The sequence below is a fragment of the Motilibacter aurantiacus genome, assembly GCF_011250645.1.
Lineage (GTDB): Bacteria > Actinomycetota > Actinomycetes > Motilibacterales > Motilibacteraceae > Motilibacter_A > Motilibacter_A aurantiacus.
In genome coordinates this window covers 112,960-225,331 of record NZ_JAANNO010000003.1, presented here as the reverse complement: position 1 = coordinate 225,331, position 112,372 = coordinate 112,960, and the positions used below count along the sequence as shown (strand labels likewise).

At 74.2% G+C, this 112,372-nt stretch carries 109 protein-coding genes, 3 tRNA genes, 1 other RNA gene and 1 pseudogene (2 of these 114 running past the window's edge); 70 read left to right on the top strand and 44 right to left on the bottom strand.

The genetic code is table 11. The annotated features are described in order from the left end of the window. Together G9H72_RS07360 and G9H72_RS07355 are read right to left on the bottom strand one after the other, a co-directional pair. Nucleotides 1–2,630, bottom strand: the 5' portion of a protein-coding gene (locus tag G9H72_RS07360; protein ID WP_166169406.1) for a M36 family metallopeptidase. Its footprint begins 346 nt before the window's first position; only the first 2,630 of its 2,976 coding nucleotides appear in the window; it begins with the start codon at nucleotides 2,628–2,630; the stop codon falls past the left edge of the window. A 264-nt stretch (nucleotides 2,631–2,894) separates the two neighbouring features. Beyond that, nucleotides 2,895–4,535 carry a RecQ family ATP-dependent DNA helicase gene (locus tag G9H72_RS07355; protein ID WP_331272076.1) on the bottom strand — a complete coding sequence of 547 codons (1,641 nt, stop codon included), beginning with the start codon at nucleotides 4,533–4,535 and terminating at the stop codon, nucleotides 2,895–2,897. Between the two features lie 148 nt (nucleotides 4,536–4,683). Here G9H72_RS07355 and G9H72_RS07350 point away from each other — a divergent pair, with 148 nt between their 5' ends. From G9H72_RS07350 to G9H72_RS07305, 10 genes and pseudogenes are all read left to right on the top strand, one after another. Next, on the top strand, nucleotides 4,684–5,748 hold the full coding sequence (locus G9H72_RS07350; protein WP_231126636.1) for a GGDEF domain-containing protein: 1,065 nt from the start codon (nucleotides 4,684–4,686) through the stop codon (nucleotides 5,746–5,748). Between the two features lie 239 nt (nucleotides 5,749–5,987). After that, nucleotides 5,988–8,846 carry a leucine--tRNA ligase gene (gene leuS / locus G9H72_RS07345; protein WP_166169402.1) on the top strand — a complete coding sequence of 953 codons (2,859 nt, stop codon included), beginning with the start codon at nucleotides 5,988–5,990 and terminating at the stop codon, nucleotides 8,844–8,846. Between the two features lie 52 nt (nucleotides 8,847–8,898). Beyond that, entirely contained in the window at nucleotides 8,899–9,720 is an 822-nt protein-coding gene (locus G9H72_RS07340; protein ID WP_331272075.1) for a DegV family protein, read from the top strand. Nucleotides 9,721–10,044: 324 nt separating this feature from the next. Continuing rightward, nucleotides 10,045–10,941 (top strand): SLBB domain-containing protein, encoded by an 897-nt coding sequence (locus tag G9H72_RS07335; protein ID WP_231126583.1) that lies wholly within the window; start codon nucleotides 10,045–10,047, stop codon nucleotides 10,939–10,941. Then, entirely contained in the window at nucleotides 10,938–13,313 is a 2,376-nt protein-coding gene (locus G9H72_RS07330; RefSeq protein WP_166169400.1) for a ComEC/Rec2 family competence protein, read from the top strand. Before G9H72_RS07335 ends, G9H72_RS07330 begins: the two co-directional genes overlap by 4 nt. A gap of 54 nt (nucleotides 13,314–13,367) precedes the next feature. Continuing rightward, nucleotides 13,368–13,826 carry a DUF6941 family protein gene (locus G9H72_RS07325; RefSeq protein WP_166169399.1) on the top strand — a complete coding sequence of 153 codons (459 nt, stop codon included), beginning with the start codon at nucleotides 13,368–13,370 and terminating at the stop codon, nucleotides 13,824–13,826. A 164-nt stretch (nucleotides 13,827–13,990) separates the two neighbouring features. Next, the gene (holA, locus tag G9H72_RS07320) at nucleotides 13,991–14,950 is read left to right on the top strand and encodes a DNA polymerase III subunit delta (protein WP_166169397.1); all 960 of its coding nucleotides are present in this window, start codon (nucleotides 13,991–13,993) and stop codon (nucleotides 14,948–14,950) included. Nucleotides 14,951–15,152: 202 nt separating this feature from the next. After that, entirely contained in the window at nucleotides 15,153–16,637 is a 1,485-nt protein-coding gene (locus G9H72_RS07315; RefSeq protein ID WP_231126582.1) for an FAD/NAD(P)-binding protein, read from the top strand. 187 nt (nucleotides 16,638–16,824) lie between these two features. Next, nucleotides 16,825–17,016 (top strand): annotated as a pseudogene (locus G9H72_RS23370) (NAD(P)H-dependent oxidoreductase); the annotation flags it as partial. 68 nt (nucleotides 17,017–17,084) lie between these two features. Beyond that, nucleotides 17,085–17,237 (top strand): hypothetical protein, encoded by a 153-nt coding sequence (locus tag G9H72_RS07305; RefSeq protein WP_166169393.1) that lies wholly within the window; start codon nucleotides 17,085–17,087, stop codon nucleotides 17,235–17,237. A 46-nt stretch (nucleotides 17,238–17,283) separates the two neighbouring features. Here the strand turns inward: G9H72_RS07305 and G9H72_RS07300 are convergent, their stop codons facing one another. Further along, nucleotides 17,284–17,739: an RrF2 family transcriptional regulator gene (locus tag G9H72_RS07300; protein WP_166169391.1), complete on the bottom strand. Its 456-nt coding sequence runs from the start codon at nucleotides 17,737–17,739 to the stop codon at nucleotides 17,284–17,286. Nucleotides 17,740–17,858: 119 nt separating this feature from the next. After that, entirely contained in the window at nucleotides 17,859–18,125 is a 267-nt protein-coding gene (gene rpsT, locus G9H72_RS07295; protein WP_166169389.1) for a 30S ribosomal protein S20, read from the bottom strand. A gap of 346 nt (nucleotides 18,126–18,471) precedes the next feature. On the opposite strand from rpsT, the gene lepA reads away from it, so the two are divergent. Beyond that, nucleotides 18,472–20,337 (top strand): translation elongation factor 4, encoded by a 1,866-nt coding sequence (gene lepA / locus G9H72_RS07290; protein ID WP_166169387.1) that lies wholly within the window; start codon nucleotides 18,472–18,474, stop codon nucleotides 20,335–20,337. A gap of 41 nt (nucleotides 20,338–20,378) precedes the next feature. After that, a complete protein-coding gene (locus G9H72_RS07285) occupies nucleotides 20,379–21,359 on the top strand; it encodes a helix-turn-helix transcriptional regulator (RefSeq protein WP_166169385.1) in 981 nt (326 codons plus the stop codon). Nucleotides 21,360–21,362: 3 nt separating this feature from the next. Here G9H72_RS07285 and G9H72_RS07280 read toward each other — a convergent pair whose 3' ends face one another. Next, a complete protein-coding gene (locus G9H72_RS07280; RefSeq protein ID WP_166169383.1) occupies nucleotides 21,363–21,854 on the bottom strand; it encodes an SRPBCC domain-containing protein in 492 nt (163 codons plus the stop codon). Nucleotides 21,855–21,990: 136 nt separating this feature from the next. Between G9H72_RS07280 and hemW the strand changes: the two genes are divergently transcribed. Further along, entirely contained in the window at nucleotides 21,991–23,208 is a 1,218-nt protein-coding gene (gene hemW, locus G9H72_RS07275; protein ID WP_166169381.1) for a radical SAM family heme chaperone HemW, read from the top strand. Between the two features lie 85 nt (nucleotides 23,209–23,293). Here the strand turns inward: hemW and G9H72_RS07270 are convergent, their stop codons facing one another. Beyond that, nucleotides 23,294–23,944: a DUF4870 domain-containing protein gene (locus G9H72_RS07270; protein WP_166169379.1), complete on the bottom strand. Its 651-nt coding sequence runs from the start codon at nucleotides 23,942–23,944 to the stop codon at nucleotides 23,294–23,296. Nucleotides 23,945–24,089: 145 nt separating this feature from the next. Next, nucleotides 24,090–24,902, bottom strand: coding sequence for a DUF3097 domain-containing protein (locus G9H72_RS07265; RefSeq protein WP_331272074.1), 813 nt, complete (start codon nucleotides 24,900–24,902; stop codon nucleotides 24,090–24,092). Between the two features lie 175 nt (nucleotides 24,903–25,077). Between G9H72_RS07265 and hrcA the strand changes: the two genes are divergently transcribed. From hrcA to G9H72_RS07250, 3 genes are read left to right on the top strand one after another with little or no spacing between them, the layout of a single operon-like run. After that, nucleotides 25,078–26,094, top strand: a complete 1,017-nt coding sequence (gene hrcA, locus G9H72_RS07260; protein WP_166169377.1) for a heat-inducible transcriptional repressor HrcA — start codon at nucleotides 25,078–25,080, stop codon at nucleotides 26,092–26,094. Nucleotides 26,095–26,096: 2 nt separating this feature from the next. Then, nucleotides 26,097–27,242: a molecular chaperone DnaJ gene (gene dnaJ, locus G9H72_RS07255; RefSeq protein WP_166169929.1), complete on the top strand. Its 1,146-nt coding sequence runs from the start codon at nucleotides 26,097–26,099 to the stop codon at nucleotides 27,240–27,242. Continuing rightward, nucleotides 27,239–27,979: a 16S rRNA (uracil(1498)-N(3))-methyltransferase gene (locus G9H72_RS07250; protein WP_166169375.1), complete on the top strand. Its 741-nt coding sequence runs from the start codon at nucleotides 27,239–27,241 to the stop codon at nucleotides 27,977–27,979. The genes dnaJ and G9H72_RS07250 overlap by 4 nt, the downstream gene beginning before the upstream one ends. Nucleotides 27,980–28,001: 22 nt before the next feature. On the opposite strand, the gene G9H72_RS07245 is transcribed toward G9H72_RS07250, so the two are convergent. Beyond that, nucleotides 28,002–29,081 (bottom strand): Gmad2 immunoglobulin-like domain-containing protein, encoded by a 1,080-nt coding sequence (locus G9H72_RS07245; protein WP_166169373.1) that lies wholly within the window; start codon nucleotides 29,079–29,081, stop codon nucleotides 28,002–28,004. Then, on the bottom strand, nucleotides 29,078–29,644 hold the full coding sequence (locus G9H72_RS07240) for a SigE family RNA polymerase sigma factor (RefSeq protein ID WP_166169371.1): 567 nt from the start codon (nucleotides 29,642–29,644) through the stop codon (nucleotides 29,078–29,080). The genes G9H72_RS07245 and G9H72_RS07240 overlap by 4 nt, the downstream gene beginning before the upstream one ends. 296 nt (nucleotides 29,645–29,940) lie before the next feature. Between G9H72_RS07240 and G9H72_RS07235 the strand changes: the two genes are divergently transcribed. The 11 genes from G9H72_RS07235 to G9H72_RS07185 all read left to right on the top strand — a co-directional run bounded on the left by G9H72_RS07235 (nucleotide 29,941) and on the right by G9H72_RS07185 (nucleotide 42,184). Further along, nucleotides 29,941–30,321, top strand: a complete 381-nt coding sequence (locus G9H72_RS07235) for a histidine triad nucleotide-binding protein (protein WP_166169369.1) — start codon at nucleotides 29,941–29,943, stop codon at nucleotides 30,319–30,321. A gap of 168 nt (nucleotides 30,322–30,489) precedes the next feature. Further along, a complete protein-coding gene (locus G9H72_RS07230) occupies nucleotides 30,490–31,557 on the top strand; it encodes a PhoH family protein (RefSeq protein WP_166169367.1) in 1,068 nt (355 codons plus the stop codon). 109 nt (nucleotides 31,558–31,666) lie between these two features. After that, entirely contained in the window at nucleotides 31,667–32,140 is a 474-nt protein-coding gene (gene ybeY, locus G9H72_RS07225) for an rRNA maturation RNase YbeY (protein ID WP_166169926.1), read from the top strand. Beyond that, complete coding sequence (locus G9H72_RS07220; protein WP_166169365.1) at nucleotides 32,137–33,579, top strand: hemolysin family protein; 1,443 nt, start codon at nucleotides 32,137–32,139, stop codon at nucleotides 33,577–33,579. The genes ybeY and G9H72_RS07220 overlap by 4 nt, the downstream gene beginning before the upstream one ends. Beyond that, a complete protein-coding gene (locus G9H72_RS07215) occupies nucleotides 33,576–33,974 on the top strand; it encodes a cytidine/deoxycytidylate deaminase family protein (protein WP_166169363.1) in 399 nt (132 codons plus the stop codon). Before G9H72_RS07220 ends, G9H72_RS07215 begins: the two co-directional genes overlap by 4 nt. Before the next feature lie 320 nt (nucleotides 33,975–34,294). Then, the gene (gene era, locus G9H72_RS07210) at nucleotides 34,295–35,221 is read left to right on the top strand and encodes a GTPase Era (RefSeq protein WP_166169923.1); all 927 of its coding nucleotides are present in this window, start codon (nucleotides 34,295–34,297) and stop codon (nucleotides 35,219–35,221) included. 139 nt (nucleotides 35,222–35,360) lie between these two features. Further along, nucleotides 35,361–37,142 carry a S8 family serine peptidase gene (locus tag G9H72_RS07205; RefSeq protein ID WP_166169361.1) on the top strand — a complete coding sequence of 594 codons (1,782 nt, stop codon included), beginning with the start codon at nucleotides 35,361–35,363 and terminating at the stop codon, nucleotides 37,140–37,142. Between the two features lie 213 nt (nucleotides 37,143–37,355). Beyond that, complete coding sequence (leuA, locus tag G9H72_RS07200; protein WP_166169920.1) at nucleotides 37,356–39,056, top strand: 2-isopropylmalate synthase; 1,701 nt, start codon at nucleotides 37,356–37,358, stop codon at nucleotides 39,054–39,056. 225 nt (nucleotides 39,057–39,281) lie between these two features. Further along, entirely contained in the window at nucleotides 39,282–40,013 is a 732-nt protein-coding gene (recO, locus tag G9H72_RS07195) for a DNA repair protein RecO (protein WP_166169917.1), read from the top strand. After that, on the top strand, nucleotides 40,010–40,894 hold the full coding sequence (locus G9H72_RS07190) for an isoprenyl transferase (protein ID WP_166169359.1): 885 nt from the start codon (nucleotides 40,010–40,012) through the stop codon (nucleotides 40,892–40,894). Before recO ends, G9H72_RS07190 begins: the two co-directional genes overlap by 4 nt. 39 nt (nucleotides 40,895–40,933) lie before the next feature. Beyond that, nucleotides 40,934–42,184, top strand: a complete 1,251-nt coding sequence (locus tag G9H72_RS07185; protein ID WP_166169357.1) for a YibE/F family protein — start codon at nucleotides 40,934–40,936, stop codon at nucleotides 42,182–42,184. A gap of 150 nt (nucleotides 42,185–42,334) precedes the next feature. Here the strand turns inward: G9H72_RS07185 and G9H72_RS07180 are convergent, their stop codons facing one another. Both G9H72_RS07180 and G9H72_RS07175 read right to left on the bottom strand, forming a co-directional pair. After that, nucleotides 42,335–42,745 (bottom strand): Fur family transcriptional regulator, encoded by a 411-nt coding sequence (locus G9H72_RS07180; RefSeq protein ID WP_331272070.1) that lies wholly within the window; start codon nucleotides 42,743–42,745, stop codon nucleotides 42,335–42,337. 56 nt (nucleotides 42,746–42,801) lie between these two features. Beyond that, a complete protein-coding gene (locus G9H72_RS07175) occupies nucleotides 42,802–43,215 on the bottom strand; it encodes a DUF6703 family protein (RefSeq protein WP_331272069.1) in 414 nt (137 codons plus the stop codon). Nucleotides 43,216–43,285: 70 nt separating this feature from the next. Between G9H72_RS07175 and G9H72_RS07170 the strand changes: the two genes are divergently transcribed. Both G9H72_RS07170 and G9H72_RS07165 read left to right on the top strand, forming a co-directional pair. After that, a complete protein-coding gene (locus G9H72_RS07170) occupies nucleotides 43,286–43,717 on the top strand; it encodes an antibiotic biosynthesis monooxygenase (protein ID WP_166169351.1) in 432 nt (143 codons plus the stop codon). A gap of 46 nt (nucleotides 43,718–43,763) precedes the next feature. Continuing rightward, a complete protein-coding gene (locus G9H72_RS07165; RefSeq protein WP_166169349.1) occupies nucleotides 43,764–45,149 on the top strand; it encodes a glycine--tRNA ligase in 1,386 nt (461 codons plus the stop codon). Between the two features lie 107 nt (nucleotides 45,150–45,256). On the opposite strand, the gene G9H72_RS07160 is transcribed toward G9H72_RS07165, so the two are convergent. After that, on the bottom strand, nucleotides 45,257–45,766 hold the full coding sequence (locus G9H72_RS07160) for a hypothetical protein (protein WP_166169347.1): 510 nt from the start codon (nucleotides 45,764–45,766) through the stop codon (nucleotides 45,257–45,259). Between the two features lie 656 nt (nucleotides 45,767–46,422). Between G9H72_RS07160 and dusB the strand changes: the two genes are divergently transcribed. The 8 genes from dusB to G9H72_RS07120 all read left to right on the top strand — a co-directional run bounded on the left by dusB (nucleotide 46,423) and on the right by G9H72_RS07120 (nucleotide 60,105). After that, the gene (dusB, locus tag G9H72_RS07155) at nucleotides 46,423–47,589 is read left to right on the top strand and encodes a tRNA dihydrouridine synthase DusB (RefSeq protein WP_166169345.1); all 1,167 of its coding nucleotides are present in this window, start codon (nucleotides 46,423–46,425) and stop codon (nucleotides 47,587–47,589) included. A gap of 59 nt (nucleotides 47,590–47,648) precedes the next feature. Continuing rightward, nucleotides 47,649–48,263 (top strand): YdcF family protein, encoded by a 615-nt coding sequence (locus G9H72_RS07150; protein ID WP_166169343.1) that lies wholly within the window; start codon nucleotides 47,649–47,651, stop codon nucleotides 48,261–48,263. Continuing rightward, a complete protein-coding gene (locus G9H72_RS07145) occupies nucleotides 48,263–49,510 on the top strand; it encodes a deoxyguanosinetriphosphate triphosphohydrolase (RefSeq protein WP_166169341.1) in 1,248 nt (415 codons plus the stop codon). Before G9H72_RS07150 ends, G9H72_RS07145 begins: the two co-directional genes overlap by 1 nt. Before the next feature lie 99 nt (nucleotides 49,511–49,609). After that, nucleotides 49,610–50,212, top strand: a complete 603-nt coding sequence (locus G9H72_RS07140; RefSeq protein ID WP_166169339.1) for a SixA phosphatase family protein — start codon at nucleotides 49,610–49,612, stop codon at nucleotides 50,210–50,212. Nucleotides 50,213–50,276: 64 nt separating this feature from the next. Further along, a complete protein-coding gene (gene dnaG, locus G9H72_RS07135; RefSeq protein WP_166169337.1) occupies nucleotides 50,277–52,130 on the top strand; it encodes a DNA primase in 1,854 nt (617 codons plus the stop codon). 156 nt (nucleotides 52,131–52,286) lie between these two features. After that, a complete protein-coding gene (locus tag G9H72_RS07130) occupies nucleotides 52,287–53,411 on the top strand; it encodes an RNA polymerase sigma factor (RefSeq protein ID WP_331272068.1) in 1,125 nt (374 codons plus the stop codon). 653 nt (nucleotides 53,412–54,064) lie between these two features. After that, nucleotides 54,065–59,398, top strand: coding sequence for a ThuA domain-containing protein (locus G9H72_RS07125; protein WP_331272067.1), 5,334 nt, complete (start codon nucleotides 54,065–54,067; stop codon nucleotides 59,396–59,398). A 218-nt stretch (nucleotides 59,399–59,616) separates the two neighbouring features. Further along, the gene (locus G9H72_RS07120) at nucleotides 59,617–60,105 is read left to right on the top strand and encodes a hypothetical protein (protein WP_166169333.1); all 489 of its coding nucleotides are present in this window, start codon (nucleotides 59,617–59,619) and stop codon (nucleotides 60,103–60,105) included. Nucleotides 60,106–60,132: 27 nt separating this feature from the next. On the opposite strand, the gene G9H72_RS07115 is transcribed toward G9H72_RS07120, so the two are convergent. The 3 genes from G9H72_RS07115 to G9H72_RS07105 form a co-directional block, all read right to left on the bottom strand. Beyond that, nucleotides 60,133–61,272, bottom strand: a complete 1,140-nt coding sequence (locus G9H72_RS07115; protein WP_166169331.1) for a DNA topoisomerase IB — start codon at nucleotides 61,270–61,272, stop codon at nucleotides 60,133–60,135. Nucleotides 61,273–61,303: 31 nt separating this feature from the next. Beyond that, nucleotides 61,304–61,729: a DUF5709 domain-containing protein gene (locus G9H72_RS22850; protein WP_166169329.1), complete on the bottom strand. Its 426-nt coding sequence runs from the start codon at nucleotides 61,727–61,729 to the stop codon at nucleotides 61,304–61,306. A 64-nt stretch (nucleotides 61,730–61,793) separates the two neighbouring features. Continuing rightward, a complete protein-coding gene (locus tag G9H72_RS07105) occupies nucleotides 61,794–62,210 on the bottom strand; it encodes a hypothetical protein (RefSeq protein ID WP_166169066.1) in 417 nt (138 codons plus the stop codon). Nucleotides 62,211–62,412: 202 nt separating this feature from the next. On the opposite strand from G9H72_RS07105, the gene G9H72_RS07100 reads away from it, so the two are divergent. Further along, nucleotides 62,413–62,485: transfer RNA gene (locus G9H72_RS07100), tRNA-Asn, on the top strand. Nucleotides 62,486–62,592: 107 nt separating this feature from the next. On the opposite strand, the gene G9H72_RS07095 is transcribed toward G9H72_RS07100, so the two are convergent. Continuing rightward, nucleotides 62,593–62,769: a hypothetical protein gene (locus G9H72_RS07095; RefSeq protein ID WP_166169327.1), complete on the bottom strand. Its 177-nt coding sequence runs from the start codon at nucleotides 62,767–62,769 to the stop codon at nucleotides 62,593–62,595. An 88-nt stretch (nucleotides 62,770–62,857) separates the two neighbouring features. Next, nucleotides 62,858–63,103: a hypothetical protein gene (locus tag G9H72_RS07090; protein WP_166169325.1), complete on the bottom strand. Its 246-nt coding sequence runs from the start codon at nucleotides 63,101–63,103 to the stop codon at nucleotides 62,858–62,860. Between the two features lie 334 nt (nucleotides 63,104–63,437). Here G9H72_RS07090 and G9H72_RS07085 point away from each other — a divergent pair, with 334 nt between their 5' ends. Both G9H72_RS07085 and G9H72_RS07080 read left to right on the top strand, forming a co-directional pair. Then, on the top strand, nucleotides 63,438–64,958 hold the full coding sequence (locus tag G9H72_RS07085) for a DUF1800 domain-containing protein (RefSeq protein WP_166169323.1): 1,521 nt from the start codon (nucleotides 63,438–63,440) through the stop codon (nucleotides 64,956–64,958). A 5-nt stretch (nucleotides 64,959–64,963) separates the two neighbouring features. Then, nucleotides 64,964–66,253, top strand: a complete 1,290-nt coding sequence (locus tag G9H72_RS07080) for a DUF1501 domain-containing protein (protein WP_166169321.1) — start codon at nucleotides 64,964–64,966, stop codon at nucleotides 66,251–66,253. Nucleotides 66,254–66,261: 8 nt separating this feature from the next. On the opposite strand, the gene G9H72_RS07075 is transcribed toward G9H72_RS07080, so the two are convergent. The 3 genes from G9H72_RS07075 to G9H72_RS07065 are packed head-to-tail and all read right to left on the bottom strand — an operon-like array spanning nucleotide 66,262 to nucleotide 68,974. Then, a complete protein-coding gene (locus G9H72_RS07075; RefSeq protein ID WP_166169319.1) occupies nucleotides 66,262–66,870 on the bottom strand; it encodes a GerMN domain-containing protein in 609 nt (202 codons plus the stop codon). Next, the gene (locus G9H72_RS21365; RefSeq protein WP_331272066.1) at nucleotides 66,867–68,264 is read right to left on the bottom strand and encodes a sensor histidine kinase; all 1,398 of its coding nucleotides are present in this window, start codon (nucleotides 68,262–68,264) and stop codon (nucleotides 66,867–66,869) included. The genes G9H72_RS07075 and G9H72_RS21365 overlap by 4 nt, the downstream gene beginning before the upstream one ends. Then, nucleotides 68,261–68,974, bottom strand: a complete 714-nt coding sequence (locus G9H72_RS07065; protein ID WP_166169317.1) for a response regulator — start codon at nucleotides 68,972–68,974, stop codon at nucleotides 68,261–68,263. Before G9H72_RS07065 ends, G9H72_RS21365 begins: the two co-directional genes overlap by 4 nt. A 193-nt stretch (nucleotides 68,975–69,167) precedes the next feature. Here G9H72_RS07065 and G9H72_RS07060 point away from each other — a divergent pair, with 193 nt between their 5' ends. Then, nucleotides 69,168–69,515, top strand: a complete 348-nt coding sequence (locus tag G9H72_RS07060; RefSeq protein ID WP_331272065.1) for an STAS domain-containing protein — start codon at nucleotides 69,168–69,170, stop codon at nucleotides 69,513–69,515. Next, nucleotides 69,512–70,003 carry a hypothetical protein gene (locus G9H72_RS07055; RefSeq protein ID WP_166169313.1) on the top strand — a complete coding sequence of 164 codons (492 nt, stop codon included), beginning with the start codon at nucleotides 69,512–69,514 and terminating at the stop codon, nucleotides 70,001–70,003. The genes G9H72_RS07060 and G9H72_RS07055 overlap by 4 nt, the downstream gene beginning before the upstream one ends. 21 nt (nucleotides 70,004–70,024) lie before the next feature. On the opposite strand, the gene G9H72_RS07050 is transcribed toward G9H72_RS07055, so the two are convergent. The 3 genes from G9H72_RS07050 to G9H72_RS07040 form a co-directional block, all read right to left on the bottom strand. Beyond that, on the bottom strand, nucleotides 70,025–70,345 hold the full coding sequence (locus tag G9H72_RS07050; RefSeq protein ID WP_166169311.1) for a hypothetical protein: 321 nt from the start codon (nucleotides 70,343–70,345) through the stop codon (nucleotides 70,025–70,027). Between the two features lie 98 nt (nucleotides 70,346–70,443). Beyond that, nucleotides 70,444–70,517: transfer RNA gene (locus G9H72_RS07045), tRNA-Ile, on the bottom strand. A gap of 133 nt (nucleotides 70,518–70,650) precedes the next feature. Next, nucleotides 70,651–71,430, bottom strand: a complete 780-nt coding sequence (locus G9H72_RS07040) for a sporulation protein (protein ID WP_166169309.1) — start codon at nucleotides 71,428–71,430, stop codon at nucleotides 70,651–70,653. 158 nt (nucleotides 71,431–71,588) lie between these two features. On the opposite strand from G9H72_RS07040, the gene G9H72_RS07035 reads away from it, so the two are divergent. The 3 genes from G9H72_RS07035 (at nucleotide 71,589) to G9H72_RS07025 (ending at nucleotide 72,765) form a co-directional block, all read left to right on the top strand. Continuing rightward, nucleotides 71,589–71,954, top strand: a complete 366-nt coding sequence (locus G9H72_RS07035) for a hypothetical protein (protein ID WP_166169307.1) — start codon at nucleotides 71,589–71,591, stop codon at nucleotides 71,952–71,954. A 131-nt stretch (nucleotides 71,955–72,085) separates the two neighbouring features. Beyond that, on the top strand, nucleotides 72,086–72,337 hold the full coding sequence (locus tag G9H72_RS07030) for a hypothetical protein (RefSeq protein ID WP_166169305.1): 252 nt from the start codon (nucleotides 72,086–72,088) through the stop codon (nucleotides 72,335–72,337). A gap of 44 nt (nucleotides 72,338–72,381) precedes the next feature. Continuing rightward, nucleotides 72,382–72,765 carry a VOC family protein gene (locus tag G9H72_RS07025; RefSeq protein WP_166169303.1) on the top strand — a complete coding sequence of 128 codons (384 nt, stop codon included), beginning with the start codon at nucleotides 72,382–72,384 and terminating at the stop codon, nucleotides 72,763–72,765. A gap of 115 nt (nucleotides 72,766–72,880) precedes the next feature. On the opposite strand, the gene G9H72_RS07020 is transcribed toward G9H72_RS07025, so the two are convergent. The 5 genes from G9H72_RS07020 to G9H72_RS07000 form a co-directional block, all read right to left on the bottom strand. Continuing rightward, a complete protein-coding gene (locus tag G9H72_RS07020; protein ID WP_166169301.1) occupies nucleotides 72,881–73,564 on the bottom strand; it encodes a PilZ domain-containing protein in 684 nt (227 codons plus the stop codon). 203 nt (nucleotides 73,565–73,767) lie between these two features. Next, complete coding sequence (locus G9H72_RS07015) at nucleotides 73,768–75,144, bottom strand: right-handed parallel beta-helix repeat-containing protein (protein ID WP_166169299.1); 1,377 nt, start codon at nucleotides 75,142–75,144, stop codon at nucleotides 73,768–73,770. Between the two features lie 189 nt (nucleotides 75,145–75,333). Further along, on the bottom strand, nucleotides 75,334–76,431 hold the full coding sequence (locus G9H72_RS07010; RefSeq protein ID WP_166169297.1) for a Gfo/Idh/MocA family protein: 1,098 nt from the start codon (nucleotides 76,429–76,431) through the stop codon (nucleotides 75,334–75,336). Nucleotides 76,432–76,488: 57 nt separating this feature from the next. After that, nucleotides 76,489–77,739, bottom strand: a complete 1,251-nt coding sequence (locus tag G9H72_RS07005) for a sensor histidine kinase (RefSeq protein ID WP_331272064.1) — start codon at nucleotides 77,737–77,739, stop codon at nucleotides 76,489–76,491. Nucleotides 77,740–77,741: 2 nt separating this feature from the next. Then, nucleotides 77,742–78,488 (bottom strand): response regulator transcription factor, encoded by a 747-nt coding sequence (locus tag G9H72_RS07000; RefSeq protein ID WP_166169295.1) that lies wholly within the window; start codon nucleotides 78,486–78,488, stop codon nucleotides 77,742–77,744. 286 nt (nucleotides 78,489–78,774) lie between these two features. Here G9H72_RS07000 and G9H72_RS06995 point away from each other — a divergent pair, with 286 nt between their 5' ends. From G9H72_RS06995 to G9H72_RS06980, 4 genes are all read left to right on the top strand, one after another. Then, a complete protein-coding gene (locus tag G9H72_RS06995; RefSeq protein ID WP_231126579.1) occupies nucleotides 78,775–79,854 on the top strand; it encodes an AAA family ATPase in 1,080 nt (359 codons plus the stop codon). Between the two features lie 47 nt (nucleotides 79,855–79,901). Further along, nucleotides 79,902–80,882, top strand: coding sequence for a DUF58 domain-containing protein (locus G9H72_RS06990; protein ID WP_166169905.1), 981 nt, complete (start codon nucleotides 79,902–79,904; stop codon nucleotides 80,880–80,882). Beyond that, nucleotides 80,879–81,832 (top strand): VWA domain-containing protein, encoded by a 954-nt coding sequence (locus G9H72_RS06985; RefSeq protein WP_166169291.1) that lies wholly within the window; start codon nucleotides 80,879–80,881, stop codon nucleotides 81,830–81,832. The genes G9H72_RS06990 and G9H72_RS06985 overlap by 4 nt, the downstream gene beginning before the upstream one ends. A gap of 158 nt (nucleotides 81,833–81,990) precedes the next feature. Beyond that, nucleotides 81,991–82,500 carry a hypothetical protein gene (locus G9H72_RS06980; RefSeq protein ID WP_166169289.1) on the top strand — a complete coding sequence of 170 codons (510 nt, stop codon included), beginning with the start codon at nucleotides 81,991–81,993 and terminating at the stop codon, nucleotides 82,498–82,500. A gap of 12 nt (nucleotides 82,501–82,512) precedes the next feature. Here G9H72_RS06980 and G9H72_RS06975 read toward each other — a convergent pair whose 3' ends face one another. Then, complete coding sequence (locus G9H72_RS06975) at nucleotides 82,513–82,962, bottom strand: hypothetical protein (RefSeq protein WP_166169064.1); 450 nt, start codon at nucleotides 82,960–82,962, stop codon at nucleotides 82,513–82,515. Nucleotides 82,963–83,224: 262 nt separating this feature from the next. On the opposite strand from G9H72_RS06975, the gene G9H72_RS22845 reads away from it, so the two are divergent. Then, nucleotides 83,225–83,752: a DUF3145 domain-containing protein gene (locus G9H72_RS22845; protein WP_331272062.1), complete on the top strand. Its 528-nt coding sequence runs from the start codon at nucleotides 83,225–83,227 to the stop codon at nucleotides 83,750–83,752. A 128-nt stretch (nucleotides 83,753–83,880) separates the two neighbouring features. Here G9H72_RS22845 and fabF read toward each other — a convergent pair whose 3' ends face one another. From fabF to G9H72_RS06945, 5 genes are all read right to left on the bottom strand, one after another. Continuing rightward, complete coding sequence (fabF, locus tag G9H72_RS06965) at nucleotides 83,881–85,137, bottom strand: beta-ketoacyl-ACP synthase II (RefSeq protein ID WP_166169285.1); 1,257 nt, start codon at nucleotides 85,135–85,137, stop codon at nucleotides 83,881–83,883. Nucleotides 85,138–85,155: 18 nt separating this feature from the next. Next, nucleotides 85,156–85,401, bottom strand: a complete 246-nt coding sequence (locus tag G9H72_RS06960) for an acyl carrier protein (protein WP_166169283.1) — start codon at nucleotides 85,399–85,401, stop codon at nucleotides 85,156–85,158. 51 nt (nucleotides 85,402–85,452) lie between these two features. Continuing rightward, nucleotides 85,453–86,523 carry a beta-ketoacyl-ACP synthase III gene (locus G9H72_RS06955; RefSeq protein WP_166169281.1) on the bottom strand — a complete coding sequence of 357 codons (1,071 nt, stop codon included), beginning with the start codon at nucleotides 86,521–86,523 and terminating at the stop codon, nucleotides 85,453–85,455. Continuing rightward, a complete protein-coding gene (locus G9H72_RS06950; protein ID WP_166169279.1) occupies nucleotides 86,520–87,503 on the bottom strand; it encodes an ACP S-malonyltransferase in 984 nt (327 codons plus the stop codon). The genes G9H72_RS06955 and G9H72_RS06950 overlap by 4 nt, the downstream gene beginning before the upstream one ends. Before the next feature lie 112 nt (nucleotides 87,504–87,615). Further along, entirely contained in the window at nucleotides 87,616–88,833 is a 1,218-nt protein-coding gene (locus G9H72_RS06945; RefSeq protein WP_331272061.1) for a PucR family transcriptional regulator, read from the bottom strand. Between the two features lie 122 nt (nucleotides 88,834–88,955). Between G9H72_RS06945 and G9H72_RS06940 the strand changes: the two genes are divergently transcribed. The 5 genes from G9H72_RS06940 to G9H72_RS06920 all read left to right on the top strand — a co-directional run bounded on the left by G9H72_RS06940 (nucleotide 88,956) and on the right by G9H72_RS06920 (nucleotide 93,224). Further along, a complete protein-coding gene (locus tag G9H72_RS06940) occupies nucleotides 88,956–89,984 on the top strand; it encodes a PHP domain-containing protein (RefSeq protein ID WP_166169901.1) in 1,029 nt (342 codons plus the stop codon). 24 nt (nucleotides 89,985–90,008) lie between these two features. Beyond that, complete coding sequence (locus G9H72_RS06935; protein ID WP_166169277.1) at nucleotides 90,009–90,395, top strand: pilus assembly protein CpaE; 387 nt, start codon at nucleotides 90,009–90,011, stop codon at nucleotides 90,393–90,395. Then, a complete protein-coding gene (locus G9H72_RS22840) occupies nucleotides 90,392–91,096 on the top strand; it encodes a pirin family protein (RefSeq protein ID WP_331272059.1) in 705 nt (234 codons plus the stop codon). The genes G9H72_RS06935 and G9H72_RS22840 overlap by 4 nt, the downstream gene beginning before the upstream one ends. A gap of 21 nt (nucleotides 91,097–91,117) precedes the next feature. Continuing rightward, nucleotides 91,118–92,353 carry an NAD(P)/FAD-dependent oxidoreductase gene (locus tag G9H72_RS06925; protein ID WP_166169275.1) on the top strand — a complete coding sequence of 412 codons (1,236 nt, stop codon included), beginning with the start codon at nucleotides 91,118–91,120 and terminating at the stop codon, nucleotides 92,351–92,353. A 103-nt stretch (nucleotides 92,354–92,456) separates the two neighbouring features. After that, nucleotides 92,457–93,224: a hypothetical protein gene (locus G9H72_RS06920; protein WP_166169273.1), complete on the top strand. Its 768-nt coding sequence runs from the start codon at nucleotides 92,457–92,459 to the stop codon at nucleotides 93,222–93,224. Between the two features lie 6 nt (nucleotides 93,225–93,230). Here G9H72_RS06920 and G9H72_RS06915 read toward each other — a convergent pair whose 3' ends face one another. Next, nucleotides 93,231–93,956 carry a DUF72 domain-containing protein gene (locus tag G9H72_RS06915; protein ID WP_196790886.1) on the bottom strand — a complete coding sequence of 242 codons (726 nt, stop codon included), beginning with the start codon at nucleotides 93,954–93,956 and terminating at the stop codon, nucleotides 93,231–93,233. A 247-nt stretch (nucleotides 93,957–94,203) separates the two neighbouring features. Here G9H72_RS06915 and G9H72_RS06910 point away from each other — a divergent pair, with 247 nt between their 5' ends. Then, a complete protein-coding gene (locus tag G9H72_RS06910; RefSeq protein ID WP_166169269.1) occupies nucleotides 94,204–95,649 on the top strand; it encodes an EAL domain-containing protein in 1,446 nt (481 codons plus the stop codon). 18 nt (nucleotides 95,650–95,667) lie between these two features. Here G9H72_RS06910 and G9H72_RS06905 read toward each other — a convergent pair whose 3' ends face one another. The 3 genes from G9H72_RS06905 to aceE form a co-directional block, all read right to left on the bottom strand. Continuing rightward, nucleotides 95,668–96,081 (bottom strand): response regulator transcription factor, encoded by a 414-nt coding sequence (locus G9H72_RS06905; protein WP_166169267.1) that lies wholly within the window; start codon nucleotides 96,079–96,081, stop codon nucleotides 95,668–95,670. Nucleotides 96,082–96,115: 34 nt separating this feature from the next. After that, the gene (locus G9H72_RS06900; protein ID WP_166169265.1) at nucleotides 96,116–97,075 is read right to left on the bottom strand and encodes a TIGR03557 family F420-dependent LLM class oxidoreductase; all 960 of its coding nucleotides are present in this window, start codon (nucleotides 97,073–97,075) and stop codon (nucleotides 96,116–96,118) included. Nucleotides 97,076–97,283: 208 nt separating this feature from the next. Then, on the bottom strand, nucleotides 97,284–100,079 hold the full coding sequence (gene aceE / locus G9H72_RS06895; RefSeq protein WP_166169263.1) for a pyruvate dehydrogenase (acetyl-transferring), homodimeric type: 2,796 nt from the start codon (nucleotides 100,077–100,079) through the stop codon (nucleotides 97,284–97,286). 83 nt (nucleotides 100,080–100,162) lie between these two features. Here aceE and G9H72_RS06890 point away from each other — a divergent pair, with 83 nt between their 5' ends. After that, a complete protein-coding gene (locus tag G9H72_RS06890) occupies nucleotides 100,163–100,576 on the top strand; it encodes a YjbQ family protein (RefSeq protein ID WP_166169261.1) in 414 nt (137 codons plus the stop codon). Between the two features lie 35 nt (nucleotides 100,577–100,611). Here the strand turns inward: G9H72_RS06890 and G9H72_RS06885 are convergent, their stop codons facing one another. Continuing rightward, entirely contained in the window at nucleotides 100,612–100,872 is a 261-nt protein-coding gene (locus tag G9H72_RS06885; protein ID WP_231126578.1) for a hypothetical protein, read from the bottom strand. A 138-nt stretch (nucleotides 100,873–101,010) separates the two neighbouring features. Here G9H72_RS06885 and G9H72_RS06880 point away from each other — a divergent pair, with 138 nt between their 5' ends. The 7 genes from G9H72_RS06880 (at nucleotide 101,011) to G9H72_RS06855 (ending at nucleotide 105,336) form a co-directional block, all read left to right on the top strand. After that, entirely contained in the window at nucleotides 101,011–101,442 is a 432-nt protein-coding gene (locus G9H72_RS06880; RefSeq protein ID WP_166169257.1) for a DUF3052 domain-containing protein, read from the top strand. Next, nucleotides 101,439–101,942, top strand: a complete 504-nt coding sequence (locus G9H72_RS06875) for a peroxiredoxin (protein WP_331272058.1) — start codon at nucleotides 101,439–101,441, stop codon at nucleotides 101,940–101,942. Before G9H72_RS06880 ends, G9H72_RS06875 begins: the two co-directional genes overlap by 4 nt. A gap of 8 nt (nucleotides 101,943–101,950) precedes the next feature. Beyond that, nucleotides 101,951–102,022: transfer RNA gene (locus G9H72_RS06870), tRNA-Val, on the top strand. A 38-nt stretch (nucleotides 102,023–102,060) separates the two neighbouring features. After that, nucleotides 102,061–102,225 carry a hypothetical protein gene (locus G9H72_RS06865; RefSeq protein WP_166169252.1) on the top strand — a complete coding sequence of 55 codons (165 nt, stop codon included), beginning with the start codon at nucleotides 102,061–102,063 and terminating at the stop codon, nucleotides 102,223–102,225. Next, nucleotides 102,226–103,377 (top strand): Nif3-like dinuclear metal center hexameric protein, encoded by a 1,152-nt coding sequence (locus G9H72_RS06860; protein WP_166169249.1) that lies wholly within the window; start codon nucleotides 102,226–102,228, stop codon nucleotides 103,375–103,377. It abuts the gene before it with no gap. Nucleotides 103,378–103,387: 10 nt separating this feature from the next. Then, a complete protein-coding gene (locus G9H72_RS20930; RefSeq protein WP_196790914.1) occupies nucleotides 103,388–104,131 on the top strand; it encodes a zinc ribbon domain-containing protein in 744 nt (247 codons plus the stop codon). After that, a complete protein-coding gene (locus G9H72_RS06855) occupies nucleotides 104,128–105,336 on the top strand; it encodes a bifunctional RNase H/acid phosphatase (RefSeq protein ID WP_196790972.1) in 1,209 nt (402 codons plus the stop codon). Before G9H72_RS20930 ends, G9H72_RS06855 begins: the two co-directional genes overlap by 4 nt. Before the next feature lie 12 nt (nucleotides 105,337–105,348). Here the strand turns inward: G9H72_RS06855 and G9H72_RS06850 are convergent, their stop codons facing one another. After that, a complete protein-coding gene (locus G9H72_RS06850; RefSeq protein ID WP_166169243.1) occupies nucleotides 105,349–105,780 on the bottom strand; it encodes a hypothetical protein in 432 nt (143 codons plus the stop codon). 158 nt (nucleotides 105,781–105,938) lie between these two features. Beyond that, nucleotides 105,939–107,069 (bottom strand): SLC13 family permease, encoded by a 1,131-nt coding sequence (locus tag G9H72_RS06845; protein ID WP_166169242.1) that lies wholly within the window; start codon nucleotides 107,067–107,069, stop codon nucleotides 105,939–105,941. Between the two features lie 37 nt (nucleotides 107,070–107,106). On the opposite strand from G9H72_RS06845, the gene rnpB reads away from it, so the two are divergent. Together rnpB and G9H72_RS06835 are read left to right on the top strand one after the other, a co-directional pair. Beyond that, nucleotides 107,107–107,489: RNase P RNA component class A (gene rnpB / locus G9H72_RS06840), an RNA gene on the top strand. 716 nt (nucleotides 107,490–108,205) lie between these two features. After that, nucleotides 108,206–108,472, top strand: coding sequence for a hypothetical protein (locus tag G9H72_RS06835; protein ID WP_166169241.1), 267 nt, complete (start codon nucleotides 108,206–108,208; stop codon nucleotides 108,470–108,472). Here the strand turns inward: G9H72_RS06835 and G9H72_RS06830 are convergent. After that, nucleotides 108,465–109,298, bottom strand: coding sequence for a DNA/RNA non-specific endonuclease (locus G9H72_RS06830; RefSeq protein ID WP_166169240.1), 834 nt, complete (start codon nucleotides 109,296–109,298; stop codon nucleotides 108,465–108,467). The two genes, G9H72_RS06835 and G9H72_RS06830, sit on opposite strands and share 8 nt — an antisense overlap. Before the next feature lie 13 nt (nucleotides 109,299–109,311). After that, the gene (locus G9H72_RS06825) at nucleotides 109,312–109,518 is read right to left on the bottom strand and encodes a hypothetical protein (RefSeq protein WP_166169062.1); all 207 of its coding nucleotides are present in this window, start codon (nucleotides 109,516–109,518) and stop codon (nucleotides 109,312–109,314) included. 132 nt (nucleotides 109,519–109,650) lie between these two features. Here G9H72_RS06825 and G9H72_RS22835 point away from each other — a divergent pair, with 132 nt between their 5' ends. Then, nucleotides 109,651–109,872 (top strand): hypothetical protein, encoded by a 222-nt coding sequence (locus tag G9H72_RS22835; protein ID WP_166169239.1) that lies wholly within the window; start codon nucleotides 109,651–109,653, stop codon nucleotides 109,870–109,872. Between the two features lie 82 nt (nucleotides 109,873–109,954). Beyond that, nucleotides 109,955–110,311 carry a PRC-barrel domain-containing protein gene (locus G9H72_RS22830; protein WP_166169238.1) on the top strand — a complete coding sequence of 119 codons (357 nt, stop codon included), beginning with the start codon at nucleotides 109,955–109,957 and terminating at the stop codon, nucleotides 110,309–110,311. 77 nt (nucleotides 110,312–110,388) lie between these two features. Here the strand turns inward: G9H72_RS22830 and map are convergent, their stop codons facing one another. Beyond that, nucleotides 110,389–111,243, bottom strand: coding sequence for a type I methionyl aminopeptidase (gene map, locus G9H72_RS06810; protein WP_166169237.1), 855 nt, complete (start codon nucleotides 111,241–111,243; stop codon nucleotides 110,389–110,391). A 53-nt stretch (nucleotides 111,244–111,296) separates the two neighbouring features. On the opposite strand from map, the gene G9H72_RS06805 reads away from it, so the two are divergent. Both G9H72_RS06805 and G9H72_RS06800 read left to right on the top strand, forming a co-directional pair. Further along, on the top strand, nucleotides 111,297–111,473 hold the full coding sequence (locus tag G9H72_RS06805) for a hypothetical protein (RefSeq protein WP_166169236.1): 177 nt from the start codon (nucleotides 111,297–111,299) through the stop codon (nucleotides 111,471–111,473). Between the two features lie 241 nt (nucleotides 111,474–111,714). Then, on the top strand, nucleotides 111,715–112,372 hold the 5' portion of the coding sequence (locus G9H72_RS06800; RefSeq protein ID WP_166169235.1) for a hypothetical protein. The gene runs 137 nt beyond the window's last position; the window shows 658 of its 795 coding nt (coding positions 1–658); the start codon lies at nucleotides 111,715–111,717; its stop codon lies beyond the right edge, outside the window.

The following is a 112,372-nucleotide window of genomic DNA, read 5'->3' as shown; positions in this document are numbered from 1 at the left end:
TTCTGCGTCTGCGGGTCGAGCGTGTTCGCCGGCGTCGCGCCGTGCAGGTGGGCGCTGACGTTGACCTTCTCGACCGTCTGCGCGCCGGCGCCCGAGAGCTTCACGGTCACCTGCTTGCCGGCGACGGGAGAGTTCAGCGAAGCCCAGTTCGTGGCTTCGGTGTCGTCGATCAGCAGGCCGGTGTAGACGCCGTCACCGGAGGCGGTGGCGCCGTTGGCCGAGGAGGCGACGTTGAGCGCCAGGTCCGGCGCGACCGTGACCGGCCGGCCCTTGGCCACCGTGATCGTCAGCCGCTGCATTCCGAGCCCGGCCCCCTGGGCGACGGCCCGGTACGTCCCCGGCACCAGGGAGAAGGTGTTGCCGCGCGGGGTGGCAGGGTCGGTGTCGGCGATGGGAGTCACGCGCCCCTCGTAGTCGCCGATGAACAGCTTCACGGCCTTGCCGGCGGCGTCTCCGGCGGGCGCGAAGGTGACGACGCTGTTCTGCGCCCCCGGGGCGGAGAACGACGCCACGGGGTCCGGGTCCGCCGGCCCGGTGGTCGACGCGCCCTGCCCGAGGCCGGCGCGGGCGAAGCCCTCCCACAGGATCGCCTGGTTCGCGCCGCCGAAGCGGAGCCGGTCGGCGGCCAGCATCGCGTTGCGCAGGTCGATGAAGGTCGGCTGCGGCAGCGCCGTCATCACCATCGAGTCGAACATCAGCTGGACCCACATCCGGTTGCCCGGGCAGTTGTCGTACGAGAACCGGCCGTTCGCGCACTTCTCGTTCTTGGACGGGGTGCCGTCGCCGTGCTCGTCGACGAGGGCCGAGCGGACCGAGAACTGGATCGCGTTCCAGATCTCGCCGTCGGAGTGGACCTCTGCGCCGGGCACGTCGTACGCCACGTCGCTGTAGTTGAGCGGGTTGTTGCTCAGGTCGTAGTTGCGGATGCCCGTCACCGGGTCGCCGGTGGCGTACGCGCCCGTGACCCACGGGGTGTTGCCGGCCGGGGTGTAGCCCATCTCGTAGAGGTACTCGCCGGCGACCAGGTCGGACCACGACTCGCCCATCGCACCGCCCGCGGCTCCGCCCAGCCCGCGGCTCGGGCCCGCCACCATGCGGTTGCTGATCGCATGGGTGTACTCGTGGCCGATGATGCTCATGTCGTAGTCGCCGTCCACGCAGGGGGCGTAGAAGCTCGCGGCGTTCGGCTGCCAGAGGTACATGTTGGTGATGTTGTTCATGCCGTCGGGGCCGGTGCCCTGGTTGGCGTTGTTGCGCGCGCCGAAGCTCGGCGGCCCGCCGACGACGCCGCCCGCCTGCGCGTTGCCGCGCTCGGGGTCGTTGCCGAGCTGCCCCTTGCCGAGGTTGTCGCGCTGCATGTTCCACGTCGCCTCGGTGAAGCCGAGGTTGTAGGCGAAGTCGTGCATGCGGTTGTGCTGCACGAAGAGGTTCGTGACGGCGGCGTCGATGTCGTTGCGCTGCGGCGAGGTGAAGACGTCCGGCGAGCACTTCGACTCCTGCCACTGGTTGGTCCAGGGGTAGAAGTACTGCCGGGTCGGGCTGGGCGTGGCGTAGTTCGTGCCGAACGCGTTGCCGTTCGTGGTGTTCCACTTCTCCACGTCGAGGGCGTTGTTGCCCGCCGTGGTGAACGTGGAGAGGCCGGTGGCGGGGTCGACGTCCCAGGCGAGCGGGGACACCCCCCAGTTCACGTTGAGCTCGCAGCCCGTCTCCTTGTCCCAGCAGACGCGCATGCGGGTGTCGTTGCTGGAGTAGTCGGCCGGCGGGTTGGCGGGGAAGACGAGCCAGTCCGGGTTGGTGTTGTTCTTGTCGCTCGCGTAGTCGAACAGGTCGTCGCGGACCAGGATCTCGCCGGTGCGCGCGTCCACCCAGCTCTGCGTCCCGACCGGGGCCGCCACGTCGGTCGGGCCGAACAGCGTGATCTCGTACGCCGCGCGGTTCCCGTGCGCGGTGGGCACGGCCGTGAGCAGGAGGCGCTCCTGGGTCAGGTCGCCCTCGACGAGGCCGGACTCGCGCAGCGCGATCGCCTTCGCCTCGTCGCCGGTGATCGTGGGCGGGGCGGGCGGCGTGACGTCACGGGTGAGGTTGGAGGAGACCCAGAGCACCGCGTCGTCGAGCACGCCGATGCTCGCGATGCCGTCGGTCGTGACCGGCAGGCTGCCCAGGGTCTGGCGGAGGACGACGACCGTGCCCTTGCCGATCGGCGTCGTGGTGACCAGCGTCAGCCGCTCGACCGCGGCCGCGCTCAGGCCGTAGAGCGCGACGTTGTCGACGAGGTACTGGCGGGCGACGGCCACGGGGTCGGCAGGGGCGACGGCGCTGCGCTTCACCGCCGGCCCGCTCGCCCGCGCCACCGTCACCTGCGCGCCGTCGCCGGCTTCGACGATGGACGCGGGAGTGCCGAAGGTGTTCCACCTGACCGCCCGGCCGTCGACCGCGGCGCGCTGGGCGGCGGTCGGGGCCAGCGTGCCCGCGCGGACGTCGATCGACTTGTCGGCCAGCTCTTCGCCCTGCACACCGACCGGCACGGGAACCGTGCCCGTGCCGCCGCCTGCCGCTACGGCGGTGCCCGGCGGGGTCATCAGTGCGAGGGCGAGCAGCGCGGTGACGCCGACACCCCCGGCAGAAGCCATCGTGCTTCTCGTTGTCGGCACACATGCCTCCGGAGTGAGCGAGGCGCTCGGCGGCCTCGCGGTTCCTCTGCGCCACGGTCCGGGCGCGCGCCGTAGGCAACCACCGATACTGTCGCTTTGCAACGACTTAGCGGAAATCTTCCTTCAAGTCCCGACATTTGTGGCAGAGGGATGGCTGGCACATTTCGTCCGCGTTGATCGAGCGATCTTGATGAGCGGCGGGAACGGCGCGACACCTCCGGCGCGGCGTCAGCGGGCCGCGGGTCAGCCCTCGCCGGTGACGGCCTCTAGCAGGCCGTTGGAGGTGACCGCGTCCAGCGCGAGGACCTTGTAGCCCTCCTGCTCGAAGAGGACCACGACGCGGTCCTCCTCGTAGCGCATCACGATGCCCTCGCCGAACGTGTCGTGCACCACGGCCGACTGGAGCGCGAACGGCGCGTCCTCCGGGACCTCGTCGGCCGCCTCCTGCGCGGTGCCGGCTCGGCAGGTGTCGCAGTTGCCGCACGGCTCAGGCAGGTCCTCGCCGAAGTACCCGAGGACGAACTGCCGGCGGCAGCCGTCGGTCTCCGCGTAGCCGCGCAACATCTCGATGCGCGAGCGGTCCATGCGCCGGCGCGCCTCTTCCGCCTCCACGGCCTGCTCGGCCTGCTCCCGGGGGTCGTCGCCGCCCGCCTCCTCCAGCGCGTTGAGCAGCCGCACGAGCTTGCGCGGCCCCAGTCCGGTGCGCTCCGCGATCGCCTCCCGGTCCAGCCCCTCGGCCTGCAGCCGGGCGACCGCGACGAGGTCCTCCTGCTTGAGGGCGCCGGAGACGAAGAAGCGGCGCAGCCCGAGGTCCTCAGGCCGGTAGTAGAGCACCGCGATCGAGGGCTCGCCGTCCCGGCCGGCCCGCCCGATCTCCTGGTAATAGCTGTCGAGCGAGTCCGGGACGGCCTCGTGGATCACCGTGCGGACGTCCGGCTTGTCGATGCCCATCCCGAACGCGCTCGTCGCGACGATCACGTCGAGCCCGCCGTCCATGAACTCGGTCTGGACGCGCTCGCGCTCGGCCTTGCGCATTCCGGCGTGGTACGCGGCGGCGGACATGCCGAGCTCGGCCAGGGCGGAGCCGATCTCCTCGGCGCTGCGCCGGGTCGCGACGTACACGATCGCCGGCTTCTGCTCCGATGCGGCGCGCAGCACGACCTGGTCGCGCTTCTCCTCGGCCGTGCGGACGCGGACGACCTCGAGCCCGATGTTCGGCCGCTCGAAGCCGGTCACGAGGACGAACGGGTCGCGCAGGTGCAGCCGCTCGACGATGTCGTCCCGCACCGGGGGCGCCGCGGTCGCGGTGAGCGCGATCACCGGCGGATGGCCGAGCGCGTCGATCACGTCCCCGAGGCCGAGGTAGTCCGGCCGGAAGTCGTGGCCCCACGCGGACACCACGTGCGCCTCGTCCACGGCGATGAGCGACGGCGCCGCCGCGCGCACCTGCTCGACCACGTCCGGGTTGGCCAGCTGCTCGGGTGACATGAAGAGGAACTCGGCGTCGCCCTCGCGGACTGCCTCGAACGCCTCGCGGCGCTCGCGGGCCCCCACGTCGGAGCTGACCCGGACCGCCTCGGCGCCCTCCCCGCGCCGGTCCAGCGCCTCGACCTGGTCCCGCTGCAGCGCGAGCAGCGGAGAGACGACGAGGGTCGGGCCGTCGAGGTGCAGGGCCGGCAGCTGGTAGGTCGCGGACTTGCCCGCGCCCGTGGGCATCACGACGAGCGCGTCCCGCCCGTTCATCACGGCGCTGATCGCCTCGGCCTGGCCGGGCCGCAGCTCCTCCCACCCGAACACGTCACGGGCGGTCTCCCGGACCCGGTCGAGCTCGGCGTGCTCGTCCTGGACGGCGGGAAGGGGCGTGCCATCGGCGTTCTGCTCCACGGGGAGCCGTCCTGCCCGGGTGCGACCGAGATCAACCCGCGGCGGATGCTCCAGCAGTGTGGAATCGAGGCCGATACAGCTGCCCCGCAGACAGTTGGTGTGGAAACCTCAAGCCCATGCCAGCTCCTGCCGATGGGCGGTCGTGACGATGTCGCCGGCGTCCGGGCCCTCCGCTGCCCTCGTCCGCACGCTGCCGCTGGCGGCGTCGGCGGTGGCCGCCCTCCTGCTGCTCGCGAGCGGTGCCGCGGCCCTGGCCGGCGTGCGCCACGGCCTCGGGGCCCTCGCCGCGGCGGGCGCGGCCGCCGTCGGGGTCGGGGTGCTCGGCGTGCTCGGACGGCAGCGGCCGGCGCAGGCCGACGTGCTCGCGGCCTGCGCGCTGCTCCTCCTCTCGGCGTACGCCGGGGCGGCCTCCGCGCTGACCGGTACCGCCGCCGCGGCAGCCGCCGGCGCGGTCCCCGTCGCCGCCCTCGGCCTCGTCCTGCGGCCCGGGCGCGTCCTCGCCGGGATGCTCGGCGCCGCCTGGGCCGTCGGCCTGGTGACCGCGGCGGCCGCTCCCGCTCCCGTCGGCCACCTGTGCGCGCTCGTCCTCGGGCTGCTGCCGGCCACCCTGCTGGCCCTCGCGATCGGCGTGCAGCGCCGGTCGGACGCCGAGGCGCTGCAGGTCGCCCTCGAGGCGGCCGAGGCGAGCCTGGTGCGCGACCCGCTGACCGGCCTCGCCAACCGCCAGGGGGTCGAGCTGCTCGGCACGCAGATCGTCGAGACCGCGCGGCGACAGGGCGACGCGGTGCACTGCGTGATCGTCGAGGCCGACGGGGCGGGGCTCGTCGCGGGCCTTTCCCGCGAGGCCCGTGACGACTTCCTCGTCGCCGTCGCCGAGGCGCTGCGCGGCGCCACCCGCACCACCGACGTGGTCGCCCACTGGGAGAAGGCCGAGTTCTGGGTGCTCGGCCCCGGCCCCGGCATGCCCCCCGCCGAGCTGGAGCGCCGGGTCAGCCGCCGGCTCGCCTCCGACCCCGCCGTCAGCTCCGACGCCATCGCGCTCGACGCCGACCGCGTGGCCGCTTCGATCGTGGCGGGCGGCGCCATGCTCGCCCCGTGGGACTCGGGCACGCTCGACACCCTGCTGGCGCGCGGCCGGCAGGAGCTTCTCGCGCGCTGCACGCTGCTGGCGGAGACGCCGGGCCCGCTGCCGCGACGCGACCCCGCCCGCTGAGCTGTCACGTCAGGGACGGTGCCGGCGTGCCCTGCGCTACCGTTGAGGCCATGCGAGCGCAGTTGCTCCTCCTCGTCCAGCCGCGCTAGCCGGGAGAGCCCGGCCGGCGCGGCGAGCCCCTCGGTGTCCCGGGGGGCTCTCGCGTTGTAGAGGGCCGGTCCCGCCGCAGGCGGGCGCGGTGGGGAGCAGGGCAAGCGGCGCGCCGGTGTGCGGATGACGCGAGCGACGGAGCGGGACGAATGACGGACAGCATCACCCAGCCGGGCACGACGGGCGAGCCCGAGGAGGCGCTGCCGCGCTTCCGCTACACCGCTGCGCTCGCCGCCGACATCGAGCGGCGCTGGCAGGACCGGTGGGACAGCGAGGGCACGTTCCACGCGCCCAACCCGACCGGCCCGCTGGCGGGCGACGTCGACGACCGCCCGCGGGTCTTCGTCATGGACATGTTCCCGTACCCCTCGGGGTCCGGCCTGCACGTCGGCCACCCGCTCGGCTACATCGCCACGGACGTCTTCGGACGCTACTCGCGCATGACCGGCGCCAACGTCCTGCACACCCTCGGCTACGACGCCTTCGGCCTGCCCGCCGAGCAGTACGCCGTCCAGACCGGCCAGCACCCGCGCGTCACGACCGAGTCCAACATCGCGACCATGCGCCGGCAGCTGCGCACGCTGGGCCTCGCCCACGACCCGCGCCGCTCGATCTCCACCATCGACCCGGACTACTACCGCTGGACGCAGTGGATCTTCCTGCAGATCCACAACGCCTGGTACGACGAGGAGCAGGGCAAGGCGCGCCCGATCCCGGAGCTCGAGGCGGCGTACGCGACAGGTGAGGTCGCCACCCCCGACGGCCGTGCATGGTCCCTGCTGTCCGCGTCCGAGCGGGCTGCCGCGCTCGACGCCAGGCGCCTCGCGTACGTCGCGGAGGCCCCGGTCAACTGGTGCCCGGGGCTGGGCACCGTGCTGGCCAACGAGGAGGTCACCGCCGACGGGCGCAGCGAGCGCGGCAACTTCCCCGTCTTCAAGCGCAACCTGCGCCAGTGGATGATGCGGATCACCGCGTACGCCGACCGGCTGCTCGACGACCTGGAGCTGCTGGACTGGCCCGAGCCGGTCAAGCTGATGCAGCGCAACTGGATCGGCCGCTCCCACGGTGCCCACGTCGACTTCGCGGTCTCCGGGGTCGAGGGCGCCTCGGTGCGCGTCTTCACCACCCGCCCGGACACGCTGTTCGGCGCGACCTACGTGGTGCTGGCCCCGGAGCACCCGCTGGTCGAGCAGATCGTCGCGGGCTCGTGGCCTGCAGGCGTGGACGAGCGGTGGACCGGCGGCGCCGCGTCCCCGCGCGAGGCCGTGGAGGCGTACCGGTCGCGGGCGGCGCGGGAGACCGACGAGGAGCGCACCTCCGACACGCGGGAGAAGACCGGCGTCTTCACCGGGGCGTACGCGGTCAACCCGCTCACCGGAAGCTCCGTTCCGGTGTTCGTGGCCGACTACGTGCTCATGGGCTACGGCACCGGCGCGATCATGGCCGTGCCGGCCGAGGACACCCGGGACTACGACTTCGCCGAGAAGTTCGGCCTGCCGGTCGTCCGGACCGTGCAGCCGCCCGAGGGCTTCGTGGGCGGCGCCTACACCGGCGACGGACCCACGATCAACTCCGGCTTCCTGGACGGGCTCCCGCGCGCGGAGGCCAAGGAGCGGGCGATCGCGCGCCTGGAGGAGCTGGGCGCGGGCACCGGCACCACGACGTACAAGCTGCGCGACTGGCTCTTCAGCCGGCAGCGCTACTGGGGGGAGCCGTTCCCCGTCGTCTACGACGAGGACGGCCACGTCGTGCCGCTGCCCGACTCGATGCTGCCGGTGACGCTGCCCGAGGTGTCGGACTACTCGCCACGGACCTACGACCCGGACGACGCCGACTCGATGCCGGAGGCGCCGCTGTCGCGGGCGGCCGAGTGGCTCGAGGTCGAGCTCGACCTCGGCGACGGCCCGAGGAAGTACCGCCGCGACACCAACACGATGCCGAACTGGGCCGGCTCCTGCTGGTACCACCTGCGCTACGTCGACCCGGTGAACACCGAGCGGGTCGTCGACCCGGAGAACGAGCGCTACTGGATGGGGCCGCGCGGCGGCGACGACTCCGTCGGCGGTGTGGACCTCTACGTCGGCGGGGTCGAGCACGCCGTGCTGCACCTGCTCTACTCCCGCTTCTGGCACAAGGTGCTGCACGACCTGGGCTACGTCTCGAGCTCCGAGCCGTACCACAAGCTCTTCAACCAGGGCTACATCCAGGCGTACGCCTACACGGACGAGCGCGGCGTCTACGTGCCGGCGGCCGAGGTCGAGGAGCAGGAAGGCAGGTTCCTGTATCACGGTTCGGTCGTCAACCGTGAGTACGGGAAGATGGGCAAGTCGCTCAAGAACAGCGTCACGCCCGACGAGATGGCCGAGACGTACGGTGCGGACACCCTGCGGCTCTACGAGATGTCGATGGGCCCGCTGGAGGTCTCCCGGCCCTGGGAGACGCGCGCGGTCGTCGGCTCGTTCCGCTTCCTGCAGCGGCTGTGGCGCAACGTCGTGGACGAGTCCTCCGGCGAGACCGTCGTGGCCGACGAGCCGGCCGACGAGGAGCTGCGCCGGCTGCTGCACCGGGTCGTCGACGGGGTCCGTGGCGACTACGCGGCGCTGCGGTTCAACACCGCCGGGGCCAAGCTCATCGAGCTCAACAACGCCCTCACCAAGCGGGGCGGCCCCGCGCCGCGCGAAGTGGTGGAGCCCCTGGTGCTGATGCTCGCGCCGCTCGCCCCGCACGTCGCGGAGGAGCTGTGGGCCCGGCTCGGGCACGAGGGAACGCTGGCGTACGAGCCCTTCCCGGTCGCCGACCCGGCGCTGCTCGTCGAGGAGACCGTGACCTGCGTGGTGCAGGTGGCCGGCAAGGTCCGCGACCGGCTCGAGGTCCCGCCGTCGATCGGGGAGGACGAGCTGCGCGAGCTCGCGCTGGCGACCGAGGGGGTGCGCCGCACACTGGGCGACCGCGGCGTGCGTACCGTGATCGTCCGCGCGCCCAAGCTGGTCAACGTCGTCCCGGCCTGAGCCTCCCGTGGCCTCCGGCGTGGGCCCGGCGGGCGGTGGGTCGGTCGCGCTCGTGACCGACTCGACCGCCTGCCTGCCCGGCGACCTCGTCTCGGACGCCGGCGTCGTCGTCGTCCCGCTGCACGTCGTCGTCGACGGGCGGGAGGCGCTCGAGCCGGAGGTCGCACCCGGCGAGGTCGCCGACGCCCTGCGCCGCCGCGCGCCGGTCACCACGTCGAGCCCCTCCCCGCGCGCGTTCCGGGCCGCGTACGCCGCGGCCGAGCGGGCGGGGGCGAGTGCCGTGCTGTCGGTCCACCTGTCCTCGTCCTGGTCGGGGACGTACGAGGCGGCGCGCATCGCCGCTCGCGAAGCCTCGCTCGACGTCCGGGTCCTCGACGCGCGGACCCTCGGCATGGCCATGGGGTACGCCGTGCTGTCCGCGGCAGAGGCGGCCGCCGGCGGCGCCGGGCTCGACGTGGTCGAGACCGCCGCCCGCAAGCGCGTGGAACGGGCCGGCCTCTGGTTCATGGTCCCCACGCTGGAGCACCTGCGCCGCGGTGGCCGGATCGGCGCCGCCCAGGCCCTGCTCGGCTCCGCGCTGTCGATCAAGCCGCTGCTCCGGGTCGCCGACGGCCAGGTCGAGCCGCTGGAGAAGGTGCGCACGCGGCCGCGCGCGATCGAGCGCATGGTCGCCGCGGCGGCGGGGCACGCCGGCCGCGACCAGGTCGACGTCGCCGTCCACCATCTGGGGGACCGGGAGGGCGCGCAGGAGCTCGCCGATCGCCTCCCGGGCCTGCTGCCGGGGCTGCGTCGGCTGGTGGTCGCGGAGGTCGGCGCCGTCATCGGGGCGCACGTCGGGCCCGGCGTGCTGGGGATCGTCGTCGCGCCGGCCTGACAGCCGGCCGCGCGGGGGCCGCTCGTCCACAGGGGAGCAGGCTCTGCTCGGCCGTCCACAGCTCGGGCTCGCCCGGCCCTGCGCGCCTTCCGCCGTCCCTAGCGTCGTCGCATGCCCCGTGCCCGCCAAGACGAGCCGCCGGCAGCCAGGCGGCTGCGTGCCGTGGTGCCACCGCTTCCGCCGGGCGCGAGCGGTCGGCCGCCCGGCCCTGTTCCCGAGCACGACGTCGCCGATGCCGGCCCTGCGGGCCGGCTGCCCCGGCACGGCCGTCCGGCCGCCACGTCGACTCCGGCCGCGGCGGTGGAGGGTGGGTGGCTCCCGGGCATGCTGCCGGCCGGCGCGCGCAGGCGCGAGGACGAGGAGGCCGACGACGGCCTCGACGGGCTCGGGTGGGCCGACGACCTGGGGGAGGCCTCGGGGGGCGGCAGGCTCGGCCTGCGGGAGGAGCCGGTGCGGGACGCCCGGGACGAGCGGGCTTCCCGGGACGGGCGGCGCCGGGCGCGGCGGGACGGCCCCGGCGACTGGCGGGCGGCCCTGGCCGACCGGCTGCCCGCGACCGTGCGGGCGGGAGCCCTCGCGTTGAGCCCGGCCGCCGTGCTGGCGCTCGCGGGCGTCGCGGCGGCCGCGGTCGTCGTCGTTGCCCTGCTCTGGGGCGTGTCCCGCCCCCGGCCGGTGGCCGTGCCGCCGCGGGTCGAGCAGTCCGCTGCGCCCTTGAGCGCTCCTGGCCCGGCTGCGGGCACCGGGGGGTCGGCAGCCGCCGTGGTCGTGGTGGACGTGGCGGGCCGGGTACGCCGCCCGGGCCTCGTCGAGCTGCCCGGGGGTGCCCGCGTCGCCGACGCTATCGAGGTCGCCGGCGGGACGACGCCCGGCGCGGACCTGCGGTCGCTCAACCTGGCCCGGCGGCTCGTCGACGGCGAGCAGGTGCTGGTCCTCGGGAAGGGGGAGGCCCCGCCCGCTGCGGCGCTGCCGCCGGTGGGTGGCGCCCCGGTGCCGGGGCGGGCGGGAGCAGGAGTGGCGGCCGGAGGCGGGCAGCTCGACCTCAACGCCGCGACCGTCGAGCAGTTCGACACCCTGCCCGGGGTCGGCCCGGTGCTGGCCCAGCGGCTGATCGACTGGCGCACCGCGAACGGCCGCTTCTCCGCGGTGGAGGAGCTGCGCGAGGTCGACGGCATCGGGGAGTCCCGCTTCGCCGAGCTGCGGGACCTGGTCCGGGTCGGATGACCGCCCGAAGCACGACGACGGCGGACGTCCCGCAGGGGGAGGACGGCGCGCAACGGCCGGACCTGCGGCTCGTCCCCGCCGCGGCGTCGGCCTGGGCCTGCGCCGCGCTGGGGCTCGCGCTGCCTGCCGGTGCGGCGGCCCTGGTCGCTGCCGGGGCCCTGGCCGCCGGCGCGGGCTGCGCGGCGCTGGCCCTGCGCGGGCGGGACGGGCGGGTGTGGCCCGGCGTGGTCGCGGCCGCCCTGCTGGTCTCGTCCGCCGCGACCACGGTCGCTGCCCTGCGTGCGGCTCCGCTGCGGTCCGGCCCGCTGCCGGAGCTGGCGGCCCGGGGGGCGACGGCGCAGCTCGAGCTCGTCGTCACGGCGGACCCGGTGCGGCACGAGCCGAAGGGCCACCGCGCGGACCCGCTCGTCGTGGTCCCCGCGCGGGCCGAGCGGGTGACCGCCCGGGGCGAGGAGGTACGGACGCGGGTGCCGGTCACCGTGCTCACCTCGCAGGAGGCGTGGCTGGAGGTGCTGCCCGGGCAGCGGGCGCGGGTGTCCGGCCGGCTGGCGGCCCCGCGCGCGGGCGACCCGGTCGCGGCGACGGTGTCCGTCCGGGACGAGCCGGTGCTGACGGGCCGCCCGGGGCCGGTGCAGCGCGGCGCAGGCGCACTGCGGACAGGGCTGCGGGAGGCCGCGGCCGGGCTGCCGCCCGCGGAGCGCGGGCTCCTGCCGGGGCTCGTCGTCGGCGACACGTCGCGGCTCCCCCAGGAGACCGAAGACGACTTCGCACAAGCGGGGCTCACCCATTTGACGGCGGTCAGCGGGGCCAACGTCGCCATCGTCGTCGGCGCGGTGCTGTTCGTCGGCGTCCATCTCGGCGTGCGCGGCCGCGGGCTACCCGCTGTCGGGACGCTGGCCCTGCTCGGCTTCGTGGTCCTGGCCCGACCGCAGCCGAGCGTCCTGCGAGCGGCCGCGATGGGCCTGGTCACCCTCGCCGCGCTCGCGACCGGACGGCGGCGGCGCGGGATGCCCGCCCTCGCCGCGGCGGTGGTCGCCCTCCTGCTGCTCGACCCGTGGCAGGCCAGGTCGTACGGCTTCGCGCTGTCGGTCCTCGCCACCGGCGCCCTGCTCGTCCTCGCCCCACCGCTGGTGCAGGCTCTGCACCGCTGGATGCCGCTGGTCCTCGCCCAGGCACTGGCTGTGCCGGTCGCGGCCTCCGCGCTCACCGCGCCGGTCGTCGTCCTGCTGTCCAGCTCGGTCAGCCTGGTCTCGGTGCTGGCCAACCTGCTCGTGGCCCCCGCCGTGGCCCCCGCGACCGTTCTCGGCGTGCTCGCCGCCGTGCTCGCGCCGCTGTCCGACGCAGCAGCCGCGGGGTGCGCGCACCTCGCCGCGGTGCCGTTGTGGTGGATCGTCCGGGTGGCCGCGGTGTGCGCCGGGCTACCCGCCGCGACGGTGCCCTGGCCGGCGGGGTGGGGCGGTGCGGCCCTGCTGGCCGCGGCGCTCGGGGCGGGGGCCCTGCTCGGCCCGGTCGTGTGGCGCGTCCGTCCCGCCCGCGTGGCCGCGTTGGCCGGCCTGATGACGCTGCTCCTGCAACCGGCGGTCAACCCGCGCTGGCCGCCACCGGGATGGCTGATGGTCGCCTGCGACGTCGGGCAGGGCGACGCGGTCGTGCTCGACGGCGGCCCGGGCGGTGCCGTCCTCGTCGATGCGGGGCCGGACCCCGACGCCGTCGACCGTTGCCTGTCCGATCTGGGCGTCGACCGCGTCGCGCTCGTCGTGCTGACCCACTTCCACGCCGACCATGTCGACGGCCTCCCGGGCGTGCTGCGCGGCCGGTCGGTGGCCGCCCTGGAGGTAAGCCCGCTGGCCGAGCCGCGCGCCCAGGCGGCCCGCGTCGCGGCCTGGGCGGCCGCGGCCGGCCTGGCGCCGCAGCCGGTCGCCGCCGGAGAGGGTCGGGCCGCCGGTCAGTTGCGATGGCGGGTCCTGGGGCCGTCCTCCACGTACCCGGGGGAGAACGTCAACGACGCGAGCGTGGTGCTGCTCTTCGAGGCGCGCGGCCTGCGCCTGCTGTTGACCGGGGACGTCGAGCCCGCGGGCCAACGGGCACTGCGCGACACGGTGCCGGCTCCGGTGGACGTGCTCAAGGTGCCCCACCACGGGTCCGCGCACCAGGACTTCGCGTTCCTCGCGCGGCTGCACCCGCGCGCGGCCCTCGTGTCGGCCGGGGCGGACAACGACTACGGCCACCCGGCGATGGCCACGCTGGCCGCGCTGGCCGGGAGCGGTGCCCACATCGGGCGGACGGACACCGATGGGGACGTGGCCGTCGTGCCCGGCGCCGAGGGCGGGCTCGGCCTCGTGCGCCGGGGCCGCGGGCCGGGGGAACGGTGAGCGGCACCGCCGACGCCACGCCCGGCGGCGCACGTTGCACTAGCGTTCGGCCACATGGACGCAGTCCTCATCCTGGCCGACGCGGCCCAGCAGTCCGAGCCCGGCGGCAAGGTGCACATCCTGGGGGCCGGGTGGTCGGTCACCGGGCCGGCGGTGGCCGCCGGAGCTGTCGTCGTCTTCCTCTGGATCCCCTGGGACCAGACCGACGGCTCACACGAGGTGGTGCTCTCGCTGCAGGACGCGGACGGGCACGTCGTCGAGGTGCCGTCGCCGGACGGGCCGGTCCCGCTGCGCATCCCCAACACGGTGCAGGTGGGCCGTCCCCCGGCGACACCGGCGGGCACGCCCATCGATGCCAGCTTCGTCGTCAACTACGGCCCCGGGCTCCCGCTGGCCCCGGGAGAGCGCTACACCTGGCAGCTCGAGATCGACGGCGAGTCCAAGGAGCACTGGTCGCGCGGGTTCCTGGTCCGGCCGCTGTCCGCGGGGCTGCCCGAGGGCCTGGTCGGCTGAGCGCCCGTCGGCGGTTCACTCCCCAGCGGCTCCGTCCGGGGACCGCTCCCGTGGGGCTCCCATGCGGCTCCGTCGGCCGAGCGCCGGCGGGCGGCTCCGTCGGCCGTGGCCGGTAGCGTCGTGCGGGAACCCGCCGGCGGAACGGTGGGTGAGGGAGGACAACAGTGGCACGCCAGCCGACCGGCTCCTCCATCACGCTCGTGCAGGGCCCGGAGGAGCTCCTGGCTGAGCGGGCGGTGGCGGACGCCGTCAAGCGCGCCCGCGAGTCCGGAGCCGCTCCCGACGTCGTGGAGGTCTCGGCGGTCGGCCTCGGCCCGGGGGAGCTGGCCGAGGCAGCGAGCCCGTCGCTGTTCGCCGACCGCCTCGTCGTGATCGTGCGGGACGTCGCGGACGCCGGGGAGGCGGCGGCCAAGGAGCTGCTGGCCTACCTGGCCGCGCCGTCCGAGGACGTGGCCCTGGTCCTCGTGCACAAGGGCGGCGTCCGCGGCAAGAAGGTCGTCGACGCCGCCAAGAAGGCCGGGGCACAGGTCGTCGAGTGTGCGGAGGTCAAGCGGCGCGGGGACAAGATCGCCTTCCTGCGCAAGGAGTTCCGCAGCCACCGCAAGCGGGTCGGCGAGGAGGCCGTCGAGACGCTGCTGGAGGCCGTGGGGGGAGACCTCCGGTCCCTGGCCGCGGCCGCCGCCCAGCTCGCCTCCGACATCGAGGGCGAGATCGACGCGGACGCGGTACGCCGCTACCACGCGGGACGGGCGGAGGTGACCGGCTTCGCCGTGGCCGACGCGGCCGTGGAGGGGCGGTCCGCCGATGCCCTCGTGGCCCTGCGCTGGGCCCTGCAGACCGGGACCGACCCGGTGCTGGTGACGAGTGCCCTGGCCGGGGCGCTGCGCACGATCGGCAAGGTCGCGGCCGCCGGGCGCAACGCCCGCGCGGGCGACCTCGGGCTGCCGCCGTGGAAGCTCGACGTCGCACGCCGCCAGGCCCGTGGCTGGTCCGCCGACGCGCTCGCTGCGGCGATCCGGGTGGCCGCCAGGACCGACGAGATGGTGAAGGGCGGCGGGGCCGACCCCGCGTACGCGCTCGAGCGGGCCGTCGTGGAGATCGCGGCCGCACGCGCCGCGGCCTGACCTACGCGGCCTGGGTCGACGCGGCCTGGGTCGATGCCGCCTGGGCCGTGCCGCCTGGGCCGTGCCGCCTGGGCCGACGCCGCGTCGGGACGTGGCGGCACCAGGCTCCCCGCTCCCGCGCGTCCTGCTGTGGCCATGCCTGGGCGAGGCCTTACGGTAGGCGCATGCCTATATCTCCCACCAGTCCGATCTGGTATTGCCGATGTCGGTCGTGACGGCCGAGCCTGTCGCCGTGGCCGTCGTGGGGGCGGGGGCCGCCGGCACGCTGGGCGCGCTGCACCTGGCCCGCAGCCGCGACGGCTCGGCGCCCGAGCTGGAGATCCTGCTCGTCGACCCGGGGCCGAGGACCGGGCGAGGGGTGGCGTACTCCACCGATGACCCCACGCACCTGCTCAACGTGCCGGCCGGCCGCATGAGCGCGCTGCCGGACGACCCCGAGCACTTCCTGCGCTGGTTGCGGGCGGAGCGTGACCCCACCGCCGGCCCCGGCACCTTCGCACGCCGAGGCTGGTACGGCGAGTACCTCGAGGCCATGCTCGCCCTCGAGCTGCGCGGCCGAACCGGCGTACGGCTGCGGCGGGTGCACCGGCGTGCCGTGGCCCTGCGGGACGACCCGCTGGGCGGACTGCGGCTCCGGCTCGCCGGCACCGGAGCCGGCGAGGACGGCCAGGACGACCGCGTAGCGAGCGGGCGTGGGCCGGCCGGAGCGGGGCCCGTCGACGAACGCGTCGACGCCGTCGTCCTCGCGCTCGGCAGCCCGCGCAACCCCGCCGCCTGGGTGCCCCCGTCGCTGCGGGGCTCGGACCGGCTCGTGGCCGACCCCTGGATGCCGGGCGCGCTGGACCGGGTGCGGTGCGCGCGGGACGTGCTGCTCGTGGGGACCGGCCTGACCATGGTGGACGTCGCCCTCACACTGGCCGGACCGGGCCGCACGGTCCACGCCGTGTCCCGCTCGGGGCGCCTGCCCGAGGCGCACTCCGAGCGTCCGGTGCCCGCGCTTCCCGCGCCGGAGCTCCCGTCGGCTCAGCTGCGCCTGCACGACGTGCGCCGCCTCGTCCTGCGCCAGCTGCGGGCGGGGCTGGACGCGACCGGCGACTGGCGGCCGGGGCTCGACTCGCTGCGCCCGGTGACGCGGGAGCTCTGGCAGCGGCTGCCGGAACGGGACCGCACCGAGTTCCTGCTGCGGAGTGACCGCCGTTGGTGGGAGACGCACCGTCATCGCATGTCACCAGCCAGCGCAACGCTGCTCCGAAGGGCGCTCGCAGCGGGCGAGGTGACCGTGGGCGCGGGCTGCGTCGTGGACGCCCGCCACGTCGAGGGACGGCTGGCCGTCGACCTGGCGGACGGGCAGCGCCTCGCGGTGGACGCGGTCGTCGACTGCACCGGCCGGGGCACGGCCGTCCCGCTCGGCGAGGAGGGGCTGCTGAGCGATCTGCTCGTCCACGGGCGGGCCCGGCCGGGGCCGGTGGGCATCGGGCTCGACGTCGACGCCGACGGGCGGCTTCGGGCGTGGAACGGCCGCCCCGACCCCCGCGTCCTCGTGATCGGCGCGGCCCGGCAGGGGGCCGAGTGGGAGAGCACGGCCGTCCCGGAGATCCGGGCGCAGGCGGTCGCGGCGGCCCGATGTCTGGGCCCCGTGCTCGGACGGCAGCAGGGGGCGATGGCGGCGATGGGAGCGACAGCGTGAGCGGGAGCAGCAGCGTGGCCGAGAGCGCGGACGAGGCCGGCAGGGGCGACAGCCCAGGCAGTGGCGCGCGGCGCGGCACGGTGGCCCTCGTGGGCAACCCCCGGCCGGGGTCGAGGACGGCCGTGCTGGCGGCGGCGGTGGCGGCCGCGCTGAGCGGCCGTGCCGGCGGGGCCACCCGCCCGAGGCCGTGGACCTGTCGGCCCTCGGCCCCGCGGTGCTCGACCCGGGCTCGGCGGACGCCGACGAGGCCCTGGCCCGGGTGCGCGCAGCCGCGGTCCTCGTCGTGGCCACCCCGGCGTACAAGGCCTCCTACACCGGGCTGCTCGAGGCCTTCCTGGACCGGCTGCCGCCCGACGGCCTCGCGGGGGTGACAGCGGTCCCGGTGGTGGTGCGGCGAGCCCGGCCGACGCCGCGTCGGCCGAGAGGGCCCTGCGCACGCTGCTCGGAATGGTCGGCGGGTCCGTCGTGCCGACCTCACTCGTGCTGCTCGACACGGTCCTGCGCGAGCCGGGCGGCGCGGAGGCGGCCGTCGCCGCGTACGTGCGGAACGAGCTGGGCGGGGTCGGCCTCAGGGCGAGGGCCGAGCCGATGGAGGCCTGACGCGGGCGCTGACGCCGCGGACGCTGACGGGGCGGGTGGCCGGGGCTCAGCGCGGAGCCCAGGCCCCCGGCTCGTCCACCAGCTCGCGCACGTGGCCCGGCAGGTCTCCGGTGAGCACGTGGCGCAGCGAGGTCTCGTCGAGCACGTGGCGCAGGCTCGCGCGCACGGCGACCCACACCTCGGGCAGGTGGGTGGCGACGCCCTCGTACTCGGTCTGGTCCGGCCGCAGCCCACGGACCTCGGCCAGCGGGCCGTCGACCGCGCGCAGCACGGCGCCGAGCATGATCTCCTCGGCCGGGCGCGACAGGACGTAGCCGCCCTCGGAGCCGCGGTGGCTGCGCACGATGCCGGCCCGGCGCAGGTCGCGCAGGATCGCCTCGAGGAACTTGCGCGGCAGGCTCTGGTTGCGGGCCAGCGCCTCCACGGGCACCGGGTCCTCGCCGGAATCGGCGAGCGCGAGCAGGGCCCGGACGGCGTAGTCGGCCTTGGCCGAGATGTCCACCGGGCGCGCTCCTTCGGTCGGTCCGGCGCGAAGAGCCGGATCTCGTCGTGGTCCGGAAGATGCCCCAGGGGCCGACCCGCAGTGCGGGACGGCCCCTGGGGCGGAACGTCAGCGGTGGGTCAGCTGCTGAGCGTCGCGGCGCGCGACGCGATCGCCGACTTGCGGTTGGCCGCCTGGTTCTTGTGGATGACGCCCTTGCTGGCTGCCTTGTCCAGCTGGCGCGTCGCCACCTGGGCGAGCGTGATCGCCTCGGCGCTGTTGCCCGCGTCAGCGGCCTCGCGGAACTTGCGGATCGCAGTCTTCAGCGAAGACTTGACAGCCTTGTTGCGAAGGCGCGCCGCCTCGTTCTGCCGGTTGCGCTTGATCTGGGACTTGATGTTCGCCACGGAAACAGGCCTCGCCGTTGTCAGAGCGGTCGTCGTCTTTGGGTTCGTCTCCGGTGTGGACCTTCGGCTCGGCGCAGGGAGCGCAGGCTGAAGCACCTGAGGCGACGAATCAGGTTAGCAGTGCGAGCGAACTGCGCCAAACCGCGATCACGGGCCCGTGCCGACCGCGGGGCCCGGCCCGGCCCGGCCGGCGATGCCGACCGCCAGGCCGCTCGGCGTGGGACGATGAGGCGCGGTGGTGCGTACCCTCGGCGCACGACCCGCTGCGCCCCCCTGTACTCCACGACTCGTCGTCCTCGCGACGCCCCGTAGTCGGCAACTCCGTCCCGAAAGGCACCCACCGCCCGTGGCACCGCCCTCCGCCGCGCGTACCGGCCCCGAGCCGAGCCGCACCGACCCGGCGCTGATCCGCAACTTCTGCATCATCGCCCACATCGACCACGGCAAGTCGACGCTGGCCGACCGGATGCTGCAGATGACGGGCGTGGTCGACGACCGCTCGATGCGGGCGCAGTACCTCGACCGGATGGACATCGAGCGCGAGCGCGGTATCACGATCAAGAGCCAGGCGGTGCGGCTGCCCTTCGCGAGCGAGGACGGGACCACGTACGTCCTCAACCTCATCGACACCCCCGGGCACGTCGACTTCACCTACGAGGTCTCGCGCTCGCTGGCCGCGTGCGAGGGCTGCATCCTGCTGGTCGACGCCGCGCAGGGCATCGAGGCGCAGACACTGGCCAACCTCTACCTGGCGCTCGAGAACGACCTGACCATCATCCCGGTCCTCAACAAGATCGACCTACCGGCCGCCCAGCCGGAGAAGTACGCCGCCGAGCTCGCCAAGATCATCGGATGCGACGTCGACGACGTGCTCAAGGTCAGCGCGAAGACCGGCGAGGGCGTGCGCGAGCTGCTGCAGGCCGCGGTGGACCGCGTGCCGCACCCGGTGGGTAACCCCGAGGGGCCGGCGCGGGCGCTGATCTTCGACTCGGTCTACGACGCCTACCGCGGCGTCGTGACCTACGTCCGCGTCGTCGACGGCTCGCTGAACAGGCGTGAGCGCATCCTCATGCTCTCGACCCGGGCCACCCACGAGATGCTCGAGGTCGGGGTCATCTCGCCCGAGCCGATCCCGTCCGACGGGCTCGGGGTGGGCGAGGTGGGCTACCTCATCACCGGCGTGAAGGACGTCCGCCAGTCCAAGGTCGGCGACACGGTGACGTCGGTGTCGACGCCCGCCACCGAGATGCTGGGCGGCTACAAGGACCCGCGCCCGATGGTGTTCTCCGGGCTCTATCCGATCGCGGGCGAGGACTACCCGACGCTGCGCGACGCCCTGGAGAAGCTCCAGCTCAACGACGCCGCGGTCGTGTGGGAGCCGGAGACCTCGGCCGCCCTCGGCTTCGGGTTCCGCTGCGGCTTCCTCGGCCTGCTCCACCTGGAGATCGTGCGCGAGCGCCTCGAGCGCGAGTTCGGCCTCGACCTCATCTCGACGGCGCCGAACGTCGTCAACCGGGTGATCATGGAGGACGGCACCGAGCACGTCGTCACCAACCCCAGCGAGTTCCCCGGCGGCAAGATCGCCGAGATCTACGAGCCGGTCGTGCGCGCCACGGTGCTCGCCCCGACCGAGTACGTCGGCACGATCATGGAGCTCTGCCAGAACCGGCGCGGGACCCTGCTCGGGATGGACTACCTGTCCGAGGACCGCGTCGAGCTGCGCTACACGCTCCCGCTGGCCGAGATCGTCTTCGACTTCTTCGACCAGCTGAAGTCGCGCACCCGCGGGTACGCCTCCCTGGACTACGAGCCCACGGGTGAGCAGGTCTCGGACCTGGTGAAGGTCGACATCCTGCTGCAGGGCGAGACCGTCGACGCGTTCAGCGCGATCGTGCACAAGGACAAGGCGTACGCCTACGGCGTCGACATGACGAAGAAGCTGCGCGAGCTGATCCCGCGCCAGCAGTTCGAGGTGCCGATCCAGGCCGCCGTGGGGGCGCGGATCATCGCCCGCGAGAACATCCGCGCCATCCGCAAGGACGTCCTCGCCAAGTGCTACGGCGGTGACATCACCCGCAAGCGCAAGCTGCTGGAGAAGCAGAAGGAGGGCAAGAAGCGGATGAAGATGGTGGGACGCGTCGAGGTCCCCCAGGAGGCCTTCATCGCCGCGCTCTCCACGAACGACGCGGGGGCCGGCACCGGCAAGAAGTAAAGCGGTCACGTCCTGACCACAAAGTGCGGGACGCTGAGCGCATGTCCGACCCCACCGCCCGCATCCTGCGCCTGTTGTCGCTGCTGCAGACGTACCGCCACTGGGGCGGCAACGAGCTGGCCGAGCGGCTGGACGTGAGCCCGCGCACCTTGCGGCGCGACGTCGAGCGGCTGCGCGAGCTCGGCTACCCGGTGGACACCGCCCGCGGCGCGCAGGGCGGCTACCGGCTCGCGGCCGGGGCCAAGCTCCCGCCACTGCTGCTCGACGACGAGGAGGCCGTGGCCATCGCGGTCGGGCTGCGCACCGCAGCGGGCGGCGTGGCCGGGATCGAGGAGGCCTCGCTACGGGCGCTGGCCAAGCTGCAGCAGGTGCTGCCGCCACGGCTGCGCCACCGGGTCAACGCGGTGCAGGACGCGACGGTCCCGACGGTGTTCGCCAGGAGCGGGCCGTCGGTGGACGCCGACGTGCTGGTCGCGATCGCGCAGGCCTGCCGGGGCTCGGAGCAGCTGCGGTTCGCCTACACCGGCCACGACGGCACGGAGACCTCGCGCCTCGTCGAGCCGTACCGCCTGGTCTCGCGCGGGCGCCGGTGGTACCTCGTCGCCTGGTGCCTGCAGCGCGCCGCCTGGCGCACCTTCCGTGTCGACCGGGTGACGCGCCCGCTTGCCAACGGGGTCCGCTTCGCCCCCCGTGAGCTGCCCGCCGAGGACGCGGCGGCGTACGTCGCGCAGAACCTGCGCTCGGTGCCCAACCGGCCGCGGGCGCTCGTCCGCATCGCTGCCCCGTTGGAGCAGGCGCGCGCCGCGGTGTGGCCGGGCATGGGCGAGCTCGAGGCCGACGGCCCCGAGCGCAGCAGGCTGCACGCGATCGGGGACTCGGTGGAGTGGCTCGCCGTCGGCATCAGCATGATCGCCGCGACGTCCGGCCTGCGGCTGGCGGTGGAGGGGCCGCCGGAGCTGGCCGCCGCTCTCGTGCGCCTCGGTGAGCGGGCCGGCGAGCTGGCCGCCACGAGCGGGGGCTGAGCGTCACCCGTTCTCGGGCAGGACCGCGCCGCGCTGGCGCGGCAGGCCCACGGCCCCGGCCTCGAGCAGGGCCTTGAGGCCGCCGAGCAGCCGGGACCACACGAGCTCGGTCTCGTCCGCCTCCTCCTCCGAGCCGCACTCGAGCTCGTCGACGACCAGCCGCAGCCGGGTGAGCCCGTCCTCGCGCGGGTGCAGCTCGAAGCAGACCCAGGTCGCCGGCCGGCGGTCCGACGTGTCCGGGTCGACCGGGCCGTCGTCGTGGCCGGGGTCGGCCAGGGAGTACATGAGCACCCGGCCGCGCTCCACCCGGAGCACCTCGCCGGCCGCGACGAGCAGGCCGTCGGGCGCCCGGAAGGCGACCGGGTGCCCGACGCTCCAGTCGGACTCCGTGCGCAGCCCGTAGTAGTAGTGCGGCGTGACCTGCGGGCTGGTCAGCGCGGTCCACACCCGGCTGGTGGCCGCGGCCACGTAGACGCTGAAGACGTGTGTGCGCATGCGGGGCTCCGTCGAGGCTGCGGCGGGGGGTTCCGCCTCCGGCTCTACAGAGTCGCGCCGGGCACTCCAGATGCACCGCGCCGCGATCCGGGCGCTCGTCGAAGCCAGTGGCCCGGCGCGTGGGGAACAATGGTGCGTGCCCTCCACCCTCCCCGACGGCCAGCCCGCGCCCTCCGACGGCGCCCTTCCCGGGCCGTCCGCGGCCCGGCTGGGGGAGCAGCCGTTCGGCGCCTACCTGCACGTGCCGTACTGCACGACGCGCTGCGGCTACTGCGACTTCAACACCTACACCGCCGAGGAGCTGGGGCCCGGGGTCACGCGGGCCACCTGGGTGGACAGCATCCGGCAGGAGACACGCCTCGCGGCCCGGGTGCTCGGCGGCCGCGCGCCGGCGCTCTCCACGGTCTTCTTCGGCGGCGGCACCCCGACCTTGCTGCCGCCGGCCGACCTGGGCGCCGCGCTGGCGGCCGTGCGCGACGAGCTGGGCCTGGCACCGGGAGCCGAGGTGACGACCGAGGCGAACCCCGACTCCGTCGACCTGGCTTACCTCACCGAGCTACGCGCCGCCGGCTTCACCCGCGTCTCGTTCGGCATGCAGTCCGCGACGCCTCACGTGCTGGCCACGCTGGACCGGCGCCACACCCCGGGCCGCGCGCAGCAGGCCGTCGCCCTGGCCCGGGAGGCCGGGTTCGATCAGGTCAGCCTCGACCTGATCTACGGGACCCCGGGCGAGACGCTGGCGGATTGGCGCGGCACGCTCGAGGCGGCGCTCGCGGCCGGCCCGGACCACGTGTCGGCGTACGCGCTGATCGTCGAGGAGGGCACCCGGCTGGCGGCCCGGGTACGCCGCGGCGAGATCGCGGTCCCGGACGACGACCTCATGGCCGACGAGTACGCGCTGGCCGACGAGCTGCTCACCGGGGCGGGCCTGGGCTGGTACGAGCTGTCGAACTGGGCCCGGCCGGGGGCCGAGTGCCGGCACAACGTCCTCTACTGGCGCAGCGCGGACTGGTGGGGCTTCGGCCCGGGCGCGCACAGCCACGTCGGCGGCACCCGGTGGTGGAACGAGAAGCACCCGGCGGCCTGGGCGTCCGCGCTCGCCGCCGGGCGCAGCCCGGCCCGGGCACGCGAGGTGCTGGCCGACGAGGACCGGCGGGTCGAGCGCCTCCTGCTCGGCACCCGGCTGCGCGCCGGCCACCCGCTCGCCGACCTGCGGCCCGAGGGGGCCGCGGCCGCCAAGCGCATGGTGGGGGAGGGGCTGCTCGACACGGGCGCGTACGACGCGGGGCAGGTGGCCCTGACCCTGCGCGGCCGGCTCCTGGCCGACGCCGTGGTGCGGGACCTCGTCGACTGACGGCCGGACGCGTCGGCCCGCCCGGCCCGGACGTCGAACGGCGGTGCAGCAACTGCTGCACCGCCGTTCGCGCGAAGGGCCGGGCCTACTTCACCAGCCGCCAGTTGAGCGGGTAGCGGTAGTCCTCGCCGTTGTTGGCCTTGATCGCCCCCAGGATCATCACGACGAGGGCGTAGATGCCCATCGCGATGAACAGCGGGATCACCAGGATCAGCCCCAGCCCGAGCGTCACGACCGCGAGGACGACCCCGACCACGGCCAGGATCGTCAGCGCGATGTGCAGGTTCAGCGCCTCGACGGCGTGCCGCCGCACGAACGGGGACTTGTTGCCCTGGACGAGCAGCACGACCAGCGGGCCGATGAAGCTGAAGCCGATGACGACGCCGATGAAGCCGGACAGGTGGGCGATGAGCCCCCACACCTTCTCGTCGTTGGGTGCGAGCTGGCCCTGGCCGAGCAGCCCGTTCGGGTAGCCGCCCGGGCCGCCGTAGCCCGCGGGGGCTCCGGCTGCGGGCTGGCCGTACGCCTGCTGGCCGTAGCCCTGCTGGCCGGGCTGGCCGTAGCCCTGCTGCCCGTAGGCCGGCTGGCCGTACGCCGGCTGCCCGTAGGCCGCCTGGCCGTACGCCGGCTGCTCGTACGCCGGCCCGGGGGTCGCCTGCCCGCCCGCCTGGCCCGCGGCGGGCCGCTTGCTGTAGTCGATCCCGGGCTGGGGCTGGCCCTCGGGGCTGTCGGTCATGTGCTTCCTTCCCTCGCGATTCCCGGGAGTGTCCCATCAGCCCGACGCCGGCGCGAGGGACCGAGGTCCCCGCGCCGGGCCTGCTGCGTCACCCCGGAACGTCGAGGAGCGGATGCGGGGGGCCGGGCCGGTGATACCGCGGGAGTCAGCTCGCGGTGACGAAGTCGATCAGCTCCTCGACGCGCCCGAGCAGCGAGGGCTCGAGGTCGGCGTAGGTCCTGACCGAGCCGAGGATCCGACGCCAGGCCGCCGGCGGGTCGACCGGCCAGCCGAGCGCCGCGCAGACCCCCTCCTTCCACGGCACGCCGCGAGGGACGTCCGGCCAGGCGGCGATCCCGAGGACGGCGGGCCGGACGGCCTGCCAGACGTCGACGTACGGATGGCCCAGGACGAGCACGTGCGGCGAGCGGGCCTGAGCGGCGATCCGGCTCTCCTTGCTCCCGCTCACCAGGTGGTCCACGAGCACGCCGACCCGGCTGCTCGCGGTGGGGCCGAACTCGGCCAGCTGGGCGGGCAGCTCGTCGACCCCGTCGAGCATCTCGACGACGACGCCCTCGATGCGCAGGTCGTCGCCCCAGACCTTCTCCACCAGCTCGGCGTCGTGCTTGCCCTCCACCCAGATCCGGCTGCCGCGCGCGACGCGGGCGCGCTGGCCGTGGACGGCGACCGAGCCGGAGGCGGTGCGGGTGGCCCGCGTGGGGACGGCCTTCACGGGGCGGACGAGGCGTACGGGCTTGCCCTCGAGGAGGAAGCCCGGCCCGGCCGGGAAGGAACGGCGCTTGCCGTGCCGGTCCTCGAGCACGATCACGGTGCCCTCCGGCTGCTTCTCCACCGCGACCACCGCTCCGCAGAAGCCGGTCACGGCGTCCTCGACCACGAGGTCGAGGTCGGCCGGAACCTCGGGGGGTGGCACCTTGCGCGGGGCCGAGGGCAGGGCGGACGGGCCGTACGGGAGCACCCCGGGACCGTAGCCGCGACCTCGGCCGGGGCGGTGGCGGCGCGCCGCCGGCCCGCTCGGGTCCTCTGCACGCGCCCGGCACGAGAGGCGCTTCCCGCGTAGCATTGGCACTTGCCGCAGGAGAGTGCCAGGCCCTGCGTGACCGACGGTGCTGGCCGGACGAGCGGGAGGTGCTGTGACCGAGGAGCGCAGGCTCGCCGTCCTCCGGGCGATCGTCGAGGACTACGTGCGCACCGAGGAGCCCGTGGGCTCCAAGGCACTGGTCGAGCGGCACAACCTCGGGGTGTCCCCGGCGACGATCCGCAACGACATGGCCGCGCTCGAGGAGGAGGGCTACATCGCCCAGCCCCACACGAGCGCCGGCCGCGTCCCCACCGACAAGGGCTACCGGCTCTTCGTCGACCGGCTCAGCTCGGTCAAGCCGCTCTCGTCGCCGGAGCGCCGGGCGATCCAGGCATTCCTCGACGGCTCGCTCGACCTCGACGACGTGGTGGCCCGGACCGTGCGGCTGCTCGCGCAGCTGACCCGGCAGGTCGCCGTCGTCCAGTACCCCTCGCTCAGCCGCTCCTCCGTGCGGCACGTCGAGGTCGTGGCGCTCGGCGCCAACCGGCTGCTGCTCGTGCTCATCACCGACACCGGCCGCGTCGAGCAGCGCGTCGTGGAGTCCCACGCGACGGTCTCCGACGAGCTCGTCGGCGGGCTGCGCACCCGGCTCAACGCGGCGATCGCGGGAGTCCGCCTCGCACAGGTGCCCGACGGGGTCGAGCAGCTCGCCGAGCAGTTCGCCGAGCAGGACCGGCCCGCGGTCACCGCAGTGGTGTCCGCGCTGCTGGAGATGGTGGTCGAGACGCGCGAGGAGCGGGTCGTGCTGGCCGGCGCCTCGAACCTGGCGCGCTTCGGGCAGGACTTCCCCTACACGATCCGCCCCGTGCTCGAGGCGCTCGAGGAGCAGGTCGTGCTCCTGCGCCTCGTCGGGGAGGCGACCAGCCCCACGGCGCTCACCGTGCGGATCGGGTCGGAGAACCCGGAGGGGCTCACGACGACCGCGGTCGTCAGCACGAGCTACGGCCGGGGCGACCAGGCCCTCGGCGGCATCGGCGTCCTCGGCCCGATGCGCATGGACTATCCCTCGACGATGGGCGCGGTCCGCGCCGTCGCGCGCTATGTCAGCCAGATACTCGCGGAGTCGTGACGGTGCCTTTCTCAGAGCCGGCAACGGACTACTACACCCTGCTGGGCGTCTCGCGGGACGCCTCGGCCGACGACATCAAGCGGGCATACCGCAGGCTCGCCCGTGAGCTGCACCCGGACGTCAACCCCGACCCGGACACGCAGGAGCGGTTCAAGGAGGTCACGCGCGCCTACGAGGTGCTCTCCGACCCCGCCAAGCGCGAGCGCTACGACCTCGGCGGCGACCCGAGCATGCCCGGCGGCGCCGGCTTCGGGGCCGGGTTCGGCTTCAGCGACATCATGGACGCGTTCTTCAACGCGGCGGCCGGGGGGCCGGGCGGGCGCGGGCCGCGCACCCGCCAGCGGCGCGGCCAGGACGCGCTGATCCGGCTCGAGCTCGACCTGCAGGAGACGGCCTTCGGCGCCACCCGCGAGCTCCAGATCGACACCGCGGTCGCCTGCCCCACCTGCCACGGCGAGGGCACCGCAGAGGGCACCAGCCTCGAGGTGTGCCCGATCTGCAAGGGCCGTGGCGAGACCCAGCACGTGACCCGCTCGTTCCTCGGCCAGGTCATGACCACCCGGCCCTGCGTCAACTGCCAGGCCACCGGCAGCGTGATCCCGCACCCCTGCCCCGAGTGCGACGGCGACGGCCGGGTCCGCACCCGGCGCTCGCTCACCATCAAGATCCCCGCCGGCGTCGACAGCGGCACCCGCATCCAGCTGACCGGCGAGGGGGAGGTCGGCCCGGGCGCCGGCCCCGCCGGCGACCTCTACGTGGAGATCGTCGAGCGCCCGCACGCGCTGTTCACCCGGCACGGCGACGACCTGCACTGCACGGTCACGCTGCCGATGACCGCGGCCGCGCTCGGCACGCGGGTGGACCTCGAGACGCTCGACGGCTCGGAGTCGATCGACATCCGCCCCGGCACGCAGCCCGGGCAGGTCATCCCGCTGCACGAGCGCGGCGTCCAGCACCTGCGCGGGTCCGGCCGCGGTGACCTGCTCATCCACGTCGACGTGCAGGTGCCGACCAAGCTCGACGACCACCAGGCCGAGCTGCTCCGTCAGTTCGCGAAGAGCCGCGGTGAGGACCGGCCCGTCGGCCAGTTCGGCCCCGGCCAGCAGGGCTTCTTCGCCCGGCTGCGCGACGCGTTCAACGGGCGGTGACCGCTCCGGTCTTCGTCGTGCCCGGCGAGCGGCTCGCCGCGCGGCCCGGGCCGGTCCTCGTCGACGGGCCGGAGGGGCGGCACGCCGCGACCGTACGCCGCCTCAGGGTGGGCGAGCCGGTCGAGCTCGTCGACGGCTCGGGCACGCGGGGTCGCGGCGTCGTCGCGGCGACGGGCAAGGACTCGATCCACGTCGACCTGCACGATCTCGCGGTCGACCCCGACCCCGCCCCGAGGCTGGTCGTCGTCCAGGCGCTGCCGAAGGGCGAGCGGGCCGAGCTCGCCGTCGAGGCGCTCAGCGAGGTCGGCGCCGACATCGTGATCCCCTGGCAGGCCGCGCGCTGCGTGGTGCAGTGGCGCGGGGACCGGGCGGCCAAGTCCCTGGCCCGCTGGCGGGCCACCGCTCGCGAGGCCGGCAAGCAGGCCCGGCGCGCGCGCTTCGCCGAGGTGACCGAGCCGGCCTCGACCACGGACGTGGCGCGGCTGCTCGCCGGCGCCGCACTCGGCGCGGTGCTGCACGAGGAGGCATCCGCGCCGCTCGCCGACGTCCAGGTGCCGCCGGCCGGGGACGTCGTCCTCGTCGTGGGCCCGGAGGGCGGGGTCGCTCCGGAGGAGATCGCCGCGTTCGGGGCAGCGGGGGCCGGGGCGTACCGGCTCGGGCCGAGCGTGCTGCGCACGTCCACCGCCGGGGCGGTGGCGTCCGCCGTGGTGCTCAGCCGCACCGCCCGCTGGAGCTGACGCGCGCCCCCCCGCGCCGCCGCTACCGGACGACGACCTCCTTGGTGTCCTCGCCGAGCACGCCCTCGCCCTCGAGCCCGCTCTCGTCCGGGGCGAAGGCCCGCAGCTCGTAGCGGCCCGCCGGCAGCTCCACCGTCGCGCTCCACGTGCCCCGGCCCGGCCCGGCCTCCGTCGCGGTCGCGAACCCGCTCTCGACCACCTCGCCGCCCTGGCGGGCCTCCCAGCCGACCGTCGCCTCGAACACCGAGGCCACGCCCTCGAGGCGCACCTGCCCGGAGACGGTCGCCCCCTGCTCGGGCGACGTGAGCCAGACCAGCCCGGCGACGTCGCTCTCCTCCCCGCGTGTCGCGCCTGCGGCGACCTCCTGCCCGTCGACCACGACGGTGACGGCCAGCGCCGCGTCCTGCTCGACAGCGGTGACGGTGTAGACGACCTGTTGCACGGCGACGTCGATCGGGTCGCCGTCCTCCTCGGCGGCCGGCTCCCGGCCCGCCGCGTCGAAGGTGACCGTGGCCGTGCCGCCCGAGCGCTCGTACGACGCGACGGCCATGCCGGCCCAGAGGGAGCGGTAGTCGGGGTCGGCGGGCTCCCCGGCCATCTCCTGCAGCGCGGCCCGCACCAGGGCGCCGTCACCGCTGGACGCCCGCACCCGGTGGAACTCCCGGTAGAGCCGCGGCGTGTCGCCGTCGTCCTTGACGAAGTAGACGGGGACCGCGCCGTCGCTCGGCGCGGGCGTCGACTCCTCCGGGGTCGGCGCCGGGGACGCCGGGGCCGGCGGGAGGGCCGGCTGCGTGGTCACCTCGACCGGGCCGGTCGCGTTGATCGGGTCGGCCGCGGGCTCGTTGCGGTCGTCGCCGTCGTTCCCGGCCAGCGTCCCGATCCCGATCCCCACGGCGCCGGCGGCGAGCACGGCGACGACCGCCGTCGAGACCGCCGCCGCCGGGGAGCGCCACCACGGCCGTCCCGTGCGCTCCCGGATCCGCTCCAGCCCGTTGCCGCTCGGCTCCACCATGGTCGCTTCCCTTTCCAGTGCTCGACGCAGCCGTGCCACGTCGTCCGGCCGGGCGGCCGCGTGCTCGTCGTCGTGCCGGCGTGTGCTCACGGCGCCTCCCCGAGGGCCGCCCGGATGGCGGCCATCGCCCGCGAGGTGTGGCTCTTGACCGCGCCCCGGCTGATCCCCATCGCCTCCGCCACCCCGGCCTCGGGCAGGTCGAGCCAGTAGCGCAGGACGACCGCCTCCCGCTGCCGGGCCGGCAGCCGGCGGACCGCCGCCACGACCCGGGACGCCTCGGCGGCGGCCAGGACGGCGTCCTCCGCGCTGGGCAGCGGCGCCGGAGGAGGCTGCGCCTCGGCGTGCCGCCGGGCGACCGAGCGCCGGCGCAGCGCGGACCTGCTGCGGTTGACGACGGTGGTCCGCAGGTACGCCAGCGCGCGGTCCGGGTCGCGCATGCGACGCCAGCGCCCGTGCAGCGCGACGAACGCGTCCTGCACGACCTCCTCGGCCACCGCCACGTCGTCGAGCAGCAGGGCGCCGAGCCGGACCAGGGAGCGGTAGTGCGCGGTGTAGAGCGCGGTGACCGCCTCGTCCGGGGACCAGGCCGAGGGCTCGTCGAGCGGCGGGCGCGGGCCCGTCGCGGCCGAGCCGTCCGCGCCTGCGCGCTGCACGTTCCTCCCGCTGGTCGTCGGAGCGCCCGGCCGGGGAGCCCACGGGCGCGCGGGCGGCGGGGCCAGGGCGGTGGTCACGCCGTTGGACGCGGAGCCCCCGCGATCGGTTTACCGCGCCCCGCCGACAGCCGGCCGGCCGCGATCCGGGCACGGGGCCCGGCACCGCCCCACTCTTGCAGCCCACGCCGGCGCCCGCCGCACGCCGTGCCGGGGCAGCGGTCGAGGAGTTGCCGGCGAGGAGGTGCTGTCGAGGGCACGCGGTGAGGGTGTGCGGACGGCGGCCCTAGCATCGGGCCATGGCAGCGTCCCCCGGCTCCCCACCCGAGCCCCCCAGCCCCTCCCCGGACTGCCTCTTCTGCCGGCTGGTGGCCGGCGAGATCCCTGCCGAGCGGGTCTACGAGGACGCGGACGTGCTCGCGTTCCGCGACGTGAGCCCGCAGGCCCCGACCCACGTGCTGGTCATCCCGCGGGTGCACGTGGCCGACGTCGGGGAGCTGGCCGGGCAGGCCCCGGAGCTCGTCGCGGCCGTCCTGCGCGGGGTGCGCGAGGTGGCTGCCCGGGAGGGGGCCGCGTCGTACCGCCTGGTGTTCAACACCGGCCCGGACGCCGGGCAGAGCGTGCCCCACGTGCACGGGCACGTCCTCGCCGGCCGCCGGCTCACCTGGCCGCCCGGCTGAGCGCGCCCTTCGCCTGGGCTGTGGACGGGGCGCGCTGTCGGCAGAAGGGTGCCCGGGGTGTGTTTCCGAGCCGCCGCAGCGGTCATCTGCTGGGTAGCATCGAGGCAGCGAGCCTCGACCACCCATGGCCGACGCAGGAGATCAGGAGCAGGCCGCACCGGCGAACTTATGGCTGAGACCACTTCCACCCCGGCCGCGGGTTCCGCGGGCCAGGGCAAGGACACCCCGCGGGCCGTCACGAAGATCGTCGTGCCGGCCAGTCAGCCGATGGTCGCCCTCCTCGGGCCGGCGGACGAGCTGCTGCGCGTCGTGGAGCGTGCCTTCCCGGCCGTGGACATCATGGTCCGCGGCAACGAGATCACCCTCAGCGGCGACCCCGCCGAAGCCGCGCTCGTCGAGCGCCTGCTGACCGAGCTCGTCACGGTGCTGCGCACCGGGCAGGGGCTCTCGGCGGACGCCATCGAGCGGAGCGTGCGGATGCTGCGTGACGAGACCGAGGAGCGCCCGGCCGACGTCCTGACGCTGTCGATCCTGTCCAACCGCGGCAAGACGATCCGGCCCAAGACGCTCAACCAGAAGCGCTACGTCGACGCGATCGACCGCCACACCGTCGTCTTCGGCATCGGTCCTGCGGGCACGGGCAAGACGTACCTCGCCGTGGCCAAGGCCGTGCAGGCGCTGCAGGCCAAGCAGGTCTCCCGGATCATCCTGACCCGTCCCGCGGTCGAGGCCGGCGAGCGGCTGGGCTTCCTGCCCGGCACGCTCAGCGAGAAGATCGACCCGTACCTGCGCCCGCTGTACGACGCGCTCCACGACATGCTCGACCCGACGACGATCCCCCGGCTCATGACCGAGGGGACGATCGAGGTCGCACCGCTGGCCTACATGCGCGGCCGGACGCTCAACGACGCCTTCATCATCCTCGACGAGGCGCAGAACACCTCCGCCGAGCAGATGAAGATGTTCCTGACCCGGCTCGGGTTCGGCTCGCGCATGGTCGTCACCGGGGACGTGACCCAGGTCGACCTGCCCGGCGGCACCGAGAGCGGCCTCCGGCAGGTCCAGGGCATCCTCGACGGCGTCGAGGACGTCGCCTTCTGCCAGCTGTCCCGGCAGGACGTCGTCCGGCACCGGCTGGTCAGCGAGATCGTGGCGGCGTACGACCGCTTCGACACCTCCCGCGGCCCCCAGGCGGACCGGCCCGCCGGGGGCCCCCGTCGCGGTCGTCATGCCTGACGGGACGGGCCATCCAGGGCCGGGCGACATCCCGCAGCCCGACATCTCGCCGACGGACATCGACCCCGACGACCCGGACGACATCGAGAACGAGGACGCTGAGCCGAGCATGGCCATCGACGTCAACAACGAGTCCGGCGTCCCGGCCGACGAGGAGGCCCTCGTCGCGCTGGCCCGCACGGTGCTCGACGCCATGGGCATCCATCCGCTCGCCGAGCTGTCGATCCTGCTCGTCGACGTGGACACCATGGAGCGGCTGCACGTCCAGTGGATGGACGAGCCCGGCCCGACCGACGTGCTGTCGTTCCCGATGGACGAGCTGCGGCCGACCCGCGACGACGAGGAGCCCGAGCCCGGGCTGCTCGGTGACGTCGTGCTCTGCCCGATGGTGGCCGAGAAGCAGGCGAAGCAGGCCGGCCACTCCACCGAGGACGAGCTGCACCTGCTGCTGACCCACGGCATCCTGCACCTGCTCGGCTACGACCACGCCGAGCCGGACGAGGAGCGGGAGATGTTCGGGCTGCAGCGCCAGCTCCTGGGGGCGTGGCAGGAGCAGCGCCGGCACACGGGGGGTCGGCTGTGACGTCCGGCGAGCTCTGGCTGCTCGTCCTGGCGGTCGGCCTGATCGTGGTGGCCTCGGTCATCGCGATGGCCGAGTCCGCGCTGTCCCGGGTCAGCCGCGTACGTGTCGAGGAGCTCGTGCGCGAGGGCCGCCGCGGAGCCGCGTCGCTGCAGGCCGTCGAGGCCGACGCTGCGCGCTACCTCAACGTGCTGACCTTCCTGCGGGCCGCGGCCGAGGTGCTCTCCGCGGTGCTCGTCACCTACGTCTGCGTCTCGGCCCTGGACACGACGGTGCGGGCGCTGGCGCTCGCCGGCGGCGTGATGCTCGTCGTGTCGTACGTCGTGGTCGGGGTCTCGCCGCGCACCCTCGGCCGCCAGCACGCCGACCGCGTCGCGCTGCTGTCGGCCGCGCCCACCCGGGCCGTGGCGCGCGTGCTGTCGCCGCTGACCTCGGCGCTGATCCTGCTGGGCAATGCGATCACCCCGGGCAAGGGCTTCGCCGACGGGCCGTTCGCTTCCGAGGCCGAGCTGCGCGACCTGGTCGACCTGGCCCAGGAGAACTCGCTCATCGAGGCCGACGAGCGCCAGATGATCCACTCGGTCTTCGAGCTCGGGGACACGATCGTGCGCGAGATCATGGTCCCACGCACCGACATGGTCTACATCGAGCGTGGCAAGACCCTGCGCCAGGCGCTGTCGCTGGCCCTGCGCAGCGGGTTCTCCCGCATCCCGGTCATCGAGGACGGCCTGGACGACGTGGTCGGCGTGGTCTACCTCAAGGACCTGGCCAAGCGCACGCACGACTACCACCGCGGCGAGTCCACCGAGCGCGTCGAGTCGGTCATGCGCCCGGCCGCGTTCGTGCCGGAGAGCAAGCCGGTCGACTCGCTGCTGCGCGAGATGCAGGCCGAGCGCAACCACATCGCGGTCGTCATCGACGAGTACGGCGGCACGGCCGGCCTGGTGACGATCGAGGACATCCTCGAGGAGATCGTCGGCGACATCAGCGACGAGTACGACCGGGGCCGCCCCGAGGTCGAGCACCTCGCCGACGGCCGGCTCCGGGTGAGCGCACGGCTGCACCTCGCCGAGCTCGGTGAGCTGGTGGGCAAGGACCTCGAGGACGAGGACGTGGACACCGTCGGCGGGCTGCTGGCCAAGCTGCTCGGCCGTGTGCCCATCCCCGGCGCCCAGGCCGAGATCGAGGGGATCACGCTGTCGGCCGAGGGGCTGGCGGGCCGACGCAACCGCGTCGCCACCGTGCTCGTCGTGCCCGACGCCGGGCCCGCCGACCGCGACGGCGCCGCGACGGCCGACGCCGCAGCAGCCGGCTCGGGCAGCGGCCGGCCTGTAACCCCGGCCGAGGCCGCTGCCGCAGGGAACGGCGTGGCGGACGCCCGGCCCGGCGCGGCACACTCCAGTCCCGATCTCCGCAACGACCAGGAGCAGGTGCAGGCATGAGCTCGGAGCCGACGGCAGGTGCGGCGCGGTCGGCGGGCGCCGACGGCGCGTTGCACCCGGAGGACGCCAAGCTGGTGACGCTGGCGCGCTCGGCGCGTGCGCGGCTGTCCGCCCTCGAGGGCGCGGCGGTCCGGGACGGGGACGGCCGCACCTACATGGCGACCACGGTCGACCTGCCGTCGCTCGCCCTCAGCGCGCTGCAGGCCGCGGTCGCGCAGGCGTACGCCAGCGGTGCCCGTGCCCTGGAGGCCGCCGTCGTGGTGACCGACGCGGACGTGCCGGCCGACGACGACCTGGCCGCCGTCCGCGACCTCGGCGGCGTCGGCACGCCGGTGCTCGTGGCGGGCCCGGACGGGGTCGTGCGCAGCACGCGGCAGGCCGGCGGGGGCGCGTGACCAGCGGCGCGCACCCGGGCGACGACGCACCCGCCCTCGACCCGGCCAGGGTGACGGAGGCGGACGGCTCGGACGCCGCCGACCCGGGCGCTCCGCTGCTCAGCGCGCGCGAGGAGGGCGACGAGGCCACCGCGGCCGACGTCGAGGAGCTCGCCGAAGGCGGGCTCGCGGACGATGACGACGACTCCGAGGACGACGACGTCGATGACGACGACGTCGATGGCGACGACGTCGATGACGACGACGTCGATGACGAGGACGTCGATGACGAGGACGAGGCGGCGTACCCCGCCTCCGCGCTCGCCACGGTCCCGGCCTCGATGCTCGTCTCGGACTCGCACCGTTCCGGCTTCGCCTGCTTCGTCGGCCGCCCCAACGCGGGCAAGTCGACGCTGACCAACGCCCTCGTCGGCGAGAAGGTGGCCATCACCTCCAGCCGGCCCCAGACCACCCGGCACGCGATCCGCGGGATCGTGCACCGTCCCGACGCCCAGCTCGTGCTCGTGGACACCCCCGGGCTGCACCGGCCGCGGACGCTGCTGGGTGAGCGGCTCAACGACGTGGTGATGACGACGCTGGCCGAGGTCGACGTCGTCGGCTTCTGCCTGCCCGCCGACGAGCGCGTCGGGCCCGGGGACCGATGGATCGCGGCCGAGCTGGCCAAGATCCGCAACACGCCCAAGGTCGCCGTCATCACCAAGACCGACAAGGCGTCCAAGGAGCGCGTCGCCGAGCAGCTGCTGGCCGTCACCCGGCTCGGGCAGGAGACCGGCAGCGAGTGGGCGGAGGTGGTGCCGGTCTCCGCGGTCGCCCAGGACCAGGTCGGGCTGCTGGCGGACCTGCTCATCGGCCTGCTCCCGCAGGGCCCGCCGTTCTACCCGCAGGGCGAGCTGACCGACGAGCCGGAGCAGGTCATGGTCGCCGAGCTGGTCCGTGAGGCGGCGCTCGAGGGCGTGCGCGACGAGCTGCCGCACTCGATCGCCGTGGTGGTGGAGGAGATGTCCTACCGGGAGGGGCGTTCCGAGGACCGGCCACTGCTGGACGTCATGGCGACGCTCTACGTCGAGCGTCCGAGCCAGAAGGCGATCGTGATCGGTACCCGGGGCTCGCGGCTGCGCGACGTGGGGGCGGCGGCGCGGTCGCAGATCGAGGCGCTGTTCGGCACGCCGGTCTACCTCGACGTCCGGGTCAAGGTCGCGAAGGACTGGCAGCGCGACCCGCGCCAGCTCGCCCGGCTCGGTTTCTGACCTTCCGCGCCGCCGGAAGCGCCCTTTTTCGCAACCTTCGCGCGGCGCTGTCCACAGTTCCCCAGCCGGGTCTGAAACACTGCGGCCCGGAGCGGCGTCCCCTCGCGCCGCCTCCTCCGATCTCGGTCAGGAGCGCTGCATGCCCCGTTCTCGTCCCATCGCGCTCGCGGCCGCCTCCACCGCCGTCGGCCTGCTCGCGGCGGCGCTGGCCGCGCCCGCCGCCACGGCCACCCCGCGCTCGGCCGGCACGGCCCCCTCCGTGGCGGCCGATGCCACGGGCGACAGCGTCTTCGTCTGGTACGACGCCGACGCCACCGCTGTGGACCGCGCCGTCGCCCGGGCCTCGGTGGCGGCCGGGGCGGGTGCCGCCTCGACGGGCCGCGGCCTCACCTCCGAGGTCGTCGAGGTGCCGGAGGGACGCTCCGCGTCGGAGGTCGCCGCGGCCCTCCGGGCGCAGCCGGGGGTCCGCTTCGCCGTCCCGGACCTCGCGGTCCGCCGTGACGCAGCGCCGGACTACCTCGGCACGGGCCGGCTGTGGGGCCTGCGCAACGACGGCCAGCGGGCGCCGGGCGTGGAGGGGCGCGGTTCGGTGGCGGGGACGTTCAACGTCGACGTCGACGCGCCCGAGGCCTGGTCGGTCACGCAGGGGGCGCGGTCCACCGTCGTCGCGGTCATCGACACCGGCATCGACATCAACCACCCGGACCTCGCCCAGAGCATCTGGGTGAACCCGCGCCCGGCGACCTCCGGCGCCTACGCCGGCGACGTCAACGGCTGGGACTTCTGCCACGACGACGCCTCGGTCTACGACTCGGACGAGTACTACGAGTCCGGCAACGGCCGGGAGCTCAACGACCTGCACGGCACGCACGTGGCCGGCACCATCGCGGCCGCGAACGACAACGCCGGCGCCGTCGGTGTCGCGCCCGGCGTGACGGTGATGCCGCTCAAGGCGATCGGCACCAAGGTCAACGGCGACGCGTGCGGGTCGAACGAGATCCTCGAGGCGCTGATGTACGCCGCGCGGCATGGCGCGAAGGTCGTGAACGCCAGCTGGGAGATCGAGGCGACGTCCACCCGGGACCGGGCCGAGCTCGACTCGATCATGACCGCGCTCGGCCGCGAGTACGGCATGGTCATCGTGGCCGCGGCCGGCAACGGGGTGGTGGACGAGGACGGCAACCTCGAGCAGGTCGACATCGACGCCGCGCTGCGTGCGCAGGCCGCCGGCGACCGTGACGTCCCGGTGCCCTACCCCGCTGCGTCCCGCGCGGGCAACGTCGTGACCGTCGCCGCGGTGAACAATCAGGGCCGCCTCGCCGGCTTCTCCAACTACGGCCGGCGCAGCGTCGACATCGGCGCTCCCGGCGTCGCGGTGTGGAGCACGGCCCCGGGCGTGCTGAGTGGCGGCAACTACGACCAGGCCTACCTGTACGAGGACGGCACCTCGATGGCCGCGCCGCACGTGTCGGGCGAGGCCGCGCTGGTGCTGAGCCAGGGCAACCTCCCGGCCGCGACCGTTGTGCAGCGCATCCTCGCGGCGCGCAAGCCCGTCGCGGGCCTCACCGGCCGGGTCGCCACGGGCGGCATGGCCAGCGCCTACCGCGCGCTGCAGCCGTGGAGCGCGCTTCTCACCTCCGGCCCCGGGACCCTGCGTGCCGGGCGCACGGCCGTCGTCACCGCACGGCTGCTGGACGGCGTCTCCTGGTCGCCGCGTGCGGCCCGCCGGGTGACTCCGTGCAGCCGCCCGGTGGGGACGACGCGCTGGGCCTGCGGCACGACGGTGGTGACCGACGCGCGGGGCGTGGCGCAGCTGCGGACCACCCTCCGGGTCACGACCGAGTTCCAGTGGCGGTTCACCGGCGCCACCGGCGCTCCCTCGGCACGCAGCGCCGTCCTGCGCGTACGCGTGACCCGGTAGCGGCCTTGCCGCCGGTGGGCGGGTGGCAGGAGGGGCGGCCGGTGGCCTACCGTAGGGGCATGGCGCGCATTCTCCTTCCGGGAGACCTCCTCCTTAGCCGCCGCGACGAGGCCCTCTGACAGGCCGGCCCCTCGTCGCGGAGCTGCGCATGCCCGGCCGCCCGTAGCGGAGCGAGACGAGGGACCCGTGAGGAATCAACAGCAGCCGTCGCCCATGCCGTACTCCCGGTATTCGGCCTATTCGAGCTTCCAGCCGATCGACCTGACTGACCGCACCTGGCCGTCGAGGACGATCACCCGCGCGCCGCAGTGGTGCTCGGTGGACCTGCGTGACGGCAACCAGGCGCTGATCGACCCGATGAGCCCGGCGCGCAAGCGCAAGATGTTCGAGCTGCTCGTGGCCATGGGCTACAAGGAGATCGAGGTCGGCTTCCCGGCCGCCAGCCAGACCGACTTCGACTTCGTCCGCGAGCTGGTCGAGGAGGACCTGATCCCGGACGACGTGGTCATCCAGGTCCTGACGCAGTGCCGCGAGCACCTGATCGAGCGGACGTTCGAGGCGATCCGCGGGGCGTCGCAGGCGGTCGTGCACTTCTACAACTCAACCTCGGCGCTGCAGCGCCGCGTCGTCTTCAACGCCGACCTCGAGGGCATCTGCTCGATCGCGACGACCGGCGCGCAGCTCTGCCGCAAGTACGCCGAGAACCTCACGGGCACGGACGTCTACTTCGAGTACTCCCCGGAGTCCTACACAGGGACCGAGCTGGAGTTCGCGCTCCGGGTGTGCGACGCGGTGAACGACGTTCTGGCCCCGACGCCGGACCGCAAGACCATCATCAACCTGCCGGCCACGGTCGAGATGGCGACGCCGAACGTGTACGCGGACTCGATCGAGTGGATGCACCGCCGCCTGGCCTACCGGGACAGCGTCACCCTCTCGCTGCACCCGCACAACGACCGGGGCACCGGGGTCGCCGCCGCCGAGCTGGGCTACCTGGCCGGCGCCGACCGCATCGAGGGCACGCTGTTCGGCAACGGCGAGCGCACGGGCAACGTCTGCCTGGTAACCCTCGGCATGAACATGTTCTCGCAGGGCGTCGACCCGATGATCGATTTCTCGAACATCGACGAGATCCGCCGGACCGTCGAGTACTGCAACCAGCTGCCGGTGGGGGAGCGCCACCCGTACGGCGGCGACCTCGTCTTCACCGCGTTCAGCGGCTCGCACCAGGACGCGATCAACAAGGGCCTGGCGGCGATGGAGCGCGACGCCGCGGAGGCCGGCGTCCCGGTCGAGCAGTACCGCTGGGAGGTGCCGTACCTCCCGGTGGACCCCAAGGACGTCGGCCGCACGTACGAGGCCGTCATCAGGGTCAACTCGCAGTCCGGCAAGGGCGGCGTCGCGTACATCATGAAGTCCGAGCACTCGCTCGACCTGCCGCGCCGGCTGCAGATGGAGTTCAGCCAGGTCGTGCAGCGGCACACCGACGCCGAGGGCGGCGAGGTCGCCCCCGCGCAGATCTGGGAGATCTTCCAGGACGAGTACCTCCCCAACCCGGCGGCGCCCTGGGGCCGGCTCGCGCTGCTCGGGCATCACACCTCGGCGGCGGAGGGCGAGCGGGACTCGCTGACGGCGAGCGTGCGGCTCGACGGCAACGAGATTGAGCTGCAGGGCACGGGCAACGGCCCCATCGCCGCGTTCACGCAGGCACTGTCGGGCGTCGGGATCGACATCCGGGTGCTCGACTACGCCGAGCACGCCCTGTCGGCCGGCGGTGACGCCCGGGCCGCCGCGTACCTCGAGTGCGCCGTGGGGGACCGGGTGCTGTGGGGTGTCGGGATCGACGCGAACATCGTGACCGCCTCGCTGCGCGCGCTCGTCTCGGCGGTGAACCGGGCCACCACGCCGCGCTGACCTCGCCCACTGCGCGCACCCTCGCCTACTCCGCGCTGACCTCGCCCACTGCGGGCGGGCCTGCCCCGATCCGAGGAAGGCGCCCCGCTGCCGGCTCCACCGGGAGAGGGGCGCCTTCTCGCACGTCTGCGGGCCGGCGAGCGGGGCTGGGGCGGGCGGATCTTGCGAGCGGCCGTCGGCACGGCGACGTCCGGGCCGCGTCGGTCGCGTGGCAGCATGGTGCGTGTGGGCCTCTACCGGGACGAGGGTGTCGTGCTGCGCACCCAGAAGCTCGGCGAGGCCGACAGGATCGTCACGATCCTGACCCGTGAGACGGGGCGCATCCGGGCGGTCGCCAAGGGCGTGCGCCGGACGTCGTCGAAGTTCGGCGCCCGGCTCGAGCCCTTCATGCACGTCGACCTGCAGCTGCACACCGGCCGCTCGCTCGACATCGTCACGCAGGTCGAGACGCTCACCCCGTACGCCGCGGTGCTCGGCAGCGACTACGCGCGCTACACCGCCGGGACCGCGATGCTCGAGGCCGTCGAGCGGCTGACCGACGCCGAGCGCGAGCCGGCGGTGCAGCAGTACCTCCTGCTGCTCGGTGCGCTGCGCTCGCTCGCGTCCGGCGAGCACGACCCGGGGCTGATCCTCGACGCCTTCCTGGTCCGGTCGCTCGCCGTGGCGGGCTACGCGCCCAGCTTCGACGCGTGCACCGGGTGCGGGCTCGCGGGCCCGCACGGGGCCTTCGCGGTGGCGGCCGGCGGCTCCGTGTGCCCGGACTGCCGGCCCGCGGGCTCGGCGGCGCCGGCCCCGGCGACCCTCGCGCTGCTCGGCGCGCTGCTCACGGGGGACTGGGCGAGCGCGGACGGCAGTGACGGCCGCGCCCGACGCGAAGGGCACGGACTGGTGGCGGCGTACCTCAACTGGCATCTGGAGCGCGGGCTGCGCTCGCTGCGGCTCGTGGAGCGGGTGTGAGCCCGCGGGCGTCCCGGCGCGCGGCGGCCCGACGCGTCCCCGAGCCCCCGCCGCCGCACCCGTCGGGCGCTCGGCCGCCGAGCATCCCGGCCGAGCTGGTGCCCGCGCACGTCGCGGTGGTCATGGACGGCAACGGCCGGTGGGCCAAGCAGCGTGGCCTGCCGCGTACCAAGGGCCACGAGGTGGGCGAGGCCAGCCTCTTCGACGTCGTCTGCGGCGCGATCGAGATCGGCGTGAAGAACATCTCCGCCTACGCGTTCTCCACGGAGAACTGGCGGCGCTCGCCCGACGAGGTCAAGTTCCTCATGAGCTACAGCCGCGACGTGCTGCGCGCGCGCCGCGACGAGATGGACGCCATGGGCGTGCGCGTCCGCTGGGCGGGCCGCCGGCCGCGGCTCTGGAAGAGCGTCATCTCCGAGCTCGAGGTCGCGCAGGAGCAGACCCGGGACAACGACCTCCTGACGCTCACCATGTGCGTCAACTACGGCGGTCGCGCCGAGATCGGGGACGCCGCGCGCGCGCTTGCCGAGGACGTGGCGGCCGGCCGGCTCGACCCGCGCAAGGTGGACGAGAAGCTCTTCGCGCGCTATCTCTACGACCCCGAGATGCCCGACGTCGACCTGTTCGTGCGCTCCAGCGGCGAGCAGCGGACGTCGAACTTCCTGCTCTGGCAGTCGGCGTACGCCGAGATGGTCTTCCTCGACACGCTGTGGCCGGACTTCGACCGGCGTCACCTGTGGCAGGCGATCGAGGAGTACGCCCGGCGTGACCGCCGCTACGGCGGAGCCCAGCCGAACGTGCTGCCCGACGCCGGTCCCGGTGCGCGCCTGCCCGCGAAGAGCGTGCCCGACGAGCCCGTGCCCGACGGTGCCCCTGCCTGACCGCGCGCCCGACGTGGCGGCTCGCGCCCGGGCCGCGACGTGACGTCGCACCACACGGGTCACGGGCACACCCATGCCCGGGCCGGGGGCCGTCGCCGGCGTGAGCCGGCCGACCCGGGGCAGGCTTGGCTCGTCCGGGCCGTCCTCGCGGCCGCCGTCGTGCTGGCGACGCTCGCGACCGTCGTCGGCCTCGTGCTGCTGTGGCCGCGCGGGGAGCGGCCGACGGCGCCGGAGGCGCTGGGGCGGGCCGATGGGCTGCAGCTCGTGGACGGCACCGTGGCCTCCGTCCAGCCCTACGACTGCACCAGCAACGCCGAGTCCGGCACCGAGCCACCCCGGGTCACCTGCGCCTACGCGATGGTGGCGCTGCCCGGACGGGACGGGGTGGAGGTCGACCTCGCCCCCGACGTCGTGCAGTCCGGGGTCTCGCCCGGGGACCGCGTACGCCTCGCCCACGTTCCCGCGGCCGGCGACGCGCCGGAGTCCTGGCTCTTCCTCGACTTCGTGCGGGACCTGCCGCTGGCGCTGCTCGCGGTCTCGTTCGCCCTGCTGGTCGTCCTCGTCGCACGGCTGCGCGGGCTCGCCGCCCTGGCCGGGCTGGTGGTGACGGGCTTTGCGGTCCTCGAGTTCATGCTTCCGGCGTTGCTCGTCGGGCGCGACCCGTTGCTGGTCGGCGTCGTGGGCAGCTCGGCGATCCTGCTGGTGGTGCTCTACCTCGCGCACGGGATCTCGGTCCGCACGACGACGGCGCTGCTCGGGACCCTGTTCGGGGTGGCGCTGACCGCGCTGCTGGCGACGTGGGCGGGAGCGGCGGCGCACCTGTCCGGCGTCGGGTCCGAGGACGCCTCGCTGGTCTCGCTCGCCGGCCAGATCGACCTGTCCGGGCTGCTCGTGTGCGGGGTCGTGCTGGCCGGGCTCGGGGTGCTGAACGACGTGACGATCACCCAGGCGTCGGCCGTGTGGGAGCTGCACGAGCTGCAGCCGGGCCTCTCGAGCCGGCGGCTGTTCGGCTCGGCGATGCGCATCGGGCGCGACCACATCGCCTCGACCGTCTACACCATCGTCTTCGCGTACGCCGGCGCGGCGCTCCCGGTGCTGCTGCTCATCGAGCTGTCGACCGCGCCGCTCAGTCAGGTCGTCGTCAGCGGGGACGTCGCGGCCGAGATCGTGCGGTCCCTCGTCGGTGCCATCGGGCTGGTGCTCGCCGTGCCGCTGACCACCGCTCTCGGCGTGCTGGTCGTACGCCTCACGGCGGGGCGCCCCAGCCGCGCGAGCGGGGCCAGCGCCTGAGCGCGGGGCGGGCCTTCGCGGGGCTCGCCGCCTGAGTGTGCCGGTCTGCCCTTGGCCGGGCATGCCGGCCTGAGTGCGGGTCAGGCCGTCGCCGGCGCAGGCCGGGTGAGTGCGGTCAGCCCTTCGCGGCGCAGGGCGGGTGAGCGCGAGTCAGGCCTTCGCGGCGCAGGCGGGGCAGGTGCCGAAGATCTCCACCGTGTGCGCGATGTCGACGAAGCCGTTCTTGGCCGCGATCGAGTCGGCCCACCGCTCGACCGACGGGCCGGCCACCTCGACCGTGCGCCCGCACGAGCGGCAGACCAGGTGGTGGTGGTGACCGGTGCTGCAGCGCCGGTAGACCGCCTCGCCGTCGTCGCGACGCAGCACGTCCACCTCGCCGGCCTCGGCCAGCCCCTGCAGCGTCCGGTAGACGGTGGTCAGCCCGACCGCCTCGCCACGCTCACGGAGCAGGGCATGCAGGTCCTGCGCGCTGCGGAACTCGTCCGTCTCGTCGAGGACGGCGGAGACCGCGCTGCGCTGGCGGGTACTGCGGCGGGGTGCGCCCGTCGAGCTCTCGTTCACTGTCCGTCCTTCCGTTGCGCGCACGTTCAGCATGCCCGACGGCTGCGGCATTCCGGTCACAGCTCGGCTACGCGCAGGGCGATCGCGCCCGCCAGCAGCACGACCATGGCGCAGCGGCCGGCTCGCCCGCCCGCGGTCGCCAGCGGCCAGGACAGGTAGGCCAGCCAGCCGACGAAGAGCAGGACCAGGGCCAGGCACAGGATCCCCAGCAGCGGCGGGGCCGCCAGCCCGACGAGGAGGAGCACGCCGAGGACGGCGGGCACCGCCAGGCGCGGCAGGCGGCCCAGCGCGGCGAGCGGCCCGGCGCTGCGCGCGCTGACGGCCCGGCGCAGCGGGGTGCCCTGCACGGGCGGGGGCGTGCTCGGCCCACGACCGGCGTCGGGCCGGGGCCTCGCGGTGGGCCTGCTGCGCGTGGCGGCCGGGCGACCGGGCGCGGCCGGCCGGCGCTGGGGTGGGCGTCTCTTCGGCATCGGCTGCATCGTGCCGCATCCGGGCCGGGCACCGGGCACGGCTCGCCCGCGATGCGCGACGATGCGCGACGTGCTTGCCGTGACGCGCCACCGCGTACCCGTCGACGAGGGGGCGGCCTTCCTCGCCACCGCCCGCAGTGCCGTGGCCGCGCTGGCCGCGTGCGCCGGGTTCCGCCGCGCCACCCTCGGGCGGGCGACGGACGACGCGGGGCTGTGGGTGCTGACGACCGAGTGGGACTCGGTGGGGGCCTACCGGCGGGCGCTGTCGGCGTACGACGTGAAGGTGCAGGCGGTCCCGGTGCTGTCCACCGCGATCGACGAGCCGACGGCGTACGAGCCGCTCCTGACGGTGGACGGCACGGGGAAGGTCGAGGCCCGCACCCGCCTCGCAGCCGACGCCGGTAGCGTCGGTGTCGGGTCGGCGAGCGCCCCCGAGGTCCCTGTCGACCTGCCGCCCGGGCGCGGCCACGGCACGTTCGGGGAGGGCCCCGCCGGGCGGTAGCCTGTGCCGCCTGCCCGCCGACCGCCAGCCGGATGGAGATATCTCCGTGGCCACCGACGCCAAGATCGACACCATCGTCAGCCTCGCCAAGCGCCGGGGTTTCGTCTACCCCAGCAGCGAGATCTACGGGGGCACCCGGTCGGCCTGGGACTACGGGCCGCTCGGCGTCGAGCTCAAGGAGAACGTCCGCCGCCAGTGGTGGCGCACGATGGTCCAGCAGCGCGAGGACATCGTCGGCATCGACTCCTCCGTCATCCTCGCCCGCGACGTCTGGGTGGCCTCCGGCCACGTCGAGGCGTTCGTCGACCCGCTGACCGAGTGCCAGGCCTGCCACAAGCGGTTCCGGTCCGACCAACTGGAGGAGGCGTACGAGGCCAAGCACGGCAAGCTGCCGGAGAAGGGCCTCGCCGACGTCAACTGCCCCAACTGCGGCACGAAGGGCTCCTTCACCGAGCCCCGCATGTTCAACGGCCTGCTCAAGACGTACCTCGGCCCGGTGGAGGACGAGGAGGGCCTGCACTACCTGCGGCCCGAGACCGCGCAGGGCATCTTCGTCAACTTCATGAACGTCATGCAGTCCGCGCGCCGCAAGCCGCCCTTCGGCATCGCGCAGACCGGCAAGTCGTTCCGCAACGAGATCACGCCGGGCAACTTCATCTTCCGCACGCGCGAGTTCGAGCAGATGGAGATGGAGTTCTTCGTCGAGCCCGGCACCGACGAGCAGTGGCACGAGTACTGGCTCGAGCAGCGGTGGAACTGGTACCTCGGCCTCGGCCTCACCGAGTCGAACATGCGGTTCTACGAGCACCCCAAGGAGAAGCTCTCCCACTACTCGAAGCGCACCGTCGACATCGAGTACAAGTTCCGCTTCGGCGGCACCGAGTTCGCCGAGCTCGAGGGAATCGCGAACCGCACCGACTTCGACCTCAAGACGCACGCCGAGCACTCGGGCACGGACCTGTCGTACTTCGACGCCGACAAGGGCGAGCGTTGGGTGCCGTACGTCATCGAGCCGGCCGCCGGCCTCACCCGTGCCACGCTCGCCTTCCTGCTCGACGCGTACGCCGAGGACGAGGCGCCCAACGCGAAGGGCGCGATGGAGAAGCGCACGGTCCTCCGCCTCGACCCGCGCCTCTCGCCGGTCAAGGTCGCCGTGCTGCCGCTCTCGCGCAACGCCGCGCTCTCCCCGAAGGCGCGCGACCTCGCCGCGACCCTGCGCAAGCACTGGAACGTCGAGTTCGACGATGCCGGTGCCATCGGCCGCCGCTACCGCCGCCAGGACGAGATCGGCACGCCGTTCTGCGTCACGGTGGACTTCGACACCCTCGAGGACGACGCCGTGACGGTCCGCGACCGCGACACGATGACCCAGGAGCGCGTGTCGCTGTCGCAGGTCGAGTCGTGGCTCGGCGGTCGGCTGCTGGGCTGCTGACGCCGGCCGCCCCGCCCGTTCGGCTGAATGCCGCATTCTCGCGAACCTCTTGCGTGGATGCGGCATTCTGCCGTTCGTGGGTCGCGTGAATGCGGCATCGACATGAGTCACACCTGCGGCGCGACGGCCTGAGGCGAGCGCCGGATGTCGGGTCGTGGCCGGCCGGCCGCCTGCTCCAGCGCTCCCTGCACCAGCCGGGAGAACGAGCCCGGGCGTCGGCGTACGTCACCCGGCGCGACGGGCACCACGAGCACCCTCGCCGCGGCCAGTCCCGCTTGTCGGCGCTGGGTGCGCTTGTGGGCCTCAGCCGTGAAGTGGAACTCCATCGAGTCGATCTCGAGCGCGACCGCGACGTCGTCGTACCAGCCGTCCACGATGCCGAGGAACTCACCGTCCGCGTCGTAGAGCGGAACGTTCCACTCCGGGGCCCGCACGCCGGCGGCACGCAGCGCAGCCCGTGCGTCGGCCTCGGCGGCCGAACGCACTCCGGCGAGCAGCTCGTCGAGGGCCATCCGGGCCAGCCGTGACCCGCGGCGCTGTGCCGCCGCCAGCTCGACGACGAGGTCGCGAGGCTCGCACCGGAGCCGCTGCACGCTCTCGGCGACGAGAGCTCGCACGTCGTCGAGGCTTCTGGAGCGACGTGCCTCGTCGATGACAGCGCGCGCTACAGGCGCGAGTGGAAGCGTCCCGGTGAGGACGGGTGGGGGCAGGCGCCAGGTCCGACCAGATGCTGCCGACGGGTGGGGCGCCCGTTGTGGGCGAGCACGATGCCGGGCAGGCCCCGCTGCCACGGGCCTCCGGCCCGGCACCTGTAGTTCACGCTCGAGAGCGGCACGCCGATCTCCTTCAGCTCGGACAGTGAGCAGGACCGACTCGTCGCGTGCGATCAACTGGTCCAGGGCCGCGTGGTCAAGCAGGGCACTGCGTCGGGGCATGGCCCAACCCTGGCTGGAGACGTGCTTGCGACCGGACCGTCGCGTCGGAATGTGGACGACGACGCTCGGGCGGTGAAGCTGTGGACGACCGACCGGCGGCGCGGCCGTCGGGAGTTCGCGGGCGAGCGGAGCGTTCCAGACCTGACACGAGAGCCGATGAACGCGGCACCGAGACCACGCGACGTGGGCTGAATGTCGCATCGACGCGAACCCATCGGCACAATGCCGCATTCACGCGAACAGGCGCGGGCGCGGTCAAGGCGAGGGGGACGGGAGGGCGGGTGCGGGCGGGGAAGCGCCCGCCGGCACGCCGCCGTGGCACTTGGCACACTGGACCCATGACCACGTACGCCGCGGAGGCGCCGACGCGCCCGGTCGCCCCGCCGCTGCGGCTGGGGCGCCTGGAGGTCGGGCTGCCGGTGGTGCTGGCGCCGATGGCCGGTATCACGAACGCGCCGTACCGCCAGCTGTGCCGGGAGGCGGCCGGCGGGCGGGGGCTGTTCGTCAGCGAGATGATCACGAGCCGCGGGCTGGTCGAGGGGGACCGCGAGACGCTGCACCTGCTGACGCCGGGGCCGGACGAGGTGCCGCGCAGCGTGCAGTTGTACGGCGTGGACCCGTACTACGTCGGTGAGGCGGTGCGCATCCTGGTCGACGAGCACGGGGTGGACCACGTCGACCTGAACTTCGGCTGCCCCGTCCCGAAGATCACCAAGAAGGGCGGCGGCGCCGCGCTGCCGTGGAAACGCGGGCTGCTGCGCGAGGTCCTCCGGGCCGCGGTCAAGGGCGCGCAGGGGGCGCCGGTGACCCTGAAGACCCGCAAGGGCCTCGACGACCACCTGCTGACCTACCTCGACGCCGGGCGCATCGCGCAGGACGAGGGGTGTGCGGCCATCGCCCTGCACGCCCGAACTGCGATTCAGGGATACTCGGGCACTGCCGACTGGCCCGCGATCGCGACGCTCAAGGAGGCCGTCGACATCCCCGTCCTGGGCAACGGGGACATCTGGGAGGCCTCGGACGCGGTCCGGATGGTCGAGCAGACCGGGTGCGACGGCGTGGTCGTGGGCCGCGGATGCCTCGGGCGCCCCTGGCTCTTCGCCGACCTCGCGGCGGCGTTCGACGGGCGGCCGCACACCAGCCTGCCCCGGCTCGAGGACGTGGCCCGGATGGTCCGCCGCCACGCCGAGCTGCTCACGGCATGGGCGGGGGAGGAGCGCGGCCTCCGCGAGCTGCGCAAGTTCATGGCCTGGAGCTTCAAGGGCTTCGCCGTCGGCTCGACGCTGCGCCAGCAGCTCGGCCTCGTGTCCAGCCTGCGCGAGCTCGACGGCCTCCTCGCTCAGCTCGACGCCGATCAGCCGTTCCCTGAAGCAGAGCTCGGTCGTCCGCGGGGCCGGACGAGCCCGCAGAAGCGGCTCGTGCTGCCGGAGGGGTGGCTCGACGACGCCGGTACCGCATGCGTCGCGCTGGAGGCCGGCGAGGAGCTGGCGGTCTCCGGGGGCTGAGCCTGTCCCCGCTGCGGGGTACGTTCTGCGCCGGCACCGAACGGAGGAGGGACCGACGCATGCGCCTGCTGCGACGCGTCGTCGTGCTCGCCCTCGCGGCCGGCGCGGCCTACCTCGTCGTGACGGCGATCCGGGTCGTCCAGGTCGCGGGCATCGACGACCGCGGCCCGTCCGACGCGATCGTCGTGCTCGGGGCCAGCCAGCGCAACGGCAAGCCGGCGCCGGTGCTGCAGGCGCGGCTCGAGCAGGCCATGGCGCTCTACGCCGAGCGCGCCGCGCCGCGGGTGGTGACCGTGGGCGGCGGCCGGCCCGGTGACCGCTCGACCGAGGCGCGCGCCGGCAAGGAGTGGCTCGTGGAGCACGGCGTCCCGGCCGAGGACGTGATCGCGGTGCCGGTCGGCAGCGACACCTTCGAGAGCCTGGAGGCGGTGAGCGCGCAGCTGCGCGACAAGGGGTGGCGCTCGGTCGTCCTCGTGACGGACCCGTGGCACGAGCTGCGCAGCCGGACGATGGCCCGCGACCTCGGCCTCGACGCGGTCACCTCGCCGACGCGCTCCGGGCCGTCGACCGGCACCCCGCGCTCGGCGCGCTACATCGCGCGGGAGACGCTCGCGTACGCCGCCTACTCCCTGCTCGGCGAGCGCGCGAGCCGGGTGCTCGGCAAGGGGGGCTAGTGGGGGCGGAGGGCTACGACGAGGCCGCCCGGGAGCGTTGGGCGGCCGAGCCGGCGACCCGGCCGGGGCGCTCGCCCTTCGAGCGGGACCGCGCGCGGGTGACGCACGCCAGCGGGCTGCGCCGGCTGGGGGCGAAGACGCAGGTCGTGCTGCCGTGGACCGACGACTTCGTGCGCAACCGGCTGACCCACTCGCTGGAGGTCGCGCAGGTCGGGCGGGAGCTCGGCCGGGCCCTGGGCTGCGCCCCGGACGTGGTGGAGACCGCCTGCCTGGCCCACGACCTCGGGCATCCGCCGTTCGGCCACAACGGTGAGCAGGCCCTGGACGTCGAGGCGGCGGGGATCGGCGGCTTCGAGGGCAACGCCCAGACGCTGCGGCTGCTGACGCGGCTGGAGGCCAAGGCCTTCGATGCGCGTGGCCGGAGCGTCGGGCTCAACCTGACCCGCGCCAGCCTGGACGCCACCACGAAGTACCCCTGGGCGCGTGCGGACGCCGTCGCGCACGGCCGGCCCGGCAAGTACGGGGTCTACGCGGAGGACCTGGCGGTCTTCGACTGGCTGCGCGCGGGCTCGCCGGACGGTCGGCCCTGCCTGGAGGCACAGGTCATGGACTGGGCCGACGACGTCGCGTACTCCGTCCACGACGTCGAGGACGGGGTCCAGGCGGGCCTCATCGACCTGCGCGCGCTGCGGTCGGAGGAGGCCACCGGAGTCGTCGTCACGACCGCCCGGGAGGTGTACGCCCGGGGCAGCGACGAGGAGGAGCTGCGCGCCGCCCTGGCCCGGCTCCTGGCGCTGCCCGAGTGGCCGGTGAGCCACGACGGGGGGCGCCGGGCGCTCGCCGGCCTCAAGCGGCTCACCAGTCGCCTCGTGGGCCGCTTCAGCGCCGCCGCCGAGGACGCGACCCGCGCCGTCGCCGGGACGGGGCCGCTGAGCCGCTACTCGACCGATCTCGTCGTGCCCGCGCCCGCCCGTCACGAGGTCGCGGTGCTCAAGGCCATGGCCTGGTGCTACGTCATGCAGGGCGAGGGCAGGCTCGCGCAGCTGGCCCGCCAGCGCCAGGTCGTGGCCGACCTGGTGGGCCTGCTGGGCGAGGGGGCGCCCGCGGCGCTGCCGCAGCCGTACCGCGAGGACTGGGAGGCGGCCGCCGGCGGGGCGGCCCGGCTGCGGGCCGTCGTCGACGCCGTCGCCTCCCTGACCGACTCGTCCGCGGTGGCGCTGCACGCCGCCCTCACCGTCGGCCGGTGAGGCGAAGATCACGGCGGGCGCCCTGATGCGACGGCATTGTGCGCCCGGCCTGATCGACCGCTAACGTGGCAAGCACATGAACACTGCACGGTGCAACGGTTGCTTCACGATGTCGCAGCGGTGCTCGTCGTCCGGGCGGCACTCCGTCGTCAGGAGGAGCACGTGCTGATCCTCGTCCGTCACGCGCACGCCGGCGACAAGCGGCTCTGGCCGTTCAGCGACCTGGAGCGGCCGCTCAGCGAGCAGGGGCTCGAGCAGGCCATCGGGCTCGAGCAGGTCCTCGGCGGGTTCCCCGTGACGCGCCTGCTCACTAGCCCGGCGCGCCGTTGTCGCCAGTCCCTCGGCCCGCTCGCGGAGCGGCTCGGGCTCATGGTCGAGGAGCGCGAGGAGCTCGCCCGCGACGTGAGCCCCGAGGTGCTCGACGAGTTCCTCGCGCGTCCCGCGGTCCAGGGTGCCGTCTGCTGCACCCACGGGGAGACCCTGTCGGCGCTGCTGCGCCGGTGGCGGCGGCACAAGTCGGTCCTGCTGCCGAAGGAGCCCACCACCACGCCGAAGGGCGCCAGCTGGGTGATCGAGGACGGCGGGGCCGGACGGGCGGCGCACTACCTGCCGCCGCTGCGCGTCCTCGCCGGGAGCCCGGCTCCGCAGCCTGCGTACCAGCTGGAGGAGGAGCCGGCCCCGCGCCAGGCGGCGGTCGGCTAGAGCCCCACCGGCCGGGCTGAGGACGGCGGCGCCACCCCTGGCGCCGGCTACGTACACTCCGCTGGTGGCGGGACGGATCCGGGACGAGGACGTCGCCCTCGTCAAGGAGCGCGTGAACATCGCCGACGTCGTCGGCGAGCACGTGACCCTGCGCCGCGCGGGGGCGGACGCGCTCAAGGGGCTCTGCCCCTTCCACGACGAGAAGACCCCGTCGTTCAACGTCCGGCCCAGCATCGGGACCTATCACTGCTTCGGCTGCAACGCCGGCGGCGACGCGATCGACTTCCTGCGCCAGTTGGAGCAGCTGTCGTTCGCCGAGGCGGTCGAGCGGCTCGCGCCCCGCGCGGGCATCGAGCTGCGCTACGAGGACGGCAGCGGTCCCGACGCGCAGGTGGCCGGGCAGCGGACCCGCCTGCTCGAGGCCCACCGCGCCGCCGCCGAGTTCTACGTCGAGCAGCTGGCCGGTCCGGAGGCGATCGTCGGGCGGCGGTTCCTGGCCGAGCGCGGGTTCGACCGCGCCGCCGCCGAGCACTTCGGGGTCGGGTACGCCCCGGCGGGCGGGGAGGCGCTCCTCCGCCACCTGCGCGGCAGGGGCTTCCGCGAGGACGACCTCGTCGAGGGCGGCCTCGTGGGACGCAGCGGCCGGGGCCCGTACGACCGCTTCCGGGGCCGCCTGATCTGGCCGATCCGGGACTCGGCCGGGGCGGTGATCGGGTTCGGCGCGCGCCGGCTGCACGAGGACGACCGCATCCAGGCCAAGTACCTCAACACGACCGAGACCCCCATCTACAAGAAGTCGCAGGTGCTCTACGGCATCGACCTGGCCCGGAGGGAGATCGCGAAGAGCCTGCAGGCGGTCGTGGTCGAGGGCTACACGGACGTGATGGCCTGCCACCTGTCCGGAGTGGGCACCGCCGTCGCGACGTGCGGCACCGCGTTCGGCGACGCCCACGCGCGCGCCCTGCGCCGCTACCTCATGGACGAGAACGAGTTCCGCGGCGAGGTGGTGTTCACCTTCGACGGGGACGAGGCGGGGCGCAAGGCCGCGCTGAAGGCGTTCGAGGGCGACGAGCGGTTCGTGACCCAGACCTACGTGGCCGTCGAGCCGACCGGGCTGGACCCGTGCGACCTGCGGCTGGAACGCGGGCCGGAGGCGGTGCGCGAGCTCGTCTCGAGCCGGGTGCCGCTCTTCGAGTTCGCGCTGCGGTCGGCGGTCGGCCGCTACGACATGGACACGGCCGAGGGCCGTACCGCCGCCCGCCGGTCCGGCATGTCCATCGTGCAGCGCATCCGGGACACCTCCCTGCGCCAGGAGTACGCGCGCCGGCTCGCCGTGCTCACCTCCCTGCAAGACCCGAACGAGCTGGTCGCGCAGGCTCGAGGCAGCGTCTCGGACGCCCGACGGGCCGCAGCGCGCGAGGCCGCGCCCGGCCCGCGGCCGAGCCGGGCCTTCCTCGTCGCGGAGCGGGAAGCGCTCAAGGCGGCGCTGCAGATGCCGGACGTCGTCGGGGCGACCTTCGACGTGCTGCCGGAGTCGGCGTTCACCGAGCCGCGTCACGTCGCCGTCGCCCGGGCCATCACCGCGGCGGCCGGACGAGTGGCCGACGCCGTCCCCGGGCCCGCCTGGGTCGGGGCCGTGCGCGAGGCGGCCGCCGACGAGGAGGTGCGCGCCGACGTGGTGACGCTGGCCGTGGAGCCGCTGCCGACGCCTCCTGGCACCGAGAAGCGCTACGCGGTGGGGATCCTCGCGAGCGTCGAGGAGGCGGCCCTCGCCCGCCGCCACTCCGAGCTGCTCGGGCGGCTGCAGCGGCTCGACCCCGTGGCCGAGGCGGACGAGCTCGGCGTGGTGCAGCGGGAGTTGATGGCCCTCGACAACCAGCGCCGCACCGTCCGTGACCGGGCTCTCGGCGCCGGGTGACCTGCGCCCTCGAACGGGCGTGCCGACCGCTGGCAATGCGGTGAAGTGGCTGCTGAAGGCCGTGAGCTGGAGCACACTGAGCCCGTGCCCATGACAGTGCGGCGGGACGATGCCCGGGGGGCCGGCACGTTCCGTTCAGCTAGGCCCAATGCTCCCGTGCTGGAGGTCGTCCCGGACCTCGTCGCCCCGCGCCGGGCGGCCGACGACGTGCCCTCGGGCGCTGCGCCGGACACCTCCGACGCGCTGCCCGCCACCGGCTCCGGCCTCGACCTCGAGACGGCGGAGCCTCCCGCCGAGGCGCTCAGCACCGAGCCGGCGCCGAGCGCTCTCGAGGAGCTCGAGGACGCCGCCCCGGCGCTCGACGAGGACGCGCCGGGGGTGGGGGCGGACCTCGTCCGTGTCTATCTGCGCGAGATCGGCCGCGTCCCGCTCCTCACGGCCGAGCAGGAGGTGTCGCTGGCGCGCGCCGTCGAGGCCGGCCTGTTCGCTGCCGAGCGGCTCGAGACGGGGGAGCACGACCCCGGGCTCCGCCAGGACCTCGCGCTCCTGGCGGGGGAGGGGCGACGGGCCAAGGAGCATCTGGTCGCGGCCAACCTCCGCCTGGTCGTGTCGGTCGCGAAGCGCTACGCCGGGCGTGGCCTGCCGCTGCTCGACCTCGTCCAGGAGGGCAACCTGGGGCTGATCCGGGCGGTGGAGAAGTTCGACTACACGCGCGGCTACAAGTTCTCCACGTACGCCAGCTGGTGGATCCGCCAGGCGGTGAGCCGTGCGCTCGCCGACCAGGGCCGGACCATCCGGGTCCCGGTCCACATGGCCGAGAGCATCAACCGGGTGCTGCGCAGCCAGCGCTCGCTCCTGCAGGAGCTGGGCCGAGAGCCGTCCCCCGAGGAGGTGGCCGAGCGCGCCCAGCTGCCCGTCGTCCGCGTCGTCGAGGCGCTGCGGTTCGCGGTCGAGCCGGTCTCCCTCCACCTCGCGGTGGGGGAGGACGGCGGCTCCGAGCTCGGCGACCTCATCGAGGACGTCGAGGCGGTGACCCCGGTCGACTCGGTCTGCTCCTCGCTGCTGCACGACCACCTGGACGCGGTCCTCGCCTGCCTGGGCGAGCGCGAGCGGCAGGTCGTCCGGCTGCGCTACGGCCTCGACGACGGGGAGGTGCACACCCTGGAGGAGGTCGGGCAGCGCTTCGGTGTGACGCGGGAGCGGGTGCGCCAGATCGAGGCCAAGACCCTGGCGAAGCTCCGCCAGCCCACGTTCGCCCAGCAGTTGCGCGACTATCTGTGAGGACGTGTGCCTCCCTCGGGAAGCGTCCTTCGGAAAGGGTGCCGGGGGACGCGCCGCCCGTCCCCGCGCACCCCATCTGTTCCGCGGCGGCGGTCGGTGTGGGACACCCAGAAGTGCATCGAGGCAACGACTTTCGTCGGCCGGAAGGGTTTCCCCGTTTCGACGCCAGAAAGTGACCTTGGGAGCGTTGACCGCGGGCGGCAACGACCCTAGTTTGTTGCAGCGCCCGCGCAATGGCTTTCGCGACGGCGCCGCCACGTCAAGAACTGCAGTGCTCGCACGTGTTCCGTTGCTGGGGGGTTCCTGTGTCATCGCCGCACGCCACGCACGTCGTGGCCGTCCGCGCGCCCCTCGGCGAACGACGCGCCCGCCGCACGTCCTGAAGCTCGGCGGCCTCCGGACAACGGATTGTCCGCGGTCGCCGTCCTCCTGTCCGCTTCGCCCGTCTGCACCGGGCCCGACCGTAGTGACAGCGATGTCCGCTGTCGTCCCCCAAAGAGCGCCACCGAGCTTTCCCCAGCGTTGAGGAGAACATCGTGGTACGACCGATCCGACGCCTTCTGGCGTTGACGGTTGCCGCAGCCCTCGGACTGCCGACAGTCGGCGTCCTGGCCCCGGCACAAGCCGCAGAGGCTGAGCCTTTCAAGGCTCTCGTGTTCAGCAAGACCGCAGGCTTCCGTCACGACGCGATCCCGGCCGCCCTGGCCGCGATCCAGAAGCTCGGTCAGGAGAACGACTTCACCGTCGACTCCACCGAGGACGCGTCGAAGTTCACCGACGCGAACCTCGCGCAGTACGACGTCGTCATCTGGAACTCCACCACCGGTGACGTGCTCGACGACGCGCAGCAGGCCGCGTTCGAGCGCTACATCCGCAACGGCGGCGGCTACGCGGGCCTCCACTCGGCCTCCGACACCGAGTACAGCTGGCCGTGGTACGGCAAGCTCGTCGGCGCGTACTTCGACTCGCACCCGCAGAACCAGAACGTCACGGTGAAGACCGAGGACCGGGCCCACCCGTCCACGGCGCACCTGCCGGCGTCGGCCACGCGGTTCGACGAGCTCTACAACTACCGGACCAACCCGCGCGACACCGTCCACGTGCTGCAGTCCTACGACGAGCGCAGCTACTCCGGCGGCAACATGGGGTCGGACCACCCGATCACCTGGTGCCAGGACTACGACGGCGGCCGCGCCTGGTACACCGGCCAGGGCCACACGCAGGAGTCCTACGCCGAGCCGGCCTTCCTCAAGCTCCTCCTCGGTGGCATCCAGACCGCCGCCGGCGTCCTCGACGCCGACTGCGCCGCCTCGCAGAGCGGCAGCTTCGACAAGGTGGCTCTGGACGAGAACACCCAGAACCCCATGGACTTCGACGTCGCGCCGGACGGGCGGACGTTCTACACCGAGCGCGACGGCCGCGTCCAGGTGATCGGCGCGAACGGCGGGACCACGACCGTCGGGCGCGTCAACGTCACCACGGTGCAGGAGTTCGGCCTCATCGGCGTCGAGCTGGCGCCGGACTTCGCGACGAGCGGTCACCTCTACCTGTACTACTCGCCGAACGACTCCAACAACCGTGACCGCGTCTCGCGCTTCACGCTGAACGGCAACACCCTCGACCTCGCCAGCGAGAAGGTCGTCCTCGAGGTCCCGGTCCAGCGGGCGGAGTGCTGCCACGTCGGTGGCGACATGAAGTTCGACACCAAGGGCAACCTCTACATCTCGACCGGCGACAACACGAACCCGTTCGCGTCGGACGGGTTCGCCCCGATCGACGAGCGGGCGGGCCGCTCCTCCTGGGACGCGCAGCGCTCGTCGGGCAACACGAACGACCTGCGCGGCAAGGTGCTCCGCATCCACCCGGAGGCCGACGGCACCTACACGATCCCGCAGGGCAACCTCTTCGCGCCGGGGACGGACAAGACCCGTCCTGAGATCTACGCGATGGGCTTCCGCAACCCGTTCAAGATCAATCTCGACCCGCGCAGCGACACGGTGATGGTGGCCGAGTACGGCCCCGACGCCGGTGCGGCCAACCCGAACCGCGGCCCCGACGGCCGCGTCGAGTGGAACGCCCTGACGCAGCCGGGCAACTACGGCTGGCCCTACTGCGTCAGCGACAACGCCGCGTACAACGACTACAACTTCGCGACGAGCACGTCCGGGGCGAAGTTCGACTGCGCCGGCGGCCCGACCAACGACTCGCCGAACAACACCGGCCTGACCAAGCTGCCTCCGGCGATCCCGGCGACGGTCTGGTACGGCTACGGCACCAACCCGCTCTTCCCGGAGATCGGCGGCGGCGGCGCCCCCATGGCCGGTGGCTCCTACGTCTACGACGCCAACCTGGCATCCGACCGCAAGTGGCCGGCCTACTGGGACGGCAAGGCCATCTTCGGCGAGTGGAACCAGGGCCGGCTGTACTCCTTCCAGTTCGCCAACAACACCCCTGGCGTTCCCACGGACATCAACCGGATCCTTCCGCAGATCACGTGGAAGCGGACACACGCCATCGAGTGGGGCCCGGACGGCGCCCTCTACGTCATCGACTGGGGCTCGGGCTTCGGCGGCAACAACGCCGACTCCGGGATCTACCGCATCGACTACGTCTCCGGCAACCGCGCGCCGATCGCCCGGATCACCGTGGACAAGACCTCCGGTGCGCTCCCGCTGAGCGTGGCCTTCGACGCCGCCGGCTCGCGCGACCCGGACGGCACCCCCGTCACGTACGCGTGGGACTTCAACGGCGACGGCACGACCGACGCCACCACGGCCACCGCGAGCTACAACTACACGACCGCCGGCACCTTCACGGCCCGCCTGACGGTCACCGACGAGGACGGCCAGACGGCCGTCGCCACGCAGCAGATCACCGCGGGCAACTCGGCCCCGACCATCACGGTCGAGGTCCCGCCGAACGGCGGCGTGTTCGAGTTCGGCGACACCGTGAAGTACAAGGTCACGGTCACCGACCCCGAGGACGGGACGATCGACTGCCAGAACGTCGTCGTCCAGCCGGCGCTGGGCCACGACGAGCACGCCCACGGCTACGGCCAGTTCCGCGGCTGCGAGGGCAGCGTCGCCATCCCCGGTGACGAGGGGCACATCGGCGCCAACATCTTCGGCGTCCTGACCGCCACCTACACCGACAAGGGCAACGGCGCCGCGGGCCCGCTCACCTCGCAGCAGGTCATCGTCCTGCAGCCGAAGCACAAGGAGGCCGAGTACTTCTCCTCCACCGGCCGCGTCGCGGGCTCGACCAGCGGTGGGGACGCCGGCGTCCAGACCGAGACGACGTCCGACACCGGCGGCGGCCAGAACATCGGCTTCATCGAGAAGGACGACTGGTTCGCCTTCAACCCGGTGAGCCTGCAGAACGTCACCGGAATCCGAGTTCGTGGTGCGTCCGAGCCGGGCGGCACGATGGCGATCCGCGTCGGTAGCCCGACCGGAACCACCATCGGCACTCTCACGGTCCCGGCCGGTGGCTGGCAGAGCTGGGCCAACTACGAGGTCACGCTCCCGCAGGACGTGACCCGCGCGTCGACGACGCTCTACTTCGTCTCGACGTCGGGCCAGTACAACGTCAACTGGGTCGAGTTCATCGGCCGCGGCGTCACGGACAACCAGCGCCCGGTCGTCACGGCGGCCGGCACCCCGGCGACCGGCACGTCCCCGCTGACGGTCAACTTCTCGACGACCGCCTCGGACCCGGACGGCGACTCGCCGCTCACCTACGCGTGGACCTTCGGTGACGGCGGCACGGCCACCACGGCCAACCCGTCGCACACCTACACCACGCCGGGCAACTACACGGCCCGTGTCACCGTCACCGACTCGCGCGGTGCGGCCACCACGGTGACCGTCAACGTCGTCGTCAACGCTCCGAGCACGCAGTGCTTCACCGGCCGCTCGGACGACTTCCTCGGCTCCACGCTCGACCGCACGCGATGGACGACGGTCGTCCGCGAGAACCAGGACCTGCGCGTCCAGAACGGCAGCCTGGTCCTCAAGACGTCGAACACCGACATCTACAGCACGGGCAACACGGACACGCCGAACATCGTCCTGCAGGACCTGCCGAGCGGCGCCTTCACCGCGACCGCGAAGCTGACGCTGCCGGCACGGCAGGCCTACACCCAGGCGGGCCTGATGATCTACGGCAACGACGACAACTACGCCAAGATGGTCCTCCAGGCGCGGAGCACGGGCGCTGCCGATGCCGCGCAGCGGGTCTTCCAGTTCATCCGTGAGGAGAACGGCACCCCGAACGAGGTGGGCGAGTCCAACACCGCCAACCTCGGGGCGGCGTACCCCGACACCGTGTACGTCCGCTTCACGAGCAACGGGACGACGCTGAACGCGTCCTACAGCTCGGACGGCACGACGTTCACCGCGATGCCGCAGACGAAGTCGCTCGCCGGCATCACCAACCCGAAGATCGGCCTCATCGCCCTGCAGGGCAGCGGCCGGCCGCAGGCCCCGATCGACGCCTCGTTCGACTGGTTCTCCATCACCCCGGACGACAAGGCGACCGCCACCGGGCCGAACGACGAGTTCGAGGGCACCTCGCTCGACGGCTGCCGCTGGGGCGTCGTCCGTCCCGACCCGGCCCGGATGCGCGTGACCGGGGGCAACCTCGAGCTCGACACCACCACGGGCGACATCTACGGCACCAACGACACGGGGCCGAAGAACTTCGTCCTGCAGCCCCAGCCGGCCGGTGACTGGACCGTCGAGACCAAGGTCGACGCCAGCGCGTTCACCCAGCAGTACCAGCAGGCGGGCCTCATCGCGTACGTCGACGACGACAACTACGTGAAGCTGGACTACCTGACGACCAACACTGCGGCGAACCCGGTCGCCCGCGGCCTGGAGATCCGCAGCGAGGTCGGCGACGTCGTGCAGAACCCCCAGCCGTCTGCGTCGAACCTCACGCAGGGCGTCTGGCACCTGCGGCTGAAGAAGGCCGGCAACGTCTTCACCGGCTCCTACTCGGCCAACGGCACCACCTGGACCGACTTCGCGACGGTCACGAACGCCCCCGTCGCGGCCGCGGGCCGGGTCGGGCTCTACACCCTGGGCGCGGCGTCCACGCTCAACGCCCCGGCGAAGTTCGACTACTTCCGGGTCCTGGGCGCCACGCCGGCCGACTCGGTCGCGCCGACGACCACGGCTTCGCTGAACCCGGCTTCGCCGAACGGCAGCGCCGACTGGTACAAGTCCGCGGTGACCGTGACCCTTGCGGGCACGGACAACGCGGGCGGCAGCGGGATCGACCGCACCGAGTACAAGCTCGACGGTGCGGCCACCTGGACGGCGTACACGGCTCCGGTCGCGGTCTCCGCGGACGGCAACCACACGCTCGTCTACCGCTCGGTCGACAAGGCCGGCAACGTCGAGGCCGACAGGACCGTGACGTTCAAGGTCGACGCGACCGGCCCGGCCGTCACCGTCTCCGGCGTCGCCGCCGGTGCCTCGTACGGTGACTCCGGCGCCAACCGCACGGTCACGTTCACGGCGGCGGACCCGGCCTCCGGGATCGCCTCCACCAGCGCGACGCTGGACGGGCAGCCCTTCACCTCGGGCACGGCCCTGACGCTGCGCCAGCTCTCGCTGGGCACGCACACGCTGGTCGTCACCTCGACCGACGTGGCGGGCAACGTCACCACCTCGACGACGACGTTCACCGTGACCACGTCGTTCGCCGACATCCAGGCGCTCATGGACGGCTACCGCGCCGCGGGGCAGCTGAGCGCGAGCGCCTACACCAACCTGACCGACCGGCTCACCCGGGCGGCTCAGCAGGCCGAGGTCGGCTCGGAGGCCAAGGCGATCGCCTTCCTCGAGCAGTTCATCTCCAAGGCCAAGAACCAGATCAAGGGCGACGCGCAGGACACGATCGTGCGCAACCTGCTGATGCGGGACGCCCAGTTCCTCCTCGACGGCCTCGCGGCCGCCGAGGCGGCGGAGTCCGCCCGCTAGCGGATCCCGTCGGCAGCGGCTCCTCCGGGCCCTCCGGCTCGCCGACCGTACGGTCGGCGGGCCGGAGCCCGGGGCCTCGACGTGGGGGACCCGGGTGCAGGCCGGCCCCACGACCGGCGCCGAGGCCGGGCGCTCCGCCTCGGCGCCGGGCCCTTCCGCCCTCGCTGCAGCACAACCAGCCCGACGTGCCCGCCGGCCCGGCCCCGTAGGCTGCGCGGGTGGGTCTTCTCGACAAGCGGCGCGGGCCCTTCGGGGACGGCGCCGCTTCGGCGTTGCTGGAGCCGGGCGAGCGGCTGCTCACCTCCGCGCTCACCGCCGCGGGCGAGCCGGTCGGGGTCACCGATCGGGCGCTGCTGCTGCCCGGAGCCGAGCGCCTGCCCTGGCACCTGGTGCTGGAGGCCGCGTACGCCGGCGACACCTGCACGCTCACGGTGACGGCGGTTGCGGGCGCGCGCCACGTCCTCGCTCTGCCCGACCCCGGACGGGTGCCCGAGGCGGTCCGGGAGCGGGTGCAGTCCTCGATCCTCGTCAGCCGGCGCGTGGCGGTAGCGGGGGAACGAGGCGTCCTCGTCGCCGTGCGCCGGGTGCCGGACGCGGCCCCGGCCTGGCAGGTGCGGCCCGAGCCCGGCGTCGACCTGGGCGACCCCGACGTGCGCTCGCGGGTCGACGCTGCGATCGCGCAGCTGCGGGCGTCGCTGGGGCTCTGAGGGGCCTGGCGGGGGCGCGGAGGTGCGTCAGGCCGCCGAGCGCAGCCGCTGGCGGCCCTTGCCCGCCGGCTTGCCCGTCCCCTTGCCCTTGGCGCCCTTCGCCGAGCGCGCGCTCGACCTGGCCAGGCGCCGCTCCGCGGCAGCGGCCGGGGAGCCGAGCAGCTTGAGCACCGCCGCCTCGATCTCCCCGTGCGTCGCCGGCTCCCCGAAGCTGGCGTCCGCGCCGAGCCGTTCGAGCGCGGGCGCGATGGTGACCCCGTCCTCGAACAGGTCGATGACGCGCGGGTCGATGTAGGACTTGCGGCAGACTGCCGGCGTGTTGCCCAGGTAGGTGCTGACCTCCTTGACGCCGCGGGCGACGGCCCGCTTGCGCGCGGAGGCACTCTCGGCGACGTAGGAGGACACCGCCAGGGCGACCGACATCAGCACGGTGGCGTGCCAGGTGCGGAAGTCCTTGGCGGACACGTCGTCACCGGCGACCTGCTTGACGTACTCGTTGATGTCGGCGGACTTCACGTCGACCCACTCGCCGTCCTCGCCCCGGTAGGCGAGCAGCTCCGGGTTCGGGTCGTCGCGCTCGAGCAGCTCCTTGACGACCGAGAGCACGTCCTCGTCGACGATGGACTGGACGCGCTCCTTGGAGCCCTTGGCGAGGTACTCGAACGTGACCTGGCGACCCTCGATCGTCGCGTGCTCGCGCAGCAGCGTGGCCAGCCCGTAGGTCTGGTTCTCCTCGGCGTACTCCTCGCTGCCGATGCGGAAGAAGCCGAGGTCGAGCAGGCGGAACGCGCAGGCCAGCACCCGGTCGTGCCTCATCCCCGTGCCGGACAGATGGGCCTGGACCTGCTCCCTGGCGGAGGGCAGCCGCTCGGCGAACGCCAGGACCCGCTCGTGCTTCTCGCGGTCACGCTGGATGCGCCACTGGTCGTGGTAGCGGTACTGCCGCCGGCCGGCGTCGTCGGTGCCGAGCGCCTGGATGTGCCCGTTGGGCCACGGGCAGATCCAGACGTCCTTCCAGGCCGGCGGGAGGACGAGCGCGTCGAGGCGCTCCTTGACATCGGGCTCGGTCACCTTGCGGCCGTCCGGCCAGAAGTAGGACCAGCCCTTGCCGTAGCGGCGCCGGGTGATGCCGGGGCGCGAGCACTCGGCACGCCGCAGCCTCGGCACGCTCGTCTCCTGTCGTTCGCTGGGTCTCGGGTCAGGCCTGGCGGATGTGCATGGCCTGCTCCTCGGGCGACACGTCCGTCTCGCCGGTCAGGTAGCTGGTGGCGATGAGGTCGGCCTCGTCGTCGCCGTGCGCGCCCTCGTCGGGCTCCACGAGCCGTCCGGCGGGCTGCTCGGCGTCGGCGTCGTCGCTGAGCTCGTCGACGGCGCCCGGACGGTCGAGCACGAGCGAGGGGTCGGCCAGGGTGTCGGGCACCTCGCGGGCGATCTTCTCGTCGAGGGACTCGCCCTCGATCTGCTCCTCGACGGTGGTTCCCTTGGCGCGTGCACCGAGGTAGCTGTCCCCGGGCAGCGCCGGCTCCTGCGGGTCGACGTAGCGAGCGCGCTCGGGGGCGGCGTCGTCGACGATGTCCGGGAAGGCCGGGTCGAGGCCGGGGTTCTCGGGATTGGGAACCGTCACTGGTGCAGGTCCTTTCGTCTCTCGTACGCCCGCTCGCGGCGGGCGCGCGTCTGCGGGGCGGGTGTCAGAGCCCCATGCGGTCGTTGCTGCCGGTGGACCCGTCCCCGGTGGCCACCCCGGCGCGGTCGTTGATGTCGACCACGTAGACGCTGTCCTCGGCGGTCGTGCCGTAGGAGTCCGACGACCCCGACGTGGGCAAGGAGGCCGACGACGCGGCGTCACCGGCGGAGCCGGAGCGGTGCTCCTCGATCTTGTCCTGCACCTTCTCCTTGGCGCTGCCCGCCATGCTCGCGGCCTGCTCCTTGGCCGTGCCGGCCAGGTCGGAGGCCTGGTGCTGGACCTTGCCGGCGGCGTCCTGGACCCGCGGGTCGTTCGCGGTCCGCAGGGCCAGTTGCTTGATCTGCTCGTAGCGCTCGCGGCCGGCCTGCGCCCCCGCGACGTAGCCGGCGGCGAAGCCGGCGAGGAACGTGAGCTTGCGCATCGCGCCCGCCTCCTTGCACGGTTGGTGGTTGCCCCTCAGCCCTTCCCGGCACGAGGCGGCCCGACACCTCGGCCCGGCTCCGCCCAGGCGGGCCGGGCTCGGCTGGCCCGGGGGCTCACCCGGCCCGTCCCCGCCCAGCGGTCGGTGGCGCCGGGCGATGCGCTACTCTGATGCCCGATGCGCCGGCCTCGGCCGGCGCTCTTCCCGCATAGCTCAATTGGCAGAGCAGCCGGCTGTTAACCGGCAGGTTATTGGTTCGAGTCCAATTGCGGGAGCCTCTTCTCTGCGGGCTGCGGCCCTCGGCCCTGTGCGACCTCGCCGGGGCTTCTGCGTCTGCTCATCGGCCGCCCGCCGGGGCGCGCCAGGCCCGCCCACGGCACGGTCAGCCCGCGGTGATCCCCAGCACCACGAACACCAGCCCCACCACCACGCCGGCCACGCCGATCCGCCGCGAGGTCGCGCGCTTGGACTCCTCGACCCTGTCCTGCCACATCCCGGCCACCTGCGTGGCGCCCAGGACGGCGATGACGAGGCCGATGCCGATGTTGAACCAGTCCATGCCGCCCATTGTCCCGCGCGCCCCCGTCCGCGGCGCGCGCGCCGCGCGACCGGCCGGTCAGGTCACCGCCGTCGGTCAGCGTGGCCGGTCAGCGTGGCCGGCGTCGCTCGTGGGCTCGCAGCCGTGCGGCCGAGATGCTCACCTCGAGGTCGATCGCCTGCTGGTCGAGGAAGGCGTCCACCGCGGTCACGCGGGGGGCGCCGTCGCTGGACGAGCGGGCCAGCCGCTCGCGGCTGGCGTCCAGCCGGGCGCGCGCGTCCTCCGTGAAGCCCCGGGCGCGGGTGGCCCGGTCCTTGGCGAGCTGCAGCCGCTCGCGCTGCCCGTGGGTCGTCATCTGGCCTCCGAGGCCTGCGTGGGCGTACCGGACGGCGAGCAGCGCCGGCGACGTGCCGACGCGAGGTTGCCTGCCGGGAGGGGGGTACGCCTCGAGGCTGCTGCTGAACCGAGCCGAGGCGGCGCCGCCGGGGCGCTCCGCAAGGTTGCCACACGGGCGACACGACCGCCCGGTGACGCAGCGATGAGCTGTCGTGACGTACGGCGACAGGGCAAGGTGGGTAGGAAAAGCAATGAGTCGCTCTTGCCGGTCGCATAGTCACTTATCGCCATTGTCGGGTTGTGTCGCCTGCTGCACATTCTCCCCGTCACGACCTCGGCGGAAGGCGTCTGCGATGACCGCCCCACAAGCTCTGGGACGTCGGGCCTTGCTCCGCGGCGCGCTGGCCGCCGGCACCGTGGCGGCCGTTCCCGCCGCACTGTCAATGGCCGCATCGGCGGCCGAGATCGCGCCCGTCGACGTCAACCTGCACCTGCTCAAGCGCGCCACGTACGGCCCCACGCCCGCCGCGCTCGACGAAGCGCGGGCGATGGGCATGACGGCGTGGCTCGACGCACAGCTGAACCCGGCTTCGCTCGACGACCCCGTCGCGGACGAGCTGCTCACCCGCTGGCCGATGCTCTCGTCGACCGCGGCCGAGGTGCGCGCCGCCTACCCCAACGGCAACTGGGCGGTCATGTACGCCCTGCGGGAGGCGACCGTCGCCCGCGCAGCCTGGTCGCGCCGGCAGCTGCTGGAGTTGATGGTCGACTTCTGGGCCAACCACCTCAACGTCCCCAACCCCAGCAGCGAGGTGTGGGACGTCCGGCACCTCTACGACCGCGACGTCATCAGGGCGCACGCCCTGGGCCGTTTCGCCGACATGCTCGTCGCGTCCGCGAAGCACCCCGCGATGCTGCGCTACCTCGACAACGCCAACAGCACGAAGAACAAGCCGAACGAGAACTACGCACGCGAGTCGCTCGAGCTGCACACGGTAGGGGTGGAGGCCGGCTACACCGAGCAGGACGTCAAGCAGGCCGCGCTGCTGCTGACCGGCTTCACGGTCACGGGAACCGACTGGACGTACGCCTTCGTGCCGTCGCGCCACCACGTGGGCCCGATCACGGTCATGGGCTTCGGCCATCCCAACGCGACCGCAGCGGGCGGTGAGGCGGCGGCGGTCGAGTACCTGGGCTACCTCGCCCGGCACCCGGCGACGGCGCGACGCATCGCGCACAAGCTCGTCGAGCGCTTCGTCACCGACGCCCCGCCCCCGCCCCTGGTCGAGTGGCTGGCTCAGGTGTACCTGCAGAACGACACCCGGATCGCTCCGGTGCTGCGCGCGCTGTTCCTGACCACGTGGTTCGTCGCCAGCCCCGGGCAGAAGGCCCGGCTGCCCTTCGAGGACGTCGTGGCGAGCGTGCGCATCCTCGGCATCGGGCCGGAGCCGACCGGGGTCGACGGGGTGAAGTACCTCGTGAGCGCCGCCAACAACGTCGGTCAGCCGCCGCAGGGCTGGGCGGCGCCGAACGGCTACCCGCAGGTGGCGGGCGCCTGGTCCTCCTCGTCGTCCACCGTGGCCCGCTGGAACCTGCACTACTCCCTGGCGACCGCGAGCCAGGGCAGGACGCTCGCCCACCCGGCGCGGGCGTCCTGGCTCCCCACGCCGCTGCCCGCGACCCACGGGGAGCTGGTCGACGCGCTCTGCGACCGGCTGCTGCAGCGGCGCAGCGCCGCGAAGCGCGACGCGCTCTGCGCCTACCTCGGCGTGACGCCGTCGACCAAGCTCACCGCGACCTCGACCGCCGCGACGTCGAAGCTCCAGACGCTCGTGGCCATGCTCCTCGACACCCCCGACTTCTTCCTGCGGTGATGACGATGACCACGACGACCGCCGTTCCGTCCGCCGAGCCCTGCTCCTGCGTCGGGCGCCGCGGCTTCCTCACCGGCGCCGCCGCGCTCGCGCTCACCGCGGCGACCGGTGGCTGGACCGCCCTCGGGGAGCTGACGAGCGCCCGCGTCGCCTTCGCCGAGCCGGGCTACACCGGCGACGTGCTGGTCGTGGTCAGCCTGCGCGGCGGACTGGACGGGCTGCAGGCCGTGGTCCCGGTCGGGGACCCCGCGTACGCCCTCGCCCGCCCCACGATCGCGATCCCCGCTGCGCGGGCCGTGCAGCTCGACCCGATGTTCGGGCTGCACCCGTCGCTGTCGGACCTGCTGCCGTACTGGCAGGCCGGCACGTTCGGAGCGGTGCACGCCGTGGGCCAGGCGGCTCCCACACGCAGCCACTTCGAGGCGATGGACGAGATGGAGCGGGCCGCCCCCGGCTCGTCCCTGCGCAGCGGCTGGATCGACCGGACCATCGGGTCGTCGTCCGGCACGACGCCGTTCGCCGCCACCAAGGTCGGCAACCCGCTGGCGGGCACGGCGTTCATGGGGCCGAGCCCGGAGCTCACGATGCAGTCGGTGAACGCCTTTCGGGTGAACGCCGCCGGGACCCCGACCGAACGTGCGAAGTGGCGTTCGGTGCTTCAGGCGCTGCACGCCGAGGCCCCGGAGCTCGTCCGCGCGCCGGCCCAGAACGCGCTCGGCGTGCTCGAGACCCTGTCGACGCTGCAGGACACCGGCTACACGCCGGCTGCCGGCGTCACGTACCCGACCGGCAACTCGTTGGCGACGGCACTGCAGGACGTCGCCCGCCTGGTCAAGGCCGACGTCGGGCTCCGCGCCGTGGCGGTCGACTACGGCGACTGGGACATGCACGTGGGCCAGGGGACCGTCGACTCCGGGTGGATGGCACGCCACCTCAAGGAGCTGGGCTCGGCCCTGGCAGCGTTCGCGGCCGACCTCGGCGAGCTGCTCGGCCGGGTCACCCTGGTCACGCTGAGCGAGTTCGGACGGCGGGTGGGGGAGAACGGCTCCGGAGGCAGTGACCACGGCCACGGCAACTGCGTGCTCATGCTCGGCGGCGGCGTGGTGGGCGGCAAGGTCCACGGGCGGTGGCCTGGCCTCGCGCCCGCGGACCTGATCGACGGCGACCTGGTGGGGACCACCGACTACCGTGCGATCCTCGCCGAGGTCCTGGAGAAGAGGTGCGGGGTGCCGGCCGGCTCGGTCTTCCCGGGCCTGTCCTCCGAGCGACCGGGAGTGGCGATACCGAAGTCCTGACTCGGCCTTCAGGGAACCCGAGGTCGCCGGAGGGCCGCGAAGTCCGACGCGACGAGCGGCCGCCAGGTCAGCGCCCCGTCCTCCACGGGGGCCTGGATCGGGTCGCCGTTGCGGGCGAGCATCACGCCGGAGACGCCGGAGACCGAGGTAGCCGTCAGCACCACCTGCCCGACGGCGAAGGTGTTCTGCTGGGTGGACACGCCGTTGGACTCGCCGCCGATGTCGATCGTCGCGACGCCCTCGATGACGTCGAGGACCGTGAGGGTGAGCGACGGCGGCAGCGCGGTCGTCAGGCCGCGGGCCTGGGCCGCCTCGTCCGGCCCCGTCTGCAGGGAGCCGATGACCTGCTCGAGGACCGCGCGGGTGTCGCGGTCCGCGGGGACGAGGGGCACCCCCACGAGCGTCTCGTCGTTGAGGAAGAAGACCCGCGGGCGGCCGGGAGCGGCACTGGCGGCCCGCTCGCCGTCCGACGTGGACGGCGTGGCCTCGAGCAGGCCGTAGGGCACCTCCTCGGCGGGGATGCGCTCCAGCCCGCCACCCGAGCTCAGCGTGCACCCGGACAGCCCGGGCGGGACCAGGCCGGCGGCGAGGAGCTTCAGCACCGTGCGGCGGTTCACGGCGCCGCCTCGGTGCATACGGCGCCGGCGGCCGGCAGGGAGACGACGAAGCGGGCGCCGCCCTCGGGCCGGCCGGCGCACCACACGGCCCCGCCGTGGGCCTCGACCGTCTCGCGCACGAGCGCGAGCCCCAGGCCGGTGCTGGACGCGGAGCCGCGGGCCCCACCGAGGGTGGCGAAGCGCTCGAAGACCCGCTCTCGATCGGGGACCGGGACGCCCGGGCCGTCGTCGTCGACGGTCAGCACGACGCGGTCGTACGTCTTCTCGAGCAGGACGGCGGCCACTCCGCCGCCGTGGTGCTCGGCGTTGTGCAGCAGGTTCGTCACGACGCCGCGCAGCGCGCGGGGGTCGCCCTCGACCACGTGCGGGCCCGCGTCCGGGTGAAGGAGTGCGGCAGTATGCCCGGTGTCGGTGAGCGCGGCGGCGGCGAGCTCGTGCAGGTCGAGCGGCCGGGCGGCCTTGCGCACGGCCTCGGGGTCCGCGCGGGACAGCTCGATGAGGTCCTCGAGCAGGCGACGCAGCCGGTCGAGCTCGGCGGTCACGAGGTCGAGCGCGCGCACCGAGCGCGCGGGGAGCTGGTCGCGGTAGGTCCCGAGCACGTCGACGCTGCCCACGAGCGTGGTCAGCGGCGAGCGCAGCTCGTGGCTCACGTCCGCGGCGAACCGGGTGTCGCGCTCGATCCGCTGCTGCAGCGCGTCGACCATGCTGTTGAAGCTACCCACGATGGTGGCGAGGTCCGGGTCGTCGGTACGGGGCAGGCGCCGGGACAGCTCACCGCTCGCGATCGCCGCGGCGGTGCCCGCCATCGGGTCGAGCGGGCGCAGCACCGCGCGGCTCGCGCGCAGCCCGAGCACCGCGGCCAGCAGTGTCGCGGCGGCCGCCCCCGCCCCCAGGACGACGGCGAGGGTGCGCAGCGTCGTCTGCAGCTCCGCGAGCGGCGACACCTCGTAGACGACGGCCTCGACGGCGGGCACGGGGATCGCGACGAGCAGCGACGGGGTGCCGAGCACGTCGGCGCGCATCAGCGCCGGCGTACCCTCGCCGGCCGCCCGCTGCAGGGTCGCGGGCACGACGTCCGACCCGATCTCCAGCGACGAGGAGAACCACTCCCCGCCCTGCGCGACGAGCACCGCTCCCGTGCGCTGCGGGGCGAGGGCCGCGAGGGCGTCGGCCGGGCTGGTGCCGGAGGCGCTGAGCTGCGCCCGGAGCAGGCTCGCGTCGAGGTACGCCTGGCGGAGCACGGTCCGCTCTCGTTGCTCGAGCAGGTAGCTGCGGGTCACCGAGTACGACAGCAGGGCGAACAGCGCACAGACCGCCAGCCCGCCGAGCGTGAACGCGAGGGCGACCCGTCGCCGCAGGCTGCCCCGCAGGAGGGCGTGCCAGAGGCCTCTCACCGGCGGTCGAGGCGGTACCCGAGCCCCCGGACCGTCACGACGACGCGCGGCTCGCTGGGGTCGGGCTCGATCTTCGTGCGCAGCCGGCGGACGTGGACGTCCACGATGCGCTCGTCGCCGTGGAAGCCGTGGTCCCACACCTTGTCCAGCAGCGCGGTGCGGCTGAGGATGCGCCCGCGCTCGGCCGCCAGCTCGCAGAGCAGGCGGAACTCGGTGAGCGTCAGGTGGATCTCCTCGCTGCCGCGCCGGACCGTGCCGCTAGCGACCGAGAGGACCAGGTCACCCTCCGGTCCGCTGTCCAGGACGACCTCGTCGCTGCCCAGCTCCTCGACGGGCTCGGCGCCGCGCTTGACCCGGCGGCGCAGGGCGCGCAGCCGGGCGGTGATCTCCTTGATCTGGAACGGCTTGGTCACGTAGTCGTCGGCGCCTGCCTCCAGCCCCGCGACCACGTCGTGAGTGTCCGAGCGCGCGCTGACGACCACGATCGGGACGGCGCTGAACCGGCGTACCTGACGGATGCACTCGTAGCCGTCCATGCCGCCGAGCATCACGTCGACGATCATGAAGTCGGCGGCGACCGCCCGCATCGCCTCGACGCCCGCCTCGCCGCTCGGGGCCTCGTCGACCTCGTAGCCCTCGTCCTCGAGCGCGAGCCGGAGCATCGCCCGGATGCGGTCATCGTCCTCCACGACCAGGATGCGCTCGCCCACGGGGCCATGCTCGCACGCCTCGGGCTAGTCCCCTTGTGTTACGCCCGCCCGTCGGGACTAGTCATACGACCGCAACATGGCTGGCCTATCTACCGCAAGGAAGCCGACGCAGGCTGTGGGCAGCAACCGCACCAGACCGTGGCGCCGGCCGGGCGTAGAGGTGGCGTCGCGGGAACGTAGCAAGGAGCACGACGTGATCGACACCGTCCAGACCGAGCGCCCGACGACCTCGTCCGCGAACGACACCGTGACCGTCGTCCTCTCCGAGCTCGACCCGGCGGACGGGCTGAGCCAGCTGCGCTGGGAGCTGCGCGACGCGGTGCTCTCCGGTGCACGGACGGTCGTCGTCGACGTGCGGGACGTTCCCACCCTCTCCTCCGACGTCGTGTCGAGCCTGCTCGGCGTGCACCGGCTGTGCCGCGTGCGCGGCGGCCGCGTCGAGCTGGTCGGCTGCGAGCCCGGCGTCGTCGAGCTGCTATACCGCACCGGGCTCTGGCGGGTGTTCCACGTGCGGGACCGGCAGGGCGGGTGGCGGCGGTGACCACGCTCGGGGTGCGGCCCGGCCTGGTGGCCGTCGCGCCACCGGCGCTCGGCTGGCAGGTCGGCGCGGGCTCCAGCGGCGGTGGCCGCGTGGTCAGCACGTGCGCCGCGGACCGGGTGCAGGTCATCCTGCACGACGGTCAGCCCGCCGGGTCCAAGGTGGTCCTGCGGCTGTGGGGGGACGGCCGGATCGACATCTCCTGCAGCGCCGCGCCGTCGGCCCTCGTCGTCCGCCAGGGCCTGGTCGCGCCCCTCCCGGTGATCGGCGGCACGTCCGCGGCCGAGGACGTGCTCGAGCCCGGCGGCGTCATCGCAGCCTTCTCCGCGTCGTTCCTCGAGGCACTCCCGCTCGAGTCGGTCGCGCGGTTCCCGCTGGTCCTGGGCGACTGCATCGACCCCGACGCACTCGTACGGGAGTGGGCCGGCGAGCTCGGCGAGGACGGCGCCGGCACCGCCGTGGTCGTGGCGCGCCGGCTGCCGCTCTCCTGACCTGCAGCTCGCCGCGCGCGGTCAGCCCCGGCGCGGGCGGGGGATCTGCGCCAGCGTGTCGGCGAGCTGCTGCAGGACGCCCCGCCGCTCGAGCTCGAAGAGCACGACGTACGGGTCGCCCCCGAGCGCGTCGAGCTCCTCGTCGGTGGCCAGGCCCCGGCGGACGGCGTAGGAGCAGGCCACGAAGGCGTGGAAGGCCAGCGGCTCCAGGGCCCGCTGTGCCTGCGCGAACATCTCGACCATCAGCCGGTCGTGCTCGTCCAGCGTCATCCGCCGGTCCTCGGCGAGGCGGGCCGCGATCGTCGCGACCACCGGGGCGTCTGCGTACGGGTCCTTGGCCATGCTTCATCGTCGGCCGCTGCGCGCCGATCGTGCAGGAGTTCGGCGCAGAAGTAACGCGGTCGACACCTTGTGGCGGAAGGGCCCGGCCGAGCCATGGGTGGGGCGGGTGGGGCTCGAACCCACGACCCAGGGATTATGAGTCCCCTGCTCTGACCGGCTGAGCTACCGCCCCCGGCGGCGTGCGCCGCAGCCCGACTCTGCCATCCCGGCATCGTGCGGTGCAGCCCGACCCGCCCGCCAAGCTCACGAGCCGCGGCCCCCCCCCGGGGAGCGCTCCCCGAGGCGGCAGCGGCCGCGCGCTCGGCTCAGAACCAGCCGCGACGCGCGCCGAGCTGCTGCACGGCTCCGTCCAGCACCTGCGCGACCGACCGGGTGTCGAGGTCCCCGTGCCCGAGCCGAACCCGGCTCACCGAGTCCGAGCCGGAGCTGATAAGCCCGCCGCGACGGTCGGCCTCGAGGACGACGTCCAGCCCTGTCGCGCTCGTGAGGAAGGTGACCTCCAGCTCGTTGATCCGGCCGGCGTACTGCGGAGCGGGCGCGAACTCCAGTTCCTGGTAGAACGGCATCGTGGAGCCGGGGATCCGGCCCTTCTCCACGTCAGCGCTCTTGAAGCGGAAGCCGAGTGAGGCCAGGGCCTCCAGGACCGTGGCCTGGGCGGGGGTCGGGACGACGTCGATGGGGTCGGTGTCACCCGGGTCCACGGCACCGGCGATCGACAGGCGCGTGCGCACCCCGACCTTCATGCCGTGCAGCCGCCAGCCACCGATGGAGGTGAGCGGCGCCTCCCACGGGACGGGCAGCGAGAAGGACAGCGTGAGGCGCTGGCCGGGGGCCACCGTCATGCCGCCGGAGACCTGCGTCTCGCCGAACGCGATCGTCTCCTTCCACTCGGAGTCGCCGGACTCCACCTCGACGAGGGCCTCGAGCGCGACGACGACCCGCTCGACCTGCTGCTCGACCTCTCCGCCGACGACCTCGACCCGCCCGGGCAGCGCGCCTCCAGGCGTACCGGTCGCGAACTCCAGGGTCGTCTCGACGGACGCGGAGCCGGCGCCGAGCCGGGCGAGGAACTTGCGGAAAGCCATGACGTCTCCTTGGGGGCGAGCGGGTTGCGACGGGCAGGCCCGGCCAGGCTACGGAGACGGGCGTGGCGCCGCTGATACATGGGGTCGAGACAGTTCAGGGATGCACGCTGCGCGAATTGCAGTAGCTGCTCAGCGGCCCGGCTTCCTACGGTGGAGCCATGTCCACGGATCGGCCGCTCACTCAGCACGCCCATGGCGTCGTCCGCCCCGAGGACGGTGAGCTCCTCGGGCGCGTCGAGCCCGTCGACGGCGGCTGGCGGCCGCGGGCGGTGTTCGGCGGCGCCCTGGCGGGCGCGCTGCCCTCGCGCGGGGAAGCCGAGGCGTACGTGCGGGCGCACGGCCTCGCCGCGCTCGCGGAGCAGTGGGAGGTGCGCCGGCCGGGGACCGAGTGGGAGGCCTGCTGGCTGGTCGAGGTGCGGCACGACCGCGTACGGGTCAGCTGGGCGCCGCCCAAGTACCTGATGCCCGGGCAGATCGAGGACGTCGAGGTGCCGCCGGGGGAGTTCCGGCTGCTGGAGCACTGAGCCGAAGGCCGTTCCGGCTGCAGGAGGGTTTCGCTCCACCAATGCCGACATTCGTCGCGTGTCGGCAAAGTTCCCTCAATCACCCCTTCGTGTTGGTCTGAGCACGCTGCGTACGGGGTACGGTCCCGCGCATGGGGTCCAGAGACGAGGCCTGTGCTCGCCGTGCCGACGTTGTCGAGCTCGAAGCCACGCGGCTCGAGCGACAGGGGGAGGCGCTGCGGCAGATGGCTGCCACGACGGTCGGTGACATGTCCGAGCGCTACGCCGCCGCTGCCGCGGTCGCGTTCGAGCTCGCGGAGGAGGCGCTCGCGCGCGCGGACCAGCTGCGTGCGCTCGACCGCTCCGCCCGCGGCGACGTGCTCGTGGGGAACGCGGCGCGCTAGCCGCCGCGCCACGGACAGCGCGCAGGGCGCGCGACGATGGCGGCATGGACGTGCTCAGCAGCCGGATCCTGCTCCGCCCCACCGACCCCGCGCGCACCCGGGCCTTCTACGGCGACGTGCTCGGGCTCGCCGTCTCCCGCGAGTTCGGGCCCCCCGACGATCCCGGCGTCGTCTACTTCGCGGGCCAGTCGCTGCTCGAGGTGTCCGGCAGGGGCACGCAGCCGCCCGCCGGGATGAGCGTGTGGCTGCAGGTGCGCGACGTCCACGGCGAGCACGAGCGGCTCGTGGCCGCGGGGGTGGAGGTGCTCCGTGCGCCCCGGCTGGAGCCCTGGGGCCTGGTCGAGATGTGGGTGGCGGACCCGGACGGCGTGCAGATCGTGCTCGTCGAGGTGCCGGCCGACCATCCGCTCCGCCGCGACCTGCGCTGAGGAAGACGTTGTACGTGCAGCCGCGCTTGCCGCTCTGTCCTGTGGGCCGTCGCCGATCGCGCCGGGACGGCCCCGGCCTCGCCCGGTCGCGCGCCGGGCGAGGCCGTTCCCGGGCTCAGCCGAGCGACTCGAAGGCCAGCCGGTCCAGGACGTCGGCGAGCTCGATCGGCAGGTCCAGGAAGCGCAGGGCCACGACGCGCCCCGAGGGCTCGACCCGCTCGACCCGGGACGAGATCGTGAACTCCGCTCCGTGCACGGTGATGGCCGCGCTCACCGACTGCCCCGCGCGCAGCTGGTCGGTGAGGTCGAGCACCACCCGGCAGCCGGACCGCGAAACGTCCAGGGTGTGGCCCGCACACTCGGGAAAGGACCCGCGCCCGCTGAGCGTCACGTGCAGCTGGGCCGGCGCCCGGACGGCGTCCCGCCGCGGCTCCCGAGCGAGCACCCGCCCGGCCAGGCGTACGTGGTGGGGATGGCCGCTCGGGCGGGCCTCGGCGCTGAGGGCGAGCAGGCTGTTGGTCCCGGCGGTGCGCACGCTGGCCCAGACCTTCTCCCCGCAGACGGACTCGACCGGGTGCGGGCTGAGGTCGGCCACCGCCTCGACCCCGACGGTGTCCAGCTCCGGCGTCCAGGCGACGACGCGTCCGGTGAGCAGGTCCGCCCGGCCGGTCGGGAGCAGCGTCATCGGGGCGCCGGGCTCGGGCACATCGGCGTCGGGCACATCGGCGTCGGGCACGCTCACCGAGGGCCGGGCCGGCGCCTCCGGGCCGGCCGGAGCCTCTCCTGTCGTCACGTCCATCGCCCCCCGCCTTCCAGCCGTCGGCGCGGAGCGCCTCGTCTCGACGCGTGCGACCTTCCCCGCAGGAACCAGTCGTATTCGTTGAGGCACTCTGCGTCTTCTACTGCCACCCAGCAGGCACCGAGAGTCGTACGCCGACGGGCCGGGCCCCTCCGCGAGGAGGCGCCCGGCCCGGGACGGTCGATGCCGCGGCCGGCGCAGGCTCAGCCGGCGCAGCCGATGTTGCTGACGGGCTGCGCTGCGGAGGCGGGGACGTTGTCGCAGCGGACGATGTTGCCGTGCGTGCTGGGCTTGGGGTAGATCCCCACGACCACGCCGGGTACGCCGCCCTCCACGACGTTGCGGGTGAAGGTGTTGCCCTGGCCCCAACCGCTGGCCACGACGTGGGTCTGGAAGGCGTCGAGCAGCGTGCCGCGACCGGTGTTGCCCTCCACGAGCCACCCGTTGCCCTTGACGTCCACCCACGAGTCGGCCGAGTTCTCCCCGGAGTAGCCGGCGTTGTCGAAGCGGTTGTTGCGGATGACGCCGCCGGTCGTGCCCTCCTTGGCGTCGATGCCCTCGGCCGTCGTGTTCCAGACGCGGTTGCCCTCGACGATCACGCGGTCCGAGCGGTCCGCCTGGCCGCCGGAGTACGTCCCCCAGTTGCTCACGGCGGAGCCGACGTAGATGCCCTCGCCGAACGCAGGCGACTTGAGACCGGTGTCATGGACGTCGCTGTTGTAGATCGCGCCGTCGGAGGAGTTGTCACGGAAGTGGACGGCCTCCTGGCCGATGTTGGACACCTCGACGCCGTAGAGCACCGTGCCCACGGAGTTGTCGAGGATGATGCCCTTCTTGGCGGTGTCGACCTTGAGGCCCTCGACCTTCCAGAAATCGCCCGTGATGTGCAGCCCGTACCCCTTGTTCGACGCGGTGCCCGTGGTGAGGACGGCCTTACGGCTGCCACGGAGCGTGATGGGGGCGGTCCGGGTGCCGTTGGCGGACGCCTCGAGCTGGCTCTTGGCCTGGTACGTGCCGTCGGCCAGCTCGATGACGTCGCCGGGACGGGCAGCGGCGAGGGCGGCGACGAGGGCGTCGGCCGTGGCGACCTTGACCACCCGGGCGCCGGCGGGGACCGCCGGCAGCGTGACGGCGGGCGCGGGAGCGGCGGGCGTGGCGGGCGCTGGCGCGGGGGCGCTCGGGGGAGTCGGTGCGGGTGCGCTCGGGGCCGGCGTGCTCGGCGCGGCGGTGGCGGAGGCCACCTCGAACTTGGCGTCGAGGCGGGTCTCGTCGCCGCCCACGGTGACCCGGGCCCGGACGCGGTGCTCGCCGGCCTGCAGGTTGAGCGGCAGCGCGAACGGGGCCACGGCATCGGTCACGTAGTCGCCACCGTCGACCGACCAGCGGACGCTGGTGGCGCCGTCGGCGGCCACGGACACGACGCTCGCCGGCGCGACCGTCGCCTTGTCCAGCGGCCGGCCGTCGACCACGAGGAGACTGGTCGTCGCGGCCTGGGCGATCGTCGGCGCCAGCAGCGTCGCCGCCAGCGTGGCGGGAGCGAGAGCGGCGGACAGACCCAGCAGGGCGATGCTCTTGCGCATCAGGAGTAGGACCCTTCAGACGACAACGGATTCGAGGGCGGCGCGTTCGTCGCGGGGAATTGCTCGCTCCCGCTGCGCGCCTGTTCTCGTTCTGTGTCGGCGTCGTGGTCCCGGGCCCTAAGGCCGTGTGCGTCGCTTCACACGCCTGGTCGAATGGCCGCCGGCCCGTTCGGGCCGGCGGCCGGCGGGCTACGCCTGGCCGGGCACGGTCTCCCCGCGCAGCCTGCGGCGCTCCTCGACCAGCACGCGGCGCTCGTCGGCGACCTCCTCCGGCACGATGGCCGTCTGCACGTCGGGGGTGATGCCGTACCTCGCGTCCATCTCCGCGAGCCGGCGCTCGACCTCCTCGAGACGACCGTCACCAGCCTGGCCTTCGGCGTGCATCTGCACCTCCACGGTTCGATCGGAACGGCGGCTCAGGTCGGCCGCCGCCAGCACCTCGACCACATGACGGCCGAAGTGAACATCTGGGATCTCGACCTCGGACCCCGCTGCTGCGCGGACCAGTGCGGACACCGCGTTCGCGAAGCATTCCGGAGTATCGAAACGGACATCCGGAATGGCAGTTCGGCCATTATCGCCGTAGGCGACAAGCGTCTGCGCCTTGGCGGGCACCGGGACGGTCATGCTGAGCGTCGCGCTGCTGCTCGCCCCGGACCGGTGCCGCAGCACCAGGTGCGTCGTGTCCCCGGGCCCGGGGACCGCGGTAACGGCGGCCACCTCGCCGAGCAGCGGGAGCATCAGCCCCAGGGCGTGCGGGCCGACGTCCCACAGCGCGCCGAGCTCCTTGCGCCACGCGGAGTCGGCGTACGGCCCGCCCTCGATCCGCGCCGACCACTCGCCGTGCCCGCCCGTCCAGCCGCCGGTCGCCCGCGCCGCCGCCACCCACGCGGCGGTCGCCGGGTCGTAGCGACGGGTGAAGAAGACGGCGGAGGCGACCCCGGCCGCGGTGACCGCGGCCTCCAGCCGGCGCGCCGCGTCCGCGTCGGTCGCGACGGGCTTCTCGAGGAGCAGGTGCCTACCCGCCGCCGCGGCCCGCTCCGCCAGCAGCGCCTGCGCGGTCGGGGGCACCGCGAACGTCACCGCGTCGACGTCGTCCAGCAGCGCGTCGAAGCTCGGGTACGCGGTGGTGCCCACTGCGGAGGCGGCGGCAGCGGTGCGGGCGGGGTCACGGCCCCACACGCCGGCGAGCTCGGCCCGCCCCTCCCGGGCGAGGCGGGCCAACGTCGCGCCATGGGTCGTGCGAGCCCAGTGGCCGGTGCCGACCACGCCGAAGCGGAGTGCCATCGGCGGCACGCTACCCCGCGGCGTACGCGGTGAAGCGCTCGCGCTCCGGCGGCCGCGTCAGTGCGGGATCGGGTCCACGTCCACCGGGACCGGCAGCCCGTCCGAGCTCGCGTCGCGGACCGGGATCCAGAGGATGAACGTGCTGCCCTTGCCCGGCTCGGACTGCAGCGCGACGCGGCCGCGGTGGCTCTCGACGATCTGGCGGACGATGGCCAGCCCCAGCCCCGCATGCCCGTCGTGCCGCGCGCGGCGGCCGACGATGCGGGAGAAGCGGTCGAAGACCCGCCCCTGGTCGTCCGAGCCGATGCCCGGCCCCTGGTCCCGGACCGCCAGCCAGGCCCAGTCGCCGAGCCGGCCCCCGGCGAGCAGGACGTCGCCGCCGGGCGGGCTGAAGCGGACCGCGTTGCTCAGCAGGTTGCCCAGCGCCCGGCGCAGCGCGTCGCGGTCGCCGACCACCTTGACGCCGTCGACGAGCCCGGAGCGCAGATGGACCCCCGCCTCGCGGGCGACCAGCTCCTGCTCGTCCAGGGCCTCGCGCCCCACCGCGGCGAGGTCCACGTCGGACTCGACGAAGGCGGGCCCCGCCCGGCGTGCGGTGGCCAGCAGGTCGTCGACCAGCCGGGCCATCCGGTCGGTCGCGCGGCTGACCACGGCGACCGCGCGGGTGCGGTCCTCCTCCTCGGTGTCCGAGCGCGAGAGCACCGCGTCCACGTTGGCCCGGATGATCGCGAGCGGGTTGCGCAGCTCGTGGGAGGCGTCGTCGACGATCTGGCGCTGGGCCGTGAAGGCCGCGTCGAGCCGGTCCAGCATCGCGTCGATCGTGTCCGCCAGCCGGCGCAGCTCGTCGTCGGGGCCCTCGAGCCGGATCCGGCGCGAGATGTCCGTGGCCGTGATCTCGCGCGCGGTCTGGGTGATCCGGGCAACCGGGGCCAGCAGGCGGCCCGACAGCCACCAGCCGATGACCAGGCTGACGACGAGCAGGAGGGCGATCGCCCACAGCGAGTACTCGCGCAGCGTCTCCAGTGTCTGCTCGTTCACGCTCTGCCGGATGGCCCGCTGGCTGGTCAGCGAGACGCTGTTCAGCGGCAGCGAGCGCCCCTCGGAGTCGGTGAGGTAGAAGCCCTTGAGCTTGATCGGCTCGGGGACGCTCGCCGACTGCACCTGGTGTCGGACGGCGAGGTAGATCACCAGCACGACGAGGGTCGCCAGCCCGAACAGCAGGGCCGAGTACGTCACCGTCAGCCGGAAGCGGATCGTCCGCGCCCACATCGGGGCGTGGCGCGAGAGGCCGCCCCAGAGATCACTCACCGTCAGCCCTTGCGTGCCGTGCCGTCAGAAGTGCCACCCGAGACGCCGTCGGAGGCCGTGCTCGGGGTGCGGAGCCGGTAGCCCTGCCCGACGAGGGTCTCCAGCAGTTGCTCCTCGTCGTCCAACGACAGCTTGCGGCGCAGCGTGCCGACCGTGACCCGGACGGTCTGGGTGAACGGGTCCGCGTTCTCGTCCCACACGTGCTCGAGCAGGTCCTCGCTGCTGACGACGTGGCCGGGACGGCGCAGGAGGTACTCCAGGACGCCGAGCTCCTTGTTCGTGAGCTTGAGCTCGCGGCCGTCGCGGAAGGCGAGCCGGCGGGCGGTGTCCAGCTCCACCGGGCCCGAGCGCAGCACGGCGTCGCCGCCGGCCACCTCGCGGCGCAGCAGGGCCCGCAGCCGGGCCTGCAGCTCCTCGAACGCGAAGGGCTTGACCAGGTAGTCGTCGGCCCCGGCGTCGAGGCCGCGCACCCGGTGGTCGAGGGAGGACCGGGCGGTCAGCAGCAGCACCCGGGTGTCACTGCCGCTCGGGCCGTCGAAGGCGCCCGAGCGCAGTCGGCGCAGCAGGTCGACCCCGTCGGTGTCGGGCAGGTTGAGGTCGAGCACGACGACGTCGTACGCGTTGACCCCCAGCCGCTCCTCGGCCTGAGCGCCGGTGAGGGCGACGTCGACCGCGAACCCGGCCCGCGTCAGCCCGAACCGGAGGGCGTCGGCCAGGTCCTCCTCGTCCTCCACCACCAGCAGTCGCATGCGACGACCGTACGTGGCCGTCGCAGTGCCCGCGGACGGTTCGCGCGGCGTACCGGAGGCCGGGAACCGGCGGCTCGCGGAGCGCGTTGCGCGGTCGCGGCCTTCGGCTTGCTTTCGGCCTCCCGGCGTCTGCTGTCGGGGGCATCGGGTAGACCGGTGTGGGCCGGTGGGCGTCGCCGGGCGCCCTGCCGGGCCGAGGCCACGGGCGGCGACGACGCCGTCCAGCCCGGAAGCCGAACCAGTGTTCGAGCCAGTGCCGAACCGCCAGCGAAAGGGGCACCGCGCGATGGCGCAGTCCCACCCGGAGACGCTCGAGCGCGCTCTCTTCGAGGTCAAGCGCGTGATCGTCGGGCAGGACCGGATGGTCGAGCGGATGCTCGTCGCGCTGCTCGCGCGGGGGCACTGCTTGCTCGAGGGCGTCCCCGGCGTGGCGAAGACGCTCGCGGTCTCGACGCTGGCGCGGGTCGTCGGGGGCAGCTTCTCCCGCGTCCAGTTCACCCCGGACCTGGTCCCGAGCGACGTGGTGGGGACACGGATCTACCGCCCGTCCACCGAGACCTTCGACGTCGAGCTGGGCCCCGTCTTCGCGAACTTCGTCCTGGCCGACGAGATCAACCGCGCCCCGGCCAAGGTGCAGTCGGCCCTGCTCGAGGTCATGGCCGAGCGGCAGGTCAGCCTCGGGGGGCGCAGCTACCGGGTGCCGGACCCGTTCCTCGTCCTCGCGACGCAGAACCCGATCGAGAGCGAGGGCGTCTACCAGCTGCCCGAGGCCCAGCGGGACCGCTTCCTGATGAAGATCCTGGTGCCGTACCCGACCGCGGGGGAGGAGCTCGCGATCGTCCAGCGCATGAGCGTGGACGCTCCCGAGGCCTCGCAGATCCTCTCGCCCGAGTCGCTGCTCGCGCTGCAGGCCGAGGCCGACCGGGTCTTCGTGCACAACGCGGTCGCCGAGTACGCCGTGCGCCTCGTGCTGGCCACCCGGGAGCCGGCGTCGTACGGCCTCGGCGAGCTGTCCGGGGCACTGGCCTACGGCGCGTCTCCGCGGGCCAGCCTCGGCCTCGTCGCCGCCGGCCGCGCGCTCGCGCTGCTGCGCGGGCGCACGTACGTCCTGCCCACGGACGTCGCCGACGTCGCCGCCGACGTGCTGCCGCACCGGCTCGTCCTGTCCTTCGACGCGCTCGCCGACGGCATCGAGGCGGGGTACGTCGTGCAGCGGGTGCTCGCGACCGTCCCGCCGCCGCGCGTCGCTCCCCAGCAGCCGCCGACCCCGCCGGCGCCCCAGCCCCCCGCGCCGCCGGCGCAGGACGTGACGGGCTCCGGCTCGCAGGACGGGGACGAGCCGACCGTGCGGCTGGAGTCGGCGTGACCCGACCCGGCGCCGCGCCCGCGGCCGGGCCCGCCGGGCCCGCCCCGCTGCCCGCGGAGCTCGGGCGCGACCTGTCCAAGGCGCAGGCGCTGCGCCGGCTGGAGCTGACGATCACCCGGCGGCTCGAGGGGCTGCTGCACGGTGAGCACCTCGGGCTGCTGCCCGGCGTCGGCAGCGAGCCGGCCGAGTCGCGCGAGTACCGCGCCGGTGAGGACGACGTGCGCCGCATGGACTGGGCCGTCACCGCCCGCACGGCGGTCCCGCACGTCCGGGACCTGCTCGCCGACCACGAGCTCGTCACCACCGTCGCGCTGGACGCCAGCGCGAGCATGGACTTCGGCACGGCCGCCCGCGAGAAGCGCGACGTCGCGGTGGGCGCGGTGGCCGCCTTCGGCTTTCTCACCCAGCGCGGCGGCAACCGGCTCGGCGCCTACGCGCGGTCCGCCGGGGCGGAGCTGCGGTGGCCGGCCCGTTCCGGACGCGAGGCGCTGCTCGCGCTGCTCACCCGGCTCGCCGCGCTGCCGCGCGGCGAGGCGCGGCCGGGCGCGCGTACGTCCCTCGCCGAGCTGGCAGCCGGCGCCTCCGCGCAGGCCCGCCGCCGCGGCCTGATCGTGCTGGTCAGCGACTTCCTCGACCCCGACGTGGCCGAGTGGGAGCGGGCTGTGCGCCGGCTCGCGGTGCGCCACGACGTGGTGGCGGTCGAGGTGCTCGACCCGCGCGAGCTCGAGCTGCCCGACGTGGGTCTGCTGACCCTCGTCGACCCCGAGACCGGGCGCCGCCGCGAGGTGTGGACCGGCAGCCGCCGGCTGCGCGAGCGCTACGCCGCCGCCGCCGCCCAGCAGCGGGCGGACACGGCTACCGCCCTCGGCCGCGCCGGCGCGCGGCACCTGCGGCTGCGCACCGACGGCGACTGGGTCGCCGACGTGGCCCGCTTCGCCCTCGCCACCCGGCGGGGGGCGGCGTACTCGCGCCCGGCCCGGGCCGGCGAGGGTGCCGCCCACCCGACCCTCGTGGGGAGCGGCGCGTGAGCTTCCTCGCCCCGGAGCGGCTGCTCCTCCTGCTCGGTGTGGCCGCGCTGGCCGCGGCGTACGTCGCGATGCAGCGGCGGCGGACCGAGTATGCCGTCCGCTTCACCAACCTGGACCTGCTCGACCGGGTCGCCCCCCGGCGGCCCGGCTGGCGGCGGCACGTCCCGGCCGCGGCGTTCGTGCTGATGCTCGTCCTGCTCGTGGTCGGGTTCGCCCGGCCCGAGGCCGACGTCCGCGTCCCGCGCGAGCGGGCGACGATCCTCGTGGCGGTGGACGTCTCGCTCTCGATGCAGGCCGAGGACGTCGAGCCCGATCGCTTCGTCGCCGCCAAACGGGCGGCCTCCTCCTTCGTGGCCGAGCTGCCGGACTCCTTCGACGTCGGCCTCGTCGCCTTCAGCGGGGCGGCCAACGTCGTGGTCTCGCCGACCCAGGACCACGACGCGGTGCGGGCGGGGGTCGACGCCCTGCAGCTCGGCCCGAGCACGGCGATCGGCGAGGCGGTCTTCACCTCCCTCAACAGCATCGCGGCGACGAACTCGCGGGCGGGCACGGGTGGCGCCCGTCCACCCGCGCGGGTGGTGCTGCTCTCCGACGGCTCGAACACCGTCGGGCGCAGCCTCGAGGAGGCCGCCGCTGCGGCGCGAGAGGCCGCGGTGCCCGTCTCGACCATCGCCTATGGCACCGACGACGGCATGGTCCTCGTGGAGGGGCGCCCGGTGCCGGTCCCGGTCGACCGTGAGTCGCTCGCAGAGCTGGCGCAGGCGACGGGCGGGCGGGGCTACACCGCCCAGTCCGAGGACCAGCTCACGGAGGTCTACCGCAACATCAGCGGCTCGGTCGGCTACCGCACCGAGCGGCGGGAGGTGGCCGCGTGGTTCGTCGGGGCGGGCCTGTTGATGGCTCTCGCCGCGGCCGCCGCATCCCTGCGATGGTTTGCACGCCTGCCATGAGGGGTAGCGCCTCGTAGCCGTCCGAGATGATCGTCGCGGGTGCCTTGCGCGCAGCTCCTCGGTAGGCCAGCACGCGTGGCGCGCCGGGATGGAGACGCTTGATAGCCATCTGTCCAGGTAGGTGGAATACTGCGCCACTCAAGACCGAGGAGGGGCGCATGACCCAGCAAGGCCCTGAGCGAGACGAGCCGATGACGTTGTCCCGTCGCCGCCTGATGTCGGCGGGCACGGTCCTCGGCGTGGGTGCGTGGGTCGTACCGGCCTTCTCCGTGACCGTGCTCGACGCATCGTCCGCGGCGGCCGCGAGCCCGACCACGCCGTCGCAGCCGCCGTCGGCCACGCCGCCGCAGTCCACGCCGCCGGACGCGCCCGCGCCGACGGCCTCGACGCCGCCGGAGACGCTGCCGTCGGACACGGCGACGCCGACGCCCGAGGCGGAGCCGACGGAGATCGTGCCCAGCGACTCCGCGAGCCCCATCGCGAGCTCGACGACGCCGTCTGAGGCGCTGCCGGAGACGCTGCCGCGCACCGGAGCGTCCGTGATGCCCGCCGGTGTGATCGGCCTCGGGGCCGTGGCCACGGGCGTGGCCCTTCGCGTGGCCGCCACCCGTGCCAACCGCCCCGCAGCCGGCTCGGCCGGCGCGGGGGAGCCCCCGGCCGCTCCGTAGCCGGGCCGGCCGTCAGGTCGCCGGCGCCGGCTCGCCTTCGGGTGTCCGGCGCACGGCGACCAGGGCTGCCCGCGGGCAGCTGGCCAGGTCCGTGCCGCCGAAGCCGAGCGTCTCGTCGCACAGAGAGTGGACGCTCCACCCGAGCTCGGTCCCGTGCAGGGTCACGCACACCCGGTAGACCGTCGTCTCGAAGCGGCTCGGGGTGCCGTGCGCGACCTGCAGGCTGCCGACGAGCCGCGCGTCCCCCGGGTCCGTGGGGCTGGCCCAGGGGCGGTCGAAGCGCGACCACAGGGTGGGCTCGCAGCCCCAGACCCCACCCCGGGACGTCGTACGCCGGGCGATCTCCACGAGCACGCCGCGGGCCGCGCCCTGGGGCAGGATCGCTGCAGGCCGGATGACCTCGGCCATCGGCTCCGCGGCCGGGCCTTCCTCGGCCCAGCCCCGGCTCGCTACCTGGTGCACGTCGTCTCCCGTCGTGGCGCTTCTGCCCGACCTGTCGGCAGGTCCGGCCGCCGACTGCAGCTCCGCGTCGTGGTCTTCACCGGGAGCCCGGAGCCGCGGCGACGGGCTAGGCGACCGGTTGCGGGACGGGCTGCGTTCCGGGGCTGGTGATCGCGGGCCGCAGCGGGCACAATGTGCAGTGGAGGGGCAGCAGGCGCACGCCGCCGGACCGCTCGACCGAGGCCGCAGGGGAAGGCGTACCTCGATCGACCCGGGAGGCATCGTGAGCGTCGGCTCGACCCGTCCACGGACGTCCGCCGCCACACGCGGAGTCGTCCTGGTGCACTCTGCACCGCCGGCGCTGTGCCCCCACGTCGAGTGGGCTTTGGCCGCAGTGCTGGGCACGCGTGTCCCGCTGGAGTGGACCGCGCAGCCCGCCGCACCCAACGTCCTGCGGGCCGAGCTGTCCTGGCAGGGGACGCCGGGCACCGGCGCGCGCCTCACGTCCGCGCTGCGCGACTGCCGGCTGCTCCGCTTCGAGGTCACCGAGGAGCCGAGCCCGGGCGCCGAGGGGGAGCGCTACGCCTTCACCCCGTCACTGGGCCTGTTCAGCGCCGTCATGAGCGTGCACGGCGACATCCTCGTGCCCGAGGAGCGGCTTCGCACCGCTGTCGCCGAGGCGTCCACCGGAGGCGTGCCGCTCCCGGACGCGATCGCCCGCCTGCTCGGCACGTCCTGGGACGCCGAGCTCGAGGCCTTCCGCCGGGCGGGCGAGGGCGCGCCCGTGCGCTGGCTGCACCAGGTGGTCTGACGCGCGCTCTCCCCGCGACACGTCAGCGGTGATCATGCACGACCCGGTCAGTCGCCCCCAGGCTGATCGCCCTGTGGACAACTGACACGGTCGTGCATGATCACCGCTGAGGTGGGGGGAGTGAAGGGTCAGACGGTGCGCAGGATGAGCACCACGTTGTGCCCGCCGAAGCCGAACGAGTTGTTCATCGCGGCGAGCTGCCCCTCGGCCGGCAATGCGCGCGGCGAGCCCTTCACGACGTCGAGGACGATGTCGTCGTCCGGGTCGTCGAGGTTGACCGTCGGCGGTGCCTGCCGGTCGCGCAACGCCAGGATCGTGAAGATCGACTCGATCGCGCCGGCCGCGCCGAGCGTGTGCCCGGTCATCGACTTGGTCGCCGAGACCGCGACCCGGTCCGCGGCCGGGCCGAGCGCCCGGCGTACGCCGTTGACCTCGGCGATGTCGCCGACCGGGGTCGAGGTGGCGTGCGCGTTGAGGTGGACGATGTCCTCCGGTGCCAGCCCGGCCTCGTCGAGCGCGGCCTTGATGGCGCGGATGACGCCCTCGCCCTCCGGCTCGGGGGCCGTGATGTGGTAGCCGTCGGACGTGACGCCCACCCCCGCGACCTCCGCGTAGACCGCGGCGCCGCGCGCGCGGGCGTGCTCGGCCGACTCGAGCACGACGACGCCGGCGCCCTCACCGAGGACGAAGCCGTCGCGGCCCTTGTCGTAGGGGCGCGAGGCCCGCTCCGGCTCGTCGTTGCGGGTCGACATGGCCCGCATCGCCGCGAAGCCGGCGATCGGCAGCGGGTGGATGGCCGCCTCGGTGCCGCCTGCGATGACCACGTCGGCCCGGCCGGACCGGATCATCTCGACGCCGTAGCCGATCGCCTCCGAGCCCGACGCGCACGCGCTGACCGTCGTGTGGACACCGGCGCGGGCGCCGAACTCCAGGCCGATCGAGGCGGACGGGCCGTTGGGCATCAGCATCGGGACCGTGAGCGGAAGGATCCGCCGCGGGCCCTTCTCCAGCAGGATGTCGTACGCGTCGAGCAGCGTGGTGACGCCGCCGATGCCCGAGGCGATGACCGCCCCGAGCCGCGTGCCCTCCACCTCGAGCGGCGCGTCGCGGGAGGCGTCGTTCCACGCCTCCCGCGCCGCGATGAGCGACATCTGGCTGGAGCGGTCGTTGCGCTTGACCTCCTGGCGGGTCAGGACGTCCGCCGGCTCGACGGCCAGCGGGGCGCCGATCTTGACCGGGAGGTCGAAGCGCTCCACCCACTCGTACGGAAGGACACGCGCGCCGGACTTGCCGGCGAGCACGGCGGACCAGGTGGACGGGACGTCACTGCCCAGAGGGGTCGTCGCACCGAGCCCGGTGACGACGACGGAGGTCGTTTCGCTCATGGGTTGCCGAAGGCTCCTTCAGCCCTGCTTGACGATGAAGTCCACGGCGTCGCGCACGGTCTTGAGGTCCTTGACCGAGTCGTCCGGGATCTTGACGCCGAAGCGCTCTTCTGCGTTCACCACGACGGTCATCATCGACAGCGAGTCGATGTCGAGGTCGTCGGTGAAGGACTTGTCCAGGGAGACCTGGTCCTGCGGGAGGCCGGTCTCGTCGTGGATCAGCTCGGCGAGGCCCGCGAGGACTTCCTGCTCGCTGAGTGCCATGCGCTCTCCTAGATGTTCGGTACGGGCCCGCCGCGGGTGCGACGGGACGGCTCAGAATGCCAGGGGTGCCGGCTCGGGCAGACGGGACGCGCCCGCCGGGCCGAGCGTGGGCAGGGTCACGACCTGCGCGGCGTGCGAGAGCCCGCCGCCGAAGCCGACGAGCAGGGCCAGGTCGCCGGGCTGCACACGCCCGGCGGACAGCACCTGCTCCATGGCCAGGGGGACCGACGCCGCCGACGTGTTGCCGGTGTGGCGCAGGTCGTCCGCGACGACGACGTGCTCCGGCAGCTTCATGTACTTCGTCATCGCGTCGATGATGCGGATGTTGGCCTGGTGCGGGACGAACGCCGCCAGCTGCTCGGCCTTGAGGCCGGCGAGCTCGAGCGCCTTCGCCGCGGTCCGCGGCATCTCGGTGACGGCCCAGCGGAAGACCGACTGCCCCTTCTGGAAGAGCAGCGGCCGCTCGGCGGCCAGGCCACGGGCCACGTCGGCGAGCGGCGGCAGGACGCCGAGCGCCTCGGACTGCTCGCCCCAGGAGCCCCACGCGACGGGGCCGATGCCCGGCTCGTCCGCCGCGCTCACGACCACGGCGCCGGCGCCGTCGCCGAACAGGAACATGGTCGTGCGGTCGTGGAAGTTCATGATGTCGGTGATGCGCTCCGCGCCGACCACCAGGACGTTGCGGGCGTTGCCCGCGCGGATCGCCTGGTCGGCGACGGCGAGGGCGTAGGTGAACCCGGCACAGGCGGAGTTGAGCTCCAGCGCGCCGCCGCGGGTGCCGAGCGCGGCCTGCAGCAGGTTCGCGGAGGTCGGCGTGGTGGAGAAGCCGGTCATGGTCGCCAGCAGCACCAGGTCGATGTCCGCGCCGGTCAGCCCGGCACCGGCCAGCGCCTGCCGGGACGCCGCCTCGGCCATGCCGACCAGCGTCTCGTCGTCGGCGGCCCAGCGCCGCTCCGCGATGCCGCTGCGCTGCTGGATCCACTCGTCCGAGGACTCGATGAAGGTGCAGATCTCGGCGTTGTCCACGACGCGCCGCGGCCGGTAGGCCCCGAGCGACACGAGCCGCGAGCCGCGCGGCGTGGCCGGCAGCCTGATCTCGAATCCCTTCTCGGTGCCGCTCACCGCCGGCCCTCCGTGTCCCCGCCGGTGCCGTGCTCGCGCACGAGGGCGCGCGCGGCGTCCAGGTCGTCCGGGGTCTTCAGGGCGAGGATCTCGATGCCCTTGAGGCCGCGCTTGGCCAGCCCGGCGAGCGTCCCGGCCGGCGGCAGCTCGATGAGGGCGGTGACGCCGAGCTTCTGCAACGCCTCGGTGCACAGGTCCCAGCGGACCGGGTTGGCGACCTGGGCCACGATCCGGTCGAGGGCCTCGCGCCCGGAGCCGACCTGCTCGCCGTCCCGGTTCGACAGCAACGGCACCCGCGGGTCGGCGGGCTCCAGCCCGGCGGCCACCGCGGCGAGCGCGTCCACGGCGGGGCGCATGTGCTCGGTGTGGAACGCGCCGGCGACCTGCAGCGGGACGAGCCGCGTTCGCGCCGGCGGGGCCGCGGCGAAGGCGGCGAGCTGGTCGAGGGTGCCCCCGACGACCAGCTGGCCGCTGCCGTTGTCGTTGGCCGGGGTGAGCCCGGCGGCCGCGACAGCGGCGAGCACCTCGTCGCGGTCGCCGCCGAGGACCGCGGTCATCCCGGTTCGGGTGGTTGCCGCGGCGGCCGCCATCGCGTCCCCACGGGCGCCCACCAGGGTCATGGCCTGCTCGCCGGTCAGCACCCCGGCGGCGTACGCCGCGGTCAGCTCGCCGACCGAGTGCCCGGCGACCACGTCGTACGCCCCGGCACCGGCCGGGTCGTCGGAGCCCACGAGCTCGGCGAGCGCGGCGACGCCCGCGGCCACGAGCAGCGGCTGGGCCACCGCCGTGTCCCGGATCGTGTCGGCGTCGGCCTCCGTGCCGTAGTGGGCGAGGCCGAGGGCGCCGGCCGCCGCATCGGGACGAGCCTGCAGCGCGTGCGAGAGCGCGGCCAGGCGCGCGGCGAAGCCGGGAAGGGCCAGCCACGGGGTGAGGAAGCCGGGGGATTGGGCCCCCTGACCGGGAGCGACGACGACGAGCACCCTGCCTACCCTTCCTGTCCGGCGGTTGAACAGCCGGTAACGACGCGGACGAATCCTGGCGTCCCGGATCGTAGGTTCCCTACAAACGACCGGGCATGTGCGCGGGCCGCCCTCATCCTGCGGGCGGCTGCCCCTCGGTCGCCGCGAGCCGGCCCAGGGCGAGCGCGAGGCGCAGCGCGAAGGCGTCCCGCGGCTCGGCAGGGGCGTAGCCGGTCAGCTCGGCGACGCGCCGAAGGCGGTAGCGCACGGTGTTGGGGTGGACGAAGAGCATCCGGGCCGCGCCCTCCAGCGAGCCCGCGTGCTCCAGGTAGGCCGACAGCGTGTCGGCGAGCGCCGGGCCGGCGGCCGCCAGCGCCGCGTACGTCCCCTCCACCAGCGTGCGGCGGGCCTCCGCGTCGCCGGTGAGCGCCCGCTCGGGCAGCAGCTCCCCGGCCAGCACGGGGCGGGGGGCTCCCGGCCATGCCGGGGCCGCCTGCAGCCCGGCGAGCGCGGACCGGGCGGAGCCGCCGGCACCGAGCAGGTCGGCCACCACCGGGCCGACGACCACCGGCCCGGGGCCGAAGCACGCCGAGAGCCGGCGGACGAGCGTCAGGCCGCCCGCGCCCACCTGGTCGCGCGGGTCGTCGAGGACGTCCGCGGTCGCCCCCAGGATCACCACGAGCCGCTCGCCCTGCACGGCGGCGAGCGCGTCCGCGCCCGCTGCCCGCGCGGCCCGGTGGACCTCGTCGACGACGGCCTCCGGCTCGCCGGCCGGTGTGGTGCCCACGACGGCGAGCGCCGCGTCGGTGGCCCGCCAGCCCAGCGCTGCCGCCCGGGAGCGCACGGCCTCGTCCGCCTCGGCCCGCAGCAGCGCGTCGACGACGAGCGCCTCCAGCCTGGCGTCCCACGCGCCGCGCGCCTCGGCGGCCTGCGCGTACACCTGGGCAGCGGCGAACGCGACCTCGCGCGAGTACTGCAGGACGGCCTCGCGCAGCAGCGCCCGGTCCGCCGGGCTGCCCAGCTGCTCGATGCCCTCCTCGACGACGGCGATCGTCACGCGGACGAGCTCGACGGTCTGCTGCAGCGTCACGGCGCGAGCCAGCTCGCGCGGAGCGGTCCCGAACACGTCCACGCTGATGGCACGGTCCGTGCGCGGGTTGCGGAACCACTCGACGAAGGCGGCGATGCCGGCCTGTGCCACCAGGTTCACCCAGGACCGGTCCTCCGCGGCCATGGCGCCGTACCAGGGCAGCGTCTCCATCCGGGCGACGGCCGCCGTGGCGAGGGCGCCGATCTGCCGCTCCAGCCGTGCCGCCGTCTCCGCCGGAGGTGGGACCGGGGCGCCTGGCACGCGGGCACTGTACGTCCCGCGGCCTGCCGCGCCGGCCTCTGCGCTTGTGGCGTGCCGACAAGCAGGCGCCGCGGCGATAGCGTCGGCCCGTGGCAGAGCAGACGGCGGGCAGCGACGGTCCGATCGAGCCGGTGGACGCCCTGCGCCGCATCGCGTTCCTGCTCGAGCGGGCGCTGGAGCCCACGTACCGTGTCCGGGCGTTCCGCGCAGCGGCGGCGGTCGTGGAGGGGCTGCCCCGCGGGGAGCTGGAGCGGCGGGCGAAGGCGTCGTCGCTGACCGAGCTCAAGGGGCTGGGCAAGGTGACCGCGACCGTGGTCGCCGAGGCGTTGGTCGGCGAGGTGCCGGTGTACCTGCGCCGACTGGAGGCGACCGGCGGCCGGCCGGTCGCGGAGGGCGGCGCGGAGCTGCGCGCGGCCCTGCGAGGGGACCTGCACACCCACAGTGACTGGAGCGACGGCGGCTCGCCGATCCGGGAGATGGCGCTGGCCATGCGCGAGCTCGGCCACGAGTACGCCGCGCTGACCGACCACTCGCCCCGGCTCACCGTCGCCAACGGGCTCTCGCCGGAGCGGCTGCGCCGCCAGCTGGACGTCGTCGCCGAGCTCAACGCCGAGCTCGCGCCCTTCCGGCTGCTGACCGGTATCGAGGTGGACATCAACGAGGACGGGACGCTGGACCAGGAGGACGAGCTGCTGGCCCGGCTCGACGTGGTCGTGGCCTCGGTGCACTCGAAGCTGCGCTCACCGAGGGACGTGATGACCGAGCGCATGCTGGCCGCGGTGAGCAACCCGCACACCGACGTGCTCGGCCACTGCACCGGGCGCAACGTGACCACGGGAGGGCGGGGCGGCCGGCTGCGCCCGGAGTCCGAGTTCGACGCGGCAGCGGTGTTCGCGGCGTGCGCGCAGAACGGGGTGGCCGTGGAGGTGAACTGCCGGCCCGAGCGGCTCGACCCGCCGAAGCGGCTGCTCCGGCTGGCGGTCGAGGCCGGCTGCTACGTGTCGATCGACACCGACGCGCACGCGCCCGGGCAGCTGGACTGGCAGCCCTACGGGTGCGAGCGCGCGGCGGCCTGCGGCGTGCCGGCCGAGACCGTGGTGAACACCTGGCCGGTGGAGCGGCTGCTCGAGTGGGCCGGCCGTGCGGGCTGAGGGCGCCGCTGGCACGCTGGACGGGTGCTCTCCCTCGGCCTCGCCCGCCGGCTGCGCGATGCCGGCCTGACGTGGGAGCCGGCGAGCGGTGACCGCTTCGTGCTGCTCGGCCCGGAGATGACCGACGACGTGTTCGTGCTCAGCGACATGGTCGCGGACGTGCACCACTTCCCCAGCGGTCCCGTCATCGGGTTCAACGGCACGGTCGAGTGGGCGCTGGACAGTGTGTCGGCCGACGACGCCCTCTGGCTGCCGACGGAGGAGCAGCTGCGCGAGCGGCTCGGCGACGCGTTCGACCGGCTCGAGCGCACCGGTGACGGCTTCCGGGTGGTGTGCGGCGCTGCCGCCTTCGAGGCGCTGTGGGCCGACGACGCGTACGCCCTGGCGCTGCTGGAACGGCTCGGCGCGTGATCGTCGACGTCCGTCGGTCGGCCGACCGCTTCGCGACCCGCACCGACTGGCTCGACATGCGCTCGTCGTTCTCCTTCGAGCACCACTACGACCCGGCCAACATCTCCTTCGGGCTGCTGCTCGCCGTCAACGAGGTCTCGCTCGCCCCGGGGACCGGCTTCGACACCCACGCGCACCGCGACGTCGAGGTCGTCACGTGGGTGCTGTCCGGCACGCTGCTGCACTCGGACTCGGCCGGGCACTCGGGCGCCGTACGCCCCGGGCAGGTCCAGCGGATGGGGGCCGGGCGCGGGGTGGAGCACACCGAGCGGGCGCCGGCCGCGGAGCCGGTGCGCTTCCTGCAGATGTGGCTGCGGCCCGCCGAGCACGGCACGGAGCCCGAGTACTCCCAACGGGACGTGGGGGACGCCCTCGGCGGCGGGGGCTGGGTCACGGTCGCGTCGGGGACGGGGCAGGGCGTCCCGCTCGCACAGCCGGCCGCGGCGCTGCACGTCGCCCGGCTCCCGGCGGGCGGCCGCGTGCCGCTGCCCGCCGCGCCGTACCTGCACCTGTTCGTCGCCCGGGGGGACGTGCAGGTCGAGGGCGTGGGCAAGCTCTCCGCCGGGGACGCGGCGCGTCTGAGGGAGGTCGAGGACGGGACGCTCTGCGCCACCGGCGCGGCCGAGGTCCTGGCCTGGGAGATGTCGGCGATGCCGCGCTGAGGCGTCGGGGAGACTAGGGCCATGCAGTCCTCGCTCCGGTCGGTGGTGGTCGTCGGTGGAGGGCTCGCCGGCCTGAGCACCTGTTCTGCGCTTCGTGCATTCGGATTCGCTGAAGAGCTGGTGCTGCTTGCTGCGGAGCCGCACCTTCCCTACGATCGGCCGCCACTGAGCAAGGAAGTGCTCACGGGCGCCTTGAGCCCAGCGGGCGTCGAGCTGCGGCCGGAGCAGTGGTACGCCGACAACCGCGTCGACGTGCGGCTCGGCACGCGCGCGGTCGCCCTGCGGGCGGGGGAGGGGGCCGTCGAGACCGGGGACGGGAGGGTGGTCCGGGCCGACGCCGTGGTCCTCGCGACCGGCGGCGTGCCCCGGCCGCTGCCCGTGCCCGGCGGCGAGCTGGCCCGGGTGCTGCGGACGCGGGACGACGCGGAGGAGCTGCGCGCGGCCCTCGCGCCGGGGGCGCGGCTGCTCGTCGTCGGCGGGGGGCTCATCGGCGCGGAGGTGGCCTCGAGCGCGATGTCGCTGGGCTGCGAGGTGACGGTCGCCGACCCCGACCCGCTCCCGCTCGCCGGCGCGGTCGGCGCGGTCGTCGCGGCGCACCTGCACGCGCAGCACCCGGCTGCGGGGGTGCGCGTCCTCGAGGCGGGTGTCACCGCGCTGGAGCGGCGCGGCGCGGCGGTGCACGCACGGCTCTCGGCGAACCCCGTGGCCGAGGAGGTCGAGGCCGATGTCGTGCTGGCCGGCATCGGCATCGTCCCGGACGACGGGCTGGCGTCCGCGGCGGGGGCGGACGTCGGGGCGGGGGTGCTCGTCGGGCCGGACATGCGAAGCTCGATTCCGGAGATCTTGGCCGTGGGCGATGTGGCCCGCCCGCGCGGCTCCAGGGGCCCGCTCGCGCGGCGGGAGCACTGGGAGGCGGCCGTGCGCACCGGTGAGGCCGCTGCGGCGGCCCTGCTGGGCACGCCGGCGCCGGCGCCGGTGCAGCCGTGGTTCTGGACCGACCGCTACGGCGTGCACGTCGAGGTGGCGGGCTTGGTACCGCCGGAGGCGGCGCCCGTGCTGCGCGGCGACCCGGCGTCCGGCTCCTTCGCCGTCTTCTTCCTCGAGGCCGGACGCCTGGCCGCGGCCGTCTCGGTCGATCGCGGCCCCGAGGCGCGGGCCTCGCGGCGGCTGGTGGACGCCGCGGCGGCGGTCGAGCCGGCGACGCTGGCCGACGAGTCGGTGGACCTGCGCAAGCTCGCACGCGCTACGCGTGGATGACACTTCCCACTCGCCTCGGCCGTTGCTGCCGGGGAAGGCCGGGTAGCCCATTGACGACCGGTGCCGCCCGGCACCCCATCGAGCGAGGAGGGTTCGGCAACCTGTGGCAGGCGCGGACGAGAAGGACAAGCTGGGGCTCACCGTCACGCAAGTGGCGGCGGGAGCGCTGGCGGCGGTCTCCGCCTCGGTCGCGAGCTCCTTCCTGGGAGTGGCCGGAACGGTGATCGGCGCGGCCGTGATGAGCGTGGTGGCGACGACCGGGTCGGCGATCTACGGGCTCTCGCTGCGGCGCGGGCAGGAGCGGCTGGCGCAGACCCTGCGCCGGCCCGCCATGGGCCCGGACGAGGGAACGGCACCGACGCAGGCGATGCCCGTCGCGCCGGCGGGGGGCACCCCTCCCGAGGGCGCTTCGGAGCGCGGCCTCTCCCGGCGGGCCTGGCTCTCGATCGCGGGCGCCGCGCTGGCCGTCTTCCTCGTCGCCATGGTCGTGGTGACGAGCTTCGAGGCGATCGCCGGCCGGCCGCTCTCGTCGCTGTTCGGCGACGGCAGCTCGGGCGGGACCAGCGTGACCCGCCTGGTCGGGGAGGGCTCTGGCTCAACAGACGACGAGCCGACCGCCCCGGCGTCCTCGCCGTCCCCGCAGGCCTCGGACGAGGCGACGCCCGGTTCCTCGCCGAGCGGCGCCCCGACCCCGGAGGCGACCCCCTCCGCGAGCCATGCGCCCGACGCCAGCTCGTCGCCGGCCGTCATCCCCTCGTCGAGCGCGACGCCGGAGGCGACGCCGACCCTCGCCCCCACGCCCAGCGCTGCGCCCTCGACGTCGGCGCCCGCCGCCGTGCCGGCGGAGCCTCCCGCGCCGGCCGCGGAGTAGCGCAGGTCAGCGCGCGGCCGGGGCTGATCGACCAGCCGCGGCCGCGGGCTGCCCTGCAGCTGCCAGGAGCGCGAGGAAGCGCTCGGCGTCGCGGGCCCGTGGCAGGTTGTTGAACATCACGTACGGCGCCGACCGCTCTGCGACGAGGCCGCGAAGACGCTGCAGCTCCTCGTCACTGTGCACGTGCCGCATCCCCGACGTGCCGTGGAGCCGGTAGTAGGTCTGCTCGGGCGTCACCGTCTCGGCCTGCATCGGGTCGGCGACATGGGCGAGCGCCAGCTCCCGGCAGAGCGTGCGGACGAGGTCGGCCGGCCAGTCGCCGCGCGGCTCCCACAGCAGCCGGACGCCCGGCGGGCGGTCCACCGCGCCGAGGAAGGAACGCATGCGGTCGACGTTCTCGGCAGTGGGTCGGAAGCTCTTCGGGCATTGCAGGAGGACGGCGGTCGCGTCGAGCAGGCCTGCGCAGTGCACGGTGCGCGCCCATCCCTCGAGCACCGCGGGCGTCGAGCGGAACGAGCCCACCTGGCCGCGCTGCTCGGGCGGGAGCGGCTGCTTGAGCCGGCGGTAGGTCGGGCTCGAGGACTCGTGGGTGATGACCTGCCATGCCTTGACGGTGAACTCGAAGCCGTCCGGCACCGACGCGCGCCAGCGGCGGAGCAGAGCGTCGTCGGGCGGCTCGTAGAACGTGTGCTGGACCTCGAGCACGGGAAACCGGGCCGCGTAGGACGACATCGCCACCGTCCAGCCGCACAGCCCGACGCGTGGGACGCCGGCCGATGTGTCGAAGCTTATCTGACGTAGGTCCCCGTTCAGCCACCGGTGAGACCGCCCCGCCGGAGTCCTCGCCACGTCCCCCGGCCGGGTGAACGGGAGGGGAGCGGGCACGAGCGTGGCCGTGGTGCAGGAGCATCCCGATGTTCTACTAGAAGACTTCTGGGTAGAGCGCCTTCACACCCGAGACGGATACACGGGGGGGGCCGTGCACGAGCTCGACATCCGCCGCGTGCCCGGCACGAGCGCGGCGGGGGCAGGACGGGTCGCGCCCCGCGTCGAGCCGCCCCCTCTCGAGCCGCCCCGCCTCGAGTCGCTCGCCATGCTCGCGGCGCGGCTGCTCGGGGCGCCGCGCGCCTCGATCTGGCTGCGGGGCTCGTCGGCGTCCGGCCTCGTCGCGGCCTGGGGCGGGCCGCCGACGCTCTCCGCGGCCGCCCTGGGTGACCTCGTGGTCGCGAGCGGGCGCTCGCTCGCGGTCCCCGGTCCGCTCGCGGAGCGCGCGCTGCGTCGCGGAGCGGCCGACAGGGGCCGGAGCATCGGCATCCCGACCCGGGGCGAGGACGGCGCCGTCACGGGCGCTGTGTGCGTGGAACACGTCCGCGGCGGGTTCGCCGACGGCCCGACGGCCTGGCAGCTGCTCGACGGCGTCGCGCGCCAGGTGGGGGAGGTGCTCGCGCCGGCCCGGCCGGCTGCGCCGTCTCCGGCCCGGGAGGCGCCGGGACAGGCGCTCGCAGCTCCTGGCCGGCGGCCCGCGGACCGGACGGCCGAGCGGCCGCCGCTCGCCACGTACGCGCCGGCGCCTGAGGACGCCGAGCAGTGCGCAGGGCCGCCGCCGCACACGTGCTGCCACGAGCGCGCGCCGAGCTCCGCGCCCGGGCGAGGCAGGCTGGCAGCCGAGCTGGGTGTCGCGCTGCGGGCGACGGGGCAGCTCAGCGTGGCGTACCAACCGTCCGTCGCGCTCCGGGACGGCTCGCTGCATGCCGTCGAGGCTTTGCTGCGCTGGCGGCATCCGGTGCACGGGCCGCTCACCACCACCCACTTCATCGACGTGGCCGAGGAGCGTGAGCTCATCGTCCCGCTCGGCTCGTGGGTGTTGCGGGCGGCGTGCACCGAGGCGGCAGGCTGGTACCGGCGGGCCGGTGAGCGCACGCCGCGGGTGTGGGTGAACGTGTCGGCGCGACAGCTCGGACGGCACCAGCTGGCCGCCTGCGTGGCCGAGACGCTGCGCGCGACCGGTCTGCCTGCCCACAAGCTCGGGCTCGAGGTGACCGAGCGGCAGGCCCTCGAGGCGACGGAGCCGGTCCTGCAGGAGCTGGGCGACCTGACGCGGCTCGGCTGCGGGCTCGCCCTCGACGACTTCGGCACCGGGCACAGCGACATCCCGCGGCTGCGGGCACTTCCGGTGGACACGCTGAAGATCGATCGGACGTACGTCGCGGGGCTGGGCGCCGACCGGACCGATACCGCCTTGACGGCGGGCATGGTCGCTCTCGCCAGGGCTCTCGGACTGGCCGTCGTCGCGGAGGGCGTGGAGACGACGGCGCAGCGGCGGCTGCTGCAGGAGCTCGGCTGCGACGCCGCACAGGGCTACCTCTTCCACCGACCCGGGCCGGCCGCCGTGGTCGAGCGGTTGCTCGAGCGCGCGGCGGGGTGACGTCGGGCGGCGCGAGAGTCAGCCCGAGGGCGGCAGCAGCTCGCGCCACGCCGCGCCGGCGGCGGGCGAGGCGAGGACGACGTGCCCGTCGGCGACCGCTCGTACGACCGTGCCGGGGTCCGGCGGCGGGTCCGCCGGGTCGAGCAGCCCCGTGGCCCCGGCTGCGAGCAGCTCGGCGATCACCGCCGGCGTGGCCTGCCGGGCGATGCAGAGGACCTTGGTGTCGGAGGTGGCCGAGAGCACCGCGCGAACGGTCTCGCCGCCGGCGCCGTCCGTGCCGAGGTCGAGCAGGACGACGTCGGGCCGGTGCAGCCCGGCCAGCCGAGCCGCCTGCGCGGCGTCGTCGGTGACCTCGAGGACCAGCAGTGTCGGGTCCCCGTCCAGCAGGCCCGCGAGCGACGTCCCCGACCCGGCGATCACGAGCGAGAGCATGCGCCCTCCGGCGCCGTCGCCCCTCGCCGGCGGGTCACCCGCGGATCCGCGGCAGCACGTCCTTCTCGTAGAAGCGGAAGAAGCCCTCGTACTCCGGGCCCATGTCCGCGATGAAGACCTCGTCGTATCCGGCGTCGGCGTACTTGGCGAACTCGGCCACGTGCTTGTCGACGTCCGCCTCGTGGACCGTCGACCCGGCGACGGCGTCGCGGGTGACCAGCGGGGCCAGCTGCTCGAAGTGCTTGGGGGAGGAGAGCACCTGCGCGGCCTCACCGGGGATGCCCTCGTTGAACCAGAGCTCGTGCGCGTAGTCGAGCGCCCTCTCGGGGTCGGTCGAGTAGCTCACCTTGTACCCGACCTGCGCCGGCTTGCCGGGCCCGGCCTTCTCCTTGAACGAGGAGACCACGTCCGCCTCCGGCATGGTCGAGCACAGGCCGTCGCCGATCCGGGCCGCGACCTCGAGGGCCTTGGGCCCGAAGGCCGAGACGTACACCTTCACCGGCTCGTCGGGCAGCGTGTAGATGCGCGCGTCCTCGACCGTGTAGTGGTCGCCGTGGTGGGTCACGGACTCCCCGGTCCACAGCTGGCGCATCACGTCGACGGCCTCCCCGAGCATGGAGAGCCGGACGTCGGTGTTGGGCCAGCGCTGCCCGAGCACGTGCTCGTTGAGCGCCTCCCCGGTCCCGATGCCGAGGGTGAACCGCCCGTTGGTCAGGACCTTCGCCGTCGCCGCGGCCTGCGCGACGATCGCCGGGTGCTGGCGCAGGATCGGGCAGGTCACGGCCGTCGTGATGGGCAGCGAGCAGGCCTGGGAGATGGCGCCGATCATGCCCCAGACGTACGCGCTGTTGCCCTGCGCGTCGTTCCAGGGGTGGAAGTGGTCCGAGATCCAGAGCGCCTCGAAGCCGGCCCGCTCGGCGAGCTTGGCCTGCTCGATCAGCTGGCTGGGCGAGTACTCCTCGCAGGACAGGAAGTAGCCGATGCGCGGGCTCATGGACGAGGTGCCTCCAGTGACGGCGGTGGACGATGCCCGTCCCGTGCCCAACGTGTGGCGCGGAAACCCTGCCGCTCGGGGCCGCCCGATGCTGAGCACGGTCCCGGCCGGAGACGACGGTGGGGCTTGGCGCACCGCCGACGGCGGATCGTGCGCCAAGCCCCAGCATCGATGGGGGCGAGCCCCCTGGTTCAGAGCACCGCCCGGGTCAGGACTCCCCGAGCGTGTTGCCCGCCCCCGCAGCCCGGATGTCCCCGAGCTGGTACTTCTCGACGGCCTCGCGCGGAGCCTCGGGCTTGACCCCGCCCTGGCGCGCGAGCTGCATCAGGGTCGCCACCACGATCGAGGCCGCGTCGACCTTGAAGTGCCGGCGCAGCGCGCCGCGGGTGTCGGAGAGGCCGAAGCCGTCCGTGCCCAGCGAGACGAAGTCGTGCTGGACCCACGGGCGGACCTGGTCCTGGACCGTGCGCATGTAGTCCGACACCGCGATGACCGGGCCGGGGGTGCCGGCCAGGGTCCGCGTGATGTACGGGACCTGCTGCTCCCCGTCGGGGTTGAGCAGGTTGTGCGCGTCGCACGACAGCGCCTCGCGGCGCAGCTCGTTCCACGACGTCGCCGACCACACGTCGGCCGCCACGCCCCAGTCCTGGGCGAGCAGCTGCTGCGCCTCGAGCGCCCACTGCATGGCGACGCCACTGGCCAGGATCTGCGCGCCGGGTGCGCCGTCGTGCACCTGCGGCGCCGGGGCGTAGCGGTAGAGCCCCTTGAGCAGGCCGTCGACGTCCAGGCCCTCGGGCTCGGCCGGCTGCAGGTAGGGCTCGTTGTAGATCGTCAGGTAGTAGAAGACGTTCTCCGCGTCCTGGCCGTACATCCGGCGCAGGCCGTCCTTGACGATGTGCCCGACCTCGAACGCCCACGCCGGGTCGTAGTAGACACAGGCCGGGTTGGTCGACGCGAGCAGCGGGGAGTGGCCGTCCTCGTGCTGCAGGCCCTCTCCGTTGAGCGTGGTGCGCCCCGCGGTCGCGCCGAGCAGGAACCCGCGGCCGAGCTGGTCGCCGAACTTCCAGATCTGGTCGCCGGTCCGCTGGAACCCGAACATCGAGTAGAAGATGTACATCGGGATCATCGGCTCGCCGTGCGTGGAGTACGCCGTTCCCGCCGCGATCATCGAGCCCATCGAGCCGGCCTCGGTGATGCCCTCGTTGAGCAGCTGGCCCTGCTCGGACTCCTTGTAGGAGAGCAGCAGCGCCCGGTCGACGGCCTCATAGCGCTGGCCGTGCGGGGAGTAGATCTTCGCCGTCGGGAAGAGGGCGTCGAGGCCGAAGGTGCGCGCCTCGTCCGGGATGATCGGCACGACCCGCTCGCCGAAGCCCTTGATCTTGACCAGGTCCTTGATGAGCCGGACCGTCGCCATCGTCGTGGCGACCGGCTGCTTGCCCGAGCCGGCCTTGAGCTCGGCGTAGACCTTGTCGTCGGGCAGGTCGAGCGCCTTGTTCGGGTCGCGCCGCTCCGGGACCGAGCCGCCGAGCGCGTTGCGCTTCTCGCGCAGGTAGCGGACCTCGGGGGAGTCCTCGCCCGGGTGGTAGTACGGCGGCAGGTCGGCGAGCGCCTCGTCCGGGATCGGCAGCCCGAGCCGGTCGCGGAACTCCTTGACGTCGACCTTGGTGAGCTTCTTCATCTGGTGCGTCGCGTTGCGGGCCTCGAAGCTCTTCAGGCCCCAGCCCTTGACCGTCTGCACGATGACGACCGACGGCGCGCCCTTGTGCTCGGTCGCCGCCTTGTAGGCCGCGTAGACCTTGCGCGGGTCGTGGCCGCCGCGGCGCAGCCCCTTGAGCTGCTCGTCGCTCATGCCCTCGACGAGCTCGGCGAGCTTGGGGTCGCTGCCGAAGAAGTGCTCGCGGAAGTACGCCCCGGACTCGACGCTGTAGGTCTGCCACTGCCCGTCGGCGACGTTGGCCATGGCCTCGGCGAGGACGCCGTCGGTGTCGCGGGCGAACAGCTCGTCCCACTCGCGGCCCCAGACGACCTTGACGACGTTCCAGCCGGCGCCGCGGAAGTAGCCCTCGAGCTCCTGGATGATCTTGCCGTTGCCGCGGACCGGGCCGTCGAGGCGCTGCAGGTTGCAGTTGACGACCCAGGTGAGGTTGTCCAGCCCCTCGCGGGCCGCGACGCCGAGGGCGCCGAGCGACTCGACCTCGTCCATCTCGCCGTCGCCGAGGAAGGCCCAGACGCGCTGGCTCGAGGTGTCCTTGATCCCGCGGTTCTGCAGGTAGCGGTTGAACCGCGCCTGGTAGATCGAGTCGATCGGGCCGAGGCCCATCGACACCGTCGGGAACTGCCAGAAGCCCGGCATCAGCCGCGGGTGCGGGTACGACGGCAGGCCCGTCCCCGGCCCGGTCAGCTCCTGGCGGAAGCTGTCGAGGTCGTCCTCGGACAGCCGGCCCTCGAGGAAGGCGCGGGCGTACATGCCGGGGGAGGCGTGGCCCTGCCAGAAGATCTGGTCGCCGCCGCCCGGCGCGTCCGGGCCGCGGAAGAAGTGGTTCCAGCCGGTCTCGTAGAGCGTCGCCGACGAGGCGAACGACGCGATGTGCCCGCCGACGCCCACGCCCGGACGGTTCGCCCGCGACACCAGCACGGCGGCGTTCCACCGGTCGATGTTGGCGATGCGCTCCTCGAGCGCCTCGTCACCGGGGAACTCCGGCTCCTGGGCGGGGCCGATGGTGTTGACGTAGTCCGTGCGGACCACGCCGGGCACCGGCACACCCGCATCGCCGGCGTGCTGCAGCAGCTGCTGCACGATGTAGCGCGCCCGGCGGGGGCCTGCGTTCTTGACGAGCGCGTCGAGGGACTCGAGCCACTCCTGGGTCTCCGCCGAGTCGGCGTCCTGGTACGACGCCGGGGCGGTCTGCACCGGGGGGACGGGTACGCCCACCGGACTCTGATCGTTCGCCACCCCCCCAGTGTCCCTCCCCGGAGGGGTGCTCGTCACCAGGGGGGCGGTCATGCCCTGCACGCCGGGGCCGCTGCGGCCCGCAGCACCCGGCCGAACACGTTCCCGTTGGGCGGCAGCCGGGGAAGGAGGCGCTCATGAAGACGCAGGTGATCGAGGTACGGACCGGTGGCCGGGAGGCCGCGTACGACATCACCGACCGGTGTGCCGTGTTCGTCCGCGAGGCCAGCGGAGGCGGCGACGGCCTGCTCTCGCTGTGGGTCCCGCACGCCACCGCGGGGATCGCGGTGATCGAGACCGGGGCCGGCAGCGACGACGACCTGCTCGCCGCGCTGCGCGACCTGCTGCCCGCCGACGACCGGTGGCGGCACCGGCACGGCACGCCCGGCCACGGCCGCGACCACGTGCTCCCGGCGATCGTCCCGCCGCACGCGACCGTCCCGGTGGTCGGCGGGTCCATGACGCTCGGCACCTGGCAGTCGGTGGTGCTGGTGGACACGAACGTCGACAACCCGCGCCGCGAGGTCCGGCTGAGCTTCCTGGCCGGGTGACCGTCCCGCGCGGCGGGGGCAGGCCTCGGCCCGGCTCAGTCGGTGGGGGTGACCTTGCTGGCGCGGTAGGCGGCGCCGGCGACGGCGCGCTCGTCGTTCTGCGCGCGCGGCCCGACGAGGGCGTACACGACCTCGACCAGCTCGCCCGGCTCGACCGCGTTGCGCCCGGGCGCGTCGAGCGCGTCGGCGTCGAACTCCACCTCGGCCGGCAGTGAGTCGATCACGACGGCCCCTGTCCTGGAGTGCGCGTCCCAGCGCACGACCCGCCCGCTCCCGCGCTGTGCATCCGCCTGCATGGGTGCCCGATGCCCGACTCGCCGAGCACGTAACCGCCCGTTGAGCTTGCGCGCGCTCCGCTCGACGGCGTTGACTACGGCAACGGCGCATGCACGCACGGCAGCGACGGGGTTAGGGACGCGTCGGGGAGGAGCAGGGTGAGCGCGACCGCGGGGCCCGCGGAAGGCCAGCGCGCAGTTGGTGCGCGGCTCGGCATCAAGCCTGGGCAGATGGTCCAGGAGCTGGGCTACGACGACGACTGCGACGAGGAGCTCCGCGAGAGCATCGTGGCCCTCTCGGGCAACGAGCTCGTGTCGGGGGAGCCGGACGACGTCGTCGACGTGGTGCTGCTCTGGTGGCGGGACGGCGACGGCGACCTCGTCGACGCGCTGGTCGACGCCCTCACCGACCTCGGTGACGGCGGTGTCGTCTGGCTGCTCACGCCCAAGACCGGGCGGCCCGGCTACGTCGAGCCGAGCGAGATCGGCGATGCCGCCCCGACGGCGGGGCTCTCGTCGACGAGCAGCGTCAGCGCCAGCCGCGAATGGCAGGGGACCCGGCTGGTCGCGCCGAAGGCCTCGCGCAAGTGAGCGCAGGTCCCGGGGGCGTGCCGGCCGTGGGCTCGCTCGCCCCCGACTTCGAGCTCGAGGACCAGCACGGCACGCCCGTGCGACTGTCGGCGCTGCGCGGCACCCCCGTGCTCCTGGTGTTCTTCCCGCACGCCTTCACCCCCACCTGCACGGGCGAGCTGTGCTCGGTCCGGGACGAGCTGGCCTCGACCGACGAGCAGGCCCCCGGGCTGGACGGGGTGCAGATCCTCGGCATCTCCTGCGACCCGGCGCCGGCGCTGCGCGTGTTCGCCCAGCGGGAGGGGATCTCGTTCCCGCTGCTGTCGGACTTCTGGCCGCACGGCGAGGTCTCGCGCTCCTACGGGGTGTTCTTCGCGCCCCGCGGCTTCGCCACCCGCGGCAGCTTCCTCCTCGACGGCGAGGGCGTGGTCCGCTGGTCGGTCGTCAACGGCCCGGGCGACGCGCGGGACCCGGCGGACTACCGAGCGGCCGTCGCCGCGCTCGCCGAGCCCGTACCCTGAGGGCCGTCGGGCTCGTAGCTCAGCGGTAGAGCACCTCGCTTACACCGAGGGAGTCGGCGGTTCGAACCCGTCCGGGCCCACTTGCCGCCCGCGGTGTCGGCTGCGAGAAGGTGAGCGCGTGGAGCGCCTCATCTGCCTGCGCTGTGGAGCCAGCTGGCCCAGCGAGCGTCCTGTCGCGGCCTGTCCCGTCTGCGCCCTCGAGGTGACCCACGGGGACGCCAACGCGGGCGGCAGCCCGGGGCCGGGCGAGGACGACGCCCTGGTGCGCGACGAGGGGGCCTGAGTGGCCACCACGCCGACGCTCGCCCAGGTCACCGCCGCCCTCGAGGAGCTCTACGACCCGAGCTGGGCCGAGCCCTGGGACGCGGTGGGGCTGGTGTGCGGCGACCCCGACGCCCCCGTGCGCCGGGTCCTGTTCGCCGTCGACCCCGTGGAGGCGACCGCAGCGGAGGCGGCGCGGGGCGGCTACGACCTGCTCGTCACCCACCACCCGCTCTACCTGCGCGGAACCTCCAGCGTGGCGGCAACGACGCCGAAGGGCCGCGTCGTGCACGGGCTCGTCCGCAACGGCGTCGGGCTCCACGTCGCCCACACCAACGCCGACGTGGCCGACCCCGGCGTCTCCGACGCGCTCGCGACGGCCATCGGGCTCACCGGCCTGCGCCCGCTCGACCCCCGGCCGGCCGACCCGCTGGACAAGATCGTGACGTTCGTGCCGACACCCGACGCCGAGCGGGTCGTGGACGCGCTCGCGGCCGCCGGCGCGGGGGCGATCGGCGACTACACCCGGTGCGCGTTCCTCGGCCACGGGACCGGCACGTTCCTGCCGGGCCCCGGGGCGCAGCCGGCCATCGGGCAGGTCGGCACCGCCGAGCACGTCGCGGAGACCCGGCTGGAGATGGTGCTGCCGCGCGGGCGGCGGGCCGAGGTCGTGCGCGCGCTGCGGGCGGCCCATCCCTACGAGGAGCCCGCGTTCGACGTGCTCGAGCTGGCGCTGCCGCCGGGCCCGCGCGGCATCGGTCGGGTCGGCACGCTGCCGGAGGCCGAGCCGCTGGCGCAGTTCGTCCGGCGCGTCGCGGGCGCGCTGCCCGCCGCCCCGGTCGGGATCCGCGCGGCCGGCGACCCCGACGCCCCGGTCCGGACGGTCGCGGTGTGCGGCGGCTCCGGGGACTCTCTGCTCGCCGCGGCCCGGCGCTCGGGCGCCGACGCCTACGTGACCGCCGACCTGCGCCACCACCCCGTCTCCGACGAGCGTGCCGAGGGCCGGCTCGCGCTCGTCGACGCGGGGCACTGGGCGAGCGAGTGGCCGTGGCTGGCCGACGCCGCGGCACGGTTGCGTGCCGCGCTCGCGGCGAACGGCACTACGGTGGAGACAGCCGTCTCGCGGGCCGTGACCGACCCGTGGGCCCTGCACGTCCCGTCCCCGCACTCCTGAGGAGCTCGCCCTGAAGGCCGACCCCGCCGAGCAGCAGCGCCTGCTCGACCTGCAGGGCCTCGACGCCCGCCTGGACCAGCTCGCCCACCGTCGCCGCACCCTTCCCGAGCACGCCGAGATCGAGCAGCTCGACAAGGACCTGCGCCGGTTGCGCGACCTCACGGTCGCGGCCGAGACGCAGGCGAGCGACCTCGAGCGCGAGCAGGCGAAGGCGGAGGCCGACGTCGAGCAGGTGCGCGCCCGCGCCCGCCGCGACCAGGCGCGCCTCGACTCCGGCCGCGTCTCCTCCCCGAAGGAGCTCGTGGACCTGCAGTCCGAGCTGGCCTCGCTGGCCAGGCGGCAGGCCGAGCTCGAGGACGTCGAGCTCTCGGTCATGGAGCGGGTCGAGGAGGTCCAGAGCGAGGTGGCGCGGCTGCGGGCCGACGCCTCCGGCGTCGAGGGCAAGCGCGCGGCGGCCGTGGGCCGGCGGGACGCGGCCGTCGAGGAGATCGACAGCGAGGCGTACCTCACCCAGCAGGCTCGCGAGGCGGTCGTGCGCGACGTCGGGGGCGAGCTGCTGGCGCTGTACGAGAAGCTGCGCGCCTCCTCCGACGGCGTCGGGGCGGCCGAGCTGAAGCAGCGCCGCTGCATGGGATGCCGGCTCGAGCTCAACACGGTCGACCTCGGGCGCTTCCGCGACGCCCCGGCCGACGAGGTGCTGCGCTGCGAGGAGTGCCGCCGCATCCTGGTCCGCACTGCCGAGTCCGGGCTGTGACCGACGCGTCGTCCCAGGCCGGGCAGCGTCGGCTCGTCGTCGAGGCGGACGGAGGGTCGCGGGGCAACCCGGGGCCGGCGGGCTACGGCTCGCTGGTCAAGGACGCCGCGACCGGCGAGGTGCTGGCCGAGCGGGCCGGCGGGCTCGGGCACACGACCAACAACGTGGCCGAGTACACCGGCCTCGTGGAGGGCCTGCGGGCCGCGGCCGAGATCGACCCGAGCGCGAGCGTCGAGGTCCGGATGGACTCCAAGCTCGTCGTGGAGCAGATGAGCGGGCGCTGGAAGATCAAGCACCCCCCGCTGCAGCCGCTCGCCCTCGCCGCCCGCCAGGCCTTCGACCAGTCGCGGGTCCGCTACACCTGGATCCCGCGGGCGCAGAACTCGCACGCCGACCGGCTCGGCAACGAGGCGATGGACGCCCAGGCGCGCGGGGAGCAGTGGACGCCCACGGTCGGCGTGCGCGGCGGCGGCGCGCTGCCGGTCGCCATCGACGAGGCCGAGCCCGAGCCGGCCGTCCCGGCGAACAAGCTGACCGGCTGGGACGACGTGGGCACGCCGACGACGTTCGTGCTCGTCCGCCACGGCGAGTCCGCCAACACGCTCCGCAAGCTCTTCTGCGGCCGCGGCGGAGCGGACCCCGGGCTGACCGAGCGGGGCCGCGCGCAGGCGGAGGCCGCCGCCCGAGCACTGCCCGGCTTCTGCGGCCCGGACCGGCCGGTCGCCGTGGTGTCCTCCCCGCTGCGGCGGGCGCGCGAGACGGCGGAGGCGGCTGCGGCGCTCGTCGGCGTCCCGGTCAAGGTCGAGGAGGGCTTCGCCGAGGCGTCGTTCGGGGAGTGGGACGGGCTCGACCTGGCGGCGGTGCGGGAGCAGTGGCCCGCGCAGCTGCAGGCCTGGCTCGACTCACCGGCCGCCGCGCCGCCGGGTGGGGAGAGCCTGGACGAGGTCGGGGCCCGGGTGAAGCGGGCCCGCGACAAGGTGATCGCGCGCTACGCGGGGCGCACCGTCGTGGTGGTCAGCCACGTGACGCCGCTCAAGCAGCTGGTGCGGCTGGCGCTGGACGCGCCGGCGCACTCGCTGTTCCGAATGGAGATGACGCCGGCGTCGCTGCACCTGGTCCAGTGGTGGCCGGACGGCGGGGCGTCCCTGCGTGCCTTCAACAGCACATCCCATCTGAGCGGGCTGTTGGGCGAGCCGGGGCTGTAGCCCCGGTCATGCTCAGCAGCAGGTGACGGGGGCGCCGGCGCCCACGCCGGTGTCGTTGAAGGCCACGACGCGCAGCTGCGTGCCGAAGCCCGTGCGAGCGGCCCGCGCGAAGCCGTACCCGCCGGTGCCCTCGAGCGCGGCGATCTCGCTGCCCTCCACGTCGGCCCAGGTGGCGCCGTAGTTCGTCGACTTCTGGAGGCGGAAGCCGGTCTCGTTGTCGGCGTTGTCGACGAAGCGGATCGTCACGCCGGAGGAGCTCACGGTGCTGCCAATCACGGTGGGGGCCGTGGGAGCGGTCTCGGTGGTGACGACGTCCGGCGTCATGGTGGCGACGGGCAGGCGCTTGGCGTCGGCGGCGCCGGCCGTGGCGACCAGGGCGGCGCCGGCACCGACAGCGGCCAGGGCGAGCGAGGCGACGTGACGGCGGGTGACGGTGCGCGACATGAGAGGCTCCTGCGAGGCGAGAAAGTTACGGACCGCGACTTCCTTGCGACCCTGCGTTGTTGACGCCCCCATCATGTCGGCCACAAACGGCGTAGCGCAGAGCCTTTCGGGTGATCGCTCTGCGCCATCACCCGATTGGGCTAACCAGTTCTAGAGTGCTAGATGCCGATGGCGAGGGCCCCGGCGACCAGGGCCGGTGGGACCAGCAGCAGCCCCTCGCGGGCGAAGGCCCAGGCGCCGACGTGGAGGCCGCGCGCGGCACAGCGGTCGCGCCAGAGCAGCGTGGCCAGCGAGCCCCAGAGCAGGACGAGCGGCCCCGCGTTGACCCCGACCAGCGCGGCCAGCAGGCGCTCGGCGCTGCCCGCGACCGGCTCGACGGCGAGGTACGCCGGCAGGTTGTTCACCGCGTTCGCGGCTCCCGCCGCCACCCCGGTGAGCCGGAGCAGCGCCCCGCTGCCCTCACCGTCGCCGGCCGCGTCGTGCAGGAGCCGGGTGAGCCCGTGCTCCTGCAGCCCCTGCACGACGAGGAAGAGCCCGACCGTCATCACGACCAGGCGCCAGGGCAGGAGGGCCAGGCGCAGCCGGTCCCTGCGCTTCGCCGCGTAGACGGACACCAGCACGAGCGCGCCGCCGGTAGCGACCGCCCACGGGGGCAGGCCCGCGACCAGCAGGGCGGCGACCACTGCGGTCACCAGGCCGGCCGTGCGCAGCAGTGCCGGGTCCGCAGCCTGCGGGCTCTCGGGGATCCCGTACGCGCCCCGCAGCGCCCGCCGGTGGCGGAGCAGCAGGACGGCCAGGGTCACGGCGAGGACGGCGAGCTGGGGGAGCGCGGCGTGGCGGGCGTACTCCAGCGCGCCCAGCCCCCGGCCCTCGGCGGCGAGCAGGTTGGTGAGGTTGGAGACGGGCAGCAGCAGGCTCGCGGCGTTCGCCAGCCAGATGGTGGCGAAGGCGAACGGGAGCGCGGGCAGGCCGAGCCTCCGGCACATCGCCAGCACGACCGGGGTGAGCAGCACGGCGGTCGTGTCCAGGCTCAGCACGACCGTGGTGACGGTGCAGAGCAGGCACACGAGCAGGAAGAGCCGGCGCACGCTGCCGCGCCCCAGCCGGGCGGTGACGCTCGCGCCGGCCTCGAACAGGCCGGCGTCGTCGGCCAGCTCGGCGAGCACCGTGACCGCCACGAGGAACCCGAGGACCGGCGCGCTGCGCTCCAGCACCTCCACGGCGCCCGCCGGCGAGAGCCAGCCGGTCAGGACGGCGAGCGCCCCGGCCAGGGCCACGACTGCGGGCACGGGGAGCGACTGTACGTGGCGGTACCCTGGCGACGGACGAGCCGGCCGGGCGGTCGCGTCGGCGCCCTCGGGCGCCGCCGAGGAAAGTCCGGACTCCACAGGGCAGGGCGGTGGGCAACACCCACCCGGGGCGACCCGCGGGAAAGTGCCACAGAAAGCAGACCGCCGGTGCCTCTGGCACCGGTAAGGGTGAAACGGTGGTGTAAGAGACCACCAGCGCCCGGGGTGACCCGGGCGGCTCGGCAAACCCCGCCCGGAGCAAGGCCAGACAGGAAGCGCACAGCGTCAGCTGGGAAGGGCGGCCCGCCCGAGCTTCCGGGTAGGCCGCACGAGGCCGTCGGCAACGGCGGCCCTAGATGGATGGCCGCCCCCGCCGCTCCGGTGGCGGGACAGAATCCGGCTTACAGGCCGGCTCGTCCCCTCCTCCCGGCCTGCCCGTGGCACAACCACGGTGGTGGATGCCGTGCCGGACGGGATCGCGCGCGGCTAGGCGCGGCGGGCGGTGACGAGCCAGGCGCGGGAGCCGGGCCGGGCGCCGTCCTCGCGGGGGTGGGCGCCAGTTCGGCACGCAGCCGGGCCAGCGCCTCGGCTGCCGCAGCCCGGCCGAGTCCGGCAACGTCGCGCTCGTGCTGCTGAAGCCGCGTACCCAGGCGAGGGCCGCCTCGACGTGGGGGCCGGACCAGGGCGTCACTCCGCCGAAACCCACTTCGGTGAACCCAGCACGGGCCAGCACACCCTGCACGAGCGACGGGTCCGCGATCGAGAACGGGTAGGCGCCCGCCGGTGGCGGGACGGCCGGTGCCCGGGCACGCCGCACGGCGACGTCCCACTCGTCGCCCGCCGCCGCCTGCCTCTCGAGCATGGCGAGCCGCCCGCCGGGTCGCGGCGCCCCGCCGATGTCGTGAAGACCGCTCGTAGGTCGGCGAAGGACATCGCCCCGGAACGGCTCACCACGAGGTCGTGACGGGCCGTGTAGCCGGGGAGCATCGACGCCGCGCCCTCACCCGTAGCCATCCCGGCCCTTCCGCCGCGCCCGACACGGTGAGGCCACGCCAGTCCCGGCGCGCCCGGACGTCGACGCACCGGCGGCGGTGCGCCCGGGCACCCTTGTCGGTGCCCTCTGCTTCGGTACGCCCGTGACCTACTTCCCGGACTGCCCGCCCGACACGTTGCCCTACACGCTGCTCCAGTTCCGCGCCGCGATGGCCCGGCTGCTCGAGCTCAGCGAGGCCGAGCTGCAGGAGAAGAAGGCCCGCCAGGCGGTGATGCTCTGCCATGCGGTCTCCCGCAGCGCTGCCAATCGGGAGCGGCTCTGGCAGGAGATGGACTACATCGAGCAGGCGATCGGCATCAAGCAGCTCGAGAGCCTGCGCCGGCCGGGCGGCGGCGGGGCCTTCAGCTGAGGACGACGTCCCCGTAGCCGGTGAGCAGCCGCCACCGCTGCTCCCGCACCCCCGCCGCCGGGGCGTAGCGGTCGACGTCGGCGTACACCCCGAGGTCGAGGCCGGTCAGCTGGGCCACGTCGGCCACGGGGGCCTGGAACGTCCGGAACGGCCCCAGCGGCGGCGCGTCGCCGGTGGCGGCCCGGGCCGACGTCACCCGGGACAGCTCCAGGTCGGGCAGCTGCGGGGTCTGGTCGAGGACGTACGCGGTCGCCGCGAGCTCGCCCGCGTCCATGAACGCGGCGACCTTGTAGAAGCGCCGCGGGATGAGGGCCCCCCGGTAGGGCGGGTCGTCGTCGGCGAAGACCGGGCCGGTGAAGACGGCGAGCCGGCGCCCGCCCGTCACCGCGTTGTCGAGCAGGTAGTTCTCCAGCCCGTTCCACAGTTGCAGGCCCTGGTTGAACGCGGAGGCCTGCGGCGCGCAGTTGGTGAAGAAGAAGGTGTCGGCATTGGCGCGCTCGGCCACCTGCGGAGCCCCCCAGGCCGGGTCGCGGCGGCGTACGAGATGACCGCGGTCGAGGTCGTTGTCGGCATAGACGTCCTCGCCGGTCTGGGCGGACGCGGGCAGCCGGGGGTCGAAGGACCAGCGGTCGCGCGAGCGCTCGACCTCGACGATCTGTGCCCCGTCGATGACGACGCCGGTCACCGCGGCCAAGCGGCGGTCCGGGTGCATGGCGATCGAGAAGTGCGTGTAGTCCAGCAGGGCCGTCTCGACCCCCCGGACGTGGGGGAAGGGCGCGTCGACGCCGAGGAACGCCGGGTCGTAGCCGAGCTCCGGGCTCGTCATGAGCGGCGGTGCCTCAGTCGTCCGAGCGCTGCTGCGCGGCGAGCCACCGCTCGTCGTACCCGGTGCGGGTGGCGACGTGGGGGACGCTGTAGCCCTGCTGCAGCAACGCGATCGCCTGCTCGGGGCTCCACTCCGCCTTCGGTGCGCCCGCCCGCCGCACGCTCACCTCGCCGAAGGCGGGCTGTCCGTTGCTGGGGCGCAGGCCGCCGAGTCGGGTCACGGGCTCCGAGTCTAGCGCCGCACGGCCCAATGGCCTCGACGCGCCGCGGGTGCGCCGGACCCGGGACGTTCAGCCCGCCGGCGGCTGGGGCAGGATCTGCTCGGGTCGAGCTTCGAGAGTGGAGGCCGACCCGTGCACGCACCGCCCGACCCGTCCCCCGAGCCGGCCGCCCGTGGCCGCCAACGCCGCGTCGAGGTGCTGCACGACGGTGAGTGGCTTCCCGGAACGCTGCTGCACGCGTACCGGGTCGGCGATCGCTGGCGCGCCGTCGTGCGCTACTACGCGGGCCCCGGCAGCCAGTACCAGCAGGCGAGGTGGGCCGAGGACGTGCGCCGGCCGCCGGCCGGTGCGTGATCGCGCAGGCGCCGCGAGCGTGGTTCGCTCCTGCGCCGCCGGGGGAGGGGCGTACCGATCCGGACAGGAAGGGGACAACGCCGTGTTCGAGGCGGAGAACATCAACCTCTGGCGGGACCACGACGTGGTGGACCGCGAGGGCTCGAAGATCGGCTCGCTGGAGTCGGTGTACGTCGACACCGCGACCGACCGGCCGTCGTTCGCGGGGGTGAAGACCGGCATCATCGGCCGTCACCGCATCGTCTTCGTCCCGCTCGACGGCGCAGTGGTCGGCCCGGACTACCTCAAGGTGCAGCACGCCAAGGACCTGGTGAAGAACGCTCCCGGTATCGAGACCGACGGGGAGCTGCTCGCCGACGCGGAGCCGGCGATCTTCGCCCACTACGACCTGGCCTACTCCACCGGTGCCGCCGGTGAGCGGAGGCTCGCGCGCCGCTGACGGTGCCGACTGGACGGGACGGGGCGGCTCGGCCGGCGACTGCCGGGCGGGCCGCCTCCGTGGTGAGTGGGGAGCCGTCAGGCGCTGGGCAGGGTCAGGACGTCGGCGCCGGTGTCGGTGACCACGAGGGTGTGCTCGAACTGCGCAGTGCGCTTCCGGTCACGGGTGACGACGGTCCAGCCGTCGTCCCACATCTCCCACTCGATCGTCCCGAGGGTGAGCATCGGCTCGATGGTGAACGTCATCCCCGGCTCCATCACGGTGGTCGCCGCGGGGTCGTCGTAGTGCGGGATGACGAGGCCGGAGTGGAAGACCGGTCCGACGCCGTGCCCGGTGAAGTCGCGGACCACGCCGTAGCCGAAGCGCTTCGCGTACGACTCGATCACCCGGCCGATCACGTTGACCTGCCGGCCCGGGCGTACCGCCTTGATCGCGCGGCTCAGGGCTTCCCGGGTCCGCTCGACGAGCAGCCGCGACTCCTCGTCGACGTCGCCCACGAGGTACGTCGCATCCGTGTCGCCGTGCACGCCGTCGACGTAGGCGGTGACGTCGATGTTGACGATGTCGCCGTCGCGCAGCACCGTCGAGTCGGGGATGCCGTGGCAGATGACCTCGTTGATCGACGTGCACATCGACTTCGGGAAGCCGCGGTAGCCCAGCGTCGAGGGATACGCGTCATGAGCGACGAGGTACTCGTGGCCGATGCGGTCCAGCTCGTCGGTCGTGATGCCCGGCCGGATGTGGCGCGCCGCCTCCTCCATCGCGTCCGCCGCGACCCGTCCCGCCCGCCGGATGCGCTCGACGGTCGCGGCGTCCATGACGTGTGGCCCGGTGTAGCGGGTGGGGCGGGGCTTGCCGACGTACTCGGGCCGCGCGATGCGCGTGGGAACGTTGCGCTGCGGGGAGACGGACCCCGGGACGAGCACTGCCACGGAACGAGTCTAGGCGAGCGACGGGCAGCGGCCCGGCGCCGAAGGGGCCGACGATGAGCCACGAGTACTGGTACTGCCTGCGGCACAAGACCGTCGAGACCGAGCAGATCTGCCCGGGCTCCGAGCGCATGGGGCCGTACGCGACCCGGCAGGAGGCGGAGAACGCGCTCGCGTCGGCCGCCGAGCGCACCGAGGCGTGGGACAACGACGAGCGCTGGAACGACGACTGAGAGCGCAGCGGCCCGACACCCCACAGCGGGGCGCCGGGCCGCTCGGCCGGGACAGCCGGCTCAGGACTCCCCGGGCCCCTGCTCGGGTGCGGGCGAGGCGGGCGTCGTGGGGGCGGGTGCCGAGGGGGAGGGCGGAGGCGTCGGTGCTGCTGCCGCCGGGGCCGTCTCGACGGGCGCCGGCGCCGGCGCTGCCGTGGCCTGCTGCTCCTGCTCCACGGCAGTGGGAGCAGCCTGCTTCGCAGTGCGCCTCGCGGGGCCGGTCAATGCGGTCCCACGAGCCGTGGCGGTGGACGCGGCCCGCGTACGCGCGGCCGCCTTGCGCGGTGTCGCAGCCGGAGTGGCCGTCCGGCCGGGCGTCGCCCGCCCGGTGGTGCCGCGCGCGGAAGTCTTCGCTGCAGTGCTCTTCACCGCAGTGCCCTTCGCGGCAGTGCTCTTCGCGGCCGTGCTTCTCGCCGCAGTGCCCTTCGTCGCAGCGGCCCTCGTCGCCGCAGCCTTCGTGGCAGTGGCCTTCACCGCAGTGCTCTTCGCGGGAGCCTTGGCACCGGCCCCGGAGGTCGTTGTCTTCGTGGCCCTGCCTCTCGTGGCGGCGGGCTTCGTGGCAACGGTCTTGGTCGCAACGGTCTTCGTGGCAGTCGCCTTGGCCGTCGTCGCCTTGGCCGTCGTCGCCTTGACCGTCGTCGCCTTGGCCGGAGCGGCCTTGGCCGCTCTCGTCGCCGCGGTGCGCACGCCGGTGGCCCGCGTCGTGCTGCGCGCGGCGCCGCCCCGCGGTGCGGCCGGTGCCTTCTTCGCCGTGCCGGCCGACGCCGCCTTCCTGGCGCCGGTGACCGACTTCTTCGCGGTCTCCGCCGTCTTCTTCGCCGTGGCCGCGGTTTTCTTGGCCGTGGCGGTTGTCTTCTTCG

What these genes read in the sequence shown, in the direction of transcription:
- G9H72_RS07350 (WP_231126636.1), top strand. Translation starts at nt 4,684, where the DNA reads ATGTCGCCGGCGTCCGGGCCCTCCGCTGCCCTCGTCCGCACGCTGCCG.
- leuS (WP_166169402.1), top strand. Translation starts at nt 5,988, where the DNA reads ATGACGGACAGCATCACCCAGCCGGGCACGACGGGCGAGCCCGAGGAG.
- G9H72_RS07335 (WP_231126583.1), top strand. Translation starts at nt 10,045, where the DNA reads ATGCTGCCGGCCGGCGCGCGCAGGCGCGAGGACGAGGAGGCCGACGAC.
- G9H72_RS07330 (WP_166169400.1), top strand. Translation starts at nt 10,938, where the DNA reads ATGACCGCCCGAAGCACGACGACGGCGGACGTCCCGCAGGGGGAGGAC.
- G9H72_RS07325 (WP_166169399.1), top strand. Translation starts at nt 13,368, where the DNA reads ATGGACGCAGTCCTCATCCTGGCCGACGCGGCCCAGCAGTCCGAGCCC.
- G9H72_RS07315 (WP_231126582.1), top strand. Translation starts at nt 15,153, where the DNA reads ATGTCGGTCGTGACGGCCGAGCCTGTCGCCGTGGCCGTCGTGGGGGCG.
- G9H72_RS07305 (WP_166169393.1), top strand. Translation starts at nt 17,085, where the DNA reads ATGGTCGGCGGGTCCGTCGTGCCGACCTCACTCGTGCTGCTCGACACG.
- G9H72_RS07285 (WP_166169385.1), top strand. Translation starts at nt 20,379, where the DNA reads ATGTCCGACCCCACCGCCCGCATCCTGCGCCTGTTGTCGCTGCTGCAG.
- G9H72_RS07280 (WP_166169383.1), bottom strand. Translation starts at nt 21,854, where the DNA reads ATGCGCACACACGTCTTCAGCGTCTACGTGGCCGCGGCCACCAGCCGG.
- G9H72_RS07270 (WP_166169379.1), bottom strand. Translation starts at nt 23,944, where the DNA reads ATGACCGACAGCCCCGAGGGCCAGCCCCAGCCCGGGATCGACTACAGC.
- G9H72_RS07235 (WP_166169369.1), top strand. Translation starts at nt 29,941, where the DNA reads ATGGCAGCGTCCCCCGGCTCCCCACCCGAGCCCCCCAGCCCCTCCCCG.
- G9H72_RS07230 (WP_166169367.1), top strand. Translation starts at nt 30,490, where the DNA reads ATGGCTGAGACCACTTCCACCCCGGCCGCGGGTTCCGCGGGCCAGGGC.
- ybeY (WP_166169926.1), top strand. Translation starts at nt 31,667, where the DNA reads ATGGCCATCGACGTCAACAACGAGTCCGGCGTCCCGGCCGACGAGGAG.
- G9H72_RS07215 (WP_166169363.1), top strand. Translation starts at nt 33,576, where the DNA reads ATGAGCTCGGAGCCGACGGCAGGTGCGGCGCGGTCGGCGGGCGCCGAC.
- era (WP_166169923.1), top strand. Translation starts at nt 34,295, where the DNA reads ATGCTCGTCTCGGACTCGCACCGTTCCGGCTTCGCCTGCTTCGTCGGC.
- G9H72_RS07205 (WP_166169361.1), top strand. Translation starts at nt 35,361, where the DNA reads ATGCCCCGTTCTCGTCCCATCGCGCTCGCGGCCGCCTCCACCGCCGTC.
- leuA (WP_166169920.1), top strand. Translation starts at nt 37,356, where the DNA reads ATGCCGTACTCCCGGTATTCGGCCTATTCGAGCTTCCAGCCGATCGAC.
- G9H72_RS07175 (WP_331272069.1), bottom strand. Translation starts at nt 43,215, where the DNA reads ATGCCGAAGAGACGCCCACCCCAGCGCCGGCCGGCCGCGCCCGGTCGC.
- dusB (WP_166169345.1), top strand. Translation starts at nt 46,423, where the DNA reads ATGACCACGTACGCCGCGGAGGCGCCGACGCGCCCGGTCGCCCCGCCG.
- G9H72_RS07150 (WP_166169343.1), top strand. Translation starts at nt 47,649, where the DNA reads ATGCGCCTGCTGCGACGCGTCGTCGTGCTCGCCCTCGCGGCCGGCGCG.
- G9H72_RS07105 (WP_166169066.1), bottom strand. Translation starts at nt 62,210, where the DNA reads ATGCGCAAGCTCACGTTCCTCGCCGGCTTCGCCGCCGGCTACGTCGCG.
- G9H72_RS07095 (WP_166169327.1), bottom strand. Translation starts at nt 62,769, where the DNA reads ATGGACTGGTTCAACATCGGCATCGGCCTCGTCATCGCCGTCCTGGGC.
- G9H72_RS07090 (WP_166169325.1), bottom strand. Translation starts at nt 63,103, where the DNA reads ATGACGACCCACGGGCAGCGCGAGCGGCTGCAGCTCGCCAAGGACCGG.
- G9H72_RS07085 (WP_166169323.1), top strand. Translation starts at nt 63,438, where the DNA reads ATGACCGCCCCACAAGCTCTGGGACGTCGGGCCTTGCTCCGCGGCGCG.
- G9H72_RS07080 (WP_166169321.1), top strand. Translation starts at nt 64,964, where the DNA reads ATGACCACGACGACCGCCGTTCCGTCCGCCGAGCCCTGCTCCTGCGTC.
- G9H72_RS07050 (WP_166169311.1), bottom strand. Translation starts at nt 70,345, where the DNA reads ATGGCCAAGGACCCGTACGCAGACGCCCCGGTGGTCGCGACGATCGCG.
- G9H72_RS07040 (WP_166169309.1), bottom strand. Translation starts at nt 71,430, where the DNA reads ATGGCTTTCCGCAAGTTCCTCGCCCGGCTCGGCGCCGGCTCCGCGTCC.
- G9H72_RS07035 (WP_166169307.1), top strand. Translation starts at nt 71,589, where the DNA reads ATGTCCACGGATCGGCCGCTCACTCAGCACGCCCATGGCGTCGTCCGC.
- G9H72_RS07030 (WP_166169305.1), top strand. Translation starts at nt 72,086, where the DNA reads ATGGGGTCCAGAGACGAGGCCTGTGCTCGCCGTGCCGACGTTGTCGAG.
- G9H72_RS07025 (WP_166169303.1), top strand. Translation starts at nt 72,382, where the DNA reads ATGGACGTGCTCAGCAGCCGGATCCTGCTCCGCCCCACCGACCCCGCG.
- G9H72_RS07020 (WP_166169301.1), bottom strand. Translation starts at nt 73,564, where the DNA reads ATGGACGTGACGACAGGAGAGGCTCCGGCCGGCCCGGAGGCGCCGGCC.
- G9H72_RS07015 (WP_166169299.1), bottom strand. Translation starts at nt 75,144, where the DNA reads ATGCGCAAGAGCATCGCCCTGCTGGGTCTGTCCGCCGCTCTCGCTCCC.
- G9H72_RS07010 (WP_166169297.1), bottom strand. Translation starts at nt 76,431, where the DNA reads ATGGCACTCCGCTTCGGCGTGGTCGGCACCGGCCACTGGGCTCGCACG.
- G9H72_RS07000 (WP_166169295.1), bottom strand. Translation starts at nt 78,488, where the DNA reads ATGCGACTGCTGGTGGTGGAGGACGAGGAGGACCTGGCCGACGCCCTC.
- G9H72_RS06995 (WP_231126579.1), top strand. Translation starts at nt 78,775, where the DNA reads ATGGCGCAGTCCCACCCGGAGACGCTCGAGCGCGCTCTCTTCGAGGTC.
- G9H72_RS06980 (WP_166169289.1), top strand. Translation starts at nt 81,991, where the DNA reads ATGACCCAGCAAGGCCCTGAGCGAGACGAGCCGATGACGTTGTCCCGT.
- fabF (WP_166169285.1), bottom strand. Translation starts at nt 85,137, where the DNA reads ATGAGCGAAACGACCTCCGTCGTCGTCACCGGGCTCGGTGCGACGACC.
- G9H72_RS06960 (WP_166169283.1), bottom strand. Translation starts at nt 85,401, where the DNA reads ATGGCACTCAGCGAGCAGGAAGTCCTCGCGGGCCTCGCCGAGCTGATC.
- G9H72_RS06925 (WP_166169275.1), top strand. Translation starts at nt 91,118, where the DNA reads ATGCAGTCCTCGCTCCGGTCGGTGGTGGTCGTCGGTGGAGGGCTCGCC.
- G9H72_RS06915 (WP_196790886.1), bottom strand. Translation starts at nt 93,956, where the DNA reads ATGTCGTCCTACGCGGCCCGGTTTCCCGTGCTCGAGGTCCAGCACACG.
- G9H72_RS06905 (WP_166169267.1), bottom strand. Translation starts at nt 96,081, where the DNA reads ATGCTCTCGCTCGTGATCGCCGGGTCGGGGACGTCGCTCGCGGGCCTG.
- G9H72_RS06900 (WP_166169265.1), bottom strand. Translation starts at nt 97,075, where the DNA reads ATGAGCCCGCGCATCGGCTACTTCCTGTCCTGCGAGGAGTACTCGCCC.
- aceE (WP_166169263.1), bottom strand. Translation starts at nt 100,079, where the DNA reads ATGACCGCCCCCCTGGTGACGAGCACCCCTCCGGGGAGGGACACTGGG.
- G9H72_RS06890 (WP_166169261.1), top strand. Translation starts at nt 100,163, where the DNA reads ATGAAGACGCAGGTGATCGAGGTACGGACCGGTGGCCGGGAGGCCGCG.
- G9H72_RS06885 (WP_231126578.1), bottom strand. Translation starts at nt 100,872, where the DNA reads ATGCAGGCGGATGCACAGCGCGGGAGCGGGCGGGTCGTGCGCTGGGAC.
- G9H72_RS06850 (WP_166169243.1), bottom strand. Translation starts at nt 105,780, where the DNA reads ATGTCGCGCACCGTCACCCGCCGTCACGTCGCCTCGCTCGCCCTGGCC.
- G9H72_RS06830 (WP_166169240.1), bottom strand. Translation starts at nt 109,298, where the DNA reads ATGACGAGCCCGGAGCTCGGCTACGACCCGGCGTTCCTCGGCGTCGAC.
- G9H72_RS06805 (WP_166169236.1), top strand. Translation starts at nt 111,297, where the DNA reads ATGAGCCACGAGTACTGGTACTGCCTGCGGCACAAGACCGTCGAGACC.